This window comes from Terriglobia bacterium, assembly GCA_020072645.1.
In the GTDB taxonomy this organism is placed as follows: domain Bacteria; phylum Acidobacteriota; class Terriglobia; order Terriglobales; family Acidobacteriaceae; genus Angelobacter.
This window is the reverse complement of sequence record JAIQGK010000003.1, coordinates 1-115,343: the sequence shown is the minus strand read 5'-3', so window position 1 is coordinate 115,343 and position 115,343 is coordinate 1. Positions and strand designations below refer to the sequence as shown.

At 55.3% G+C, this 115,343-nt stretch carries 83 protein-coding genes and 1 pseudogene (1 of these 84 running past the window's edge); 34 read left to right on the top strand and 50 right to left on the bottom strand.

What is annotated here, in order from left to right; translation table 11 throughout:
• Positions 1 to 989, bottom strand: partial view of a carboxylesterase family protein gene (locus LAO76_03955; protein ID MBZ5490071.1) — the 5' portion only. It extends 568 nt beyond the left edge of the window; only the first 989 of its 1,557 coding nucleotides appear in the window; the start codon lies at positions 987 to 989; the stop codon falls past the left edge of the window.
• 344 nt (positions 990 to 1,333) lie between these two features.
• Complete coding sequence (locus LAO76_03950) at positions 1,334 to 2,716, bottom strand: MFS transporter (GenBank protein MBZ5490070.1); 1,383 nt, start codon at positions 2,714 to 2,716, stop codon at positions 1,334 to 1,336.
• A gap of 274 nt (positions 2,717 to 2,990) precedes the next feature.
• Here LAO76_03950 and LAO76_03945 point away from each other — a divergent pair, with 274 nt between their 5' ends.
• The 7 genes from LAO76_03945 (at position 2,991) to LAO76_03915 (ending at position 10,268) form a co-directional block, all read left to right on the top strand.
• Complete coding sequence (locus LAO76_03945; protein ID MBZ5490069.1) at positions 2,991 to 3,644, top strand: (2Fe-2S)-binding protein; 654 nt, start codon at positions 2,991 to 2,993, stop codon at positions 3,642 to 3,644.
• 3 nt (positions 3,645 to 3,647) lie between these two features.
• Positions 3,648 to 6,035: a xanthine dehydrogenase family protein molybdopterin-binding subunit gene (locus tag LAO76_03940; GenBank protein MBZ5490068.1), complete on the top strand. Its 2,388-nt coding sequence runs from the start codon at positions 3,648 to 3,650 to the stop codon at positions 6,033 to 6,035.
• Positions 6,022 to 7,020: an FAD binding domain-containing protein gene (locus LAO76_03935; protein ID MBZ5490067.1), complete on the top strand. Its 999-nt coding sequence runs from the start codon at positions 6,022 to 6,024 to the stop codon at positions 7,018 to 7,020. The genes LAO76_03940 and LAO76_03935 overlap by 14 nt, the downstream gene beginning before the upstream one ends.
• Positions 7,017 to 7,247, top strand: coding sequence for a hypothetical protein (locus tag LAO76_03930; GenBank protein ID MBZ5490066.1), 231 nt, complete (start codon positions 7,017 to 7,019; stop codon positions 7,245 to 7,247). The genes LAO76_03935 and LAO76_03930 overlap by 4 nt, the downstream gene beginning before the upstream one ends.
• 152 nt (positions 7,248 to 7,399) lie before the next feature.
• Entirely contained in the window at positions 7,400 to 8,071 is a 672-nt protein-coding gene (locus LAO76_03925; protein ID MBZ5490065.1) for a DUF1326 domain-containing protein, read from the top strand.
• 132 nt (positions 8,072 to 8,203) lie between these two features.
• Positions 8,204 to 9,670 carry an RNB domain-containing ribonuclease gene (locus LAO76_03920; protein MBZ5490064.1) on the top strand — a complete coding sequence of 489 codons (1,467 nt, stop codon included), beginning with the start codon at positions 8,204 to 8,206 and terminating at the stop codon, positions 9,668 to 9,670.
• 319 nt (positions 9,671 to 9,989) lie between these two features.
• Positions 9,990 to 10,268, top strand: a complete 279-nt coding sequence (locus LAO76_03915; protein MBZ5490063.1) for a hypothetical protein — start codon at positions 9,990 to 9,992, stop codon at positions 10,266 to 10,268.
• 158 nt (positions 10,269 to 10,426) lie between these two features.
• On the opposite strand, the gene LAO76_03910 is transcribed toward LAO76_03915, so the two are convergent.
• The 11 genes from LAO76_03910 to LAO76_03860 form a co-directional block, all read right to left on the bottom strand.
• Positions 10,427 to 11,101: a sigma-70 family RNA polymerase sigma factor gene (locus tag LAO76_03910; protein MBZ5490062.1), complete on the bottom strand. Its 675-nt coding sequence runs from the start codon at positions 11,099 to 11,101 to the stop codon at positions 10,427 to 10,429.
• 152 nt (positions 11,102 to 11,253) lie between these two features.
• Positions 11,254 to 11,556: a hypothetical protein gene (locus LAO76_03905; protein MBZ5490061.1), complete on the bottom strand. Its 303-nt coding sequence runs from the start codon at positions 11,554 to 11,556 to the stop codon at positions 11,254 to 11,256.
• Between the two features lie 473 nt (positions 11,557 to 12,029).
• Entirely contained in the window at positions 12,030 to 12,593 is a 564-nt protein-coding gene (gene sufT / locus LAO76_03900; GenBank protein MBZ5490060.1) for a putative Fe-S cluster assembly protein SufT, read from the bottom strand.
• Positions 12,594 to 12,597: 4 nt separating this feature from the next.
• Positions 12,598 to 13,050, bottom strand: a complete 453-nt coding sequence (locus LAO76_03895) for an SUF system NifU family Fe-S cluster assembly protein (GenBank protein MBZ5490059.1) — start codon at positions 13,048 to 13,050, stop codon at positions 12,598 to 12,600.
• Complete coding sequence (locus LAO76_03890) at positions 13,050 to 14,312, bottom strand: cysteine desulfurase (protein ID MBZ5490058.1); 1,263 nt, start codon at positions 14,310 to 14,312, stop codon at positions 13,050 to 13,052. Before LAO76_03890 ends, LAO76_03895 begins: the two co-directional genes overlap by 1 nt.
• Positions 14,309 to 15,682 carry a Fe-S cluster assembly protein SufD gene (gene sufD, locus LAO76_03885; protein ID MBZ5490057.1) on the bottom strand — a complete coding sequence of 458 codons (1,374 nt, stop codon included), beginning with the start codon at positions 15,680 to 15,682 and terminating at the stop codon, positions 14,309 to 14,311. The genes LAO76_03890 and sufD overlap by 4 nt, the downstream gene beginning before the upstream one ends.
• A 148-nt stretch (positions 15,683 to 15,830) precedes the next feature.
• The gene (gene sufC, locus LAO76_03880; protein MBZ5490056.1) at positions 15,831 to 16,589 is read right to left on the bottom strand and encodes a Fe-S cluster assembly ATPase SufC; all 759 of its coding nucleotides are present in this window, start codon (positions 16,587 to 16,589) and stop codon (positions 15,831 to 15,833) included.
• Positions 16,590 to 16,598: 9 nt separating this feature from the next.
• A complete protein-coding gene (sufB, locus tag LAO76_03875; protein ID MBZ5490055.1) occupies positions 16,599 to 18,056 on the bottom strand; it encodes a Fe-S cluster assembly protein SufB in 1,458 nt (485 codons plus the stop codon).
• Positions 18,053 to 18,538 carry an SUF system Fe-S cluster assembly regulator gene (locus tag LAO76_03870; GenBank protein ID MBZ5490054.1) on the bottom strand — a complete coding sequence of 162 codons (486 nt, stop codon included), beginning with the start codon at positions 18,536 to 18,538 and terminating at the stop codon, positions 18,053 to 18,055. The genes sufB and LAO76_03870 overlap by 4 nt, the downstream gene beginning before the upstream one ends.
• A gap of 116 nt (positions 18,539 to 18,654) precedes the next feature.
• A complete protein-coding gene (locus tag LAO76_03865) occupies positions 18,655 to 19,080 on the bottom strand; it encodes a PIN domain-containing protein (GenBank protein ID MBZ5490053.1) in 426 nt (141 codons plus the stop codon).
• Positions 19,077 to 19,289 carry a type II toxin-antitoxin system VapB family antitoxin gene (locus LAO76_03860; GenBank protein MBZ5490052.1) on the bottom strand — a complete coding sequence of 71 codons (213 nt, stop codon included), beginning with the start codon at positions 19,287 to 19,289 and terminating at the stop codon, positions 19,077 to 19,079. Before LAO76_03860 ends, LAO76_03865 begins: the two co-directional genes overlap by 4 nt.
• A gap of 80 nt (positions 19,290 to 19,369) precedes the next feature.
• On the opposite strand from LAO76_03860, the gene LAO76_03855 reads away from it, so the two are divergent.
• The 5 genes from LAO76_03855 to LAO76_03835 all read left to right on the top strand — a co-directional run bounded on the left by LAO76_03855 (position 19,370) and on the right by LAO76_03835 (position 27,252).
• Positions 19,370 to 20,086 (top strand): SDR family oxidoreductase, encoded by a 717-nt coding sequence (locus tag LAO76_03855; protein ID MBZ5490051.1) that lies wholly within the window; start codon positions 19,370 to 19,372, stop codon positions 20,084 to 20,086.
• 211 nt (positions 20,087 to 20,297) lie between these two features.
• Complete coding sequence (locus tag LAO76_03850; GenBank protein ID MBZ5490050.1) at positions 20,298 to 23,495, top strand: efflux RND transporter permease subunit; 3,198 nt, start codon at positions 20,298 to 20,300, stop codon at positions 23,493 to 23,495.
• 9 nt (positions 23,496 to 23,504) lie between these two features.
• Entirely contained in the window at positions 23,505 to 24,725 is a 1,221-nt protein-coding gene (locus LAO76_03845) for an efflux RND transporter periplasmic adaptor subunit (protein ID MBZ5490049.1), read from the top strand.
• Between the two features lie 101 nt (positions 24,726 to 24,826).
• Positions 24,827 to 26,320 carry an efflux transporter outer membrane subunit gene (locus tag LAO76_03840; GenBank protein ID MBZ5490048.1) on the top strand — a complete coding sequence of 498 codons (1,494 nt, stop codon included), beginning with the start codon at positions 24,827 to 24,829 and terminating at the stop codon, positions 26,318 to 26,320.
• The gene (locus LAO76_03835; protein ID MBZ5490047.1) at positions 26,320 to 27,252 is read left to right on the top strand and encodes a hypothetical protein; all 933 of its coding nucleotides are present in this window, start codon (positions 26,320 to 26,322) and stop codon (positions 27,250 to 27,252) included. Before LAO76_03840 ends, LAO76_03835 begins: the two co-directional genes overlap by 1 nt.
• A gap of 85 nt (positions 27,253 to 27,337) precedes the next feature.
• Here LAO76_03835 and LAO76_03830 read toward each other — a convergent pair whose 3' ends face one another.
• Entirely contained in the window at positions 27,338 to 27,586 is a 249-nt protein-coding gene (locus LAO76_03830; protein ID MBZ5490046.1) for a PGPGW domain-containing protein, read from the bottom strand.
• Positions 27,587 to 28,169: 583 nt separating this feature from the next.
• On the opposite strand from LAO76_03830, the gene LAO76_03825 reads away from it, so the two are divergent.
• Together LAO76_03825 and LAO76_03820 are read left to right on the top strand one after the other, a co-directional pair.
• A complete protein-coding gene (locus LAO76_03825; GenBank protein MBZ5490045.1) occupies positions 28,170 to 28,622 on the top strand; it encodes a cytochrome c in 453 nt (150 codons plus the stop codon).
• Positions 28,623 to 28,662: 40 nt separating this feature from the next.
• On the top strand, positions 28,663 to 29,652 hold the full coding sequence (locus LAO76_03820; GenBank protein MBZ5490044.1) for a threonine/serine dehydratase: 990 nt from the start codon (positions 28,663 to 28,665) through the stop codon (positions 29,650 to 29,652).
• A 24-nt stretch (positions 29,653 to 29,676) separates the two neighbouring features.
• On the opposite strand, the gene LAO76_03815 is transcribed toward LAO76_03820, so the two are convergent.
• Positions 29,677 to 30,192, bottom strand: coding sequence for a class I SAM-dependent methyltransferase (locus LAO76_03815; protein ID MBZ5490043.1), 516 nt, complete (start codon positions 30,190 to 30,192; stop codon positions 29,677 to 29,679).
• A gap of 140 nt (positions 30,193 to 30,332) precedes the next feature.
• Between LAO76_03815 and LAO76_03810 the strand changes: the two genes are divergently transcribed.
• Positions 30,333 to 31,469, top strand: a complete 1,137-nt coding sequence (locus LAO76_03810) for a glycosyltransferase family 4 protein (GenBank protein MBZ5490042.1) — start codon at positions 30,333 to 30,335, stop codon at positions 31,467 to 31,469.
• Positions 31,470 to 31,487: 18 nt separating this feature from the next.
• On the opposite strand, the gene rfbD is transcribed toward LAO76_03810, so the two are convergent.
• The 10 genes from rfbD to LAO76_03760 form a co-directional block, all read right to left on the bottom strand.
• Positions 31,488 to 32,372 carry a dTDP-4-dehydrorhamnose reductase gene (gene rfbD / locus LAO76_03805; protein ID MBZ5490041.1) on the bottom strand — a complete coding sequence of 295 codons (885 nt, stop codon included), beginning with the start codon at positions 32,370 to 32,372 and terminating at the stop codon, positions 31,488 to 31,490.
• Positions 32,369 to 33,361, bottom strand: a complete 993-nt coding sequence (locus tag LAO76_03800; protein MBZ5490040.1) for an SDR family oxidoreductase — start codon at positions 33,359 to 33,361, stop codon at positions 32,369 to 32,371. Before LAO76_03800 ends, rfbD begins: the two co-directional genes overlap by 4 nt.
• A gap of 173 nt (positions 33,362 to 33,534) precedes the next feature.
• Positions 33,535 to 34,734, bottom strand: a complete 1,200-nt coding sequence (locus tag LAO76_03795) for a glycosyltransferase (protein MBZ5490039.1) — start codon at positions 34,732 to 34,734, stop codon at positions 33,535 to 33,537.
• A gap of 206 nt (positions 34,735 to 34,940) precedes the next feature.
• Complete coding sequence (locus tag LAO76_03790; GenBank protein ID MBZ5490038.1) at positions 34,941 to 36,353, bottom strand: O-antigen ligase family protein; 1,413 nt, start codon at positions 36,351 to 36,353, stop codon at positions 34,941 to 34,943.
• Between the two features lie 165 nt (positions 36,354 to 36,518).
• Entirely contained in the window at positions 36,519 to 37,319 is an 801-nt protein-coding gene (locus LAO76_03785) for a WecB/TagA/CpsF family glycosyltransferase (protein ID MBZ5490037.1), read from the bottom strand.
• Positions 37,316 to 38,404 (bottom strand): NAD-dependent epimerase/dehydratase family protein, encoded by a 1,089-nt coding sequence (locus LAO76_03780; protein ID MBZ5490036.1) that lies wholly within the window; start codon positions 38,402 to 38,404, stop codon positions 37,316 to 37,318. Before LAO76_03780 ends, LAO76_03785 begins: the two co-directional genes overlap by 4 nt.
• A 270-nt stretch (positions 38,405 to 38,674) precedes the next feature.
• Positions 38,675 to 39,859, bottom strand: coding sequence for a glycosyltransferase family 4 protein (locus tag LAO76_03775; GenBank protein MBZ5490035.1), 1,185 nt, complete (start codon positions 39,857 to 39,859; stop codon positions 38,675 to 38,677).
• The gene (gene asnB / locus LAO76_03770; GenBank protein ID MBZ5490034.1) at positions 39,856 to 41,850 is read right to left on the bottom strand and encodes an asparagine synthase (glutamine-hydrolyzing); all 1,995 of its coding nucleotides are present in this window, start codon (positions 41,848 to 41,850) and stop codon (positions 39,856 to 39,858) included. Before asnB ends, LAO76_03775 begins: the two co-directional genes overlap by 4 nt.
• Before the next feature lie 120 nt (positions 41,851 to 41,970).
• Complete coding sequence (locus LAO76_03765) at positions 41,971 to 43,080, bottom strand: glycosyltransferase (GenBank protein ID MBZ5490033.1); 1,110 nt, start codon at positions 43,078 to 43,080, stop codon at positions 41,971 to 41,973.
• Positions 43,077 to 43,802 (bottom strand): class I SAM-dependent methyltransferase, encoded by a 726-nt coding sequence (locus tag LAO76_03760; GenBank protein MBZ5490032.1) that lies wholly within the window; start codon positions 43,800 to 43,802, stop codon positions 43,077 to 43,079. The genes LAO76_03765 and LAO76_03760 overlap by 4 nt, the downstream gene beginning before the upstream one ends.
• An 806-nt stretch (positions 43,803 to 44,608) precedes the next feature.
• Here LAO76_03760 and LAO76_03755 point away from each other — a divergent pair.
• A complete protein-coding gene (locus LAO76_03755; GenBank protein ID MBZ5490031.1) occupies positions 44,609 to 45,286 on the top strand; it encodes an FkbM family methyltransferase in 678 nt (225 codons plus the stop codon).
• 440 nt (positions 45,287 to 45,726) lie between these two features.
• Positions 45,727 to 46,092, top strand: a pseudogene (locus LAO76_03750) (hypothetical protein).
• Between the two features lie 581 nt (positions 46,093 to 46,673).
• On the opposite strand, the gene LAO76_03745 reads toward LAO76_03750, so the two are convergent.
• Both LAO76_03745 and LAO76_03740 read right to left on the bottom strand, forming a co-directional pair.
• Positions 46,674 to 47,810, bottom strand: a complete 1,137-nt coding sequence (locus LAO76_03745) for a glycosyltransferase family 4 protein (GenBank protein ID MBZ5490030.1) — start codon at positions 47,808 to 47,810, stop codon at positions 46,674 to 46,676.
• A 4-nt stretch (positions 47,811 to 47,814) separates the two neighbouring features.
• Positions 47,815 to 49,191: a polysaccharide biosynthesis C-terminal domain-containing protein gene (locus tag LAO76_03740; protein MBZ5490029.1), complete on the bottom strand. Its 1,377-nt coding sequence runs from the start codon at positions 49,189 to 49,191 to the stop codon at positions 47,815 to 47,817.
• A 353-nt stretch (positions 49,192 to 49,544) separates the two neighbouring features.
• Between LAO76_03740 and LAO76_03735 the strand changes: the two genes are divergently transcribed.
• The gene (locus LAO76_03735) at positions 49,545 to 50,390 is read left to right on the top strand and encodes a class I SAM-dependent methyltransferase (protein ID MBZ5490028.1); all 846 of its coding nucleotides are present in this window, start codon (positions 49,545 to 49,547) and stop codon (positions 50,388 to 50,390) included.
• A 71-nt stretch (positions 50,391 to 50,461) separates the two neighbouring features.
• Here LAO76_03735 and LAO76_03730 read toward each other — a convergent pair whose 3' ends face one another.
• The 4 genes from LAO76_03730 to LAO76_03715 all read right to left on the bottom strand — a co-directional run bounded on the left by LAO76_03730 (position 50,462) and on the right by LAO76_03715 (position 56,115).
• Positions 50,462 to 52,021: a flippase gene (locus tag LAO76_03730; GenBank protein ID MBZ5490027.1), complete on the bottom strand. Its 1,560-nt coding sequence runs from the start codon at positions 52,019 to 52,021 to the stop codon at positions 50,462 to 50,464.
• Positions 52,022 to 52,038: 17 nt separating this feature from the next.
• Complete coding sequence (gene gmd, locus LAO76_03725; GenBank protein ID MBZ5490026.1) at positions 52,039 to 53,124, bottom strand: GDP-mannose 4,6-dehydratase; 1,086 nt, start codon at positions 53,122 to 53,124, stop codon at positions 52,039 to 52,041.
• A gap of 164 nt (positions 53,125 to 53,288) precedes the next feature.
• Positions 53,289 to 54,776, bottom strand: coding sequence for a sugar transferase (locus LAO76_03720; GenBank protein ID MBZ5490025.1), 1,488 nt, complete (start codon positions 54,774 to 54,776; stop codon positions 53,289 to 53,291).
• 25 nt (positions 54,777 to 54,801) lie between these two features.
• Complete coding sequence (locus LAO76_03715) at positions 54,802 to 56,115, bottom strand: lipopolysaccharide biosynthesis protein (GenBank protein MBZ5490024.1); 1,314 nt, start codon at positions 56,113 to 56,115, stop codon at positions 54,802 to 54,804.
• Between the two features lie 737 nt (positions 56,116 to 56,852).
• On the opposite strand from LAO76_03715, the gene LAO76_03710 reads away from it, so the two are divergent.
• The 6 genes from LAO76_03710 to LAO76_03685 all read left to right on the top strand — a co-directional run bounded on the left by LAO76_03710 (position 56,853) and on the right by LAO76_03685 (position 68,868).
• On the top strand, positions 56,853 to 58,253 hold the full coding sequence (locus tag LAO76_03710) for a UDP-glucose/GDP-mannose dehydrogenase family protein (GenBank protein MBZ5490023.1): 1,401 nt from the start codon (positions 56,853 to 56,855) through the stop codon (positions 58,251 to 58,253).
• 191 nt (positions 58,254 to 58,444) lie between these two features.
• Entirely contained in the window at positions 58,445 to 59,464 is a 1,020-nt protein-coding gene (locus LAO76_03705) for a hypothetical protein (protein ID MBZ5490022.1), read from the top strand.
• Positions 59,465 to 60,103: 639 nt separating this feature from the next.
• A complete protein-coding gene (locus LAO76_03700; GenBank protein MBZ5490021.1) occupies positions 60,104 to 62,713 on the top strand; it encodes a hypothetical protein in 2,610 nt (869 codons plus the stop codon).
• A gap of 121 nt (positions 62,714 to 62,834) precedes the next feature.
• The gene (locus tag LAO76_03695) at positions 62,835 to 65,603 is read left to right on the top strand and encodes a hypothetical protein (GenBank protein ID MBZ5490020.1); all 2,769 of its coding nucleotides are present in this window, start codon (positions 62,835 to 62,837) and stop codon (positions 65,601 to 65,603) included.
• A 119-nt stretch (positions 65,604 to 65,722) separates the two neighbouring features.
• Complete coding sequence (locus tag LAO76_03690; GenBank protein MBZ5490019.1) at positions 65,723 to 68,269, top strand: hypothetical protein; 2,547 nt, start codon at positions 65,723 to 65,725, stop codon at positions 68,267 to 68,269.
• Positions 68,270 to 68,346: 77 nt separating this feature from the next.
• Positions 68,347 to 68,868, top strand: a complete 522-nt coding sequence (locus tag LAO76_03685; protein ID MBZ5490018.1) for a hypothetical protein — start codon at positions 68,347 to 68,349, stop codon at positions 68,866 to 68,868.
• A 104-nt stretch (positions 68,869 to 68,972) separates the two neighbouring features.
• Here LAO76_03685 and LAO76_03680 read toward each other — a convergent pair whose 3' ends face one another.
• The gene (locus LAO76_03680) at positions 68,973 to 69,311 is read right to left on the bottom strand and encodes a hypothetical protein (protein ID MBZ5490017.1); all 339 of its coding nucleotides are present in this window, start codon (positions 69,309 to 69,311) and stop codon (positions 68,973 to 68,975) included.
• Between the two features lie 695 nt (positions 69,312 to 70,006).
• Between LAO76_03680 and LAO76_03675 the strand changes: the two genes are divergently transcribed.
• From LAO76_03675 to LAO76_03660, 4 genes are all read left to right on the top strand, one after another.
• Entirely contained in the window at positions 70,007 to 70,414 is a 408-nt protein-coding gene (locus LAO76_03675) for a hypothetical protein (GenBank protein ID MBZ5490016.1), read from the top strand.
• A gap of 24 nt (positions 70,415 to 70,438) precedes the next feature.
• A complete protein-coding gene (locus tag LAO76_03670; protein MBZ5490015.1) occupies positions 70,439 to 82,345 on the top strand; it encodes a beta-propeller fold lactonase family protein in 11,907 nt (3,968 codons plus the stop codon).
• Between the two features lie 542 nt (positions 82,346 to 82,887).
• Complete coding sequence (locus LAO76_03665) at positions 82,888 to 85,962, top strand: fibronectin type III domain-containing protein (protein MBZ5490014.1); 3,075 nt, start codon at positions 82,888 to 82,890, stop codon at positions 85,960 to 85,962.
• Positions 85,963 to 86,393: 431 nt separating this feature from the next.
• Positions 86,394 to 89,036 (top strand): fibronectin type III domain-containing protein, encoded by a 2,643-nt coding sequence (locus LAO76_03660; GenBank protein ID MBZ5490013.1) that lies wholly within the window; start codon positions 86,394 to 86,396, stop codon positions 89,034 to 89,036.
• 163 nt (positions 89,037 to 89,199) lie between these two features.
• Here the strand turns inward: LAO76_03660 and LAO76_03655 are convergent, their stop codons facing one another.
• A complete protein-coding gene (locus LAO76_03655; protein MBZ5490012.1) occupies positions 89,200 to 89,853 on the bottom strand; it encodes a histidine phosphatase family protein in 654 nt (217 codons plus the stop codon).
• Positions 89,854 to 90,031: 178 nt separating this feature from the next.
• Between LAO76_03655 and LAO76_03650 the strand changes: the two genes are divergently transcribed.
• On the top strand, positions 90,032 to 91,165 hold the full coding sequence (locus LAO76_03650) for a peptidyl-prolyl cis-trans isomerase (protein MBZ5490011.1): 1,134 nt from the start codon (positions 90,032 to 90,034) through the stop codon (positions 91,163 to 91,165).
• 47 nt (positions 91,166 to 91,212) lie between these two features.
• Here LAO76_03650 and LAO76_03645 read toward each other — a convergent pair whose 3' ends face one another.
• The 3 genes from LAO76_03645 to LAO76_03635 are packed head-to-tail and all read right to left on the bottom strand — an operon-like array spanning position 91,213 to position 93,970.
• Positions 91,213 to 92,139: a metallophosphoesterase gene (locus LAO76_03645; GenBank protein MBZ5490010.1), complete on the bottom strand. Its 927-nt coding sequence runs from the start codon at positions 92,137 to 92,139 to the stop codon at positions 91,213 to 91,215.
• Positions 92,136 to 92,696 carry a hypothetical protein gene (locus tag LAO76_03640; GenBank protein ID MBZ5490009.1) on the bottom strand — a complete coding sequence of 187 codons (561 nt, stop codon included), beginning with the start codon at positions 92,694 to 92,696 and terminating at the stop codon, positions 92,136 to 92,138. The genes LAO76_03645 and LAO76_03640 overlap by 4 nt, the downstream gene beginning before the upstream one ends.
• Before the next feature lie 59 nt (positions 92,697 to 92,755).
• Positions 92,756 to 93,970, bottom strand: coding sequence for a phosphatidylserine synthase (locus LAO76_03635; GenBank protein ID MBZ5490008.1), 1,215 nt, complete (start codon positions 93,968 to 93,970; stop codon positions 92,756 to 92,758).
• A 19-nt stretch (positions 93,971 to 93,989) separates the two neighbouring features.
• Between LAO76_03635 and LAO76_03630 the strand changes: the two genes are divergently transcribed.
• Positions 93,990 to 95,006, top strand: a complete 1,017-nt coding sequence (locus LAO76_03630; protein MBZ5490007.1) for a hypothetical protein — start codon at positions 93,990 to 93,992, stop codon at positions 95,004 to 95,006.
• A gap of 12 nt (positions 95,007 to 95,018) precedes the next feature.
• Here the strand turns inward: LAO76_03630 and LAO76_03625 are convergent, their stop codons facing one another.
• From LAO76_03625 to egtB, 4 genes are all read right to left on the bottom strand, one after another.
• A complete protein-coding gene (locus LAO76_03625; GenBank protein ID MBZ5490006.1) occupies positions 95,019 to 96,869 on the bottom strand; it encodes an ABC transporter ATP-binding protein/permease in 1,851 nt (616 codons plus the stop codon).
• A gap of 348 nt (positions 96,870 to 97,217) precedes the next feature.
• Complete coding sequence (locus LAO76_03620) at positions 97,218 to 97,976, bottom strand: metallophosphoesterase (GenBank protein MBZ5490005.1); 759 nt, start codon at positions 97,974 to 97,976, stop codon at positions 97,218 to 97,220.
• A gap of 334 nt (positions 97,977 to 98,310) precedes the next feature.
• Positions 98,311 to 99,267 carry an L-histidine N(alpha)-methyltransferase gene (egtD, locus tag LAO76_03615; GenBank protein ID MBZ5490004.1) on the bottom strand — a complete coding sequence of 319 codons (957 nt, stop codon included), beginning with the start codon at positions 99,265 to 99,267 and terminating at the stop codon, positions 98,311 to 98,313.
• Positions 99,257 to 100,567 (bottom strand): ergothioneine biosynthesis protein EgtB, encoded by a 1,311-nt coding sequence (gene egtB, locus LAO76_03610; protein MBZ5490003.1) that lies wholly within the window; start codon positions 100,565 to 100,567, stop codon positions 99,257 to 99,259. Before egtB ends, egtD begins: the two co-directional genes overlap by 11 nt.
• A 293-nt stretch (positions 100,568 to 100,860) precedes the next feature.
• Here egtB and dinB point away from each other — a divergent pair, with 293 nt between their 5' ends.
• Complete coding sequence (gene dinB / locus LAO76_03605) at positions 100,861 to 102,063, top strand: DNA polymerase IV (GenBank protein MBZ5490002.1); 1,203 nt, start codon at positions 100,861 to 100,863, stop codon at positions 102,061 to 102,063.
• A gap of 343 nt (positions 102,064 to 102,406) precedes the next feature.
• The gene (locus LAO76_03600; GenBank protein MBZ5490001.1) at positions 102,407 to 104,938 is read left to right on the top strand and encodes a PAS domain S-box protein; all 2,532 of its coding nucleotides are present in this window, start codon (positions 102,407 to 102,409) and stop codon (positions 104,936 to 104,938) included.
• A 41-nt stretch (positions 104,939 to 104,979) separates the two neighbouring features.
• On the opposite strand, the gene LAO76_03595 is transcribed toward LAO76_03600, so the two are convergent.
• From LAO76_03595 to LAO76_03575, 5 genes are all read right to left on the bottom strand, one after another.
• On the bottom strand, positions 104,980 to 105,711 hold the full coding sequence (locus LAO76_03595) for a dienelactone hydrolase family protein (GenBank protein ID MBZ5490000.1): 732 nt from the start codon (positions 105,709 to 105,711) through the stop codon (positions 104,980 to 104,982).
• A 70-nt stretch (positions 105,712 to 105,781) separates the two neighbouring features.
• Entirely contained in the window at positions 105,782 to 108,922 is a 3,141-nt protein-coding gene (locus LAO76_03590) for a multidrug efflux RND transporter permease subunit (GenBank protein ID MBZ5489999.1), read from the bottom strand.
• A gap of 149 nt (positions 108,923 to 109,071) precedes the next feature.
• Positions 109,072 to 110,163 carry an efflux RND transporter periplasmic adaptor subunit gene (locus tag LAO76_03585; GenBank protein ID MBZ5489998.1) on the bottom strand — a complete coding sequence of 364 codons (1,092 nt, stop codon included), beginning with the start codon at positions 110,161 to 110,163 and terminating at the stop codon, positions 109,072 to 109,074.
• 517 nt (positions 110,164 to 110,680) lie between these two features.
• The gene (locus LAO76_03580; GenBank protein MBZ5489997.1) at positions 110,681 to 110,959 is read right to left on the bottom strand and encodes a hypothetical protein; all 279 of its coding nucleotides are present in this window, start codon (positions 110,957 to 110,959) and stop codon (positions 110,681 to 110,683) included.
• Entirely contained in the window at positions 110,956 to 111,240 is a 285-nt protein-coding gene (locus LAO76_03575; GenBank protein MBZ5489996.1) for a hypothetical protein, read from the bottom strand. Before LAO76_03575 ends, LAO76_03580 begins: the two co-directional genes overlap by 4 nt.
• A 167-nt stretch (positions 111,241 to 111,407) precedes the next feature.
• Between LAO76_03575 and LAO76_03570 the strand changes: the two genes are divergently transcribed.
• Together LAO76_03570 and LAO76_03565 are read left to right on the top strand one after the other, a co-directional pair.
• Entirely contained in the window at positions 111,408 to 112,061 is a 654-nt protein-coding gene (locus LAO76_03570) for an HNH endonuclease (GenBank protein MBZ5489995.1), read from the top strand.
• Between the two features lie 37 nt (positions 112,062 to 112,098).
• Complete coding sequence (locus LAO76_03565) at positions 112,099 to 112,227, top strand: very short patch repair endonuclease (protein ID MBZ5489994.1); 129 nt, start codon at positions 112,099 to 112,101, stop codon at positions 112,225 to 112,227.
• A 164-nt stretch (positions 112,228 to 112,391) separates the two neighbouring features.
• On the opposite strand, the gene LAO76_03560 is transcribed toward LAO76_03565, so the two are convergent.
• The 5 genes from LAO76_03560 to LAO76_03540 all read right to left on the bottom strand — a co-directional run.
• Positions 112,392 to 112,814, bottom strand: a complete 423-nt coding sequence (locus tag LAO76_03560) for a hypothetical protein (protein MBZ5489993.1) — start codon at positions 112,812 to 112,814, stop codon at positions 112,392 to 112,394.
• A 72-nt stretch (positions 112,815 to 112,886) separates the two neighbouring features.
• Positions 112,887 to 113,378, bottom strand: coding sequence for a nuclear transport factor 2 family protein (locus LAO76_03555; GenBank protein ID MBZ5489992.1), 492 nt, complete (start codon positions 113,376 to 113,378; stop codon positions 112,887 to 112,889).
• A gap of 62 nt (positions 113,379 to 113,440) precedes the next feature.
• On the bottom strand, positions 113,441 to 114,082 hold the full coding sequence (locus LAO76_03550; GenBank protein MBZ5489991.1) for an efflux RND transporter periplasmic adaptor subunit: 642 nt from the start codon (positions 114,080 to 114,082) through the stop codon (positions 113,441 to 113,443).
• Positions 114,083 to 114,271: 189 nt separating this feature from the next.
• Entirely contained in the window at positions 114,272 to 115,138 is an 867-nt protein-coding gene (locus tag LAO76_03545; protein MBZ5489990.1) for an alpha/beta hydrolase, read from the bottom strand.
• Between the two features lie 69 nt (positions 115,139 to 115,207).
• Positions 115,208 to 115,343, bottom strand: a 136-nt coding sequence (locus LAO76_03540; protein ID MBZ5489989.1) for an IS481 family transposase, incomplete at its 5' end; no start/stop codon positions are given.

Genomic DNA, 115,343 nt, shown 5'->3' with positions numbered 1-115,343 from the left:
CCGGCAAAAACGTCATTCAGGGCGACAAACAGCCGCCATTCGTCATGGTTGCTGCCATTGATCACCGGCACGCGATTGAACTCACCGCTGGCAAGCGCCGTATCGATCGACTGCGGGATCACCCTGCCATCCACATTGGTCACGTAGCCGGCCGGATTCTCCTTCGCCAGTATCTGCCCGACCGTGAGAGCGCGCAGGCACGCCGCAGTTTGTGCGGTGCATCCTTCGGCTGTGGCGAATGCACTCCCTTGTGCTTCCGCTGTCGCCAGGCTCGGCAGATTGAGGCGGTAGGCGCCGCTCTCCACAATTGCCCTGTCAAACAAGTGCTTCGCCAAAGGTGAAACAAGATTGCTGAACGTGCTGAGCCCACCGGCCGACTCGCCGAAGATCGTCACATTCTTTGGGTCGCCTCCAAACGCAGCGATATTCCGCTTCACCCACTTGAGCGCCAACTGCTGGTCCATGATGCCGTAGTTGCCAGAAGCCGGCGCATGATCCGCATCGCCGTCGCTGTCAGGATCGGCGGCTTCAGCGCTCAATGCCGGATGCGCAAGAAACCCCAGAGCTCCAAGCCTGTAGTTGATCGTAACCACAACCACGCCCTGCTCCACCAAACGCTGGGGATTGTAGTCATCGCTTTCACCAACCACCAGCGCGCCACCGTGCATCCAGAACATCACAGGAAGGCGGCCATGATCGCGGTCTCCATCATGACTAGCGTGTCGCACGGGAGTAAAGACATTCAGGAAAAGGCAATCCTCCGTCGCGCTGGCAAGACCAAACGGGGACGTGGGCTGAGGACAGTGATTCCCAAACTGGGTCGCGTCCTGGATGCCAACCACCCGCTCGGGCTTGCGGGGCGGTCTCCAGCGAAGATCTCCCACCGGAGCTTGAGCGTAACGAATCCCCAGAAATTGGTCCATGGTGGCTGTCGCCACACCGCGAAAGGCGCCGTCTTCGGCGATTATCAGCGGGCCGGATGCGGCCATCGCGCTGTTCCTTGCCATTGCCATCAGAACACAAGCCGCCGCAGCAGCCCATAACAGCCGCGATAACCAATTTTGTTTTGCTGTTTTTCCCACGGAGATCATGACGCTCTCCTTTCGAGGTCAGATTTTTTTAGTTCCACTGAGGCGTTGGGCAAACCACCCAGCCAGTCCGGTAGAGGTGCTCATTATAGTCTGCTGCGCTTGTTTGAGGAGCCTTCAAAATAGGAATGAAACACTATTACGCTCATTTATCTGGATCGTGCGTGCAAACGCTGTGTGTCAACGACTGTAACCGGGATGTTACGCCGATTTTAGCCCCACGGTACTTTCAACAAAAATGGTGGTTACGAATTCGATTGCAAACCCATCGCTGCGACCGGTTGTTTCCGCCTGTGCCAGTAATCCAGGGCCGCAAAAAGAAGGACGGCAGGCACGCCGGTCAGCCCGCAAACGATAAAGAAAATGCCGTAGGCATGAATAAGGCCGTGCGTGGCGCTCAGTCTTTCCACCTCAGCGCCCGAAAACCCCTTCAATATCTTTCCCAGCCAGGCATAGGTTGAACTCAACAGCGCATACTGCGTGGCGGTGTATCCAATGTTGGTGAGACTTGACATGTAGGCTATAAGCGCAACGCCTGCAAAGCTGATGCCGAAGTTATCACCTGCCATGATCAGCGCAAAGAGAGGAACTGTGGCGCCCGCAATGGAGAGAGTCGCATACGCGGCGATGGCGGCAGACTGCAAAATGCCCCCGATGATGAGCGCGCGCATGTAGCCAAGCTTCAGCGAACAGAATCCGCCGGCTGCAATGCCTGCAAACGTCGCAACGAGTCCGATTGACCCGCGCACGGCTCCGACCGTTGCCTTCGAAAGACCGATGTCGTGGTAGTAGGGATTCGCCATCGGCCCCATGATGAAGTCCGGCACCCGGTAGAGACTGATTGCCGCCAACATCACGAACGCGAGCCAGCCATGTGCACGAAAAAAAGCGATGAACGGTCCCACCACAGCGTCAAAGAAGCCGCGCCACGTCCAAATCGGCGCTGCCCGCTCTTTTTCATGCATCACCGCATCCGCGCGCTCCGGTTCCCTGGCAAACCAGGTCGCGATGATTCCAACTGCCATAGCCGCACCGTAAATACCGTAAGACATGCGCCAGCCCACGGTCGCTGCCAGGATGAGGATCAGGGAATCTGTAGCCAGGATCGCCATGCGATAGCTGAACTGATAAGCAGACGCGAGAAGACCTTGTTCTTCTCCATCGTCTGCCGATTCGATTCGCCAGGCGTCGACCACGATGTCTTGTGTCGATGAGGCAAACGCGACGACAAGCGACAGAGCTCCGAGCCGGCCAAGCCCGAATTTGGTGCCCGCTCCGCCCATCGCGCACAGCGCCAGCCCGACGACAACTTGCGAGAACATCATCCACCCGCGCCGACGTCCAAGCCGCCTAAACAATGGCAAATCGACGCGATCCATTACGGGCGCCCACAGAAACTTCAGCGAATAGGCGATACCCACCCAGGAAAGAAATCCGATCGCCGTCAGGGAGGTATGTTCATCGCGCAGCCAGTAGCCGAATGTATTTCCCACCAGGAGAAAAGGAAGGCCTGAAGAAAACCCGAGCAACAACATCGCAAGCGTTTTGGGCCGCAGGTATTCGGTGATCCGGTGCTTGTGCGGGCTCACGCGTCCATTGTCTACCGGAGCCTCACGAAACACAACCATGGCTCCTGTCGCGCCTGCGGCGGCGCGGGCCCCAGAAGTCCTCTTGTAGGAAGTTTCACCAGATGAGCACCCTGAAATGCCCCTGGCATGTTTTACCCCCGTATTGTCGACTGCCCGCAACCCATCATTCATTTGCTTGCTCGTGAATATCGGAAACCTCCCGCACTTGGCCCTCTGCCACAAGACACGCTCCACCCCGTAGAGTTACAATTTCGTTTTCGCAATTTGCTGTCATTCTGATCTGCAATACTCATGGAGGCATCCTGTGGACGATCTGCCTGAGAAGCCTGCAAAGCCCGATAAAAGCGACAAAGCCAAGGAATCTAAACCATCATCTTCCAGCTCTGGAGTTTCCCGGCGCGACTTCCTGAAAATATCTGGAGTCTCTGCCGCGGTCCCGCTGGTGAGCCATGTCAGCGCGCTCGCGCTCGATGACGCGCCGCACGTTCAGGGGCCGGGCAAGGTTCCGGTATCGCTCACTGTGAATGGCAAGAAGCTCAATGCGCAGCTTGAGCCGCGAGTGACCCTGCTGGACGCATTGCGAGACCAGTTTGAGCTTACCGGCGCCAAGCGCGTTTGCGATCGCGGCACCTGCGGCGCATGCACCGTGCTGATGGACAACAAAGCCGTGTACTCCTGCTCCGTGCTGGCCATTGATGCGCAGAGCGCGCAGATTACAACCGTGGAAGGCCTCGGCGAGCCGGGCCATCTCCATCCCATCCAGCAGGCCTTTATCGATAATGACGCGCAGCAATGTGGCTTCTGCACGCCGGGCTTCGTTGTGGCCACCAAGGCTTTTCTTGACCAGCATCCCAACCCCACGCCGGAGCAGATCAAACACGGTCTGGGCGGAAACTTCTGCCGATGCGGAACTTATGCCGGAATGCGCGCCGCCGTTTTGCAGGCCGCAAAGACGAAAGGAGCCTGATCCATGGCAGACGACAATACTAAATATGGATGGCCCGCCGCAGACAAGCGGACGCTGATTGGAAAACGCATCTCCCGCGTCGATGGCCCGGATAAAGTTTCAGGCCGCGCCAAATACACCTATGACGTTCATCGGCCCGGCATGCTGTACGGCAAAGTAGTTCGCTCGCCGCATGCCCATGCCAAAGTCGTGAGCATTGATACCTCCGCCGCTGAGAAAATGCCCGGAGTAAAAGGCGTTTACATTATCCAGGATAAAGGCAGTGAAATTCACTGGGCCGGCGATGACATTGTGGTCGTAGCCGCCGTTGATGAACCCACCGCAGCCGACGCGGCGCGCGCCATCAAAGTTGAATATCAGCCGCTTCCCTTCTTCGTCGACGATTTTTCCGAGCCTAAAAACATCGCGGAGAGCACCGGGCCGCTTACCCAGCGCGATGTCTTCCAGATGTTGAATGACGATGCACCGGACGAACAGGTTGTCGCCGCGGTACAAAAGCGCGGGCTTGCTTTTAAAGTTAGTCCAGAGATGGCGAAGCGGATGAAAGACAATGAAGTCAGCGACGATATAATCAAAGCGCTGCAGGCTGCTCCGGTGAAAGAACCAGAGCCCAACAATTCGCCTTACAAGAAAGAGAGCGAGCAGGTCAAAGGCGATCCCGACGCAGGCTTCAAAGAAGCGGAGGTTGTCTCTGAAGGCGTTTATGGCTGTCCAGTGATCACGCATTGCTGTCTGGAAAGCCACGGCTCCATCGCCGAGTGGACTGACAACGATCATCTCTTCTCCCACATCTCCACGCAGAATGTTTCCGGGCTCGCAGGCCAGTACGCGCAGGCGCTGAAGATTCCGGAAAGCAACGTCCACGTGCACCAGGACCACATCGGCGGAGGCTTTGGCAGCAAGTTTGGCATTGACCGCTGGGGCGCTTATACCGCGCAGGTTTCAAAAAAGGCAGGCGGCAAGCCGGTCCGCGTAATGCTGGAGCGCGATGCCGAACTGGAGGTCGCAGGCTGCCGTCCTTCGGCCTTTGCGAGGGTTAAAGTCGGAGCCAAAAAAGATGGCACACTCACGGCATGGCAATCTGAATCATGGGGCACTGGCGGCCCGGGCGGCGGCGGCGCTCCACCCATGCCTTACGTTGTAAACATTCCTAACCAGCGCAAGCAGCACACAGCCGTTGCTACCAATATCGGCCCGGCACGCGCGTGGCGTGCGCCCAATCATCCGCAAGGATGTCTGATTACCATGTCGGCCATTGAGGATTGTGCCGCCAAGCTGGGCTTGGATCCTCTGGACCTCATGCTGAAAAACATCGCGCTCACGGCGCCGCCGGAAGATACATACCATCGCGCCGATACATACCGCGACGAGCTGATGATTACCGCTGACCTGATCGGCTGGAAAAAGAACTGGCATCCACGCGGGCAAGGCTCCGGCACTGAGAGACGCGGCTTAGGGCTGGCCATCCACACTTGGGGCGGGCGCGGACATGAAAGCAACTGCGCCCTCACCATCTATCCCACTGGCTCTGTAGAAATCCAAATGGGCACTCAGGACCTTGGCGTGGGAACCCGCACCGCTATCCTGATTGTTGCTGGTGACACTCTGGGTCTTCAACTGAACCAGATGGAATTGAAGATCGGCGACAATCAATATCCAAAGTCAGGCGGATCAGGCGGCAGCACCACGATTGGGGGCGTCAGTTCTTCTACTCGTCGCGCAGCCATTGACGCACGCGAACAGCTCTTCGCCAAAGTTGCTTCGGCGCTCAACGCTAAGCCGGACGAACTCGAGGCTGTTGGCGGAAGCATTCGCGTAAAGTCAGCCCCGTCGCGCAGCTTGAGTTGGAAAGACGCCTGCGCGCGGCTGGGAACACAGCCTATCCAAACCTTGGGTAAAAATCCTGGGCCTGGTGATCTCATTTCCAGCGGTGTTGGAGGCGCTGTGATGGCTGACGTCTCCGTGGACACGGAGACGGGCATCGTGAAGATGAACAAAATGGTCTGCGCGCAGGATTGCGGCCTTGTCATCAGCCTGAAGACGGCTGAGAGTCAGGTTTACGGCGCCATGATCATGGGCATCGCCACCACGCTTTACGAAGAAAAAATCATGGATAACAACCTTGGCACCATGCTCAATCCCAACATGGATTTCTACCGCCTCGCGGGCATCGGCGATGTTGGCGAGCTGGTGGTCCATATGATGACGGGCAAAGGCTATGACGAGCGCGGGCCGATCGGTCTTGGTGAACCGCCGACCGTAGGCCCCATGGCTGCAATTGGAAATGCCGTGGCCAATGCCATAGGCGTGCGCGTGCCGTTCCTGCCCATCACTCCCGATCGCGTAGTGAACGCGCTCAACCCGAAAGGAGGCAGCAATGCGACCGTTTGATTACGCCTCTCCTACCACCGCGGACCAGGTGACCGCCCTGCTCGGCAAGAGCTGGGGCGAAGTGGAAATTCTGGCCGGCGGCAGCGATCTGCTTTCCCTGATGAAAGATGAGATCACCACGCCTAAACGGCTGGTGAACATCAAGACCGTGGAAGGGCTGCATGCCATCAGCACAGAGCAAGGCGCGCTCCACCTGGGCGCACTGGTTACGCTGGATAGAATCAGCGCGGCTTCCACGGCACAGCATAATTTTCCCATGCTGGCCGCCGCGGCCGGTGATGCAGCCAGTCCGCAGATTCGCAACGTCGCCACCATTGGCGGAAATCTTTGCCAACGCCCGCGCTGCTGGTATTTCCGCGCAGGCCACGGCTTGCTGGCGCAGAAAGATGGCAAGTCGCTGGTCCTCCAGGGCGACAATCGTTATCATGCCATTCTCGGCAATGATGGGCCCGCGCTTTTCGTCAGCCCATCCACCGTTGCGCCGGTGCTGATTGCTTATAACGCGAAGGTCAGTATCGTGGGACCTCGCGGGAAGAGAGAAGTTCCTGTAGAGAAATTCTTTGTCATCCCCAAGACCGAGCAGGAACGCGAACACGATCTTAAGCCTGATGAATTCATTTCGCACGTCATCGTGCCGCCGGCTCCCGGCGTTCGAGCCGCGCACTATGAAGTCCGCCAGAAAGAAGCTTTTGACTGGCCATATGCCACCGCCGCTGTCGCCCTCACGATGAACGCTAGCACGGTGCAGAGCGCGCGGATCGTCATGGGACACGTCGCGCCCATTCCGTGGGTCTCTGTGGAAGCGGCGCAGGCTCTGCAAGGCAAGGCCGTCACACAGGCCACGGCAGACCAGGCCGCGCAAGCCGCCGTAGCAAATGCCAAAAGCCTGGGACACAACGCCCACAAAATCCATCTGGCCCGGGTAGCTGTAAAGCGGGCCATTCTGGCCGCAGCCGGATCGCAGGCCGCAGGGGGTGCAGCATGAGCAACGTACCAGAAAGATTCAATACAGAACGGGCGGGGCTGTGCTCAGCGCTGCACTGGAAGAGCCAGTACATCTGGTCCGCGCCTGATCCCACGGTTCCCCGCTCCGGCGACGGCCTTTTCTGGTGCGCCATGACGCAGACCTGCATCGGACCTGACGGCAAACTGGCCGAGCCGGGAAATTGCTGTTCCGGCGAGCGCGGCTGCCACTGCGGAGCCAGCAAGTAAGCCAGGCACAGCGAAAGCGCCTCGCAACCATCGCAGCTCTCAATGTAGAGACGTAGCATGCTACGTCTCTTTACTTTTGTGGGCGCTGAACACCGTCGGAGAGTTGAATCTTTTATCCCGCAGACTACAATAGATAGAGCAGGGAGCGTGCTATGAGAAAGCTTATGGTTTCATTCATATTCATAACACTGCTGGGCTTGAGCGCCTTTGCCGCTTCAGCTCCACAGATCAAAGGCCAATACCTGGAAACCCGCAGTGCCGATGTGTACGTTGGCCAGTGCTTTGCCAATGGTGAAATGAACACCGCCGGACAGGAAGCAATCGTCGCCTGGCATATTGGTGAAGGCACGTGGGACGGCGTCTCGCTCGACGGCCTGACCATCGTCGGCGCAATCAAGGCGCAAGCCACGCTGGGCGATCCTTACGGCAAGCCGTATCCTGCAAAGTCCGTGCTGCTGGTTGATCGGCAGGCCACGCCGCAACAACGCGCAGCGCTGATCAACTTTGCTCAGGAGATGGGCGGCGAGCTTCTGCGCCACGTGGTCCGCGTCGTGGACGCGCCTATTGACATGGAAGTAGCGCAGGGCGAACACAATACCCGCGCCCGCTTGCAGGCTGGCGATGTCGTCACGGTGGAAACTCGGGCCATCGGCGAGAAAGACCACCTCTGCGGCAACGAAGATACTTTCTACAAACCGCTCACGCAGACCGCTCACGCCATGCCCGCCGTCGCCATGACGGACGAATATCGTGGCAAAGACCTGAACACTTCATGGACGCTGCATGACAAACGCAGCGCGTTTGTGGGAACGTTTGCGCGGTAAATACTAAGAATTATCACCAACAGGGCTGTCGATTCCGACAGCCCTTACTTTTGCCTGCTACGAACGAAGTAGATGCCTGACAACATAAGTAGCCGCCCGCCGTGGTAAGCTTTTCTGCTTCCCTTTTCATCTATGAATAATCCACATCCCTCCCACTTTGATCTTCAGGCAGCGGCAAAGCAACTGATGCTGCAAAATGGCTTTGAGCCGGAATTCCCTCCGGCTGTCGCGCAGCAACTGGCTGCGATCAAGAGCAAACCGCCGCAAGCTGCCCCGGGAAACGTCCAGGACTTGCGCAAGCTGCTGTGGTCCTCCATTGACAATGACACCTCGCGCGATCTTGACCAGATTGAGTACGCGGAAAAGCTGCCGGACGGCACCACGCGGGTACTGGTCGGAATAGCCGATGTGGATTCTTTCGTCCCCAAAGGCACGCCTATTGACCTGCATGCGGGTAAGGAAACCTGCACCGTCTACACAGGCGTCAGAAATTTTCCCATGCTGCCGGAAGAGCTTTCCACCGGCACAACTTCACTGCTTGAAGTAGATGGCAAGTTGAGTGTAGTCACGGAATTCGTGGTGAACGGCAGCGGAGAAGTAAGCAAGCACCAGATCTATCCGGCAATTGTCGTTAACAAAGCGCAGCTGGCTTACAACAGCGTGGGAGCATGGCTGGAAGGCACTGGGCCGGCTCCCGCCAAGGTGGCTGCTTCGCCTGAACTACAGGCGCAGCTCAAGTTGCAGGATGAGGTTGCTCAGGCGCTCAAGAATGAACGCTATCGCCATGGCGCGTTGAATATTGAGACGGCTGAAGTTCATCCCGTGGTGCTCAATGACAAAATTGTGGACCTGCAAAAGCAAGAGAAGAACCGCGCCACGGAGCTGATTGAAGATTTTATGATCGCCGCCAATGGCGTGGTGGCGCGCACGCTGGAAGAAGCCGGAATTTCTTCCATCCGTCGCGTGGTAGAGACGCCCGAACGATGGGACCGCATTGTGGCTCTGGCGGCGCAGCAGGGCGGCAAGTTGCCCGCTGTCCCTGACTCCAAAGCGCTCAATGATTTTTTGCAGACGCGCAAAACCGCCGATCCCGAACATTTTGCCGACCTGTCATTGGCAGTGATCAAACTGATGGGTCCCGGCGAATACGTTCTGGAGCGCCCCGGGCAGCCTTCACCCGGACACTTTGGCCTTGCCGTGCAGGATTACACGCACTCCACCGCGCCCAACCGCCGCTATGCTGATATCGTCACGCAGAGGCTGATCAAGTCCGTGCTGGGCCGGCAAAAAAGTCCGTACGTGGATGATGAACTTTCCGCAATCGCAACCAACTGTACCGTAAAAGAAGACGCGGCCCGAAAAGTTGAGCGCGGCATGTCCAAGCGGATCGCCGCCGTGAGCATGAGCAGCCGCATCGGCCAGATCTTTGACGCCATCGTGACCGGCGCCACGCCCAAGGGAACCTTTGTGCGGGTACTCCAACCCCATGTGGAAGGCCTGCTGGTCCACGGCCAGGGGAAAGACGTGGGAGACAAGCTGCGCGTCAAGCTGATCAGCGCCGATCCTCAGCGTGGATACATTGATTTCGTCGCTGCTTAACCCGGTTTGAGACGATAAATCCGGAGCAGGGTTAAAAAAGAGCCGGCTTCAAAAATTCCGCAATTTTCCTTCGGAACAACGATCTATTTAGTTACTGGCCCAAAACTTGCAAAATCTATATTTTTTGGGCCGGTTTCTACTCTAATAGGTAGCAACTTAACCACAAAACTGAAACATGAACTGGCTTTAAGTAGCTGGAAACAGGTGGCTTGTTTTACCTTACCGGGAAGGAAGCCCAATCGCCGTAGTGTTGATATGGCTGTGTAATTGTTGAGATGGCGTTGAGTAACTAATTCACTGGTTTGGAGACAAGGGTACCATGGATGACAATCAAAAGTGGTTGGAAGCTGCAGCAGCAATAGAGAAGGACATCACTTATTTAAAAGCTGCAATGGCCGATGCCGAAAGAAACGGGATCCCTCTGGGCCTGGATCAGGAAATCCTTCAACTTAACGTCGTACTGGGGATTTACCGCACAAACTCTGCGAACGGCGTTGCCTTCCCTCACCCGGACAATCTATTCTGCATCAGCGATCTTCCCTATGACGCAGCAGAAACAACAGAAACGCCTCGGGGCCTCAAGGCAAGTGCGTTCTAACAGTACCTTCTGTGCTGCGTCCGATGACTGGCCCTCATTGCGGCAGCTAACTGAGCGTTGCCGCGAGAGCTAAGTCCGCCTTGAATCTCCAGGCATTTGATCTAAAAGAATGAAACGCGCAACAGCCTCAAAGGCTGTTGCGCATTCCGTTCACTGCACTATCCGTTAAAACCGTACTCTACCAGCGCCTTGCGCAGTTTCTCCAGGCAACGCCCGCGGATAAACCCGATGGATCCCGTAGCAAGGCCCATGCGCCGCGCCACTTCGGCATACGGCAGCGGCGGCTGTTCAAAGAAAAGCAGCCGCACCAGCTCCCGGTGCCGTGGTTCCAGTTTGGCCACCACGTCCCGTACGATCTGTTCTTCTTCCAACTGAAAAAGCGTCTCTGCCGGAGGCGTAGAAGCCAGCCCTTCGGCGACGTCTGGCTCCATGGCGTCCAACTCAACGTGGCTGGATTGCTTTTTCTTCCAACGGTACGATTGCCGGATCGTGACCGTGATCAGCCATGAGCGCAACGATTGCACGTTTTTCAATTGCGGCAGGCAATTCATTACTTCAATGCATACCGACTGAAAAACGTCGGCCGCATCACTTGAGGAAGCGCCGTATTTGATCGGGATCGAATAGATCAGGCGCTTGTATTTATCAATAAGGTCTTCCCACGCTTTAGCGTCGCCCTGAATGCAGCCCTGCACAAGCCATTCGTCTTCGCCTATTTCTGCGCCATCGTTGCAAAAACACTGCTCAATGTCATTTTCATTAAGGATCGCCGGCTGGCCTGCAATAACCGCGGCAGCAGCCGTCGCGGATGTATACACTTCTGAGGATTTCATTTCCATTTCCTGTCTTTGATTTTCAATGTTCCATTTCAGGCAGGAGCAAGTGACGCGCTCCGGCTACATCTGCGCCCGCGGGGAAACAGGTTCCAAGTTCACTGGTAAAGGAAGCTCCTGATCTACGGACACACTTCGGGTATGGGTGACAATCAAATACGGAGAGGAACGGCTAAACAGGAAAAGGCTGACTGCAGCGGAGCCACATCACGGGTGAAGCCAGAAGAAATCATCCTGGGTGGCTGGACGTTCGTACAAAGAAGTTTGGGGAAGAGCTTAAGGATCCCGGCAAACACAAAAAACATTCCCGTTTCAAACAGCACGGAAATCAAATGGGATTCCATGTCGCCAGTGGCCACGGGAAAATTGTCCAGACTGTCGAGCTGCATAAATGGCGAGAACACGGCCATCAGCACGATCAGGATGAGCACGATTTTTGGCAGCTTGCGGGGCATAATCTTTAGCTGGCAGCATTTATTGGCAAAGAATCCCGGTCGCGCAGCTTCTGCGACTGAAGCGACTATAGCACTGTGGTAATCAACCCCGATAATCTAAGCGCCCTAAGAATTAAATGCGGCCTGTTGAGGACCGCCGGATGGCAGGCAAATGTATGAATGCAAGGAGTTTAGTCAATGCGGGATAATAACACCAGTGGTTCCTGCAAGGCCGTTCAGTTTTAGATTTTCTAACAAAATATTGCCTAACTTGAGACGGATTCGCCTTTGCGGCTATATTTTTGTTGGTTCGTGAAGTCACTATATCTGTAGCGGCCACGCTTTTTGAATTTCGCAAGAGCACGCGTTCCGAGCCTGGAGACACGTCCACTTACGAAGTTCATCCGGCATCTGTTAGACCCAGCTACGGAGTTGGTTCAGCAGGGAAGGAGAGCGGGGGAGCGAGTGGGGATATAGCACGTTCTCCCGCTACTTCAATGCATTGGGAAGGGCGAACTGTCCAGGTCAAGGCCCAACTGCAACTTTGCCGCTTCGCTCATTTTGCCCGGATGCCACGGCGGCTCAAACACCACCTCAACATTCAGTTCCTTCACTGTAGGCAAGTCTGAAATCTTCCGCTGAATATCGGACTTGAGAACATCCGCCATTCCGCAGCCCGGAGCGGTCATTGTCATCTTAATGTCAATCTTGTTGCCTTCTGACACGGGGGCGATGTGGCAATCGTAAATAAGCCCAAGATCAACCACATTGACTGGGATTTCCGGATCATAGACAGTCCGCAGCTGGTCCCATACCAGCTTTTCACTGAACTCTTGCAGGGCATCCGTTGCTGCGGACGTTGGCGTCAATCCAAGCGCGTCCACGTCTTTGGCATCCACTCGGACCATGTACCCGATGTCGGTCATTACCGTGTAGCTGCCGCCAAGGGCCTGCATCAAGCGCACCTTGGTCCCGGCAGAAAGACGATGGGGTATGCCGCTGGGAATTTGCGTTGCGTCAACTTCACGCGACAGCTCGATTTGTTCGTTGGATGCCATGACCTTATTCGGTTGATACGGCTTCCTGATCGCCGTTGAGCGCCGCCCGCATCGCATGCCATGCGAGCGTGGCGCACTTTACCCGCAGAGGAAATTCTGAAACTCCGGCAAAAACCGCCAGCTTTCCCAAATCCTGTCCATCGCCAGTATGACCTGTTACAAGGTCGTGGAACTTGGTAAAAATGCCTTCGGCCTCGGTCTCAGTCTTGCCTTTGAGCATCTGCGTCATCATGGAAGCTGAGGCTTTCGAAATGGCGCAGCCGCTGCCCTGAAATCCAATGTCGTTGATCGCGCCGTCCTTCACGTCAACATAGATCGTGAAATGGTCGCCACACAGCGGATTGAATCCTTCAGCCTTGTGGTTGGCGGTCTCAATCGCGCGGAAGTTCTTTGGCTTCTTGCTGTGCTCAAGAATTACTTCCTGATAAAGATCGCGCAATTCGCGAACGTCAGACATTATCCGAGCACCTCTTGTACCTTGCGGATTCCCTTCACCAGCGCATCAACTTCTTCGCGCGTGTTGTAAAGTCCAAAGGACGCGCGGGCCGTAGCGGGAATGCCAAAGCGCTGCATTACAGGCTGGGCGCAATGATGTCCGGTGCGCACCGCGATTCCTTCGGTATCCAGGATGGTGCCGATGTCATGAGGATGAATATCTTCCATCACAAATGAGAGCACGCCCGCTTTTTCTTTCGCGGTGCCTACCAGTTTCACGCCATCGATTGCTTCGACAGATTTCGTTGCATAGGCAAGCAGGTCAGCCTCATGCTGTTCGATCTGGTCCAGCCCCAGCTTGTTCAGGTATTCAAGGGCCGCACCCAGACCGATAGTGTCAGCAATGTTCGGTGTGCCGGCTTCAAATTTGTACGGCAGCCGGTTGTAAACCGTCTTTTCAAACGTGACGGAGGCAATCATGTCTCCGCCGCCCTGGTACGGTGGCATGGCTTCCAGCAGTTTTGTTTTGCCGTAAAGGATGCCAATGCCCGTAGGGCCGTAAATTTTGTGGCCGGAAATAGCATAGAAATCGCAATCCAGGGCCTGGACGTCCACCTGCATGCGCGGCGCGGCCTGCGCTCCATCCACTAAAACAGGGATGTTCCGAGCATGCGCCATGCGGACAATCTCGCGCACCGGATTGATCGTGCCCAACGCATTCGATAGGTGGCCCACAGCCACAATCTTTGTCTTCAGGCTAAGCAGCTTTTCGAATTCGTCCAGAAGCAGTTCGCCTTGCTCATTAATCGGCGCTACCCGTAGTTTCGCGCCCTTCTCTTCACAAAGCAGCTGCCACGGCACAATGTTGGAGTGGTGCTCCATGGCCGTGATCAGTACTTCATCGCCACTGCCGACGTTTTTACGGCCGTAAGTCTGGGCCACCAGGTTGATGGCCTCAGTTGTGCCGCGTACGAAGATGATTTCTTTGTGGTCGGCGGCATTTATGAACTTCTGCGCGGCCACGCGAACTTTTTCGTATGCTTCCGTTGCCCGCTCTGAAAGCGTGTGGACGCCCCGATGGATGTTGGAATTGTCGCGCCGGTAGTAGTTCTCAATCGCCTCAATCACCGCCAGAGGTTTCTGCGTAGTGGCGGCATTGTCCAGATAAACCAGCGGTTTGCCGTGCACTTTCTGATGCAGGATGGGAAAGTCCTTGCGGATCTTCTGCACGTCGTAGGTTGAAGCGGCGTGAATTTTTTCCGGAAATTTGGCGACTGTGCTCATCCGACTTCCTCCCAACGCCGCTCCGCGCCTTCGCCCGAGCGAGGACCGGCGAATGTTGCGGCTTCCGGCATTCCTGCCACAACCAGCTTTTCCAGGTGTTCACGAATCTGTGGAGAATTCATGCGGTCCAGACACTCATTGGCAAATGCCAGTAAAAGAACATGGCGCGCCGCCGCTTCGGCCAGACCACGAGAACGCAGGTAGAACAATGCATTGTCATCAAACTGGCCGATCGTCGCGCCGTGCGTGCACTTCACATCGTCGGCATAAATCTCCAACTGCGGCTTGGTATCGATCTGCGCGTCGTCAGAAAGCAGCAAATTGCGGTTGGTCTGCTTCGCATCAGTCTTCTGCGCGTCTTTGTGCACGATGATGCGCCCGTGAAATACGCCGTGCGATTGGCCGTTCAAAATGCCGTTATAAAACTGCCGGCTATCGCAATGAGGACTGGCATGCTCCACCAGCATGTAGTTATCCATGTGCTGGCGACCATTGGCCATGAACAAGCCGTTGATCAGGCATTCGCTTCCTTCACCTGCCAGTACCGGATGCACATTGTTGCGCACGAGAGCGCCGCTCAGCAGGAGTGAATGCGTAGCCACATTCGCATGGCGTCCTTGCTGGATGCGCAAAGTGGAGAAGTTGTAAGCCTGTTCGCCTTCACGGACGATCATGTAATGCGAAACGTGAGCATTGTCGCCGGCGACGAGTTCGGTAGCGGCGTTGGAAAACGTAATGCCCTCACCCAACGAAACGTAGTCTTCGACCACCGTGACCTGGCTGCTCTCTTCGGCGACGATCAGATTGCGCGGATGGTTCATCGCGGGCGCGGCGCCAGGAACAGTCACATAGAGCACATAGATCGGAGTTTCAACTACGACTCCCCGCGGAACGTGTACGTAAAAGCCGTCTTCAATGAATGCTGTGTTGAGCGCGGCAAAGGCATCGCGCTGTGTGTTGAGATAGCGTCCCAGGTGAGGCTCAAGACCAGCCGGATTGTTTTTGAGCTGCTCGGCTAGGCTGCCGACCGTCACGCCTTTGGGCAGCGCCGGGAGGGTTGAAAGCTCTCCCGAAAAGAGGCCATTCACAAAAACCAGACAGCAATCAAATTGCGCTGCACCAAACGGCTCCAACTGTTCTTTGTTGACCATGTCGGGCCCAGCCAGTTCAAAAGGCGTGCCGGCCACAGCCGCGACGTTCGTGAAGCGCCAATCTTCATCGTGCGTAGTGGGAAAGCCGGTCTCAGAAAAACGGGCGAAAGCATCCTGCCGCAGCGATTGCAGCCAGCGCGGATGAACAGCCGCGGCGCGGTTGTTGATCTGATCAAAAACCTCCAGATACTTTTCCGGAGCTTGGGTTGCTGTAATCACTATTTGTCTTCCTTCACTTGTGGCCTTTTTCGAAACTCCCGAACTCGCGTTCTTTGCGAGCGGGGGAACTCTATGCTTTCTCGATTGACCTTTCTGTTCCCTGAAATCCTGTTGCGATAGGGTTCCCTCGCTACGCTTCGGGAAAAAATTACCGCTTCCCCGCCAGTTCCGGCTCAGTCCAGCTATAGCCTTTCTCTTCCAGTTCCAGCGCAAGTTCCGGCCCGCCGGATTTCACAATGCGTCCGTTCACCAGAACGTGGACAAAGTCAGGCACAATGTAGTCAAGCAGCCGCTGGTAATGCGTTACCAGGATCATGCCGCGGTTTTTATTGCGCATGGCATTTACGCCCTTGGCCACAATCTTGAGCGCGTCGATGTCGAGACCGGAATCGGTTTCATCCAACACGGCAAGCTTGGGCTCCAGCACGGCCATCTGCACAATCTCATTGCGCTTCTTTTCACCGCCGGAGAAACCTTCATTCACCGGACGGTTGAGGAAGCGCTCGTCCATCTCCAGCAGCCGCATCTTTTCTTTGAGCAGAGGCAGGAAATCAATGGCATCCATTTCATCCTGGCCGCGATATTTCAGCACCGCGTTCAAAGCCGCCCGCAAAAAATACGCGTTGCTGATGCCGGGAATTTCCACCGGATACTGAAATGCCATGAACAGCCCTTCGCAAGCCGCATCTTCGGGCTTCATTTCCAGCAGATCTTTGCCGTCGAAGGTAATGGAACCGGCGGTGACAACGTAGCTCTCGCGGCGCGCCAGCACCTGCGCGAGCGTGCTCTTGCCGGAGCCGTTCGGTCCCATGATGGAATGCACCTCGCCCGGATTCACCGTCAGGTCAATTCCCTTCAGAATCTCATTGCCATTCACGCTGGCATGCAAATTTTTTATTTCAAGCAGACTCATCGTTTATCCAACACTCCCCTCAAGACTGATGCTGAGCAGTTTCTGCGCTTCCACGGCAAACTCCATCGGCAGCTCTTTAAACACCGCCTTGCAGAATCCGTTGATGATCATGCTGACGGCCTCTTCCTTGGAGATTCCACGCTGCTGCAGATAGAAAATCTGGTCTTCGCCGATTTTCGACGTCGACGCTTCATGCTCCATGCGCGCGCTGGCATTCTTGACCTCGATATACGGGAAGGTATGAGCGCCGCACTTATCGCCAATCAAAAGCGAATCGCACTGCGTGTAATTGCGCGCGCCGGTTGCCCCTTTCAGTATCTTCACCATGCCGCGATAAGTATTCTGTCCGTGTCCGGCGGAGATGCCCTTTGACACTACCGTGCTCTTGGTGTTCTTGCCGATATGGATCATCTTTGTGCCGGTATCGGCCTGCTGATAATTGTTGGTCAGCGCCACCGAATAAAATTCGCCCACGGAATTGTCGCCCTGCAGGATGCAGCTGGGATATTTCCATGTTATGGCGGAGCCGGTTTCAACCTGGGTCCATGAAATCTTGGAATTCTTGCCCAGCGCCTTGCCGCGCTTGGTGACGAAGTTGTAGATTCCGCCTTTGCCTTCCTTGTCACCCGGATACCAGTTCTGGACGGTCGAGTACTTGATCGTGGCATTGTCATGCGCGATCAGTTCAACCACGGCGGCGTGCAGTTGGTTCTCATCGCGAATCGGCGCGGTGCAGCCCTCAAGGTAGCTAACGGAAGCGCCTTCATCGGCGATGATCAACGTGCGCTCAAACTGTCCGGTGTTCTGCGCGTTGATGCGGAAGTATGTCGATAGTTCCATGGGGCAGCGAACGCCCTTGGGCACATAGACGAATGATCCGTCGCTGAAGACCGCGGAATTCAGAGCGGCAAAAAAGTTGTCGGTTACAGGAACCACGGAGCCAAGATACTTTTTCACCAGCTCAGGATGGTTCTTCACCGCTTCAGAGAATGAACAAAAGATCACTCCCGCTTCGGCCAACTTGGCCTTGAACGTGGTAGCCACTGAGACGCTGTCAAACACAGCGTCAACGGCCACTCCGGCCAACAGCTTCTGCTCGTGCAATGGAATACCCAGCTTGGCGTAGGTGTCCAGAATTTCCGGGTCCACTTCCTCCAGGCTCTTGAGTTCTTTCTTCTGCTTGGGCGCGGAATAATAAGACAGCGCCTGATAGTCGATGGGCGGATACTTTACGTTGGCCCACTTTGGCTCTGCCTGCTTCTGCTCCAGTTGCGCCCAGTAGCGATACGCCTTGAGCCGCCACTCCATCATGAATTCCGGCTCACCCTTCTTCAGGGAGATGGCGCGGACGATTTCTTCATTCAACCCCGGAGGCAAACGGTCTTCATCAATGGAGGTGATAAACCCCCACTTATATTCCTGCTGTGTGAGGTCATTAATCTGGTTGACTGTGCTACTCATCTCACTCCTTCCGCAACGCTGGTCGCGGGCTTAATGGATGCAACTAATTCATGTTCGTGCTTGCGCTCATGGTGCGCCATCTCATGGTTCAGGTCAGACAAAGTCACGTGCTCCAGCGCGTCGCGCAGGGCGTCGCCAATAATCTGCGAGTTGCTCATAATGGCGCATGAGCGCTCCATGTTGCATAGACCCTTGACCACGCTGCATTCGGTAAAACCAATGGGCCCTTCCAGGGCCAGAATGATCTCGGCGACGTTAATGGAACGGGCTTCACGGGCCAGGTTGTATCCGCCGTTTACCCCGCGATGCGAGCTCAAAAGCCCGTGCTCAGAAAGCTGCCGCAACAGCTTGCCGACCGTCGGCAGCGGCAACCGGGTCTCTTTGGCCAGGCTGCGGGCAGTATGCGGCGTCTCTTCTGGGCTGCGCGCTACGTGCGCCATCAGCACAATGCCGTAATCCGTCAACTTGTTAAGTCTGAACATCGGGTTCTTCTGCGCACCCACATGAACCAGCAGCTGAATACAATACCAATCCAGTATTATTTTATCGCTTGGGCTGGAGGAATACAAGACCGAACAGGTCTGGATTCAGGGGAGATCTAATTTGTCCGGCCGTTGGGGTGCAATTTAAGTGGCAATACCCGCGAATAATGCTTAAAGTCGGGATCTGTAGTAAAGATCAACAAGTCTTTGTGCAGAGCTACGGCACACAGCAACGCGTCCACAGCCGACATAGCAATTCCTTTTGCGCGACAGCGATTACTGGCATCTGCGGCACGCTCATAATCTTCTATGTCCAAAGGTTCGTCCGGGAACGGACGTAGAACCTGCCGTAACTTTTCGAACTGATGGTGATTCTTAATGCCGGAAAGCACTTCCTGGCGCACTACTCCAAGCAGTTGGGCACGATCTTCTTGAACCAAGTGACGCAACTCTTGGACAAGAGTTTGTTCGGCCGCATTTAGATCTTCAGGCTTGCGGCGAAAAGCCAATGACCATACGGAGGTATCGACCAAGACGTTCATCGCCGTTTGGGTTTCCGATCACGCTCAAGCTTATAGTCATAGTCTTCGTCGTAATCGATTTTTCCAAACATCTCAAGGACATCTAACTTTTTCCTTTTTCTGATGTATTCGTCGAGCGCTGCAGTTACTGCTTCCTTTTTTGTCCGATGATGTCCGACCTTCTGGGCTTCCGCGATCAGACTGTCGTCAATGGCAAGATTTGTTGGCATAAAATTCCTTTTAACCAAGAGTCATTCTACACTTTTAGATGTGTGGATAAAAGTGTAAAATCTAGAGAATGGAGGCATTCATGACCAGTAAATTCAGCGGCAAAGTAGCTCTCGTCACCGGCGGTACCGGAGGACTGGGGCGCGCGGTGACGCTCGCGCTGCTTCATGAAGGCGCATCCGTGATTGCCACCTATATTGTGAAGGACGAGGCGGACGCGCTCCGCGACGCCGTGGGCCCGCATGCTCACCTGGAACTTCTGCCGCTGGATGCAACCGACGAATCCGCCTGTCGCGGGCTGGTGGATGGCATCACAGCGAGGCATGGCCATCTCGATATTTTGGTCAACGCCATTGGAGGCTATGCCGGCGGAAAAACGGTTTGGGAGACCGACCCCAGGACTTATCAGCTCATGCTGACTTTGAACCTTCATGCCGGCTTTAACCTGGCCCGCACTGTAGTCCCGGCAATGCTGAAGCAGAAGAGCGGTTCAATCGTAAACATCGCCTCAAAAGCCGCGCTGGACCATGCCGCCAGCGCCGGAGCCTATGCGGCATCCAAGGCCGCTGCTCTCGCGCTATTCGATTGCCTGGCCCAGGACGTGAAAGGCACGGGCGTTCGCGTGAATTCCGTTCTGCCCAGCATCATTGACACCGAACCGAATCGCAAAGCGATGCCAACGACTGATTTTTCCAAGTGGCCCAAGCCGGAAGAGATCGCTCAAGTCGTCCTGTTCCTGTGCAGTCCGGAAGCAAAGTTAATACACGGCGCGGCGATTCCTGTATACGGCGAGAGCTGAAAACGCGCGAACGGGGCGATGTATATGCAGGTGGGTAAAGAACTGTTAACGCAAACTTCGCGAAACTTCAGCAAAGCGATTTTCGCATTGATAATATAATCAATGTTTGAATCTCCCCTATCATTTTTAACGTCAACATAGATATGTTTTGGCTGCGGTTTGGTGACTCAACTTAAACGTTGAGCGCCGCCCTTCCCAAAGGACTAGCCAGATGTGGATTGTTCGCCTCGCGTTACAGAGGCCTTATACATTCGTTGTGATGGCGCTTTTGATTTTGATCTTAAGCCCCATCGTCATCATCCGCACGCCGGTCGATATCTTTCCTGACATCAATATTCCCGTTATCAGCGTCATCTGGCAATTCCAGGGCTTGTCAGCACAGGAAATGGCGGACCGCATTGTGAGCAATACGGAGCGCGGACTGACGACGATCGTAAATGACATTGAACATACTGAAACGCAGGCCATGGACGGCCGTGCCATCACCAAGATTTTCTTTCATCCCACGGCCAATTTACAGACTGCGCTCTCACAAGTTACCGCCATTTCGCAAACAGCGGTGCGGAACCTGCCGCAGGGAACCAATCCCCCACTGATCATTGTTTATTCTGCGTCAAGCGTTCCCATTGTGCAGGTCGGCATCAGCAGCAAGAACCTTCCGGAGCAGGCGCTGAATGACCTCTCCCTGAACTTCATCCGCCCGCAAATGACCACGATTCCCGGCGCCGCCATTCCCTTTCCATATGGCGGCAAGCAGCGCGTGGTGGCCGTGGATATCGATACCGCCGCCATGCAGGCCAAAAGGCTGACGCCGGTCGACGTGGTGAATGCCATTAGCGCGCAGAACCTGATTCTGCCTTCGGGCACGGCGAAAATCGGCCCGTTGCAATACCAGGTCTCTATGAATGGCAGTCCGGACACGATTGCCGAAATCAACGCTCTTCCTATCAAAACGCAGAACGGAACCACCACGTATCTTCGCGATGTGGCCCACGTCCGCGACGGATTTTCCCCTCAGACCAACATTGTCCGCCAGGACGGCATTCGCGGCACGCTGCTGACCATCATGAAAAATGGCGGCGCATCTACCCTGGATATCGTCAAAAACATCAAGGAAACGTTGAAGCGCGAAGCCTCCACACTGCCGGACGGCGTGGATATGAAAGCGCTTTTTGATCAGTCTCTCTTCGTGCGCGCCTCAATTGACGGCGTGTTGCGCGAAGCTTTGATCGCTGCGTGCCTTACTGCGGCCATGATCCTGCTGTTCCTGGGAAACTGGCGCAGCACCTTGATTATCGCCATCTCAATTCCTCTTTCGATTCTCTGCTCGATCATTGTCCTCAGCGCCCTGGGGCAGAGCTTGAATATCATGACCTTGGGAGGGCTGGCGCTTGCCGTCGGTATCCTGGTGGATGACGCCACGGTCACGATTGAGAATATTGACCGTCATCTGGCCATGGGTAAGCCGCTCACGGCGGCCATTCTGGATGGCGCTTCGCAGATCGCCGTCCCGGCGTTCGTTTCCACGCTCTGCATCTGCATTGTGTTTGTGCCCATGTTCTTCCTCACCGGCGTGGCCAAGTTCCTGTTCGTGCCGCTGGCGGAAGCCGTAGTCTTCGCCATGCTGGCCTCTTACCTGCTTTCGCGAACGCTGGTCCCCACAATGGTGATGTATCTTTTGCGCGGCCATGAGCATGAAGACAGGTTCAAGCCGGGGCGCGGCATCATGGCGCCATTCAAGAATTTCCAGATCGGCTTTGAACGCCGTTTTGATCGCCTGCGCGAGGCTTATCACGGCACCCTGCTCTCGGCCATGCAACACCGCACAATTTTTGTGAGCTGCTTCCTGGCCTTCTGCATCTTGTCCACCGGGCTGGTCTTTTTCCTGGGGCAGGATTTTTTTCCTGACGTCGATGCCGGCATCTTTCGCATGCACGTGCGCGGACGCGCCGGCCTCAGAATTGAAGAAACCGCCCGCCTGTGCGACGAAGTGGAGAACTATGTCCGCAGCCGCATTCCCCGGCAAGAACTGGTCACGGTGCTCGATAATATCGGCCTGCCCTACAGTTCTATCAACAACACATACTCCACCGCCGGGAGCATTGGCACGTCGGACGCGGAGATCCTGTTTTCGCTGAACCAGGAGCACCACCATCCCACTGCAGGCTATGTTAAGCAGCTGCGCGAAGAGCTGCCAAAGCAGTTCCCCGGCGTGGAATTTTTTTTCCAGCCCGCTGATATCGTCAGCCAGATCCTGAATTTCGGACTGCCGTCACCTATTGATATTCAGATTGTCGGTAAGAACCAGGCGCAGAATTACCAACTAGCGCAGGAACTGGCCAACCAGCTTCGCCATGTTCCCGGCGCGGCAGACGTGCATGTGCAGCAGCTTATGAACTCGCCTGCATTGCGCCTGAATGTGGACCGCACGCGTGCCCAGCAGGTTGGCCTGCAGCAGCGGGACGTGGCGCAGAACCTGCTGGTCTCATTGAGCGGCAGCTTTCAAACAGCGCCTACCTTCTGGCTCAACCGGGAAAACGGCGTAACTTACAACGTGGCGGTACAAACGCCGGAGTACCGCATTGACTCGCTTCAGGCGCTGATGGATACGCCTATTGCGGCACCCGGAGCGCCTTCGCCCCAGGTGCTGGCAAACCTGGCCACCGTCTCTCCCGCTGTGACCCCGGCTGTGATCTCTCATTACAATATCCAACCAGTAATCGATGTGTATACCAGCGTGCAGGGACGCGATCTGGGCGGCGTGGCGCGCGACACACGCAAGATCGTCGCCAGTTTTGAAAAAAAGTTGCCGCGTGGCTCGCGAATTGAAATGCGCGGACAGGTGGAGACCATGAGCAGCTCATTCGCCGGCTTGGCCCTGGGCCTGGTCATGTCGATCATGCTGGTTTACCTGCTGATCGTGGTCAACTTCCAGTCATGGCTTGATCCGTTCATTATTATCACGGCTCTGCCGGGCGCGCTGGCGGGAATTGTCTGGATGCTATTGTTGACTCATACCACGCTTAACGTGCCGTCGCTTACCGGCTCGGTTATGTGCATGGGCGTGGCCACGGCAAACAGTATCCTGGTCATCTCCTTCGCGCGCGAACGAATGCAGGAAGGCCTGAGCGCCTGGGACGCCGCGCTGGAAGCAGGTTATACACGCATGCGCCCAGTGATCATGACAGCCCTGGCGATGATTATCGGCATGGTGCCGATGGCATTGGGAATGGGCGAAGGCGGCGAGCAGAATGCCCCACTGGGCCGGGCAGTGATCGGCGGGTTAATTTTTGCGACCGTAGCGACCCTGCTGTTTGTGCCGGTAATTTTCAGCATGATGCACGGACGCAGAGAAGCCAAAGCAGCGAAGAAAGCTGAGTCCCAGCAGGAAGTTTATTCCAGGACATAAAACTGACTTATGACACAGCTCACGGAACAGAGAAATTCGGGACCGGCAAGTAACAGCGCTTCACCGGCGAAAGATCAGGCTCGCCAAGCCAAAAAGAGCGGCCTGTTTGCCATAATTGTGCTGGGGATTCTGATTGTGGCCGGAGCCCTTGCACTGGCGCGCCGGGTCACGGAGCGTGGAGCGCTGGCCAAGGAGACGGAGCGGCTGGCCATACCAACTGTCGGCGTGATCAAACCAAGTGCTGAGCCTGCTGCTGACCAACTGGTTTTGCCCGCGCAACTCCAGGCCTATGTTGAATCAGCAATCTATGCCCGTACCAATGGCTATCTGCTGCGCTGGAACAAGGACATTGGCAGCCACGTAAAGAAAGGCGAGCTGCTGGCGGAAATCGATACCCCGGAAATTGACCAGGAGCTTTCTCAGGCCAAGGCCGCGCAGCAACAAACCGTGGCGCAGTTGCAGTTGGCCAAATCCACAGCCGAACGCTGGATCAACCTGCGCAAGACTGATTCTGTCTCACAACAGGAATCAGACCAGCAGTCCAGCGCTTATACGCAAGCCATAGCCAATAATGCCGCGGCAGAGGCCAATGTCCGGCGCTTGCAGCAGCTTGAATCTTTCAAGCATGTTTACTCGCCGATTTCCGGCGTGATCACCCGCCGCAATACTGATGTTGGCGCACTGATCACCGCGGGGAGTTCCGGCACCGGCAAGGAATTGTTCGACGTCGCGCAGTTTGATCCTTTGCGCGTCTTTGTCAGTGTGCCGCAAAACAATGCGCCATCCATCCACGCGGGGCTTCCGGCTTATATTGAGCTGCACGAATATCCGGGCCAGAAGTTTACCGGTAAAGTGGTACGCACTGCGGATGCCATTGACCCGGCGACGCGCACCCTGCTTACCGAAATTGATGTGCCTAATCCCGATGGACACCTCCTGCCCGGCTCATATGCGGAAGTCCATTTCGCCGTCCCTGTGCAGATCACCCGCTTGTCGATTCCCGTGAATGCGTTGCTTTTTCGGTCGGAAGGTCCCCGCGTGGCCGTTGTGGGCTCCGATCATAAAGTCCATCTTAAGGCCATCAACATTGGCCGCGACTACGGTATAAAGGTCGAAATTCTTGACGGGCTCGATCCTAACGACCAGATTGTGGTGAATCCGGCGGACTCCCTGGAGGAAGGGCAGGAAGTCAACATCAAAGCCGGTGCTGGAGGCGGAGCGAAATCGTGAGGCTTGGTTTGGTTCGCTTCGCTGTAAAGATGGATGGAAACCCCAATGGTCACGCGACAAGTGTCAGGGCACGACTTCAGTCGTGCCGTAAAAACTTTAAATTGACTTGGGCTTTAGCCCCTGTAAAAAGACGTGTTCTCTTTTTAAGCAGCGCAGCCTTCTTATTTTTCCTGGTTGGCTGTGCTGTCGGTCCCAACTATCACCGGCCTGACGTGGCAACCGCTCCTGCCTGGAAGGAACAGCCGCCATGGCGCGCCGCCGATCCCAAAGACTCCATCCCCAAGGGCAACTGGTGGACCACGTTCGCTGACAGCGAACTCGATCAGTATGAAGCGCAGGCGCTCAAGTCGAACCAGACTATAGAAGTAGCTCACTACCAGTTGGAACAGGCGCGAGCTTCGGCCCGAATCACTCAGTCAGGATTGTTCCCTCATCTGAATACGGGTGTTGCTGTCCAACGCGCTCGGAATTCCGCCGGCAGGCCGACCACGACTGGTATTCCTTTGACGGCTCCAACGACATCGAACGATTTCCTGATTCCTTTCAACCTTACGTGGGAAGCTGATCTTTTTGGCGGTGTAAGGCGAAGCGTAGAGTCCGCGAATGCCACATATCAGGCGTCCGCTGCCGCTCTGGAAAATGTGCGTCTGGTGATTACCTCAGAGTTGGCAGTTGACTACTTCTCACTGCGTGAACTCGATGCTGAAATAGCGGTCGTGAATTCGTCCGTGGAATATCAGAACAAATCGTTAACGCTGGTGCAAAACCGCCATACAGGCGGCATCGCTTCCGGGCTGGACGTCGCTCAGCAGGAAACGCTGCTGAATTCCACCCGCACGCAGGCTACGCTCTTGCGACGGCAGCGGGCACAATTTGAGCACGCTATTGCTGCTTTGGTCGGAGTTCCTGCCTCGGCTTTCAGTGTGCCGGTTAAGCCTCTGGCTTTGGCTCCGCCAGTAGTGCCAATCGGCGTGCCATCAGATGTTCTGGAGCGCCGTCCGGACATCGCTCAGTCTGAACGGCAGATGGCCGCCGAAAACGCGCAGATTGGCGTCGCCAAGAGCGCTTACTATCCCGGCATCAATCTCTCTGCGGCAGGCGGGTTCGAGAATACCGCGCTCGGCAGCATCGTTGGCGCTTCCACGGGCTTCTGGGCGCTTGGCGCCAACGTGGCGGAAACGGTCCTGAGCGGCGGACGCCGGCGCGCTGAAGTGGATTTTGCCAAATCAGGATATGGCGCATCTGTGGCAAATTACCGGCAGACCGTGCTAACGGCTTTCTCGGAAGTGGAAGACTCGCTTTCCGGGCTGAGCGTGCTGGCTGAAGCTGCGGAAACCCAGCAGCAGGCCGTAAACGCGTCACAACGGGCGCTGCAGATCGCTAATGATCGATATACCGGCGGCCTGGTTACCTACCTTGACGTGATAAATGCTCAAGAGACTTATCTGGAAGCCCAACGCCTGGCCACCCAGATCCTCGGCCAGCGTCTGGTCACTTCTGTGAGTCTGGTGAAAGCCCTTGGTGGCGGCTGGGACTCTTCCAGCCTTCAGGCCATTCGCGTAAAAGCCACTCTAAAACAAGCGATTGAGCCGTAATGTCGCGACCCGCTGAAAGCGCGATCAGCAATTATCCGCAAAGCTTCAAGATCGCCAGGATAAAGTCTGCCCTGTACCTACTGCTGTGCTTCGGGCTTTTGCCGGGTACAGCTCTGGCGCAAAAATCACCCCATCCCGCATCTGAGGAGCAACTTGCGCTCATCGCACGCGCCTCAGAACACGAGCGAGCTGAGCTTGAAAATCCCAAACCGTATCGCTACCAGGAGCGGCTGGACTGGAATTGGGGCTCCGAAACACGCTCAGTCATTGAAACCGCCGAAGGTCGCGCAGACCGAATCGTGCTGTTCAACGGCGAGCCGCTCTCGCCAGAGCAGCAGGCCAGGCAGCAGCACCGGCTGGAAAAACTTTTGTCCGACCGGGACGCGATTAAGAATGAGTTGAAAGACCAGAAAAGCGAAACGCAGCGCCGCATCAGGATCGTACGGGCCTTTCCGAAAGCGTTCTTCTTTGACTATGCAGGCGTGGAGAAGGGCCTGCTCCGCTTCAATTTCCGTCCCGATCCGGATTTTTCCCCAAAAGATCGCGAAACGCAAATGTACCGCGGCATGGAAGGCTCGGTCTGGATTGAACCCGCGCAGGAGCGAATCGTCCGAATCGAGGGCATTCTGGTTAAGGACGTTAGCTTTGGCTGGGGCATCGTCGGACACCTCAACAAGGGCGGGATCTATGAGATCGCCCAAACCCAACTGGCTCCGGGGAAGTGGCGCATTACCAAGCTGGATGTCAACCTGAAGGGGAAAATGTTTCTGTTCAATTCATTCAAGTTTCAGCGGAAGGAGACCAATTCGCGATTTCAGCCGGTCTCTGCCGACCTGACGCTCCAGGAAGCCATGAAAGAACTGCTGACCGCTCCGGCTGAGGAACGTCTGGACAAGCACCCGCCGCGGCACAAGCAAAATTCCCACAAGTAGCGCGATTCAACACGCATCAAAGCCCACCAGAACTTCTCAAGAAAAGCAGATCGAATAAAGCAGGCAGGAATGAGTTACCAAGATCTTATGCGGATATATTTGCGGAGACAGCCTTCTGATGGCGGGCAAGAAACACCTGGAGTCTCTTTTCAGCGGCGGGAAAGCGGCGGAGCAACGGGCCCATCCAGCGACGTGCCCACTTATATTCCAATGAAAGAAATGACAATCCAACTATCAGGAGCACCACGCCCGGAAGCACCGGCAGGACCAGGCCTGCGCCCCCCAGCATCAGCAGGGCCCAACCAGCCGCGTTAAATGCTACACGCTTCACCATGTCCTATTGGATGCCTTCACAGAGAGATTTGATCTCGCTGCATTTTGAAATAATTTACGAACAGCCGGCCTGATCCATTATTTGCGCTGGTCTGAACCATAACTGAGCTGCCGGATTATCTATTTCAAAGCTCATACTCAAGCTGCAACATTTTTCCAGATGGCTGGCGCAAAACTAACGCCGGATTGCCGCCGTGACGGACTTCAATAGCCATGCTCTCCGCACAGCTCTGGCACAGCCAAAAATGCTCTATTGTGGCTCGCGTCGCGGAGGCAATTGCGCGCGGGACAGAAAAGAGTTTGCCGTGCCGGTAATAAATGAACGGCTTTCGGCAGCTCGGGTTAGCGCACTCTGAAACCATGTTCCTTCACTCCTTAAGCTTTTTTCAATCATCTACCCGTCCCTTAACCCCAGGCTGTGATGCCCGTCACGCTTTCCATGCCCGCGGACAGCCTGCAAACTCACGCGTGATGTGTGATATCCATCACGTTTCCCCGGATACTTTGGGCGGTACGATTGCTTTGCCGTCGATGTTGTCTGCGACCAGCCCGAGAACTCAAGAGAACCAGGAGCCGAAGTCAAAATGAAACGATCAAAAGCTGGTGTTTACGTTATGGTTTTGCAGGGAGCAGTTCTGCTGGCAGGGCTATTTGCCGCGGCCAGTACAGCTCCGGACGAGAAGGCAAAGACGCAACAGCACAATCCCGGGCACCTCATCCAGTCACTGAATGGGGTCGACATCTATCGTGCTCATTGCGCGACGTGCCACGGAGTGGAAGGCAAAGGTGACGGCCCGGTGGCGCCGGCGCTCAACTCCAAAATGCCCGATCTCTCCACGATCTCCCAGCGAAGCGGCGGCGTCTTTCCGGTTGTCCGCGTACGCAAGATAATTACCGGCGATGAACTGATTCTGGGCCATGGCTCCCGGGAAATGCCTATTTGGGGACCGATCTTCCATCAGATACAGGAAGACCGCGATTACGGCGAGGTTCGCCTGCAAAACATCACTGATTATTTAAAGTCGATCCAGAAGTAGCTCCCAGGCTCTTGTATCTGGCTCGTGGCACAATAAGGCCATGAGTTATAGTGCCCGGCCAAGAGTGCCCGATGCCGTCGCCAAACTGGCAGCCCAGGTCATAGATGCGGCTGAAAGAATTCGACCGGTCGTGGTCGAAACTCCAGTCGAGAAAATTGAGGGCTTATCTCCCGACGAGGGCGCTGATCTCTTTTTCAAGTTGGAGAACCTGCAGAAGACCGGCTCATTTAAGCTTCGCGGCGCCAGCAACAAGATCCTTTCTCTCTCGCCCGCAGAAGCTGTACGGGGAGTGATCGCCGCTTCTAATGGCAATCATGGATTGGGAGTCGCCGCCGCTGCAAAAGCAGCCGGCATCACCGCTGAGGTCTATGTCTCCAACCATGTTTCTCCTTCCAAAGCCCGGCGCATTGAGGAATATGGAGCCCGGATCAAGCGTAGCGGAGACGATCCGCTTGAAGCCGAGTTGGCGGCGCGGGCCGCCGCGTCCGAGCAAGGCAAGGTATTCATTTCACCTTATAACGATATTCACGTAATGGCCGGCCAGGGAACCATTGCCGTTGATTTGCTGCGCCAACTGCCGCTGCTGGACGCAATATTTGTCGCCGTGGGTGGCGGCGGACTCATTGGCGGAATCGGCGCTCACATTAAACGCGCTTCTCCCCAGACAGAACTTGTCGGCTGTTGGCCGGAAAACTCTCCCGTCCTTTATGAGTCGATCAAGGCTGGGCGTATCCTGGACGTTGCTGAACGGCCTACCCTTTCTGAAAGCACGGCCGGCGGTCTTGAGCCTGTCTCCGTGACCCTGGAAATCTGCTCCCACGTGATTGACGCCTCTGTCCTCGTATCAGAAACAGAGATTCTAGATGCCATGCGTAAGGTTCGCGCTTTGAAAGGATGGATCATTGAAGGCGCGGCCGCCGTTGCAGTCGCAGCCTTCCTGAAGAACGCTGACCACTATAAGAGAAAGAAAGTGGCTGTCGTCATCTGCGGAGCCAACGTTTCGGAGAAAGTGCTGTCGGCTCTGGGATGAAAATTGTGCCGCCCGGCTGCTATTTTAGTTCGTGACAGTAAAAGATTTTGGCATCAGCAGAAACCGCTCGGTTGTGATTTTGCACCTGGGAAACATCTTTTGCAGCTTCTTTTTGGAAATCCACGTCACGTCATATTGATACGGCTTTCTCCATAACCAGCCGTTCAATGTAAAGTAACGCAGGAATTTCGGCGTCAACCAGGAACTTGGCAGCCAATGAAGAAAAGGCGCGCTGAGATGTGGATCAATGGGAAAGACACGCGAGGGTGTTTGGCAGTAGATCCGCTTGCCTACGCGCATCATCTCGCTGGCAAATTTAAACTGGTTCCCTTCACTCCCCACATGCTCGATGGCCGAATTTGAAAAAGCCAGATCAAAAGACTTGTCGGGAAAAGGTATGTCACAGGCAGATGCCTGGACGTAGTTGAAGCCGCCTGTATCTGCCGGAGGAAGAATATTCAGAATCGTGACGCCTGCCGACCGCCCAAGGACCTCCCACGTATTACGTCCTCCGCCAACATCCAGAATTGTTTTGCACAATGCATAATCGGCGATGAAATTCTTGAACCGTTTCTTTTGGAAATATCTGCGGATAGGTTTCTGAAATTCAATAGGGTCTATGAGGGCATAGGTATTGTAAAAGAATTTCAGCCTTTCACGTTACGCCAGAACGCTTTAGGATGGAGCAGCAGCACACCAGCATTCTCTGCCTGATGAAAATTGCCATTGACGTACACAGCTTAGGCACTCAATCCGGAGGCAATGAAACATATTGCCGCCAGCTTCTCCGCGGGCTTGCGCAGTCCCCCGAAGAGAATCAGTATGAACTTTTTTATACCAATCCGTCCGCGTTAAGCGCCGTAGATTCTGCGGGCGGAGCGTTTCACTTTACTCCCATTTCTAAAAACCCAATCGTAAGGATTTGTGCCGTTCTCCCGCGCCTGCTTGCTCAAACAAAGCCGGATGTTTTCCACGCCCAGTATGTGCTGCCCCCATTCATTAAAATGAAGACTGTTCTGGCGATCCACGATCTGGCGCACGAGCATTTTCCAGAGTTCTTTCATCCAGTGGAAGCGTTTCGGATGAAGACGCTGGTGCGATGGTCGGCAAAACGCGCCAGCCATATCATGACAATCTCGGAGTTTTCGGGAGCTGATATTGCCCGGCGCTTTGATATTCCGCGCGAAAAGATCACCGTGGCGCACCTGGCCGCATCACCAGACTTCCATCCCAGAGATAAAGCGCAAAGCCAGGAGCATTTGGCCCGGAGATATGGCCTTACTTTTCCTTTTATCTTGTACGTGGGGAGGATTCAGGCGCGAAAAAATCTACCGCGTCTGGTGGAAGCCTACGCGCGCTTGCGCAAGCAGGGTTTGGACGCAAGACTGGTGATGGTCGGAAAAAGGGACTGGCAATCCGGACAACTCTTGGACAAGATCAAGGAGCTTGGGCTCGAGGATTGCGTTATCTTTCCCGGATTTGTCCCATTTGAGGACCTGCCACTCTTTTATAACGGCGCTGAAGTTTTTGTTTTCCCCTCATTCTTTGAGGGCTTTGGATTGCCTGTGGTGGAAAGCATGGCCAGTGGCGTTCCCACAATCACTTCCTTCGGGTCTTCCTTGGAGGAGGTCGCTGGCGATGGCGCGCTCCTCATCGATCCGAGCGACACGGATTCAATAACGGCTGCGCTCGGCAAAGTCCTTGGCGATCCTGCCCTGCAGAAAGATTTAGCCGCGCGCGGTTTGGAAAGAAGTAAGCAGTTCACTGCTGGTAATCTGGCCGAAAAAGCACTGGGTGTGTACCGCTCGCTGGCTTAACACTAAGATCGCTGTGCTTCAGGCGGAAATCAGGCTCGCGGCTTGCGCCCGACGAGCCAAATAATTTTCCAGACCCTCTTTCCAGTGAGTGAAAACGTTCAGGGATTTGCTCTTCAACGCCTTGTTCTCAAGGACAGAATACTTTGGCCGCGCCACCTTTACGGGGAATTCTCCGGGCCGGGCCGGTTCCAGACGAATGTTGGTCTTCGTCAGGGCGAAAATGGCTGCGGCAAATTCAAACCACGAACAACTGCCTTCAGCAGTAGCGTGATACAGCCCGTAATCTGAGGAACGGCTCAGCCGCACTAGTTGCTGTGCGATCTGCACGGTGGGCGTGGGCGTGACAAATTCATCGTCCACCACCCTGAGTTCGTCGCGTTCCTTAGAGAGCTTCAGCATCAGTTCTACAAAATTCAATCCGCCCTTGGCGCGGCAAGGATTTTCGCCGTAAATCGCGGACGTTCGCACTACAAAATGGCGCGGGTTGGTGGAACGCACAAATAATTCGCCGGAGAGTTTGGTATTGCCATATACGTTCAGCGGACCTGGCTCATCGGCTTCCGTATACGGAGCATTCTTGCGCCCGTCGAACACGTAATCTGTGCTGATGTGCATCAGCGTCGCATCCATCTCCTGGGTGACCTGGGCCAGATTGCGCGCCCCAATACCATTGATGGCAAATGCATGCGCCGGATCGGCCTCGCATTTCTCCACATGATGAAACGCCGAGGTGTTTACCACCAGATCAGGCCGCAACGCGCTGAGCGACTCACGGACTGATGCCAGCGAGGAAACTTCTATCTCCTGATGTGTAAGGCTCGTGACCTCGTTGCCTTCATCGGCGAAAGCTGAACCTGCATCCCGGCCCAGTTGGCCGTTCCCGCCGATTACTGCAACTTTCATTGCGTGGCCCCTACGCTGCTCATCAGCTTTGCCTTGTCATCGAGTCCCTTGAATACCTGAATGTTGTAATAGTTGGGGTTGTCCCAGTCTTTGCACTTTGACATGTTTTCTATCAAGTTGCGAACAATGGTCTTGACGCTGTGATGAGGATGGAAACTGAGGATGTTTTTGGCCCGCTCAATCGCTACTTTGTAATTACGGATGTCCTGAATATGCTTGATATCCAGTGTCGGGCTGCTTCCGGTCTCTTCATGAATGGTGCCTTTTACCAGATCGGCCACTTCTCCCACGGTATGGTTTCCTGACGCAATATTGAAAATCCCTGAAAGAGATTGGTTCGCTTCAATGGCGCGAATGTATGCCATGGCCGCATCCTCAATACTCAAGATCGGGCGCCAGGTTGCAGGATTGTTCACCCGAATGACGCCATCCTTCATCGCACACTTGAACATCGTGTTGATAATGAGATCGAACCTCATGCGCGGGCTGTAACCGGAGACCGTACCCTTGCGCAGCGCGATTACGGAGAAATCATTGTCGATGAGCTGCATGACCGCCTGCTCGCCCTGAAGCTTGGAAATTCCATAAGGATATGACGAAGACACGGGGCGGTCTTCATCGAACAATTCGTTTTCCGTGTAGCCATATACAGAGCAGGAACTGGCATAAATATAGCGCCTCACCTTGGCCTGCTTGGCGATGTAGCAGAGATAAGCCGGGGCGGCCGCGTTAAAAATGAAATTCTTGCTGGGTGAAAATTCGGCCATGGGATCATTGGAAAGGCCGGCAAGGAATATCACCTGCTCGTAGTTCTTCAGATCGCCGATCTGAAGATCGAACAGGTCGCGATTAATGATGCGGACTTCCGGTGGAAGCGAATTTCCAAACCAAAAGAGGTCAACTACATCGACGTCATAGCCACGCTCCAGCAGCTTGGGGATGAGTGCTGAACCAACATATCCCGCGCCGCCCGCTACCAGAATCCGCATAAGCCTCCCTCGTTGTGAACCGCTGCTTTTAGGTTATTTCATCCACAATCATCGGCGCAAGCCGTGCGGGGCAGATCTGCACCTTAGACGTCATCTTGCTTAGGCACGCAGGGGCAAACACTCTGGTAACACCCGCCTTACCTGCCATTCCTGGATGCGGCGGGGACAGTTTTCTAGCGGACCGCCATTTGAGCTTCAGCTTCACGTACGCTGGAGTGGACCTGTGTTGGATCTTCGCCGGCGGCAAGCTGGTAGAACAGCTCTTCATATTGGTCCACAATGCGTTCCCAGTTGTAGAAAGTGCGGATCCGATCCGGAGCGCGACGGCGGTAATCTTCGGCAAGGCCGGGATCGTCTTCAATCAGCTGGATCTTCGCAGCCAGCTCCGCGGCATCCTTAAACAAGAGTCCGTGCCCGGCCAATACTTCAGCATTGAATGGGTTGTCATGCGCCAGAATACAATTGCCGAAGCCAAGGGCCTTGAGGAGCGCCGGGTTTGTTCCACCCATCATGTGGCCATGGATGTACGCATATGAGTTGCAGTGGAGCTCTTTGATGTGCTCAATGCTGTCAACGTGCCCCAGGAACCGCACCCGTTCATCGGCATTGTTCTTAAGGTCGTCAATAAATCCGCTGCGATAATTTGCATCGCCGGCAATGGCAAGCAGGCGTTTGGTCGGGGATTTTTTGAAGCCTTCCACAATCAACGCAGCGTTGTTTTCCGGCACCAGCCGGCTGGCAATCAGATAATAATTGCCCGGCTCCAGCCCATATTGACGAACGATTTCCGGATTGGATGACGTCTCAATGTTGCCGCCGTACGCGATGCACGCAGAAGGCGTTTTGAATTCATCGAGATAAAGCTTCCGCATGGCATACGCGTCCGTGATGATGCCCTTGGGAAGTATCTTTCCTGACAGCCGCGCATTCCAGTAAAAGTAGGCCTTGCCCAGGCGTCCCCACTTTCCGCGCTTCCACTCGATTCCATCCACATTCAGGGCGCAGTTCTGGCGCAATATCCTGGGGATAGCACAATGAAACGCGTTGGCCACATTGGTAATCAGCATTGCATCCACATTGCGCCGCTGCACGTCCAGTATGCAGGCCAGCGTGTGCGTGAATGTCCCAAAGTTTTTGGTTTCAATGCTCGGCGTGTAAATCAGGCGGACGCCCTTGTACACCGGCGGCCGTTCATTGAAAAGCGCCTTGCGGCAATACACAATTACATCGTGCCCGCGTTCCACCAGCCGTGGCGCCAGCTCTATAAAAAATGTCTCCGTGCCGCTATAGGTCGAAGGTATGCCCCTGCCGCCGAAGATGGCAAGCCGCAGCTTGCGTCCATAGACTGGATTCGATTTTGCCGCGTCGTTCATCTCAGTGAAATCTCGGCCCCGGCGATATAGATCGCGGCAATTGTCTCATTTCTGATGGTTCTCCTGAATAACAACATCTGTAAGCTGACTCATACGGACAATAGATTCTAAGCCTAAACAAAATGCGCAAGCGCTTCTGCCAGCACAGCGCAAATCATTATTTCAGATCATGAAATGTATTCTCCGATTTGTCTGGTCTCCGCCAGTTAACCGGAAGCACCTTGCAGCGCCTCTTTCCCATATGCCTTTCCCGAGGCGAAACAAATTGATACCGCGCAACCTATGAGCCCAAGGTGGACCCAGGAAAAAGCCAGCATTGTGCCCTCAGTAGCTTGAAATGAAACACAATAAACCAGAGCCGACGCCAACAGAGCAACCAGTTCTGGATTCGACTCCGATTTGAGTACTTTCCGGGACCGACGGTACAACACTACAAGAAATGAGACAAATACTGCCAGACCTACAATCCCTGTGTCGTGAAGAACGCGCATTTCCGTATTGCCAATCCAGCCCTGGTCTTCCCATTCTTCTCCCAGAGCCTGCCAATCGAAAGCCAGTTGAAAACTGGAGGTGCCCCCGCCCATAAAGGGATGTTTCAACACTTCGTCAAAAGCTGAGCTCACCTGCACGATGCGAGTAAGCGTGTTGGGATCCACCGCAGGTTCGCCGATATCCATGGTATTGAAACGCTCAGTGTATTGTGGAACCACCGCTGGTAGCACGACGAGAAGCGCGCACAATGTGGCCGTGGCAAGATTAAACCCCAACTCCCTGGTCAAAAGGCGCTTTTTAAAGATGAAAATCGCAACCGCCGATAAGCCAATGAATGTTGCGCCCAGAGCGCCGCGGGAAAGACTGATCGCCATTCCTGCCAGCGCAATCGCGAATCCCACCAGAAATCTACGACGATGGTCATAGAGATATATCACCAGCATCATTACGCATAAAGCGCCACTATAAGACCCAAGAAGATTGGCTTCGTATTGCAGACCATAAGGCGCCGGGGTGTCGCCATATTGACCGATGGTCATTCCAAATTCGGTCCCAAAAAGAAGATTGGAATAGAAACAAATGATTCCGTAAACCACAGTGGCAGCACCAACCGCCAGCAATGCCATGAACGCCTTATGCAAACCGGCCCGGTTTTCTATCAGAACACGAAGAAAAAAGTACGCAAAAATAACAAGAACTTGTTGCAAGGCCCATTTGATGGTTTGCCGGGGTTCAATTGACATAAACAGAGAACTAAAAAGGTTGAGCGCAGCATAAGCCATCAGCAGGTAGTCAGGCCAGGTCCATCGGACCGGCTGGCTGCGCTTCTTCCTGAGAAACAGGATGCTGATGCACAAGACCCCGCAGATCACATGCTCAGGCCTTGCTTTAAGACCGGCAATTTCGACATACAGGCGGGGAGCGGCTGACCCTATGATCAAAGCAATGATGGCGCCGACGGTGCTGTATGACGTCCAGAACACGGCGATGGGGACAAGTACGGCAGCCGCCACCACAAACGCAGTAACGCCGGATGCGTCTGGCCAGACCAGAAGAGCGGTGGCCGTTATAAGAAACAAAAGAGGCGTCGGATTAGGAATGGACGCGGTTGAAGAACCAATTTTCATTCAAATAAAAGGCGCGATGAATGACTTAACATTACCACAATATCACCGCAGGCGGGGATTAGCTCCCGGGTAGCCACCCCCGAGATGTGATGCACACTACTGAGCTTCTTTTGGCCTTGTCTTCAGCAAATTGCTGATGATCTAAGGGAAAAAACAGCCCAAAAATCAACCGTAAAGAACCTCACTGGCCGGTGGCTTTCCGGTGGCGTGAAAATGAAAGCCCAGCCATTGGCAGGCGATGAGAAATAGATATGCCGGACTGAGCAAAAGATATCTGCGCCACAGCCGCCGAGGCTCAGTGCTCAAGCGGAACAACCATTCCAGTCCGCGGTCTTGCATCCATTGTGGCGCTTGTCGCAACGTTCCAGCAGCAAATGGAAAAGCAGCGCCGACCGCGAGAATAGGTAGCTTCACGCGGTGTCTGAATTCATACGCCCATACCTCCTGGCGTGGGCAGCCCAGACCAACAAAGACGATGCGCGCGCCTGACTGCCTGATCTTCTCGCCAATACGGTCGGCATCTTCAGCGGTAATTTTCCCGAAGGTTGAAGGACTTGTTCCGGCAATAATAAGTCCGGGGAATCTCCGTTGCAGGTTGGCAGTTAGAAGAGAAAGAACATCCGCTGAGCTTCCGTAGAGGTAAACTGCAAGTTTTTCCTGCTCCGCGCGGCCAAGAACTGACAACATCAGGTTAGGGCCGTAGACGCGTTCACGCAGGCCGGCCGAGTGGAGATGATTCAGTGCCCAACGCACCGGTTGACCGTCTGCCACCACCAGTTCAAGACTGTTCAAGCGATAAAGGTGTGTTGGGTCGAGCACACCTTCCATGACTCCATGTACGGCAATCGCGGAGACACTAAAAGGGCCGCCACGATGGGCGGCGCCAATCACCATGTCAGTGGCGGTTTTCGCATCTGCGTCGTCAATCAGAACCCCAAGGATGTTTCTCTTTGCCACAGCACTCATGCGTGGACAACTCGAGAAGAGTCCTTCCACCGCTCGTGGTTCCGGTCATGGATCTCACGCAATATTGCCATGCTGTCAAACTGCAATGCGTACCCGGGATAGTGCGACTGGAATTTCCTGATGTCGCTGATCCACCAGATGTGGTCTCCCTTTCGATTCTCGCCACCGTACTGCCAGTTCATTTCCCGGCCCGAGATTTGCTGGCACATGGAAATAGCTTCCAGCATGGAACAGTTGGAAAATCGGCTGCCGCCGATGTTATAGACAACGCCTGATCTGGGCGACTGAAAAAACCTGTCGAAGGCCCGCACCAGGTCAGCGCTATGCAGGTTGTCGCGTACCTGCTTGCCTTTGTAGCCAAACACGGTATAGCGAGTCCCGGTGACATTGCATTTCATCAGGTAGGCTAGAAATCCATGCAATTGCGCGCCTGAATGGTTGGGACCGGTAAGACAACCGGCGCGAAAACATGCGGTCTTCAGACCAAAATACTGGCCATATTCCTGCACCATCACGTCGGCAGCTACCTTGGACGCTCCGAAGATGCTATGCAACGAATGGTCTACCGACTGCTCTTCGGTAATTCCGTGCTCGGCAAACTTGTGGCTTTTATCCAGTTCCCAGCGCGACTGCTGTTCCACCAGTGGAAGAGCATTGGGAGAATCGCCATAAACTTTGTTCGTGGAAGTAAAAATGAAGGGCGCTTCCGGGCAGAATTGACGGGTGGCTTCCAGCAGGTTCAGCGTGCCGGTGGCATTCACAGAAAAATCTGTGAGCGGCTCGCGTGCCGCCCAATCATGCGAGGGCTGAGCGGCGGTATGGACGACCAGAGAAATTTCTTTACCGAAACGCTTGAACAGTTCAAGAATGGCCGCATGGTCGCGAATATCGATATTGAAATGCCGGTAGTCAGGAACAGAGGCTTCAAGGTGCTTGCGCATCCACTCCGTGGAAGCTTCCGGACCAAAGAAATATTTGCGCATGTCATTGTCAATGCCTACGACATGCATTCCCTTTGCCGCAAAATAGCGGACGGCCTCTGAGCCAATCAAACCTGCCGATCCGGTGATCACGGCTACGCTCATGCGGGCCTCATCGGATGAGCCGGCGCAACGTGACCTGCCACAGAATTGACGGCTGAATCCTTCATCGCTTTGTCAGCACGGTAAAAACTTGCCTGGGCCATTGTCTAAGATAGTGACCGGATACTCTTGGTTAATGTTGTTGGAGACGATGCTGGGACGAGAATAGCATAGACATACAGGGTGGCGGCAACCTTCATTCAGCCACTCGATTGCATCGGTCGCTCGGAGCGTCGCTGATCTTAAATTCCCCGATCTTAGATCACAACCTGATCATCCTGAATAAGCGCGCGCTGCCGTTTCCCGCGCTCTCTTATAAATTGCCAGCAACATTTTGGCATTGGCAGCGCCGGTGTAATTGTTGTCAAAGGCTTGTCTGGCCCTGGAGCGCATCGTGCGCACCTCGTCGAGATTTCTTGAGCACCATTCCACCCGTTGGCCCAACTCAGCAACATTACCCGGGGTGAAATGAAATCCCGTTTCTCCGGAAACAATCATGGTGGCAGGCGGGCCGATATGAGTTGCCACAACGGGAGTTCCAACCGCGAACGCCTCCATAATGGTGCGGCCCATGGTTTCATACCACTCAGAAGGAAAGATGAGAAACTCTGCGTTCCGCATCAGGTCCAGGACTTCAGGCAGCGATTTTGCCCCAAGATATTCAACGCGTTTAGATTCTCGTGCAGTGGCGATAACACGCTCGGCCAGCGGGCCTTCACCGACAACTTTTAGCGGAACAGCTTCCTGTGCTCCCTTCCACGCGCTTAGCATCGTCGCAATTCCCTTTTCCGGGCTTAGCCTACCCACATACAGTGCGTAGCCGCCCCCTCCATTTCCCGGCAACGGACTTGGATGGATGAAGTTAGGTTTCACAGTGATTTTTTCGGAAGGCAACCCACCGGAGATATAAATCTCTCGCGCAAATTCAGACACAGCAATGTACGCGGCGACACGCTTGCGCCACGTACCGGCCAGCTTGTGGACTCCCACCATTCCGGCGACGACTGCGCTGGCAGCACGGCTGTTGCGATAGCAGGCATGTACCACGCCGTGCCATGGCAGGAATCGTCCCAGACATTCCTGGCAGAGGTGTTGGTCGCGAAAAAAGAGCGAGTTAACACACATAAGCCTGTAGTTATGCAGTGTCTGCACCACAGGAACGTGGTGGCGGGAAGCTGCGTAATAGACTGACGGAGACCACAGAGGAAAAAAGTTCTGCACGTGCAGAATGTCGAAAGCGCGGGCCCTCAGCAATTCATTGATGCGGCTATATGATTCCCGCGACCACACCGTTCGCATTGCTGTTCTCGCCTGGCCTAATTGTTCTATGCGGCGATTGTCTTCTTCCAGAAGCTCTACTTCATGCCCATGATCGCGGAGCAGCGCAGTTTCAGCGGCGCTCGACTGGTCTTCACCGCCCGGGACCAGGTATCGGTTATGGAGCATTAAGATTTTCATGTCGGCGAAGGCGCGCCGCGCTGGGAAAGAATTGTGTCATGGTCAGACTGGCTGCCCGCGACAGAGGCAGTCTGGGCGATCCATGCCTGGAACATCAGGACGGGCCACAATAAATATTGCCAGTTGCGGGCGCCTGAAACGTGCTCCTCCCACTTTGCGCGGATGGGTGGCACTGAGAACAGGCCATGCCGGCCCAGAGTCCCCGGTGCGAGAAGATCTTCCGCCCAGCTGCGCAGAGGTCCACGCAGCCAGAAATCAACGGGCATGGTAAAACCCATCTTCGGCCTCTCTATCAGGCTGGCTGGAACATAACGATTCAGCACCTGCCGGAGCGCCCATTTTGTTTTGCCGGCGCGAATCTTGAAATTTAGCGGCAAGCGCCAGGCAAGCTCAATGACACGGTGGTCAAGCAATGGCACACGGGCTTCAAGACTCACTGCCATGCTGGCACGATCCACCTTGGTGAGGATGTCATCAGGCAGATAATTGGTAAGGTCCGTTAACATCGCCATCTCCGGCGCGGTCGGCATTGTGCTGAAGTTGTGGATCGCCTGCAGCAATTCCGGGTATTCGTTGGAACCCAGAACCAAGTCTGCTGGTTCCGGCCACATGGAGACGGCACGAAGATAGATTTCAGCAGGGTCCTGGGCAGCAAGGTGGTCGGCGAGACGGTACAGCTTGTGGCCGGGCGAGATACTGAGCCTTCCCCGCAATAGAAACAATCCCAGCCATTTATCGATCATGCCAGGCGGAACTGTGCGAATCAGCCTGGCCAGCCCGATGGCGGCTGGTCTGGGAATTCTTTTGAGAATGTTCCAGAGCGAATTCACAAAGGTGTAACGGAAGTATCCGCAAAACAGCTCGTCGCCGCCGTCACCGGAAAGAGCAACCGTCACTTTCTGCCGGGCCAGCTTTGACACCAGATGCGTTGGGATCTGCGAAGAATCGGCAAAGGGCTCGTCATACATGGATGGCAGCAGAGGCACCAAGTCCAGCGCGTCCTTGGCTGTCACAAAAAGCTCGGTGTGATCTGTGCCGAGATGTTGCGCAATCTTGCGGGCATGATCGGCCTCATTGAATGCATCTTCGTGAAAACCGAGCGTGAAGGTCTTGACCGGACGGCTACTCTGCGACTGCATGAGAGCAACTACCAAAGAAGAGTCTATTCCGCCGGAAAGAAATGCCCCCAGCGGGACGTCGGCAATCATACGAAGTCGAACTGCATCTGCTAACGTCGTATGCAGCCCCTCCAAAATCTCTTCGTCGCTTCCCTCGATCCTCGATTTGACACCTTCGCGCGCGACATCCGCAGCCGACCAAAAGGGAGTAACCACCGGAGATGCTTCGGCGGCGCTCAGCGTCAGAATATTGCCGCCCGGAAGCTGGTGAATACCGCGGTAAATGGAGTGGGGGGCAGGAACGTAGGCGCAGCGCATGTAAGCAGCCAGGGAGTCGCGGTCGATCTGAAGCTGAAATCCCGGAAAAATCTTAAGAGCCTTCAGTTCGGAAGCGAAAACGAAACTTCCGTCAATATGCCCGTAGTAAAGCGGCTTGATTCCGACGCGGTCCCGGACCAGATGAAGCCGTTGTTCGAAGCTGTCGTACAAGGCGAAGGCAAACATGCCCACAAAGCGCCGCACCGCTGCTTCCAGCCCCCAGCGTTCGATGGCCGCCAGCATGACTTCCGTATCGGAATGCCCTCGCCATTCATGCGAGCCGAATTCCGCCCGAACCTCTTCGTAGTTGTAAACCTCGCCATTGAAGATTATGCTATAGCGGCCGGAAGAAGAGGCCATCGGCTGATGCCCTTCAGCAGAAAGATCGATGATGGAAAGTCTTCGGAAAGCAAGGCCGATGCCCGCTTTGTTATCGTAGAAAACACCGGAATCATCCGGGCCGCGATGGGCCAGCGTGTTTCCCATCCGATTGAGGAGTGCAATCGGATCTTCAGCAAGCGGTTTTTTAAGCCAGAATCCGGCTATTCCACACATGTGTGCTTTCCCCGGCTATTCCCGGCCTGCATAGAAATCCTACCAAAATATTTGACCCGTTAGATAACACATAGCAATTCCTGCGGGCATTGCTTCATCTCCATTATCGAAAGCACGGGCTTAAAGGAGTTGGCTATACTGCTCGGCCACTCGCGAGGGGACAAATTGTTCGATTGGATCGGAAGGCTCTCGACGGCGAACGTCAGTCTTTTTGGGCCTGCTCAGAGCTGACACAATGGCTTCAGCCATAGCGGACCGATTCTCCGTTTGAAAGAGCACAATGCGCGGATCGACGGATTGAAGTTCACGCATCGCGCCCACGCAATCGCTTGCCACCACCGGAGTTCCCAAAGCAAGCGCCTCCAGCAGCGAATTTGGCAGGCCTTCCGCGCGCGACGGCAGAATAAAAAGATCTGCATTGGCCATGAACACCCACGGGTTTTGCACAAATCCCCGAAAATCAATCGTTTCAAACAAGCCGAGCTTTCGCGCCTGATCTTTCAACCGCGACTCGTCAGGGCCTTCACCCAGAATGGTGAGCTGCGCGCCGGGAAATTTCTGGAAGACAATCGGCATCGCATCGAGCAGGAGATCAAAGCCTTTTTCCTTGCGCAAACGGCCGGCGGCCACCAGATTTGGACCAGGGGTGCGATACGGATTGCGAGCGGCGTGGGCCGATCTCTGGATCATTCCTACATCCACCGGGTTATAGATGCGGACCATCTTTCCCGGGGGTACACCAAAACGCCCGGCCAAATCACGCTGCATCGCATCGGAGAGACAGATAATTTTATCGGCATGGCGGTATAAATGACGATAGAAGAAGTCCCATAGGCGCGGATGTTCCGTATCTTTTATCAGATATGCGCTCGGCGTAGTGGCTTCCCTGATCAGGAGACGAACATTCCCTGGAAAGACCGGTCGAGCAAGAATCGACATCACGTTGAGGTGAGAAACGGTTGACAGAATGGTCTGCGGTTTTATTTCCCATGCCAGCCTGACGATACTGGGCAAGCAATAGCGCATTCGCGCGACGCGCATGTGGTGGACAACCACTTCGGAAGGGAGGTCCTCAAGAGAGACGCTTCCTGCCTGTACCAGGCCCAGGTGGCATTCCAGCCGGTTGTGGTCCAGATGGCGAAGAAGGGTGAGGATCACGCGCTCTGCGCCGCCGATTCCTCCAACGAACGCGGGGACCAGGAACAGAACTCTTTTACGGATGGCGGTCATTCAGGAGAGGCTTTCTCGAGCTTGGCGAAGACAAATTCGTTGTTGCCTTTGGGCTGAATCGGGGTTTTAAGTGTAATGAGCTCGAATCCACGGCGATGAAAGAAATCGCAAATTGATTCGGCTTTCGCAACTTCAAAAGGATAGCCTCCAAGCCAATCGAGAATATCGACAAAGTACGACATTCCCCTGGACTTCTTATATTCGCGAAATCGGCGCATTGGGTTCTTCCGCAATAGAAAAACGTCCTTAATAAAGCCTTTCATAAGGATGTAAGAGCCGAACCCGGCGATGATTGGCACTCGCCATGCAAGACTGGCGGAATAACGCTGCTTGACTGACCTCCAGGCTTTCGAGCGGCGGCCTTCATCGTTGTAAATGGCAATAAAAAGCCTGCCGCCCGGACGGACCCTGGCGCTCACGTTCTCCAGAGCCTGCCACATATTTCCCGTATGGTGAAGCACGCCCCAGGAATAGACCACGTCAAAAAGCCCCAACTGGGCCAGGTAACTCTGGTCCAGCACGCTACCTTGCTCTACAACCCAGTTTCGGGCGTCAGGGTAATAGCGCTGCCTGAGTTCACGTGTGCAAGCCACACTCTGTGGGTCATAATCAAAGGAATATACCCGGCTTGCTCCGAGCCGGATTGCAGCGAGCGAAAAAAGGCCGCTGCCACTGCCTATATCGATGAATGATTTGCCATGCAAGTTCTCAACAGCCAACATTTCACAGAGGGATTTCTCGGCCTCAGCAATTCTTTCGTCATCCAAAAACGACAAGAAGCGCTGCCAATTTTTGCCGAAGGCAAACCGGCGCGGTTCAGAGCCTGGTCCGATCTTGCCGGCGACAGTAGCTTTTGTTGTGGAGGCTGTCTCTGTCACTCAAAAACCATTCCTCAGCTTCGACTGAAAAGGTAGTCATTGCAATTGTTACCGACTCGAACTTCGCTATACCGCAACCTGAGCCACGTTCCTCATAGAAAGAGGTCAAAGCGGATGGGGACGCGAACTCAAAAGGATAATCCCCCTGCCCGATCCACGGCGTCATACCAAGGAGACATTCCCCGGTCTTTGATGTAATTCTTACAGCGTAACTTGGTACGTCGGGGTGGTGAACAACGGGTTTGCCCCGACCCAGCCAGGAACCAGCAGTGCATAAGTTTCTTCAGGCTGTGAACATTTCGCCATTCGGGACTGTTTTCCTCAGGGATCTGACTCTGAGTTTTCCCCACATTGCTCGCCATCTATTATATAGCGCTGCTGGTGTTAGGATAGCCGAGTTGCTTCTTCTGCTGGAAGATTGGTCGTGATATAAATGTTCGATTCCAGCAAATTTTTCACCGCGCATGTTAACAATTTCTCCAGAAAAACAAGAACCCAGCTCTGCGACAAAGAAGATCACAAGCTCAATAGCTCACGCAGGCTGGACTCTTCTGCTCAGAGTCGGACGGATCACGACTCTCCTGCCGCGTATTAGAGGCTTTTACAAGCTCCGCAGTTTTTATCAAAGGTTTCTTCCCGAGGCGTTTCTGATGAGGGCCCCGTTTGACGGCGATCTGGTTCTTGATCTAGACCCCAGGGACAACGTGGGACTTTATCTTTGGCATTATCCTGATTTTTTTGAGAAAGAAGAGATAGCGGCTTTTTGCGCGTCCATAACAACGGATTGCGTAGTTCTTGATGTCGGCGCCAATATAGGCCTGTACACAATGCTGGCCGCGAAGCGCGGCGCAAAAGTGTTCGCCATAGAGGCCGACCCGCTTAACGCGGCGTTGCTTCGCCATAACGTTAGGCTGAATGGATTCGAAGATAGGGTGACGATCCTGGAGATGGCGGCCACTGATGTTGAGAAAACTGTCCCGCTTTATCGCACCCTGCACAGAATGGGGGAATCAAACATCGTGCGGAAGGGCGTTCTCTCTGGTAACGTTCAAGGCCGGCCCATCGATTCTCTAAATCTTCCGCCGCTCGCAGTTTGCAAGATGGATATCGAAGGAGCGGAGCTAATGGCCCTTATGGGCATGCAGCACACTCTGGAGCGGTCACCCGGGTTTAAGCTGTTTGTCGAATATGCCGAATTATTTCCAAACAGTGCGGCCCTTCTGGAATATTTCCGGGCCAATTTTTCGACTCTGCAGATCATAGAAGAGCCTGGGATGGACCCGCATGGCTGCATCCCAGACTATTGCAATTTTTTCCTGATGCGTTAATGCAATGGTATTCCAAAAATCTGTGCGGGCCGTGGTCCCCTCTTAGTGTTCGGAACTGGAACAGCCAAGCACACCCCCGGTTTATTTAACGCCATATCCCCGCCGGCGCTACCTGGTTCTAAAGCAATCGCCACGAAAACGACTTGAAAAATAGAGTGAGGAACCTCATCGGGACAGGCTGCAATTTTTTCCACTTTCCGAAAACTTTTCGCCCCGTTCCATGATACGGTGTCTCAACCATCAACACTACACACAGGCAAGATAACAGACCAAGCTTATCTTATCGGAGCCCGTCGCCTGGAATCTCGATCGTCAGCGAACTCGCCGGGCCGTGTTACTTAAGCTTCCTGAAATTGAAAGGAGAGAATCACTAAATGAGGAAAATCACATTACTCAATCTGCTGGCAATTACGCTGATGGGAACAAGCGTGATGTATGGCCAGGCCAGCCGTACCTGGGTTTCCGGCGTGGGGGACGACGCGAACCCCTGCAGTCGCACCGCCCCTTGCAAGACCTTTGCCGGCGCAATTTCCAAAACCGCTGCTGGCGGTGAGATTGACGCTTTGGATCCCGCCGGATATGGAGCGGTTACCATTACCAAGGCAATTACCATTGACGGTGGCGGGGGCCAGGTGGCTTCAGTCCTGGTCAGCGGCACCAACGGCATCGTGGTCCAGGCCGGCCCAAGTGACGTTGTGATTCTGCGCAACCTCAGAATCAACGGCATCGGCACCGGCATCAACGGCATCCGCTTCCTTTCCGGCAAAGACCTGAACGTTGAAAACTGTTACATTTTTGGCTTCACGACCAATGGCCTGGACATTGCACTGAATCAGGCCACCCAGGCCACGGTGCACGTGTTCCATTCGGTTTTCAAGCAGAATGGAGGAGTAGGAATCCGGGCAACGAATGCTGTTGCGCCTTCAGTGAAAGTCGGCGTCGACTTCTCGGAAATCGCCCTCGACAATATTGGCGTTGAAGCGGCGAGCCATAGTTCCATTGAGATCAACAACTCCATGATTTCAGCCGCCGCGTCCGATGGAATCAAAGCCGATTCTACTACCGGTCCTGATTCCATCATCGGCATCGACCACAGTGAAGTCCTTAACGGTGGCAACGGCGCAACTTCAACCGCCGGCTCCATTGTTATTGGAGACACAACTTTTGCCTATAACACCGGCACGGCCTTTAACAAAACCACCGGGGGTATGTTTACTTTTAGCGATAATCGGCTGCATGACAACGGCGCGAATGGCACACCTACACCGTTCCCAAAACTGTAGTTCAGCAGTCGCTTAGTGTCATATGCGGGCAGGACCAGAAAGTCCAGCCCGCATTTTTGTCTGCTGGCCCGATTCTGTGAAGGACTTGCGTTCACAGAGCTGTATCATGGCCGCCGTTTCTCCGCGTTGGACACTCTCCGCACGATTTCCGTGAAGACTTGGTCCCACAAGCTCAGAACGCGCGTCAAGCCAAAGCGCTCAGTCACCTCCGGGGCGCGCGCCGCAAGCCGAGCCCGTTTGTGAGGGTCACTCATCAGATGATCCATAGCAGCAGCCAATGCGGTAACATCTTCAGCAGGAACCAGCAAGCCATCCACGCCGTTGCGGACGATCTCTGAAGGCCCTGATGGGCAATCGAAGCTGATTGCGGGCACACCGCACGCCATTGCTTCACATAGAGCGTTGCCAAAGCCTTCAAATCGCGACGGGAACACAAACAAATCAGCGGCCCGCAGCACGCAGAACGGATCGGCCAATGCGCCTGTGAACTCAACTCGGTTTGTGAGATTAAGCTTTTGGGCCTGCGCCTCTAACTGATCTCTCAGTGGGCCATCTCCCAGGATCTTGAGCGACCAACTGGAATGCCGGGCCGCGACACGAGAAAAGGCTTCAAGCAGGAGATCAAACCCTTTCTGCTCGACCAAACGCCCCATGCCAACAATCAAGTGCCCGGTTTCATCTCCATTGTGACTCTCGCCGGCAGGCACAAGCAAAGGCCCCGGATCGACGGGATTGGGAACAACAAAACCCCTTGCGCGGATCTTGCTTTGGAACCAGTCCAACAACGGCCGGCTCACGCAGACGAGTGCATCAGCACGGCGATATACAAGCCGCCGCAGCATTTGCCAGTGCCAGCCGATGGGATGGTAGGCGGGATGAACGTGTTCAGTAACAATCACCGGGATATCAAGGCCGTGAGCAGCAAGTAGGGTAAGAACATTAGAAATATCCATGAAACCGATAACGAGATCTGGTTCTGAGTCGCGGATGCCGTGACGGAGCGCGCGAACGATTCTAAGATTCCGGATCCCTCCATGAAGCAGGTGCCTTGCCATGCCATCTCTCAGTCTTAGCTGGCGAAGGACGATTGCGGGATGGAGCGGATAAGCAGGGACATCCTCTCGTTCCAGCGTAATCATCGTAACGTTGAAGCCGCGCTCCGCCCAAGCGCTGGCGAGCACGGACGCGGTTCTTTCCGCCCCGCCGCGACCGAGTGACGCAATTACCAGAGTTAAACGCATACGATTAATGTGTGGCTTTTACATGTGCCACAGGAACCCTGGACAACCGTTCCCGGCTCAGGTATCTGATCGACCAGATAGAAACAATCAAGAATGAGACAACGTAAACAATTGAGGTGGACACGGCAATTCCAGCAACATTCCACACGCGCATGAGTGCAAGATTGAGAACCACGTCCAGAACCAGATTGATCGCGGATGCATACATCAGCACGTCATTGCGGCGGACGGATGAGATAAAGCGGACAAAAAGCATGCTGCCTATGTAGAACGGAATCTGAATGGCGTAACAGGCCTGAACCGTGCTGACTACAGCAGTATCCAGACTGGTAAAAGCGCCGCGCTGGAAAAGCGTCCGAACCAGAAAATGGGAAGATAACATCAACGCAACTGTACACGGAACGCTGACCGAGAGAATGAGCAAGGTATAACGCTTCAGCGTATGGCGGCAACCCTCCCAATCGCCGGAAGCGGCCATTCTGGAGAAGTAGGGCAATGCTGCGGTGCTTAACGCCGTGGCCCCAATGGCGAGCAAGCCGAAGGGAATTTTGTTGCCATAGCTTAAGGCTGACACGCTGCCGGGGCCTAATTTTGCAGCCATAACCTGGTCCACCACAGGCGTGGCTCCCATGAGCAGGCAACCGGCCATCATGGGGCCAGTTTGAGACAAAACCAGCCGCACGCGCGGGGCAAATCCATACCATCGCATGGCTCCCATGATCTGATGTTTTCTGGCGAAGTAATAAAGCAACGCAGCTTCCACAAAGCTACCGGCAACGGTGCCTAAAGCCAGGGCAAAGCCGGAGCCGGGACTCCGCCAGAAAACAATGCAAAAAAAGACCGCCAAGGGCGTGAGAATGGGGATAAGCGCAGGGAGCGCGAATTTTTCAATGGCATTCAACACCGTGGTCAGGAAGGTGGCAAGCCCGCTCAGGACCAGCCAAGGCGCTAGAAGGTAAAGAAACCGGTGGGTGAGCTCCTGCTTGTCAGGCACGAAGCTATGAGCCAGATAAGGCAGGTAGAGAGGAGCCAACAGAACGAGCGCGATGGCCACGGCGACCAGGGCCGCGCCTGTAAGAAGCATGACGCCTGAAAGCAATTGCCGGGCAGAGGCCTCGCCTTCTTTCTGCCGCGTTTCCACCAGAACGGGAATCAGGGCGGCAGATACCGCGGCTACAATCAGATTGATCGCGAATGCGGGCAACATGAATGCAAACAGAAATGCGTCTAGATTGTCACTGCGGCCAAAGGAATGGGCGACGGCAAGGTCTTTTGCGGCAGTGACGGCCTTGACCACGACGGTGGCGAGCGCAACGGCAAAGGCGGCGCGAAAGATTTTCTTATTGATGGAATCTTGTGCGGTGAAAAGCTTCAATCTCATCGTTGGGGGCGTCACGAGTTGGCATTCATTATATCTGACAGCCTGACATGCGGACCGCCGACTCTTATTGCATTAGTAGGTTTTATTTTCCATTATAAATCGCTGCCTTGGATTTTTTCGCACTCGAATTAATCAATAACCGTCACAAGCATGATATGTTTTTGGAGAAATGGACGTGGTGCTGTAACGTTGTGATCCAGTTGATTCGCTCGATTTGAGATGTCATGCCATACGCAGTATGATCGGCGTTTTCTCTTTTGATTTTTTCATTATCGGCTTTGGCATAGAATTGAAAACAGATGAATTGCCCCTTTTGCGAGTCTTCATCACACATTGAACATCAAGTCCGAGAAATGATGTTTGGCCTGCGCCAGAAATTCACCTATCTTGAGTGCTCCGGCTGTGGCGTTCTTCTTCTCGCTAATCCCGCGCACAATCTCTCAGATCACTACCCGAAAGATTATTACAGCTTTGCTACAACGAACGGACTTACTAAAAAATTAAAATCATTCGGTCTGTCTCTCGGTCGTCTTGGGCTGCGCCGGCTTATCCATTCTGTCCTTCCGATGCCTACCGTGGACTTGATATACAAGCTCGACATGACACCGGGCATGAAAATTCTCGACGTGGGTGGGGGCAGTGGCAAGCTAGCGAAGGAATTACGGCAAGCTGGTTTCCATCATGCGCTGTGTATTGACCCATTCACCTCACAAGAAACCCCATACTGCCGCAAGATCACGCTTTCCGAACTTGAAGGCACCTGGGATCGGATTATGTTTCATCATTCTTTTGAGCACATTGAAGATCAACTCGGCACGCTGATAGAAGTAAGGAACAAGCTTTCCCCCAAAGGGCTGTCCATGATTCAGGTTCCAGTAGCTTCTTGGGCGTGGCGCCATTACGGTGTTGACTGGGTACAACTCGACGCCCCGCGGCATATGTGCATCCATACACCAGCCAGTATGAGGAGGGCGGCGCAACTCGCAGGCTTAAATGTCAGGGATATGAAGAGTGACTCCGGTGCATTCCAGTTTTGGGGCAGCGAGCTTTATCGCAGGAACATACCTCTGATTGAAGGACAACGGAATTTATCGAAATACTTTGACGCTAAAACAATGAAGAAATATGCTGCCGAATCAAAAGCGCTAAATGCTTCCGGTGAAGGTGATCAGGCAACATTCATCATCACCGCAATCTAGTGGCGCAAAGATTGTTCGGTGAAGGGAAATGTGATTCCCACTGAACGGTGAAACCTCTGTGTACCAGCATTTTATCGTTTCAGGCGCTGCAGCAGATAAATGAAAGGCGCACGTTGCGCCGGGGTAAACATCCATAACCACAACGCCGGCACAGCAACAAACAATACCGCACAAACGACAATAATTTTGATCGCCATGCCTGCAATCAATGCCACACCTAGATTCAGCGCCAGCGCTCCGGCGATCATCAGCGGCAATCGGGTAACAATAAAACGGCACTCAGGCAACAATCGAGAAGAAAACCAGAAAAGAAGAAACGTGTCGATCATCACCCGCAGGACCCACGCGACTGCTACGCCAGTAATACCCCATGATCGAGCCAGGAAGAACAGCAGCACTACATAGACGGGAAGCTCCATCAGATGGAATTTGGCGGTGAGGTCAGGCCGCCCTACGCCTTGCAAATGCGCAAACGGCACATGGGCCATGCAGTTCATAAAAACCGCCACGGCCAGCAGTCGCGCTACCGATGCGCTGTTGTGGGCGAAATCGCTGCCCAGCCAAAGCGCCAGCCCTTCAGGCGCAAAAATCACCAGAAGTAGCGTGACCGGAAGCAGCACAACAAAAATGTATTTGACTCCGCTTTCATAAAGGAAAGCCAGGCGGGCGCGATCGCCGGAATTTGTCGCGGAAAATACGGGAAACAAAACCCCGACAAGCGCCGTGGAAATCAGCCACAGTTTGGTCACCACTTCATACGGGATGGAGTAATAGGCCACTGCGGCGATTGAAATAACGCTACCGATCAGGAACCGGTCAAAGGTAACCATGACCGGGCCCAACACGTTGCTTACCGTCATCCAGCCGCCAAAAAGGAACAACGGCTTGGCAGAAGGAGCGTCAAAGCCAAAGCCGCTCCGCAAAGTGGGCATGACGTGAAAACAAGCCCACAGATGGGCGGCACAGGCAACAATTCTTGCCGCTACAAGTACCGCAATAATTGGAATCAGGCTATGGGTGAAGGGCAGAAGGGCAACCGGTCCCAGATAACTGAAGATCCCCATGGGAACACGGATGGCGGTTGCCAAACGGAAATGCTGCACAGCCTCAAGCACTCCGCGGAGCCCGGCAGTAATCACCACTATCGGAACCGCCGCGCCAAGCCAATAAAACGAGCCCAGCGCTTCATGAGAAAGCGAAGCTGGGACTTTTAGCAATCGCTCAACGAGAAGCGGCGTAAGGAAGAGGGTCAGGATTGATCCGACCAGTCCCACTCCCGTCATGAGGAAAAGTGAGGTCCAGATCAAGGACGGGATTTCAGCTTGACGGCGCTGGCCAAGTCGTTCAGCCACCAGTTTGGTCAGCGCCCGTGAAAGTCCGAGATCGAACAAACTAAAATATCCGATCACGACCCATGCCAGGCTGATGATTCCCAGGCGTTCCGTACCCAAACCGCGTTTGAGCACGGGCAAACACACCACCGCCACGACTACTGGAAAGCAATTGCCGAAGAGGTTCCACAGAGTATTTCCGGCAAGAGAGCGCCCGCTCGGCACCGCGGTATCGAAAGATACGACTTCCGGATCAAGGTTCTCCGAGGCTAAAGATATATCTTGTGGGATGGTCTTCATTCTTTGTCTGCTTCGCGCTAGAGAAGCAAGCGCGCGGGCCTTTGTCTCTTTCCAGAGGTTTCCATCTTTGCAATCTCCAATTCTTCCCGCACCATTTCGGTCACCAGTTCGTCAAACGTGGTGCGCGGAGTCCATCCAAGTTTTTCTCTGGCCTTGGCGGCATTCCCTAAAAGGTTTTCAACTTCGGCCGGTCGAAAATAGCGGGGATCAATCGCCACGATACGCTCGCCTGTCGTAACGTCAAAGGCTGCTCCATCCTGGCCTTTCCCTTCCCAGCGAAGCCCCATCCCAAGCTTTTGCGCCACGGCACAAACAAAGTCACGAACCGAATGCTGCTTGCCCGTGGCGATCACGTAGTCTTCAGGACGGTCCTGTTGCAGCATCAGCCACATCGCTTCCACGTAATCGCGGGCGTGGCCCCAATCCCGCCTGGCCTCAAGGTTGCCGAGATAGAGGCAGTCCTGAGCGCCCAACTGGATGCGCGTAAGAGCGCGGACGATCTTGCGCGTAACAAAGGTTTCGCCGCGCACCGGCGACTCATGGTTAAAAAGAATCCCGCTGCAGGCGTAGATGCCATACGTTTCGCGATAGGTGGCAGTAATCCAGTGAGCATAAAGTTTGGCAACGCCGTACGGCGATCGCGGATAAAAGGCCGTGGTCTCACTCTGGGGAACTTCCTGCGCTTTGCCGAACATTTCTGACGTTGAGGCCTGGTAGAACCGCGTTTTGCGCTGCAGGCCGAGACTGCGGACCGCTTCCAGCATGCGCAACGGGCCCAGCGCGTCTGACGCCACGGTGTATTCAGGCTGCTCAAACGATACAGCTACGTGGCTTTGGGCCGCGAGGTTATAAATTTCATCGGGCTCGACCAGTTGTATGGTGCGCTTCAGACTGCTGAAATCAGTCATGTCACCATAATGGAGAAAAAAACGGCAGCCTTCAGTGTGCGGGTCCTGGACCAGATGGTCGATTCTACCGGTGTTGAATGAAGACGAACGGCGCCTGATTCCGTGGACTTCATAGCCCTTTTGCAGAAGAAGCTCCGCGAGATAGGAACCATCCTGGCCCGTCACGCCAGTGATCACTGCCCGCTTAAGCGCCATGCTGCTTCTCCATCATCAGGCCCATGTTAAACGCGGCTCATATGCACAAGACAGGTTTCTTCCTGTTTCCTGGACTTGAGCCTTCCTATTGTAAGTGAGTAAGAGCGCTTTGCACGCGCCGGCGCAGGCACGGTTCCGGAGAGAAATCTGATTGGCCCGGATGATCAGTGACCAGAGCCTCGAAAGACGACAGGAACGGTCTTGCAAAGAATTTTCAGGTCCAAAAACACGTTCCAGTTTTCAATGTACTCCAGATCAAGCATGACATTTTTTTCGAAAGATGGATCATGGCGGGCGGTCACCTGCCAAAGACCAGTAAGTCCGGGCGTGACGTCGAGCCGGCGGAAGTGTTCCAGATCATAGCGCTTGAAATCATCTTCAGGATGCGGACGCGGCCCCACCACGCTCATATCGCCCTTGAAGACGTTAAAGAGTTGTGGAAGCTCGTCAATGCTGTACTTACGGAGGAAGCGGCCGAGGCGGGTGATGCGAGGATCGTCCACGATCTTGAAGGTAGCGCCGTTGCGCTCATTCATATGCATCAGGCCATTCTTTTGTGCATCGGCATCGGCACACATAGTACGGAATTTATAGCACCGGAATTTACGTCCTTTGCGGCCCACACGCCATGCTTTATAGAGGATTGGCCCTGGCGAGTCGATCTTGACTGCAATGGCAGTCAACAGCAACAAAGGAGAAGTAACTGTCAAGGTAACGATGCTGATAAACAGGTCCATCAGGCGCTTCACAAAAAGGCCAAGAGCAGGTATTGGCTGGCGATTGAGTTCCAACACTGGAACGGAGCCGATGTAATTCATGCCGGCGCCGATGGCTAGGCCTCCGTAGAGATCAGGGACAACCTTAACGCCAATGCGCTGGCGGCGAGCCTCCAGAACGATCCGAACAACCAAGTCACGGCTGATGGATGGAGTGAAATAAATTTCGTCGATAAAGTTTTCAGTGAGGATGCGCGGCAGATCATCGGGCGTGCCCAGGCAGAAAGGCCGTGTGCCGGGTTCCCAATCTACAAATCCGCAGAATGTTTTGCCCAACTGAGTGTGGCTTTGTAAATAAGAGCGGAACGCTTGTCCCACTTCTCCGCTGCCAACAATAAGGATGTGCTGATTGCCAATGCCGCGCTCAATCCGCTTCAGGTTATAGCGCTCCATCACGTAGCGCAGGCAAAGAACGCCCGCCAGACTGAAAAGCGGCGTGCTGGCGACAATCAACCGCGGAACAGCTTGTTCGCCCGCGATGAACACTATCATGATGGAAATCATGGAAGACACCATGAAACCCTTCAGGATTCTTACGCGTGCGCCCCTGGCTGAACGAATTGCAGCATCAGAATAAAGGTTTTGGGCGGCGTTGCAGATCACAGTGAGGCAGGCATAGGTAAGCAGGAATACAAACAGACGAAGAGGCGGAGTGGTGACATCCACGGGCGAGACTCCAACGAGATCGCCCAGAAAGTCACGGCCTGAATAAGCCGCGTAACCGGAAACGATTACGATCAGGGCCTCCAACATGGCAACGGCCGCACCGAGCCCGGTCCCTTTTTCATGTGCCAGAGCACGATGAATCTGGGTCCCTGCAAAGTGCGACACTTCCAAGAGATTACCTTGTTCCTTTATTACCTCTTGTGTAGACACCGTAGCCTCCTGACTGTGTCTGTGCTCATGCCTGCGAAATCTCGTCCGGCCGTCCTGCACGATGGCGCGGGATGCTGCTCACGGAGCTTGAATTTCTACGGCCAACGCGAAGCACCTGGGAAATCAATATGCGCCTTGGATCATCCTGGTCCCAGCGGTCCCACCAGTTTTTGATGACGTAACCCAGGCAAGCCAGCAACGCGCTCAGCAATGTTCCCAGAGGAATAATGACCTTCCATGAAGGTTCTCTTCTCTCCGGGGTTGAAGCGGGATCCAATATTTTGACGGACGGGATTTCCTTGGCTTCCTGGATTCTGGCCATTTCATATTGCTGTGTAAGCAATTCGACTACCGTTTCGCGAATCTTAGTTTGACGATAAAGATCGGCCCACTTCACTCCCAGCAATGGCAGGTTCTTGACTGAAGGGTAGGGACTGGTGGGATCCTGGACGCCCGACGCGCGGCCCGAATTGAGCTTGGCCAATGCGCGTTCCAGTTCATTCACATGGGCCTGCACGCTCTTTACGCGAATATTCTCTTCCGTGTAAGTCTGCTTCAGTCCTTCCAGTTGCGCCTTTGCCGCGATCAACTCACCCTGAAGCCTGGCTGCGGCCTCGACTGTGACTTTGGTCTGTTCCGGCACATCCAATGCCATGTTGGTACTGGCAAATTGGCTGAATTGCCGCTCCGCATCCTGCAGATTGCTGTTTTCATCGGCCAGCCGGCCCTCGATAAAAATGCGTTCGCGGCGCGCTGCTGAGGTGGAAACCTTGGCCATGACCGAACCGAGTTCCTCTACATAGGCATTGGCAAGTTCAGCGGCCAATGCGGCGTCATGGTCGCGCACGGAGATGGCAATCACGCCGCTCTTTTTATCTTCACTAATCGCGGTGCGAGACGAAAGTTTCTTTCGTGCATCTTCCATGTAGGACTTGTCGTACCTCTTGCGCAGATCAAAACGGTTGATCAGGTTGTCCTGAACGGTGCGGCTTTCCAGCACTCTGGCGAAAATGGCGCTCGTGCTTTTCATCCCCATGAGGTCGCCCGCCATGCCAATAAGGCCAGGCGATTTTGAAAGAGCGGGAACAAGTGAAGCTAGCCCAGAACCGCCGCTATCCGGGGGCATGATCTGGGCAGTGCTTTCATATTTGGGATAACGCCAGGCGACGATCAGGGACAGGACAAAGCCGAGGAGCACCCATCGAAAGATCTGGCGGCGCTGGAGCCAGAGATGGTAAAGCGCATCTGTCCACCGCAGCCAGCCTGGGCTGGGCGCAGACAGTTGGGTCCCATTGGCTTCACTTCTGAGAACTTCTCTTTCGGCCTCGCTTAGCGGCATCCGCCAGCCTCCCTTGCATACATCCAAGCGGGCCTAGCGATCCAATTCCCCACAATTTTCAGCGGACCAGATTTTAGAACTTCCAATTTACGTCCAATCCCCTTCCAAACGTCTTAAACGTCTTCCATCATATAAAGTTGCAGAACAAAACCAAACTGTTGCCGCCCTAGGTAGAGAGAACACCGTTTCACTCTGAGAGAAGCTTTAAAAAAAGCGCCTCTTCCCTGCCAAGAGCCAAATGCTGTTTCAACACTACTGCATTTGTATAACCACTCAGCTTACCTTAAATCGGCAGAGCAAGTTAGCCATGAGGCAAACAGGTTACGAATCCAGATTATAAACCTCCGCAGCAGCATTCTCCATTGACGAGAGAGGTGACTGCACCAGATTTGGTTCAGTACCCTTGGTGTGTCGGTTTGAAGCAGTGCCCCACACATGTGGGTGGAAAAGCAACAGGCATGTAACGCGTATCTAGCGTTGTTTTTAGCGTTGTTTTAGCGCGGTCTTAGCGCCGCACGAAATGGTCTTCCGCTTGCACTGATAGTCAAGGGTTTTTGGGCGTTTGAGTTGCCAAGTTGTGACCAACTCAAATTGCCGCACACGATCCGGATCAGAGCAGGTACTACAAAGCCAGCAGTTCTGATTGACGATCACGCCTTTAAGAATAGATACTGACACGACAAATAATCCCAAGTAACTGGTAGCGGGATTTGTTTTGCTTGGAGAAAAGCAAGAACATGCAAATCTCTGTAATCGGTTCGGGCTACGTGGGTCTGGTTGCAGCAACATGCCTAGCGGAGTTGGGTCACAAGGTAATTTGCGTTGACAGTGATTCAGCTAAGATTGCAGCCTTGAATGCCGGCGAAACCCTGATCCATGAAGACTATTTACAAGAGCTGTTAAGCAGGCATCGCGGCAACCGCCTTTCATTTTCCACCGACCTTCAGTCAGCGGCGCGAAATTCCGTTGTCATTTTTATTGCGGTGGGAACTCCCTCCGCTGAAAATGGCGCCGTTGATCTGTCGTGTGTTGAAGCGGTTGTTCAATCGCTTGCCACCGCGATGAATGGGTACAAGGTCATCGTGGAAAAGAGTACGGTCCCGGTCTACACCAGCGAGCGGGTGCATAACGCGCTCAGCCCCAAAGGCCACGCGAAAGCAGAATTTGACGTGGTTTCAAATCCTGAATTTCTGCGTGAAGGCACTGCCGTTACGGATTTTCTGTATCCCGACAGAATCGTTGTGGGATCCGGCAGCGAACGGGCAGCGGCAATCATGCGGGAGATTTATGCCCCGCTGGTTGACGGTTCCTACGCTCAACTGGCGAGCGCGGTCCCCAAACCGGAGCCGGCACGCGCCATCCCGATGTACATTGAGACTTCCCCACGCAGCGCAGAGCTGATCAAGCATGCGTCCAATGCGTATCTGGCATTGAAGATCTCATTCATCAACGCGGTGGCAAGCTTTTGTGAATCTGTGGGAGCAAACATTGAAGAAGTCTCAAAGGGGATCGGCAGTGACAGCCGCATTGGTCCGGAATTCCTGCGGGCCGGCATTGGCTATGGCGGTTCATGTTTCCCCAAGGACGTTGCGGCATTCCGCGCGGTGACGCACGAATTCGGATTCGAATTTCCGTTGCTCGACGAAATCAAAAGAATCAACGACGGGCAGCGTGTACGGTTTATCGGCAAAGTCCGGAGCGCATTGCGGACGATCAAAGGCAAGAAACTGGCCGTGCTTGGGTTGGCTTTTAAGGATGGCACAGATGATGTGCGCGAATCACCGGCAATCAATGTGATCGAGCAATTACTTGAAGAAAAGTGCCAGATAACTGCTTTTGATCCAGCCGCCATGGACCGGGCACGGCAGATCCTGGGCAGCAGAATTAAATATGCCGCCGATGCTTACGCAGCCATGGAAGGCGCCGACGCGCTGCTGATCCTGACGGAATGGAAGGAATTTGCGAACCTTGACCTGGTCCGCATCAAGAACCTCCTGCGCTCTCCCATTGTGTTGGATGGCCGCAACGTTTTCTCGCAAGCGGAAATGGCTGAAGCAGGTCTCTCCTATTTCAGCGTCGGTCGTCCGGCGCTCGAAGCTTCCCGCAGTTTGCTCAAGAAAGGCCAGAGCGCAAGATAGAAGCGAAGACATTTCGTTTATCACAGAATTTTTGGATCGATGAGGGGCTGCCTTTTGACAGCCCCATTTTTGTTTGGATACAGAAAAGTCTATGAAGCTGCCCCCGACAGCACAGGCAAGAGTGCCTATGCCACAAAATCCTTGCTGAAGATCGTTCCAACATCAAACCTGAACCCGCTGAAAGGCGGGTTTTGTCGCCAGATAACTGTGACGGGTTAGTAGGCGTCATCTCCCATTGTGTTTCGATCAAACTTAAGGAGTCTGGCCGGAACACTCCCCTCACAGAAAGTAAAAGTGGAGGGAGCATTCTTGAATGGCTGAAGGTTGCACTTCCCAAAACCAAAGATGCGGCTGTGAGTGTCAGCCCGGGAAATCTCATAGACCGCTCGGGTTTGATAAATGCTCGGCAGTCCTTTCTGGTGATAGTTAACACAAACAATCAGTGCCGGAAATATTCCGGTACCCTCGGACAGGTGGTTGATATTCTCTGGCCGTATAGGGGCAGTAATGCCAATATTCAAATCAAACGGCCGGGGTTCACCGGGGAACACAACTACCTTTTGCGAAGTTACGGCCTTCATGTCAGGGGAGCTACAGAATCGGTCTTCTTCAGCAGCTACTCGATTCCAATATTCGCTATTGCTGAATTGTGGCATGAAAAATTCTTCACTTTGACTCACATCAGCGACGGAGTGGCCAACATTTGTAAAAGACAACTTGAACTGAATGGTGGCATTCGCTTCGATTCCCTGAGAGTTAGGGAGAGCTTTAATGAAACCGATATCACCCACTACTGGGAAGTTCCCTCTCGGTTGAACATCGACAATTTTGATCCAGGGACGCTCACTCAGCTCAAGTTGCTTGAGAGATGTGTCGGCGGCTTTGTTGGCCGCATCGGCACTTGCTTTGGAAGCATTAGCGGCATCGACGTTGGCGCGCATAGCTCTGTAGGTGAAACAAGTGTAGAACGCCAGAATAATGACCCCAATCACTTCCGTATAAAACTTTATCGTTTTGCGGAACTGCTCCTTTTTGTCCTTGGCTCGCTCTCGTCGGTTTTAGGTGGTGGGATGCTCACTACGGCGATAGGCCCGTTTGGCAGGGATTTGCTTTGGCCGTCGCTGGATTCATTATTGACGTTATCGCGATCAGAGTTTTTTCCTCGTGCTAGGAAGCCCAAAATAAATGCGATCAAAGTAGCATACATGTGAGCGCAATTTTAGCAATGAGGGCGTGAGACGCAAGTTAGGTGAGCGTTTATCGGCCACTTTGCACTTGACCAACATCCAAAAGCAGTCATCCACTTGTCGAGCGTGATCGCCGAGCCCAAAACATTGTTCCGAACTTAAGAGTGGACTGCTTATTGACCGTTCGCTCCGGTTCTTAATGGCACACCTTTATATAAGGTTTAAGCAGCGGCTTGCCTTTCCTCCTGCCAAACTTGTCCGCCCAACCAATACATTCCCGTTCCGGATCGGGACCGGGAAGCAATTAGGCCGTCAGGGTGCCATGATCAGGGGCAAGTCGGCCCTTAGCACACCCGACCGAATAAAAAATCGGGCATAGGTTCATAGCGGCACATTGGAATGGTACATGTCCTGCCGATTAATATTCGCCCCTATTACGACCTCTTCGTCCAAGCTAGAGACGAGAGGAAAGAACCGCCTAAACTGCTCATAAGATATCACTTAGGTAACATCCACTGTCTGCCTCAAAGTCTGGCCTCGTTATTAAAAGTTTTAATACACCCCCAATGAAACCTTAATCACCACCCCCCAGAATGTGCATTGCAATGCACTCCGGACAGGACTCGTGTGATCCGGCGGCACTAGCGATTTAGGAGAAAAACGATGAAACCGTCTTCCGGGACTCTCTGGTTCCTGCGCGTCTTCGTATGTGTAGTTGCACTCGTTTTTACGGTGGGCTACTACGGCCACGTTCGAGCGCAGAGCGGTACTGGTTCAGTAAGAGTTCCATTACGGCCTCTCGCGCCACTCTCAACCGTTCCCATTCCCCCGGTATTCGGCATGGAAGGAATCCTTGCCGACAAAACAGCGGCCATTGAGCTGGGCAAAGCGCTGTTCTGGGACATGCAGGCCGGCAGCGATGACATTCAGGCCTGCGCCAGCTGCCACTTCAATGCAGGAGCAGACAGCCGCGCCAATAACGAAGTAAATCCAGGCCAGGCGGGCGGCGATAGCACCTTCCAGCTCGGCGTTCCTTTCAACGGTTCACTGGGACCGAACTACCACTACAAAGCAGGCTCTGCTGACGCGGGATTTGGCGGCTACCACGACGGAGACTATCCGTTTCGCAAAGTGGCCGACGTTAACGACCGCTTCAGCGTAACTTCCGACGTCAACGACGTTTCCGGTTCGCAAGGGCAGTTTGGGTTGACCAATGACACGATCACGGTGACTCAGACGGGTGAGCATGCCCTTGGCGACGGCAATTCCGGCCAGGTTGATGGGCACAGAACCACGGACGATGGCAACGACAACGGGTTAACTTTCGGAAATGGCAGGCCAGGCTTGCCGGGCCGCAAGCCCGGGCCCACGAACAGTTCGAACAAGGGCACGAACACCAGCAACAACAGCCAATCAGGCAGCAAGAAGCAAAATAGCGGAGCCAGCGGCAACGCCACCAGCGTAGAATCCACCACTCCAGTGGTTGATCCGGTTTTCTCTTACCCGAGTGAAGCGGACCCGACGCAGCGAATCAACACCCGCAGGGTAACCGGCCGCAATACACCCAGCGCTGTGGATGCAGTCTTCAATTTCCGCAATTTCTGGGATGGGCGCGCGCAGAACGTTTGCAACGGCGCGAATCCATTCGGCACCCGCGATAAAGCAAACCACCTGCTGGTAGTAGATGCGATCGACGGCAAGCTGGGACCGACGCAAGTCAACATGGTGAATTCGGCCCTGTGCTCGCAATCGCTGGGCCCGATTTTGAGCTCGACAGAAATGTCGGCTGACAACCGCAACTTCCACCAGGTCGGCAAGAAATTGCTCGCTCGCGTGCCTTTGGCAAACCAGCTGGTTGATCCGACCGACAGCGTCCTGGGCGTTTTTTCAAAATCCCCCGACAAAGGACTGAAGACCAGCTATTCAGCGCTGGTGCAAAAAGCGTTCCAGCCGGAATGGTGGCAGTTCTCGCAGCACATTTGTGAAGCCGCCGACGGAACCATGACTGGCACGGTTGATCCGGCAAACTTAGAGACCTGCCCAGCCGGCACCAGCGATTACAGCCTGATGGAATACAACTTCTCGCTGTTCTGGGGCGTAGCGGTCCAGATGTATGAAAGCACTCTGGTGGCCGACCAGACGCCATTCGATAAATACCTGGAGCAGCAGCAAACATACACGCTGATTGGCGACAACCTGAAGAACCAGTACACCATTCAGTTGCAGCCCGGCATTACGCCTTACACACTCTCAGTCATTGGCTTGAACCCGACTCTGGATGCCAGCGACCAGGATACTTACGCGTTTGACGATGGCCAGGGACGCGTGATGGGCGGCGGAGTCAATGGGGCCACCATTGATTACGCCAGCGGCACGTTGAATATCTTCTTCTCCGACCCGCCGGTCTCCCAAGTCCCAGTCCAGATTAACTACTCCGTGGGAGCCGTTCCGTTGACTGAAGGACAGCTTCGCGGCTTGCACCTCTTCCAGGGTAAAGCAGGCTGCGTGGTTTGCCACGGCGGACCTGAGTTGTCCAACGCTTCCGTAGGAACCGTGACCGGCTTCCCGGTGGAACGGATGATCATGGAAGACGACAGCGCTCGCGTTTATGACACGGGTTATTACCACATTGGTGTACGGCCGGCGGCGGAAGATGGCGGCCTGGCAGGGACCGATCCGGTAGCCGGACTTCCACTATCACAAGCAGAACTCATGCGTCAGCACGCTTGCGACGGCGGCTATGAAATGGCTCTGGTGCCTGGACGCCGCGGTGACGGAATCGCTCCCTCACCGATGAATTGCAGCGACGACATTGCGCGCGGCGGGTTCTTCAAGGCCCCGCAGCTTCGCAACGTTGCCCTTACGGCGCCGTATTTCCACAACGGCAGCCAGCTCACGCTGGAGCAGGTAGTGGAGTTCTACAACCGCGGTGGCGACTTCAACACAGTTGAAGAAGTCAAGTACATGGACCCGGACATCGAGTTGCTGGGCCTGACCGCACAGGAAAAGATCGACCTGGTTGATTTCCTGCGCAACGGCCTTACGGACCCACGGACCGTCGCGCAAGCGGCCCCGTTCGATCATCCGCAGTTGTTCACGCCAAACGGTCATCCGCACAGCGCGAACGGCTATCCGATTACGCCCGACCCGAAACATCCGGACCGTGCGACAGACCAGCTTATGGAAATTCCGGCAGTGGGAGCCAAAGGCGGCAAGCCTCTTCCCACATTCCTGGAGAACCTGTTGGGAGGCCAAAATGCCGGCTCCAACTAGGTTCGCAATGGACAGAGCCTCGACCCAGCCTCCGGCGTGGTCAGGGCAGCAAGATCTAGACAACACATCAGCAAGGCAGAGCAGTACGAAATTGCAGTACACCGACGGAAGGAGCTTCAAAATGCGGGGATTTGAGCAACTAACCAAAAGATTCAAAGTGGCGGGAGTTGTACTGCTGCTGCTGATTATGGGTCTGGGCACGAAAGCACAAGCCCAGAGCCTGAACCCAATTCCGTGGCCGACGCCGGCTGCGGTCCCGGCGCCGACGCCGATACAACCGCCGCGTGAAGGCAATGAGCCAACCGGCTTTCAAATCACCGGGTTCATCCAGTACGCTTCACTGGACGCAACTCCGGGGCTGTGCAACAAGGATGATAATCCTGCACCCACGCCGGACAACCCCCCACTGCCGGCGCAGTGCAAGATTACGGGCGGCTGGGTTGAGGTAAACAATAACGTCATCCGCATTCCGCAGAGCACCGTGGTCATCTTCCCCAACACGCTCTTGACCTGGGAAGAAGCATTTGAGTTGAACCCGAACACGCACCAGACCGACCCGGTTTTTCAAACGGGACTGGCGATGGCCGACACGGTGCGCTTCCCCGGAACGTATCAAGCCAGCATCCAGGGAAACATTGTCAACGGACAATACATCGCCGGCATTGTTTACTTCTCTCAAGACCCGGCGAACTTCACGCAGGGCTATATCGAGAAACTCGATTACGCGAACGGCGTCATGGTCGTGAATGGAATGCGGGTTCAAATCAATGATCCGCCCATCACGTTCACGGTACCGAATCCGGATGGCACGCCGCTTCTGGATGGCTCTGGGAATCCGATCGTGCTGACGAAAGGCCGCTACAGCATTGGAAAGTCGGCTGATCCCCGTTTCGCCGTTGACCAGAACAACCCTACCGTAAACTCGCAGATCGGCTATCCGATGTGCATACCAGTCACGGCCCCCGGCGCTTATAACGGCGAGCTGGGTACTCCGGGCATTCCTGATCCATATCTTGGGGGGAATGACGATCCGCAGTGCCCTGAAATAAACCGTCCTCGTGACGCCATCAGCGGGACCGTATTGCAACCCATCTTCACCATGAACCTGCCGGGCGCTGCGCCGACGGTAGAGAACCCGTTTCCGCAGGACCCCTACCTGGAAGTGCCTTTCGAAGTAGGTGATTTCGTCAACATCATTGGCACGCTGGAGATGGATGACCAGGGACCTTTCATTACGGCAACCGACGTTGAAGCCCTGACAGTGGGCGCTTATACGTGGCCCGGATCTGATCCAGCCTACATTCACGAAGAAGTAGTCATCCAGGGCACCGGCGGAGTGGATCCAGCCTTTTTCCCGCAGGAAGCCGGCGTGCGCACCAGGGTGGAAGGCTTCACCACGGACGTTGGACGCCAGGTTGACGTCTCAGCGATTGATCAGGACTGCAACGGCAACCTGACATTCCGCGAGCCAGCATGGGCGGCAAACTTCCCGGTTGAGCCGGGACCTCCGGGCATCGGATTGAAAGGCCGCTGGCGCATGCGCTTCCCGCAGGGCGGCAACTTCCTGCCCGCCGTGCAGAACGTTGGATCACGCATTAGCGGCAGCGTTCCGGGTAAGAACAAGAATGGTCTGACCTATTCCGAATACCAATTGCCCAGCAGCGAGTTTATCTTCCCTGAAAACCAGGTGCCGGGCACCCGTCAGCCGAGGTCCAACTTTGCTGACATCCTGTGGCTGGATAACGGCATGGGCCAATTGCCGATGGTGAGTGACGTTTTCGACAGCAGCCAGATCCAGTTGGGCCAACAGCCGTTGCCGTTCTACCCCAATCAGGTGATGGGGCAATTGAATCCGTTCCCGGAAAATACGTTGCCTCCGCTGACCTGCGTGCCTGGCGCGATTACAACGCTCGCCGTGCCGAAGTTCACCTCTAACCCGAATCCGCCATTCGCTGGAGTTACAGTCACGCTTGACGGTACCGGCAGCAATCCGCCAACCGGTCCATTTACCTGGGCCCAGGTCATCAATCCTGGCGATCCAATCGTAACCATCAGCGACGTAAATGCCGCGCAGCCGACCTTTGTGGTCCCGACAATAGCAGCAGCGCAGAACCTGACGTTCTCGCTTCTGGTCGGGGACAATGGCAGCAACGGCAGCAGCGTCCCACCCTCTGCTCTGGCAACTCTGATCGTGCCGGTGATAATTGCTCCGCCCGGTACGGCGCCTGTTGTCAATGCAACGGCTTCTGGTCCGAACCCTGACGTTCAACTTCCCGGTGGACCGATTGTGCCTCCAGGCCCTGTGACGGGAACAACCATCACCGTTGCCAGCGGCGCACCGGTAACCCTCAGCGCAACCTGTGTTGATCCTGCACTAGCGCCGGGTGCACCATGCAACGCCACCTTCAATTGGACCTTAGTATCCCCGGCGGCTCTGCCTCCCGACGCTTCACTCTCGTCGACGACAGGCTCACCGGTGATCTTCACCGCGGGTACAGTGCCGGAGCTCACGCCAGCACAAACCTTCGTCTTCCAGGTGACGGCAACCAGCAGCGTAGCCCCGAATCTGGTTAGCGCGCCTGCACTCGTAACCGTAATTGTCCGTCCGGCCACTGACACGATCGTGATCAGCAACATTGTCTATCGCCGCACCAAGGGCCGTCTGATTGTGAACGTTAGCGACTTTACGCCGAACGTCACGCTGACGTGCACTTTGGACATCATCAACCCCGCCACCGGACTCCAGTGGCAAGGCGTGATGGGACCAATCATCCCATTCGCACAGGGCGTGTTCTCAATCCGCTTCAGCAACATACCGCCGCCGAACCAAGTGACCATCACTTCGGACGCTGGTGGATTTGCTCAGGGTGGCATCACGTTCCTGCGGTAACCGAACCCGGGGCTGCCGGACTTAGGTCCGGCAGCCCCAAGCAGAAAGTACTTCCCCCGCATCGGGCTCGAAGAAGCGGGATCGGCAACAAGAAGCATTCATCGAAGAGAGGAACCAAAATGAACTCGAACTTTATGCGGGCCGCAAGCAAGGACAGCAAACAGACCTTGCTAACTCGCTCATGGAAACGCAGCCTGATGCTGGCTCTGGTTACCCTAATGTGTGTATCCAGCGCGTTTGCAGGACCGGGCGTGCAAATAGCCAACCAAAACATGTTCCGTCCCAGTGGGTTGATTCTAGCCACAGTGCCCAACCCAGTTGCCGGTGGAGCTCCATTACACGACTGGTGGGTGGCGGATGAAGCTTCGGGCTTTTGCCGCCTGGATAACACTGGCCCATATGCCGGGCCGGCCACCGGACCTTCCAACGGTATTCTGAACCTCAGCACCTGCTACCTGCCGGGAACGTTCGCTCCGGTGGATTACCAGGTAGAAACTCGCGGTATCCTCAACAATCAGGGCGTTCCCACCAACGGTTATGTTTTCGTTGCTGGAATTAAAGAAATTACCCGCCTTGAATTCATGCCCTCCCCCACTGAACCGGGCAGAACCGTTATCAATGCAAAGGCGCAGATCAGCATTTACGACGGCGCAAAATCGCGGTTCACCAATGGCGCGCCGGTGAATGGCGCTCGCTTTGTACGCGACGTAAGAATGGGACCCGATGGCAAGCTGTATTTCTGCTTCCAGGGCAGCGGCGACATTTGGCGCGTCAACAATCCGCTGACTCCGAACTTTACCCCTGCCGGAAACACAGTGGAGCGCGTGGGAACCTCATTCGACGGAAATACGGTTCTCAGCATCGCCTTTGTTGGCAACGATCTGTGGCTGACGCAAGCCGGCTTTATCAACCGGATTCAGAATGCCGACAAGTGCAAGTACACGCTGCCTGCCTGCCAGGCCATTCTGGAGTTCGGCAAATTGCAGACCCAGCAGGGATTGGCTTCTGACCAGTTCATTTCCTCCATTCCCAATGGACGTTGGCTGTATTGGGGCAACGGCAACCGCATCATCCGCTATGACACTTTCAGCGCGGATAATATGCAGGTCTGGAACCAGGGCGGTTTTCCTTGCGCAGTACCTAAGGTCGGCCCGCCCTGCGCGCCCAGCCCGCTTCCTCAGGAATACAGTCTGGTGTTCGGCATTAACTTTATTCAGACCGCAACTCCAACAACGCTCACTTCCTCGCCCAACTCTGACGGTACTCCGGCCTTTATTGAGGACATGACCGTCACCACTGACCCGATCATTGAAGCTCCGCCTCCGGCCCTGGCTGGAATTCTGCCTAAGACCGGCAGAGCGTGGCTGTACCCGGCCTTCTCCGCGATGGTTCAGGAGCCTTGCAGTCCGCTTAGCCCAATTAACACGCCACCCAACCCGCCGCCATGCGTCAACAGCCAGATTGGCAATGACAATCCGCCTACTAGCGCTCCCAGCAACGACGCAGCAAGGCGCTCGGTCCTGCTCCTGAGCGGAGTCACCCATGCGCGAGGCTTGCTCTGGTTGCAGACCAACTGGTGGGTCTCTGACGAAGACCATGGCTTCTGCCGCATCGATCAGAACCCGATCACCGGCGCGGCATCCATGACCCATTGCTTCAAACCGGGCAGCTTTGTACCCGGACAGCCAGCGGCCTCTGCGCCCGATGCACTCGGCCACCAGAACGTCTATGTCCCGGATTCTTCGGGTTGCGTGATTCTGCCTTGCGGTCAGACCGGCAGCATCGCGCGGCTCGTCTTTATCCCAGATGGCACCGGCGGTACGGTGTCACAAACTGGCGTGCTGAATTCCGGCAGAGGCGTGCCTTCAGCAGTGGCCATTCCGACCGGCCCGTTCAACGATGGAGCCGTTTACATCGGCTACTACAACGTCGGGTCAATCAATAAAATCCAGTTTCCGGCAACGGCACCAACTGCAACCATCCCGGTAGGTGGACTCAGCAAGGGTGTTGGAGTCCTCAGCATGGCCTTCATGGGGAATGATCTCTATCTGGCCGAACTTGGACCACCGGCCAACCCCGCTGGGCAACTCGTCAAAGGCAGCCAAGTCACCGTGATTCAGGCAGCCTCACCCAGCACACAGAGGGGCGGAGCGCGCGAAGTGAATAAACCCATCTCGCGTTTGCAAAGCCCTGATCCGCAACTTGCGACCAGCCCGCAGGTCTTCATTAATCCTGCAGCTTTTGCCGTCGGCCCGGTTGGCGATCGTGAACGTTGCCTGCCGCCGCTCGGCGTAAAGCTGTCAGCCATCGTACCGGCTGATCCCGGGACCGCTCCTGGCCTTTACATGGGCAGCATGGGACTTCCGCCGGACAGCGCGGTAAGCGGCGGTTTGGCCCAGCCGCCTGAGGTAACCCAGTACGGATCTATCTGCACCACCATGATTGACTGGGTGGCTGAAGGCGCTCTTGATCCGCTGCGGAGCCTGAACGTGCCATTTGGACCGGTAACAGCGCTGGCGTTCAACAGCCTGACCGATTCCAGAGCGACACTGGCAATTGCTGACGATCCAACGTTGGTCGTTCCCGATCAGACGCTGCAAAAAAGCCAGCTCGTGCCGCCTACAACCGGGCAGCACGGACAGGGACACGTTTTCATCGTTCCGTAACTTCAACCTTAACCAACAGGCTGGCGGAAGATCGCCAGCCTTTTTTATTGCAATCCCGAGGAGGTAAACTGCTGCTTATGCGATTCATTTTTCTGGCTGTCATATTTTTATCTGGCTTGCTGTCATTCGCTAAAGACACACCAAAGGCAATGTTGGTAGTACACAATGACATCAAGGGGCCCATCATCGGGTTCGCTCACACAGAGGACTTTGAAATATTTGCGGACGGACGCGTGCGGTACAGCGAGTCCGGCAACGATCGCAAAACGGGCACTTTTAACATCAGGCTCACGCCTGCGCAGTTGCATCGATTGACGGCCTTGCTGAACAGCAAAGAAATGCGCACCGTGCCGGCTGAGATCCCTTCACAGATTCGAGTCGTGGATTTTGACTGGGAAGCGCAACTTAATTTCCGGCATGGTTCTGACCGGCAGACGATCGCGATTAAGAATTTCTATCCCATGCTGAACACACAACGCCCCACGTATCCCAAGTCGCTGATCGAACTCGAGTGTTTTCTGCGTGACGTCCAGGCCCGCGCCACCAAGCGGCCCGTTCATACTGAAGATGAAGACTGGTGCCCGGAGAAAGCGCAGTAAACTCAACCGGCGATTTCCGGCATCTTTATTGCGCTCGAACCACGCTGCGCTAAATAAACAACCCGCCGTTTTCGGCGGGTTATCTCGTCTGAATCCCTTGTGCGCTAGTGTTCCTTGCGCTGCTTGGCCAGTTCTTTCCTGCGTTCTTCCGCATGAATAAAAACGTCGTCAGGGTCCCTGAGATGCTTTTCCCACTTCTGGCGGACTTTGCCGTAGCGGCTCCAGTCGTCCAGCTCAAGCTGGTGCAGGTCTTCCAGAAATTCCTGGTTCATTTCCGCCTGCAGCTCCTGCGTGAAACTGGCGAACCGCTTTGCCGCTTTTGAATTGAATAATCCGGTCTGCTGCAATGTGTCGCAGTGGCCCACAATCGCCGCAAACGCTGTGTTGAGTTCTGAGAGGGTGTGATAAATCTGGGACTTTTGAGTAACATCAATAGTAGCCATTGTCGCCTCGTCGCTAGGTGCTTTGGTTAGGGACGTTACCCGGTCTTATCCACCGGGAGCGTCCCGACTTGCTTTATACACTCCGCGTGAAGTGGAAGCAACGAAAAAAGAGCGAACCACGCATATTATTCCCTCGCCCATCGACGCACCGGTTTCCCTTCTCTCGCACTGCGATCAATCTTTTGAATTTTTAATTTGTCCTTAACGGCAGCCTAATTCCGCCTGCCTATTCTTGCCATGTCTGGTAGTACGAACTTCAGGTTCCGGCTCCTTCCGGGCTGGATCCACGCACTGCAGTCTGAATTTTTTACGGGGATAGAGATAGCGGCATTCCCTTCCGGTCTCGACACCCGCTTTTTTGTTGAGTTGTTTTATTTTGCGGCGATATCTCTGTTGCTCCACAAAACAGGAATGTCATGCAATGCAATGCGGCAAGCGCGCGTTGACTTGCAATGCGACGGCAGAAAAGGCTTTGGCAGTATTTGACGAGCTAAATCACCAACATTTGAAAATTTAATCCGTCTCCAAGCCGCCCTTAATGCCACGGATATTAAGTATCGCTTTACGAGTATCGCAACACGAAGTATCGGGATAAGAGGAAAGTCCCTTCCGGGCTCCCATCCCTAAAGCAGTTTCAAACAAGGCTTTCATTTTGTCTGGCTTCAGCCACGGCTGAAGCCAATGGAGGAGTCCCCATGATTTCCGCACGCACATCCCTGCGAATTTCCGCTGTTCTATTGCTTGCGCTCGCGTTGAGCGCGTTTGCCGCGCCCGCCAGTGATTTCAGCGGTACCTACACACTGGGCGCAGCCGCAGCCGCGGGAAAAGACGTACAGCTCACGATCATGCTGAACGTCGCCAACAATACTTCCTCCAGCATCGGCAACGCCACCATTGCACTGCATGAGCCGCAGGCCGGCCGCATTGTTTATGGGCAACTGGCGGGACTTTCTCTTGTCGCCGGCAAGAGCACGCAGGTAAACGGATCATTCCGCGTGCCCCGGGCCTTGTACGAGTCCTGGCAAAAAGGCAGCAGTCCGGCCATGAGCGTTACGTACAGCGATGCTCAAGGCAATTCGGTCCAGACATTTATTCAGTTCTAAGCACCCCCTTTGGAGGCAACACCCATGCGCGCCCAAATTTCCACGCGAATCAATACAGGAACCAAGCCTGCCGGATTGCTCCGGCTTTTAGCCATGTTAGTGATGCTAATGGCGGTCCTGTCTCCTCTGGCCGCGCAGGCCCAGGGGAATTATGTCTATGTGAATAACCAGACGGCCGCCAACTCGGTCTCTGGCTATTCAGTCTCCGCCACGGGTGCGCTCACGCAATTGAGCGGCTCGCCCTTTGCCACCGGCGGAGTGGGCGCGAATGTGGTGTGCTACGGACTCAACCGGATCACCCTCAGCCAGATCAACAACCTGGTGTTTGTGGCCAACACGGGCGACCGCACTATCACCTCGTTCCAGATCAATCCCGCAACCGGAATACTCACCCGCGTTGCCGGTTCGCCATTTCCCACGCTGCTCACGCTGGATTCATGCCAGGGCATTTCATTGGCGGCAACGCCGGACGGCAATTTCCTGTTTGCTTCAAGCAATGGCCAGATTGAAACTTTCACCATCAACGCCGGTGGTACGCTGACTCCATTGGCGACGCCTCTTACGCCGAACTGCTGCTCGCCCAACGCCGGCATGGTGGTTTCTCCCAACGGCCAGTTCCTGGCAATCTCAAATCAAACCAGCGTATCGATGTTTACCATCAACGCCGGGGTATTGACGCAGGTCACGGGTTCACCATTTGCCAAGACAGGTTCAGGAAGTCTTTCCGGTTTGGATTTCAGTTGCGCCGCGGATCGTCTCTACGCCGGTGAAGCCACCGGCAGTCCCGCCCTTGCGGACGGGTGGACCATAGATAACGCGCTGGGCAGCCCCACACTGGGAGTTCTTACACCAGTGCCGGGAACGCCGTTCACTTCTTCAGGAAACAATTCCAACCTGGTCTTATATAGTCCGGACAATAGTTTGCTTTTCCAAAGCAATCAGTTCACCAACAGCATCAACTCTTTCACGGTGAATCCTGATGGCAGCCTGGTGAATGTTGGAAAATTCGGCACAACCACCCAGGTACACACGCCCGCGGGAATGGCCACCGATGCTACCGGCACCTTCCTTTATGTAGCGGACGACGCTTTTGGAGTCGCGGTATTCAGGATCGGCAATGGCGGCGTGCTGATGGGATTGAGTGACGTTGCCATCAATCGCCCCGGTGAAATTCAGGATCTGGTGGCGTATCCGGCGCGCAGTTGCACCACGGCGGACCTTACGCTCACGATGTCGGTGGTTCCCGGCGCCGTTCAGGCGGGCGCCCCGGTCCAATATACGCTGAACATCACCAACAACAGCAGCACCACAATTTCATCGGCTGTGGTGTCAGACACGTTCCCGCCCACGCTCAGCGCCGGCGGAAGTTCGCCCATCGTGAATCCAGCAGGCGCATCGCGTCAAAACAGCGTTACGGGCCCCAGCACTGTCACGATCACAACCACCGTCCCCCATCTGTTACAGCCCGGTGAAAACGTTACCATCAGCTCAGTGCCCGCGCCCACCACGCCGAACCCGATCCAGTCCGGCTTCTTCCTGACAGATCCCACATTCAACGGCGTGTATCAGGTTTTAACGACCACCGCCAACACCTTTACCTACCAGCAGTCGCTTACAACCTCGTCGTTCCCGCGGCCGACACTTGTGATCGCTCCCACCAACGGCGCGCAGCGTTTGAATGGCACCGTAACAATCACAACCACGCAGATATTCCAGCTCCCGGCGGGCGAGACCCTGACGATTGCCAACGTGGGTAACCCAAGTTTCAACGTACCGGACCCCGGAGTTGCCGTCACGCAAATTGCGTCCAACAAATTTACCTATCAGCAGCCGGGCCTGCCGGACGCTTTAAGCGGTGGTGGAAGTGCCATCGCGCCCAACAATGTGCCTTCTTCAGATAAGGCGGGCGGTGGAAGCACCAATCTTGCAACCTGCCTTGTAACCACTGGCCCGGGCACTTGCGGCTTCTTTAACTTCGCTCCGCATCCGGTGATCGTCGCCGGCACAGGCGCAAATCGTGCCAGCAATGTGGTCACCATCACCACCACGGCGCCGCATCAGATTTTTGCCGGACAGACAGCCACCATCAGCGGCGTAGCGAACACCACGTTTAATGGAGCATTCGTGGTGAAGTCAGTTCCTTCTCCCACGACATTTACTTATAACCAGACCGCGGCCAACGCAATCAGCGGCGGCGGCAGCGTGAGTGTCCCTGCCACGCAGGCCCAGTTAATTACGTTCCCGAACCTGGGCTTCAATGAAACGCGTACCGTCCTGCTGAACGCGACGACCAAAGGCACTTTGACCAACGGGACCGTCGTTATCAACACAGCAAATATCAGTAACAAATCCACGGTGGACCCGAATCCGAATGACAACACCGCCAGCGCACCCATCACGATTGGCACGCAAAGCGGGACCACGCTAACTGTCCCGACTGCCACCGGCCCTTACGGCGGCAATGCCACTGTGACTGCAACGCTGAAAACCAGCAGCGGCACACCGGTTCCGAACGAAACAATTGGATTCAACTTCAACCAGAACAACAGCAACTACAACGCGGTAACGGACGCCAACGGCGTAGCCACGGTTCTGGTCCCGCTCGGCTTCACCACAGTCGGCACGCACCCACAAGCTTTCACCGTAACTTTTGGTGGCGATGCGAGCTTTGCCGCCAGCAGCGCTCTGGGCGACTTGATCGTAACCAAGGCGCAGTTGACCGTCACGGCGGACAATCAGTCCAGGCTGTATGGCGATCCAAATCCGCCTTTCACTTACACCATCACCGGTTTTGTTAACGGCGACGATATCTCAGTGGTAAGCGGAACAGCGGATTGCACCAGCGCCGCCACCCCGGCAAGCCCGGTTGGAACCTATCCAATCACGTGCACTGTTGGAACTCTTTCCGCGCAGAATTACGTGTTCGTATTCGTGGACGGCACTCTCACGGTAAATCCGGCGCCCTTGACCGTGAACGTGGACAGCGTATCGCGCCCCTATGGCGATCCCAACCCGGTCTTCACCGGCACGATCACCGGAATCAAGAACGGCGACAACATCACGGCAACTTACAGCACCACGGCCACGATCACCAGCTTCGTAGGAACATACCCGATCACTGCGACCCTGTCTGACAACGGCACTGGGACCCTGACGAATTACGCAGTCACAATCAATAACGGCACGCTGACGATTACGCCCGCGGCCCTGGTGGTGACGGCCAATAACGCGGCGCGTCTCTATGGCGATCCGAATCCGCCTTTCAGCGGGACCATTGCTGGAATCAAGAATGGCGACAACATCACCGCCATCTATACAACTACCGCCACGCCGGCCAGCCCCATCGGAACGTATCCGATTATTCCGACGCTGACGGACAACGGCACCGGCACGCTGGTGAACTATGTCGTCACGACGAACAACGGGTCACTTGTTATTAGCCCGGCTCCGCTGACAGTAACAGCGGCTAACGCCACCATGCCTTACGGTGGTCCAATACCAGTCCTGACCGGCTCGATTGTCGGCATCAAAAATGCCGATAACATCACGGCCACTTATAGCACCACGGCCACTGTTACGAGCCCGGCAGGAACTTATCCCATCGTGCCCGCGGTCTCCGACAACGGCACCGGCGTCCTTTCCAATTATTCGGTGACGCTCATCAATGGAACTCTCACTGTGACCCAGGCAATTCTCACAGTGACGGTGAACAATGCCAGCATGATCTATGGCGATCCGCTCCCGGTCTTTACCGGAACCATCGCCGGCATCGTGAACGGCAACAACATCACGGCCACTTACAGCACCACGGCAACCTCGGCCAGCCCGGTGGGAACATATCCCATCACGGCCACTGTTTCTGACAACGGTACGGGCGCTCTGGCGAACTACATTGTCGTAATTAATAACGGCGTTCTTACCATCACCGGGGCGCCTCTGACTGTAACGGCCGCCAACGCCAGCATGATCTATGGCGATCCGCTGCCGGTGTTGACAGGCAGCATTGTAGGCATTAAGAACGGCGACAACATCACGGCAACCTTCAGCACCACGGCAACCTCGGCCAGCCCGGTCGGAACGTATCCAATCGTCCCGACTCTGATTGATCCGAACAATGTGCTGGGCAACTACACCGTCATCTCGGTCAACGGAATCCTGACCATCAATCCGGCACCGCTGACGGTGACGGCCGATAACGCCAGCAAGCTGTTTGGCACGGTCAATCCGCCACTGAGTGGCGTGATTGCTGGAATCAAGAACGCCGACCCGATCACGGCCACTTATTCCACTACGGCTACCGCAACCAGCCCGGTGGGAACGTATCCGATCACTCCTGCACTGGTTGACCCCGCAGGGAAGCTCGGCAACTACACGGTAACTTCGAACAACGGCACCCTGACGGTGAATGCGGCCCCGACGGCCAACTTCGTGTTCGTCAACAACCAGGGAGCGACTACAAACAACATCAACGGCTACTCGGTGGCCGCTGATGGCACGCTGACCGCGCTGGCCGGTTCGCCGGTAGCAACTGGCGGTCTGGGTGCGAACGCAGCCTGCTCTTCTGTGAACCGTCTGGCTCTGAGCGCCGGCAACAACCTGCTCTTTGTCTCAAACGGCGGCGACCAGACCATCAGCGCATTCGCGATCGATCCGACAAGCGGCGCGTTGACGGCGGCAGCCGGATCTCCGTTCGCTTCCGGCCTCACGCTGGATGCGTGCAGCGGAATTTCGCTGAGCGCCACGCCTGATGGACAGTTCCTGATGGCTTCCAGCAATGGCCAGATCAAGACCTTCAGCATCGGCGCGGGTGGCATATTGACTGCGCTCTCCACCGCCGCAAACCCAGTTCTCCCGAATGCCGGCATGAAGATTTCGGCCAACGGACAGTTCCTGGCAGTCTCGAACCAGACCAGCGTTTCGGTCTACACCATCAATGGCGATGGTTCTCTGACCGCGGTCGCGGGCTCGCCGTTCGCGGAGACTGGCACGGCTACCTTGGCCGGTCTTGACTTCAGCTCCACCAGCGGATTGCTGTACGGAGCCGAAGCCAGCGCAACCGGCGCTTTCGCGGATGCCTGGACTGTAGGCACGAGCGGAGCACTTTCGGCAGTGGCCGGCAGCCCGTTCAGCACCACGGCGATTAACTCCAACGTGGTTCTGCTCAGCCCGAACGACAGCTTCCTGTTTGCCAGCAACACCGGCAGCGCAAGCGTCAGCTCCTACGGCGTAGGCCTGGGTGGCGCTCTGACCGGCGTCTCCAGCTTCGGTGCTCTGCACGCCCCTGTGGGCATGGCGACCGATCGTTCCGGCAGCCTGCTCTATGTGGCTGACGATACCTTCGGCGTCGCCGTGTTCAGCATCAATGGCGCGGGCTCGCTCTCACAACTGAATGACACAGCCATTACCGGCGCAGGCCAGGTCCAGGACCTGGTTGCCTATCCGCCGCGCATGGCCAGCAACGCAGATCTGAGCGTCGCCATTTCGGCTTCCTCGCCCAACGTGGTGGCCGGCCAGAACGTAAGCTTCACTATTACGGTAACCAACAACGGAGCTGATCCGGCATCGGCCACTGTCACTGACGCTCTGCCTTCAGGCTTCAGCGTTGTGTCCTGCACAGCCACCGGCAACGGCGCCTGCATCGGCAACACTGGTGCGGCAACCTTCTACCTGCTGCAAAGCGGCGAGACGCAAACTGTGACCCTGGTGACTTCCACCAGCCTGTCAATTCCTGACGGCACCATCGCCAGCAACAGCGCGAGCATCAGCAACAGCTCAGCGGTTGATGCGAATGCCGCAAACAACTCAGCCAGCGTCAGCGTCACCGTGGCCCAGCCGATTACTACGGTCCTCACAGTTTCGGCAGCCAGCGGGGCCTACGGCGGAAGCACGACGCTATCGGCTACGTTGACGAACTCGACTAACAACCCAATCGCCGGGAAGACGATAGTCTTCTCGCTGAACGGGACCCAGGTAGGCAGCGCTGTGACTGATACGTTCGGCCTGGCGACAATTCCTGCCAGCCTGGTTGGCATCAACGCCGGAACCTACACCGGCGGCATAACTGCCAGCTTCGCCGGCGACCCGAACAACAAACCTGCCAGCGGCAGTGCAGATCTGACGGTCAATCCTGTACTGCTGACGGTGACGGCAAGCAACGCCACCAGGGTCTATGGCGATCCGAATCCTGTGTTTGCTTTCTCCATCGCCGGCTTTGTAAATGGTGAGACCGCGGCGGTCCTCACCGGCAGTCCGAATTGCACTACCCTTGCTGATCCGACCAGCCCGATTGGCTCGTACGCAATCACCTGCGCTCAGGGTACTCTCGCGGCCTCGAATTACACGTTCACATTCGTAAGCGGAACTCTGACGATTTCGCCGGCTTCACTGACGGCAACCGCAGCCAACGCCAACCGCCTGTACGGTGACCCGAACCCAACGTTTACCGGCACGATCACTGGCATCAAGAATGGCGACAACATAACTGCGGTTTATTCGACCACGGCAATCCAGACCAGCCCGGTTGGAACCTATGCCATCACGGTTGGCCTGGTTGACCCGACCAACAAGCTGGGCAACTACATAGTCACGTTGAACAATGGAACGCTCACCATCAACCCGGCCCCCCTGACGGTTACGGCCGCTAACGCAACCATGGCTTTCGGTGGACCGGTTCCGGCCCTGACTGGCACGATCACCGGAATCAAGAACGGCGATAACATCACCGCGACCTATAGCACCACGGCGACTTCTGCCAGCCCGGCGGGAACTTATCCCATCGTACCCGCGCTGGTTGATCCAACCGGCAAGCTGGGCAACTACACCGTAACCAGCAACAACGGTACGCTGACAATTACCCAATCCGTTCTAACGGTGACGGCGGCCAATGCCAGCATGATTTATGGCGATCCATTGCCGCTGCTGACCGGAACAATTACCGGCATCCAGAATGGCGACAACATCACCGCGACTTACACCACGGTTGCCACTTCTGCCAGCCCGATCGGAACTTACGCCATCGTGCCTGTGCTGTCTGACAACGGCACTGGCGCCCTGGCCAACTACACCGTTGTGATTAACAATGGCGTGCTGACCATCAACCCGGCGCCTCTGAACGTGGCTGCCGCGAACGCCAGCATGATCTACGGTGATCCTCTGCCGCTGTTGACTGGCAGCATTGTGGGCATCAAGAACGGTGATAGCATCACCGCCACGTTCAGCACTACGGCAACTTCGGCCAGCCCAGTCGGAACGTATCCAATCGTCCCGACTCTGCTTGATCCGACGAACAAACTTGGCAACTACACCGTCACTTCCAGCAACGGAGTCCTCACAATCAATCCTGCTCCGCTGACGGTAACGGCTGACAACGCAAGCCGCCTGTTTGGCACGCCGAATCCGCTCTTCACCGGTGTGATTACGGGAATCAAGAATAGCGACTCGATTACGGCGACGTACTCGACCACCGCAACCGCTACCAGTCCGGTGGGCACGTATCCGATCACGCCTGCTCTGGTTGATCCCGCAGGCAAGCTCGGCAACTACACCGTAACTTCAAATAACGGCACGTTGACGGTGAACGCAGCCCCAACGGCCAACTTCGTGTTCGTCAACAACCAGGCAGCAACCGGCAACAGCATCAATGGCTACTCGGTGGCCGCTAACGGCACGCTGACGGCGCTGGCCGGTTCGCCGGTAGCAACTGGCGGTCTGGGTGCGAATGCAGCTTGCTCTTCTGTGAGCCGTCTGGCTCTGAGCGCGGGTAACAACCTGCTGTTTGTCTCCAACGGCGGTGACCAGACCATCAGCGCATTCTCCATCGATCCCACAAGCGGTGCGTTGACGGCTGCGGGAGCGCCGGTTGCCTCCGGCCTTACTCTTGATGCGTGCAGCGGAATTTCGCTGAGCGCAACCCCTGACGGACGCTTCCTGATGGCATCCAGCAACGGCCAGATCAAGACGTTCAGCATTGGCGCGGGTGGCGTACTTGCTTCGCTCTCCACCGCTGCAAACCCGGTTGTGCCGAACGCCGGCATGAAGATTTCAGCCAACGGACAGTTCCTGGCCGTCTCGAACCAGACCAGCGCCTCGGTCTACACCATCAATCCTGATGGTTCTCTGACTGCAGTCGCAGGCTCACCGTTCGCAGAGGCCGGAACCGGAACGCTTGCGGGTCTGGACTTCAGTTCCACCAGCGGCCTGCTGTTCGGTGCAGAAGCCAGCGCAACGGCTTCCCTGGCGGATGCCTGGACCGTGGGTGGCAATGGTGCTCTCTCGGCCATAACCGGCAGCCCGTTCAGCATCGGTGCGGTTAACTCCAACGTTGTTCTACTCAGCCCGAACGATGGCTTCTTGTTTGCCAGTAACCAGGGCAGCGCCAGCCTGACTTCGTTCAGCGTGGCCGCGGGCAGCCTCACCAGCCTCGGCAGCTTCGGTTCGCTGCACGCTCCTGTGGGCATGGCGACTGATCGTTCCGGCAGCCTGCTCTTTGTGGCTGACGATACCTTCGGCGTGGCCGTGTTCAGCATCAGTGGCGCGGGCTCGCTCTCACAACTGAATGACACAGCCATCAGCGGCGCAGGCCAGGTCCAGGACCTGGTTGCCTATCCGCCGCGCATGGCCAGCAACGCAGATCTGAGCGTCGCGATTTCGGCTTCGTCGCCCAACGTGGTAGCCGGCCAGAACGTGACCTTCACCATCTCAGTTACCAACAACGGAGCTGATCCGGCGGCGGCGACCGTCACTGACGCTCTGCCTTCAGGCTTCAGCGTTGTATCCTGCTCGGCGACGGGCAACGGCGCCTGCATCGGCAACACTGGTGCGGCAATGTTCTACCTGCTGCAAAGCGGCGAGACGCAAACTGTGACTCTGGTGACTTCCACCAGCCTGTCGATTCCTGACGGCACCATCGCCAGCAACAGCGCGAGCATCAGCAGCAGCTCCGCGGTTGATCCGAATGCCGCCAACAACTCGGCCAGCGTCAGCGTCACTGTGGCCCAGCCTTCTACCACCACGATAGCGGTGGCAGCGGCCACCGGCACTTACGGCGGCAGCACCACGTTCTCGGCGACCTTGAGCGCAACCAGCGGTCCTCTGTCCGGCAAGACGCTCAGCTTCACGCTGAACGGCACGCCTGTGGGTAGCGCAGTAACGAACGCCTCCGGCGTTGCTTCACTCACCACCAGCCTCGGCACGATCGGGGCAGGCTCGCATCCTGGGGCCGTGACTGCCAGCTTTGCCGGCGACGCAAACAACCAGGCCGCCAGCGGCAGCGGCAGCCTGACCGTCAATCCCGCGCTGTTGATCATCACTGCGGCCAATGCCAGCAGAGCGTATGGAGACCCGAACCCGGCGTTCACCGGTACCATCACTGGCATCCAGAACGGCGACAACATCACCGCAACGTATAGCGCCACCGCCATCGCCACCAGTCCTGTGGGAACGTATGCCATCGTGCCCACGGCGTCTGACAACGGTACCGGCGCGCTGGCGAACTACACTGTCACGCTCAACAACGGTACGCTCACCGTTAATCCGGCTGTGTTGACCGTAACCGCGGCCAACGCCAGCATGATCTTCGGCGATCCAGTTCCGGCCCTGAGCGGCACTGTCACCGGAATCAAGAACGGTGAGAACATTACGGCCAGCTACAGCACCACGGCGACCTCAACCAGCAACGTGGGCACTTATCCCATCGTGCCTGCAGTGTCTGACAACGGTACGGGCGCCCTGGTGAACTATACGGTCGCGCTCAACAACGGCGCGCTCACCATCAACCCGGCCCCGCTGACCGTAACCGCGGCCAACGCCAGCATGGTGTTCGGTGATCCGGTTCCGGCGCTGAGCGGCACGATCAGCGGGATCAGGAACGGCAACAACATCACCGCCACTTACAGCACCACGGCGACCTCTACCAGCAACGTGGGCACTTATCCCATCGTGCCCACGCTGTCTGACAACGCTACAGGAGCCCTGGCCAATTACACCGTGACGAGCGTCAATGGCACACTGACGATTACACCTGCTCCGTTGACTGTAACTGCGGCCAACGCCAGCATGATCTACGGCGATCCTCTGCCGGCTTTCAGCGGCACGATCATTGGAATCAAAAACGGCGACAACATCACGGCCACTTACAGCACCACGGCAACCTCGGCCAGCCCAGTGGGAACCTATCCCATTGTGCCCACGCCGTCGGATAACGCCAGCGGCGCTCTGGCCAACTACACTGTCACACTCGTCAATGGCAATCTGACCATCAACCCGGCTCCGCTGACGGTTTCAGCCGCCAACGCCACGCGCGTTTATGGCGATCCGAACCCGGTCTTCACCGGCACGCTCACTGGAATTAAGAACGGCGATAACATCACCGCGACTTACTCCAGCGTAGATGCCACAGCCGCAGTGGGAACGTATCCAATCGTGCCTGCTCTGGTTGATCCCACGAACAAGCTCGGCAACTACACTGTCACGTCGAATAATGGAACGCTGACGATTACGCCAGCGCCGCTGACGGTCGCGGCAGCTGACGCGACTCGTTTGTATGGCGATCCAAGCAACCTGAGCGGAACCATCACTGGAATCAAGAACGGTGACAACATCACCGCAACTTACTCCAGCGCCGATCCGACGACCGCCGTGGGAACGTATCCAATCGTGCCCACGCTGGTTGATCCTACCAACAAGCTCGGCAACTACACCGTAACCTCGACCAACGGCACACTGACTGTAACTCCTGCGCCGTTGAGCCTGGTTGCTGCAAACTCAACCCGCGCTTATGGTGATCCAAACAATCTGAGCGGGACGCTCACTGGCGTGAAGAACGGTGACAACATCACCGCGGTTTACAGCACCACGGCCACCGCCACCAGCGCACCAGGAACCTATCCGATCACGGCTTCCCTGCTTGATCCAACCAGCAAGCTGGGCAACTACAGCGTGACCATCACCAACGCCACGCTGACGGTGACTCCGGCCACGCTGACCGTCACCGCAGCTAACGCCAGCATGGTTTTCGGTGATCCAGTTCCAGCTCTCAGCGGGACGATCTCCGGAATCAAGAATGGCGATAACATCACCGCAACCTACAGCACCAGCGCCACCTCGGCGAGCCCGGTTGGAACGTATCCAATCGTGCCCGCAGTCTCGGATAACGCGACCGGCACCTTGGCGAACTACACGGTCGTAATCAACAATGGCACGCTCACCATTAGCCCGGCTCCGCTGGTTGTGACCGCAGCCAACGCCAGCCGCCTGTATGGCGATCCGAATCCTGCATTTACCGGCACCATCACCGGCTTGAAGAATGGTGACACCATTGGCGCCATCTTCTCGGCGGCTGCCGATCCAACCAGCCCGGTCGGAAACTATGCAATCATTCCGACCCTGACTGATCCGAACAATCAGCTGAGCAACTACTCGGTCACTCTCAACAATGGCGTACTCACGGTTGCTCCGGCGCCGCTGAGCGTAGTTGCCGCCGATGCTTCCCGCTTGTATGGCGATCCCAACCCTGCATTCACCGGCACTCTGACGGGCATTAAGAACGGCGATAACATCACTGCCAGCTTCAGCAGCGCGGCTGATCCAACCAGCCCTGTGGGAACGTATCCAATCGTGCCCGCTCTGGCTGATCCCACGAATAAGCTGGCGAACTACGTAGTGACTTCAACCAATGGAACGCTTACCGTAAGCCCAGCGCCACTGACCATCCAGGCCAATGACGCTACGGCGCCGGTCGGCGGACCGTTCCCAGCCTTCACAGGGACGATTACCGGCCTGAAGAATTCAGACGTAATCACGGCGTCCTACAGCACTACGGCAGATGCCACCAGCCCGGCTGGACAGTACCCAATCATCCCCGCAGCGGACCCGAGCCCCGCGCTTGGGAACTACGCGGTGACGTTGATCAATGGAACGCTGACCTTGCAGTAAACGAAAAAAATCCAGGGCTGGCTGATCGTTCAGTCGGCCCTGGAATTCTTCAAAATCCCGGCGAGTCAATCTCAACCAACAACGCAAGAGCAGAAAAGGGACGGCCTAGGGTCGATCCCTTTTTTACGCTCCTCATACCTAATTGCCCCGACATCAGATAAATCCTTGAGCAAAGGCTGCCAGGAATATTCGGCTGCCTTATTCCAGACAAATAGGAAAAATTCTGACACCGCACGCTGGCAAACACGCGCAAACACTGCAAATTTTCTCCAGATTAAAAACTTTAATGATTCTCCAATGTCGGTCTAATTCCTAAGGCCTAAAACTGAGGACACTAATTGGCGAATCTTCGCCTTTTTAATGGGCACAGCTCGCTCTTCCGATGTTTGCGAAGCTGGGCTTGGTGAAGATCGCAACTGTCCGCACTCTCGAGGGAGTAGCTCGCAATGCGGCAGTCGTTGTTTTGCACGGATGAAACCTTGCCATCATAAAAAAGCAAGGAAGATCCTGGGGCTAAGCTCCGGGACAAAAAGGCGAAAAAAATGAGCTCCTCCACACGGACTACAGCTGCCCAGGGCAAAAACTGCGTTCAAACACTCTCAGCGCGCAATTTGTTCTGTCTGGTAACAATTCTGATGCTCGCCATTGTCACGGCGAAAGCCCAAACCATCGTCACGCCACCCACTACAACAGTTCAATATCTTGGCGTACCTAACCCGCAGGGCACCACCGATGCCGCGGTCACCGCACCTTTGGGCGGCATTATTTTAACGGGGACGGCGCTCAGTCCCGCTACCGGCCAACCGGAACGCCACCTGTGGGTGGCGGATGCTACTTCAGGGATCTGCCGTGTGGATCCGGACCTGGATTCGCCCGGACCATACGCAATGAACCTGCAAACTTGCCCGTTCAAGATTAATGGCGCGTCCATTACCGGCGGCCCCATGGCGTTTGATCCCACGCCGCATTTCCTTGATCCCGCGAATCCTACGGTCGCAACGAATTATCTCTATTTCGTAGATGAGCAGCGCGCGTCACAGGGCATCATGCGAATTGGCTATATCGCCACCGGTGACAGCGGCCATGGCTTTCTGGATTTCTCCAGTGTATTTGTAATGGCAGGCAACACTACCGGCGCGCGCTTCGGCGGAGGCACTACAGGTTGCCCACTTCCTGGAAATCCCGGTCTGCCGGCTGCGGCGACTCTTAGTCCTCTCGGCGATCTCTGGGTCGGCTTCAAGAAGAGCGGCTCGATCGTTCGTTTCAACCAGCCGGGCACCGCGTCTGAAACCGGCTTCGGCACTTGCGACCAGTTCATCACGCCTGTTGCCACGGTCAACAAAATATCCAATGGCCTGGCTTTTGTTGGCCATGATTTGTGGGGCGCGGACGGCACGTCGCCTTTCTTTGTAAAAAATGCCGACACCACCTGCGCCGTTCCTCCGCACGGATTGTGCCTTGCCCCAACGGACGTGATCAATGTGTTGGCCGGACCAATTGGCGCGGCTCCCACGGCCACCATGAGCGACCAGTATTATCCCGCCGTCAACGGCAACAACGTGTATTTCTCGCTCTCTCCCGCGGGTGGTCCTTTCAACACTGCATGGTTAGGAAACGCCTCGGCTGCCGACGCTGGCATGGCGGCAACGACTCTCGATACGACTTTTTACGGCACGTTCAATCCCGTGGGCGGCCCCAGCCAGGCAATTGCAAACATCAATGGCCTGGGTGTGGATGCCAGTGATCCCGCCAACATTGTGCTTTATAGCGCTGACGATTACGGCGGCGCGGGTTTGCTCGGGCAAGGCATGTGGTTCCAGACTTGCCAGGGCATCCCTGGTCCGGTCCCTGCGCCGGCGCCTGCACCTTACGTGCTCAATTGTCCGACTCCTCCCGCCACGGCTGCTCCCGGCGCTCCGCTCAACGTTTTTGGAGTCGCCAGCAATAATGCCGTCACGGTAAATTGGAGTCCGGCACAATCGAATCAGCCGGTCACCAGCTATACCGTGAACACCTTGATTGGCGGCGTTGCAGCTGGTTCACAAGCTGTTGTTCCGGCCGCTGGCTCTCTCTTCCCGCCCACCTCTGTTTTTATCGGCGGCCTGACAAATGGCACCACGTATACCTTCACCGTCAGCGCCACAAATGCCTCAGGCACCAGCCCGGATTCGGCTCCGAGCGCTCCGGTTACTCCTCCGGGCATCGCAATTCCTGCGGCTCCCACGGGCGTATCGGCCATTCCTGGTGACACACAGGCATCCGTATCATTCACAGTCTCACCGCCTCCACAAGGCGCGCCCATCACTAGTTATCTGGTGACGTCGAGTCCTGGTGGAATTCTGGCCAGCATTCCGCCACCAGCAACCGGAAATATCGGCACGGCATTGGTCGGCGGTCTTACCAACGGCGTGAGCTACACATTTACGGTCCAGGCCATCAACCTTGCTGGTCCGAGCTTGCCTTCCGCGCCTTCGAATGCCGTCACTCCGTCAGCAACTCATGTGCCGGTTCTAAACGTAACGATGAGCGGTCCCTCGTCGGTTTCTAGCGTGCCGTCGCAGGCCACTTATACGATCACTGTTTCCAATCCGATTACTGCCACGTCGAACTTCCCTGCTAACGTGTCAGTAACTCACACCTTGTCCCCGATTCCCGCCACGATCGTTGCTGGCGGCGCATCGCGCAATGTGGCTACGGGCATCGTCACAATCACTACGAGCAGCCCGCACGGATTGAACATCGGACAGAGCATAACCATTGCTGGAGTTACCGATGCATCGTTCAACGGAACATTTACGATCCAGGATGTTCCAACCGCCACCACGCTGACATATGCTCAGGCAGGTGCCGCGGCTACCAGCGGTTCCGGAACCATTACCGGTTTGCCGCTGTCTAACATTCTGGTGGCTCAAACCAGTCAGGGTACGTGCACTGCAGGGGGCTCTGGCGTGATAAGCGTTAGCTGCAATCAGGGAGTCCTGAATGCCGGATCTTCGGCAACCATGACCGTGACCGTGCAAGTCCAGAACCAGGCCATCCTCAACACTGTGGTCGCAAGCGGAACTGACCAGGCCGGTACGCTGCTGGCAAACGCAACTACCAGCGAAGCAACCACCGTGCCATTGCCGACAGTTTCAACTATATCGACGGCTGTCTCAGTGGCGGGCAACGCACAGGCTCCAAATCCTAACGTGGGCCAGGCAGGTAACATCACCTGGACCATCTCCAACACAAGCTTCACACCCGCTCCAAATGTTGTGTTCACCCTCTTCACTCCAAACGGGTTAATCATCAATTCGCCAAATCCGCCGAGTGTGACGGTAAACAACGGAGGCTCTGCTGTTTGTGCGGCTGGTACAGCGGCAACCGTGAATGGCGTCAACGGGACGCAGTTCGTTTGCTCCGTCACCGCAACCGCGACAAATCCAACCGCGGCCCTTGGCGGATCCACCAAAGGCGGCGCCAAACCACCGCAAACCATGATCGTCACTCAGAACGTGACTCCGGCAGCGGGCACGTCCAAAGCGGTGTTCAACGTGATTGGCACGGTCACTTTCGGACCGGGAGGCACCGATACGTTACCTAACTCGAAAACTGTGGTCATCACCGTGAGATAGAACAAACGCGGGCTGCCGGGAGGTGAACAACGTCCCGGCAGTTCTGCGATACCAGAAAAGAAAGGTTTTTGCTTTAGTATTATTCGCGCAAAAAATACGGGCTCATCCATGGGCCCGCTTTTTTTGCGCCTGAAAAAGACTTTATTGCCAACCGCTACTGACCACGTTCATTCCTCTCTTGATTGAAGAATGAAAGTCCAACTTGGGAAACTCTGTTACCAATTGTGCAAGCGTTAAAAATATTCGCCGTTTTTGAAACCAGAATTGATGAGGTGAAAGGCGTAAAGATCTGACGCCGTGATTCGCAACACTAATGAGTTTTACGGCACTTCCGGATGTAAATGGTGCCGGGCAGTTTGGATGATGCCTTCTTTTTGAATGTCAGCAAAAGATCCCGGGATCCAAGGGTTCCGGGACGGGAAGGCTAAAAAGTGAGACCCTATATTACGGCTGTTACATTGGCGGCAAGCAAATCTGTTTTGCGCGGAAAGTCCACGGCAGTTTTGTTTTGCCTTGCAGTTTTCTTCGCGTTTGCAACTTTTTCAGCAAACGCCCAATCAACGATCACCCCAACTACCAGCACAATCCAGTTTGCCGGCACACCTGCACAGAGTTCAATCACCGCTCCCACGGGCGCTCAGGTGCTTTATGGCACAGCTCTGAGCCCGGTCACAAATCAACCAATCCGCCACCTTTGGGTAGGCGACGCCACCGCGGGCCTCTGCCGCATGGATCCCGATCTCGATTCTCCGGGGCCTTATGCCATCAATCCTGCAACCTGCCTCTCGGGTTTTGCCATTCTGGGCGGAGCCATGGCCCTTGACCCGGGCAACAACCTGCTTTACTTCGTCGACAATCAGCGCGTCTCTCAAGGTATTTTTAGAATCAGCTATCTTCCCGCCGGAGACAACGGCAATGGATCGTTGGATCAAACATCGCTCTTCAGTCTGGGCGGCAGTCCATCCGGCAGCATCTTTCCCGCAGGACAGACCGGTTGCGCTTTGCCCGGCTCTCAGCTCTTTCCTAACTCCGCCGCTCTCGATCCTGAAGGTAATCTCTGGGTCGGCCTGGCCAAGGCTGCGCTGATATTTAAGTTCAACAATCCAGGTGCCGTTACATCTACGAACTTTGGAACGTGCAGCCAGTTCATGCAGAACGTTGCCACCATCCCCAATAATCGCGTGGGCGCGGGCATTGCATGGATGGGACACGATCTTTGGGGCGCCAGTCCTGAATCTGTATTCGTAATTCCCAATGCTGATACGGTTTGCCTCGTTGGCACCAACCCGGCGTGCAGTTCCAGCAATGGCACAATCAAGCTCACCCTTCCCTCTATCGTTGGCGCTACGGCCATGACTGGCGACCAGTTCTATCCCGCCATCAATGGCAACAATCTTTATATTGGCTTGCCCACGGATGTCGCGTGGGTCGGGAACGTCACGGGTGGTTCGGCAGGTCAGACCCTTACTCTCACCTACACCAACTCGTCTGCGAATCCGCTTTCCAATGTCACGTCCGTAGGAATTGATGGGACCGATCCTGCGAACCTCATTGTGTACGCTGGTGACGATCCCAGCGCTCTTGGCACAGCCGGAGCCGGAAGATTGTTCCAGACCACACAAACATCCGCCGCGCCCGCGCCTCCCGGAGCTCCGCTCGATGTCATCGCTACCGGCGGCGGCACGTTACCTGCAGCTATCGCATGGAGTCCCGCGCAGGTGGCCCAGCCGATCACCAGCTATACCGTCCATAACAACTTCGCGTCCAACGGTCTTCTGCTTCCAGACGTGTTGGTCGCCCCGCTTGGTGGCGGTCTCTTCCCGCCCACATCCGCCAACATTAATGTTGCGCAAAACGTGGCATATCAATTCCAGGTTTCCGCCAGCAATGCACAGGGTTCCAGTCCGCTATCAGCACCCAGCAATGTGGTGCCGCTAGGCGCCGGAATTCCTGCCGCGCCAACCGGCGTCGGTGCGATTGCCGGAGACACGCAGGCATATGTCTCCTGGACAGCTCCCATCAATAGCAACGGCACGCTGATTACTTCTTATACGGTGACCGCTCTGGTGAACGGCGTTCCCACGGGTATCAGTTCAACCATTGCCGCCCCGAGCAGCAGCAGCGTGAATACCATCGTCTCCGGACTCACTGACGGCACGGCGTACAGCTTCACCGTCCATGCCACAAGTGCTGGAGGAGATGGTCTGGAATCGGATCCTTCAGCTCCAATCACGCCTTCAGCCGCCAACGTCCCGGTGATGAAAATCCTGGTCTCGGGACCGCCTTCGCAAAATCCTGTACCGGCGATTGTCTCCTATGAAGTCACGGTCACAAATACCTCGCTCTTCCCGGTCACTAATGTGATCGTGAACAACGTTCTCAGCACCACGGACGGAGCATTCATCATTGTTACTGAGCCGCCACAGGGAACCTGCACGGCGGGCGGGACGGGCGTAACAAACGTGGCTTGTGGGCTAGGTAACATGGCTCCTGGCCAGGTGGTTGTCATTGATGTGGCTGTGCAAATGCAGAAAGCGCAGATCACGCTCACCTCGCGCGTCACGGCAAATGATGTGGCCGGGTCATCCACCACTTTCAAGGAGGAGCACCGCACTACTTCGCCTCCTGGAGCGCCTCCGCCAACCGGCTCGGCGCAAATCTCCGTCCCGATTTCAGGCAATGGCCTGCCCACCAGCCTCAACCCAGGACAGGCGGGAACTCTGACCTGGACGGTCCAAAACACTACAGGCGTTCAGGCAAACAATCTCCTGCTCGCGCTGAACATTGACAGCCTGCTGACGATTACTGGAGTGACCGCCACTCCAAATAGCGGCAGCAATCCCGTCACATGCAATGCACCTGTTCCGGGATTGATCAACACAAACCTGGTGCTCTGCAGCATTGCCAGCCTCGGCGGCCCCAAATCGGCAAACCCGGTTACGGTCATGAAAGTGACGGTCAACATCACCGCGCCCAACCAGAACAACTTGCAGTTGCTGCCCACAGGCACAGTCAGCTTTGACGGGATCGATACGTCAAATCCGACGGCAACTATAACGATCCGAGTCCATTAACCAGCTCCGGACTGCCGACGCGCAATCAGGCTTCGGCAGTTTGGACTGTGCAACCTAGACAAGATGTAGATCGGCTCATAAGCCTCCTTACCAAAGGACTGCGGCCACACATAACAAAAGGCGGGTCTGCATTAGACCCGCCTTTGTTTCAGGTGGTAAGAACTTAGTACATTTTTTTTGCCGGGGCCTTCTTCTTGGCCGGATGCGCCGGTGTGGGCGTGGCCTTGGCCGGAGTGCCCGCGCTGCAATAGTGCAAAGTCGAAGCTGGCATGCCGGCAGCTTCCGCAATAGTCATCACGAACAGTCGGTCATATTCATTTTCGCCGATGGGCGCCACTGTGCCACCCTGAAGGCGGGCGATCACAAAGGGCACTGTGTCACTGTGTCCCACCACCAGAATGTTTCCGCCGCCCGTATAAACCAGGTTCTTGATCAGTGCGTTGGGGTCTTTGGCGGGAAGAATTGTCGGCTTGATTTTTAGCGCTTTGGCTAGTGGCGCCGCTGTTTGCTGTGTGCGTAGAACGTCCGTCACATAGATCTGTTTTATGCCAGCGTCCTTAAGGGTGGTGGCCAGGCATTCTGCCCGCTTTTCCCCTTCAGCGCTCAGCGGCGCGTCTGCGGCGGCAGAAGCCTTCTCCGCGTGTCGCACCAGGAATACGGTGCGCACGTTTTGCTGGGCGGCTGCCAGTTGGCAAAGCAATAGAGCAGGAAAAATTGCGCGAAAGAATAAAGATTTCATGCGTGAATTATCGACCTCCGTGGTCTTCCTGATGTTTGTATCACCTTTTAGCAGTTTGGCTGAGCGGAAAATCCGCATGGGCGGCTGTGCCTCCATCCTCAACAGCACTCATTGTGGTGATGTCGCATCAGGTGATCACCCTATAACGCCAATGCGGGATGTAAAGGAAGTCGCCCCACCGGAAAACAACATATGGTAGGATAGCGCATCTCCCCCAAATTTCTTGCTATCGTTGCTGAGGAAGGTCTCGTCATTCATGATCCGAATTCTTATTACCACTCTTCTGGCTGGAACATGTGCGTTCGCTCAGACATCGATCGCTCCTCCGGCGCAAGGTCTTTCTCGTCCACCCCTCGCCCAGCAGCCCGCACCTCCTTTACCGCAACAGTCTTTTAATCCCGATAACGTGGCCCCGGGTGCCCCGGTCGTGACAATTCAAGGTGTTTGCCCAAGGACCACGGCTTCCGCGAAAAGTGGCGCTGCCAAATCTGATTCTTGCCAGACCGTGATCACCAAAGAGCAGTTCAACAGCATGCTCTCCGGGATGAATCTCGCGGCGCAAATCTCCAATCCAGCCGCAATGCGAAGTTTTGCGGAAAGTTATGCCCAGTTGCTGGCCCTGGCTAGTGAAGGTGAAAAGGCCGGCGCAGAAAACGATCCGCGCTTCCAGGAATTGATGAGGATAGCGCGCGTCCGGGCGTTGGCTGACACCTACCGCCATTCCCTTGAAGAAAAATTCAGCAACCCGCCGCAGGAAGAGATTGAGGCCTACTACAAGGAAAATATTTCCAAATACGATTCCTTTAAAGTTGAGCGCATCATCATTCCTTCAATCAACACCAATCGCACGCCCGCCGCGCGCGCTGAGTACCAAAAGAAATTCCAGCAAATGGCCAATGACATTCACGAGCGGGCAGCCCGGGGTGAAGAAACACAAAAGCTCCAGGATGAAGTCTATAAAACTCTCTCTCTCCCCTCTCCTCCAAAGACCGATCTTGGGATGAAGCGCAGAGGCGGCCTGCCGGCGGGGATTGAAAAGGACCTGCTCGCTTTGAAGCCGGGTGAAGTTACCAAACTTGAGAATGAAATGTCCGGAGTAAATATTTATAAGCTTCGCAGCCGCGATACCATTCCGCTTGAATATGTCAAAGCCGAAATCGTGCGCGATCTGCATCAGAAGAATATGGAAGCTACCCTAAAGGCCGTGACCGGAAACATACATCCGGAGTTCAACGAGCAGTTTTTTGGTCCTACCGGCAGAACGGCCGGCCCAATCCTGCGAAATCCACCGTCATCGGGTGCGATCTATCCCCAACCTGTCACGCCGGGAACTCCGGCGCCAGGCGTCCCAACTGGAAATCCCGCGCAACAACCTGCTTCGCCAAAATAAAAAGCCGATGGCCACTGGCTTCCTGAAAACTAGTTGACCAAAAAATTCTATGGATGAATTCGCGGCAGCTCGCCGGAATCAATAGTTTCACCGCTGCGTGAAATTGTCTGGAAGTACAGCTTGTCGCCCGCAATCTCCACCAGCATGAAACTCTGGTCGGAATCAAAGCCTTTCACCCGCTCTCTGGCTTCGCCAAAGTCATGCGTCATCAGCTTGCCGGAATTGCCCAGAACAAAGTAGTAGATATTATTTTCCGGCTTGATTCTCTGGTAGACGTGTTCATGGCCTGAGAACACAGCATTCACGCCGTAGCGCTCAAACAGGGGAAGCACCTGCGTGCGCAAATCAGAGTCAGCGCCATGGTGACGGCCATCATTATATAAAGGATGGTGGAAGAAACAGATTTTCCATGTGCCTTGCGAGTTCTTCAGGTTCTGGTCGAGCCAGCTGAGCTGTCTGGGGTCCATGTAATTGCTGTCCAGCGCAAAAAACGCTGCTTCGCCTTTGCGAAACGCATAATAACGTTCACCGCCCATGTTGAAGGGCTTGTAGAGCCGTTCGTCGTCGGGATCGTCGTGGTTGCCCAGCGACGCGTAAAACTTCACCCCCGCATCCAACAGAGGCTTGTAAGGCTGCTCAAATTTTTTAACAAAGTCTCTCGGCGAGTGGCTGCCGTAAATGTTGTCACCCAGCATGATTACGAAATCGAATTTTGTAGCTTGCTGATAGGCTTCCATCATCTGCGCCACTTCATATTGCGCCCGAGCGCCGGTCCCACTGTCTCCGATCACGGCAAATCGCACTGACTTGTCCAGCAGCGGAATTCTGACATCAAGCTTGCCCGCGGACTCCGCTTGCGATGCTACTGCTCCTGGATCTGCCTGGGCCACTCGCACGTGTCCCACCAGCGCCAATGCCAGCGTTGCAACAAGCATCATCACGTTTCGGTAGATCGTTACTCTGCTTTGTTTCATGCCGCCGGTACCGCTCCGGGAATAAAGTCCACAACTAGACCGGAAGCCATGTCATAGAGCAACAGCGTTGAACCCACGATCCGGTATTGAAGCTCTTTGGGAAGTGGCGGCAGGTGCTTCAGCAGCGTCGGAGGGGTCGATTGCAGCGGCAGGTTCCTGGGATATTTTGCATTCACCCGCAGTTGCACGTTTGGCAACGGCTCGGCATGCCGGAGGCTTGCGCGGATTTTGCCGCCCTCGGGTCCACGCAACGTGCTCTCAATCTGCTTTTTGAAATAAGCCGAAACCGCCGGCGTAAAGATATCTCCGCGTTGGGCCTCTGGGCGTGCCTGCTGGGTCTTTTCTGCCGTCTTTTGCTTTTCTTCAGCGAGCTTGCCGGGAGAGTCAGTCGGCTTCTTCACGATGTCTTGTTTCTTCTTCGCCGATAGATAGTTGCCTATCCGGTCCTGGAACTCCTTGACCGCGCCGTCGTTTCCTTCTTGCGCCATCGCGCACGAGAACAAGAAAACCACGAGCAAGCTCAATGACAGCCAACTTGTGGAAGCGTGAAGCTTCATAAAGAACATCATCCTTATTAGTGCTTAGATGCAGCAACCTCAATATGCCGGCCGAACTGCTACTCCGCTACCGCTTCTTCCACGATCTTTGCCGCTGTCTTCTTCACTGCTTTCGCCAGCGCGCCTTTTACCATTTCGCGCGCTTCGTCGCGATCTACTTCCACGTTTGCTTCCTTCTCGATGACCTTAACCACCTGTTGCACCACCGTGGCCGGGGCAAGCTTTTTTCTCACAGCCTTGCTGACTTTCCTCGATGTCCGTTCCGCCTTCGCACTCACGCGTTTCTTGTCAGCGCGACGGTCCGCCGGCGTTGATGCCTTCCAGTCATCTTCAAAAACCGTAACCATGGAACTGACGACCTTGGCGTTGTTCACAATCATGCCGATTTCGCGCCGCTCATCCAGTTCAAGCTTGCGCATACTCTGGCTGCCCAGAAATGCCTGTTTACAATCCCGAATGATCACCCGCGTGTGCAGCCGCATGCGCTTAAATACGCGCGCGGAAAGATGCCGGTTGCGGGAAACGTGCCCGATGATCTTGACCTGCACTCCCACCTGCAATCGCTCCTGCAAGATGCGCAGGATTTCTTTGTCCGCGATGTCGACGTCATAAATCAGAAGTTCCTTCTTGGCTCCCTTCAGGAACGTCTCTAGGACCTGCCGCGCATTCACCGGGCTAACCAGAAACTTCTTCGAACTGGATTTATAAGTTTGCCGCTGCGTGTCACAGGCAAAAAGTCGCGATGCTTCCTTTACCAGTTCGCGGTTTCTGGTCACAATGCCAAAGCTGCGGCTCCGCTCCGTGTCCAGATGGGTAAAGTTGTAGGTCAGCAAATAGAGTTCCTTGCCGTCCACAAGCATCATTTTGCCGTGATAGCGGATCAGGTCGTCCGCGGTCCGCGCGACCGTGATTCCTTTTTCCAGGAACCGCATTTCCAGCTTGCGCAGATTTTTCTCACCACCGCGATTGGTAAATGCGATCAGCGCATGGACAAAAACGCCTCGCTGGGCGGCATCTTCCAGTGCGTGCTCGATCTCTGTCTGATCGAAGCGGAAAATAACAATTTCAATACTTTTCTTGGCCCGTTTGATGGCTTTGAGCAGGGGCGCGGCGCCATCCGCCGGCTGAACGATCAGCTTCAATGGTGCTCCTTTGTCTCCACATAGTGAATTGAGACTTCCTGGTGGCCGCGCGCCTACCAGAATAGTTAGATGCAGCTCTGGCCTGCGGCTTTGGCCGTGGCTTTGGCTGTTCCTCCGCCCCGAAATCAGCATCCAACTTTCGGGTACTCTCATGCCTTCTTGCGGTTACGCGTCTTTTCGCCGATGGCTATTTGCACTCGCCGTGCTGGTCGTCGCCACAGCTTTGCCCGCGTTGGGCCAAAAAGAGAACGGGGATAGTTCGTCCGTCGCACACGCTATCTGGCATGAACCTGGCGACATCAAGTCAAAAGACCTGTTGAACGGTCCCGGCGGAGAAAAGCATCGTCCGCAATTGCCGCTGAAATTCTTGAAAGAAGATAAGCACGGACAAAATTCCAAGTTCGATGTTGAGGACGCGAATGGGACAAAGTGGAAAGCCAAGCTGGGAATTGAGGCCCAGCCAGAAGTAGTAGCCACCCGGCTGCTATGGGCCATAGGCTATTTCACCAATGAAAACTATTTCTGTGCCGACCTGGAAGTGAAGGGCCTTCCCGGCCACCTGCACCGCGGGCAAGGGCACGTGATTTCTCCGGACCATATTGATGGAGCCCGCCTTCAGCGGCACCGTGGTGATGAAAAGAAAGAAGCCAACTGGAGCTGGCGCCACAATCCATTTTTCGGCACACGCGAGTTCAATGGGCTGCGGGTAATGATGGTTTTATTGAGCAACTGGGACCTCAAGGACGAGAACAACGGCATCTTCACCGACAAAAACGGCCAGCAACAGTATCTTGTCACTGACGTGGGCACAGCTTTCGGCGCTTCCGGCAAGCACTGGACCGAAGCCGCGTCAAAAAATAATTTGAAGGAATACAGAAAGGCCAGGTTCATCTCCAGGGTCGCGCCGGATCATGTGGACTTCAACTTCCCTCGCCGGCCGCCGCTGCTCCACCTGCTTGTCCTGCCCAGCTACATTCACCAAGTCCATATGCGATGGGTCGGAAACCACGTGCCGCGGGCTGACGCAAAGTGGCTGGGATCTTTGCTCGCCCATCTCTCCACGGACCAAATCCTCGATGCCTTTCGCGCCGGCGGCTATCCGCCAGACAAAGCAGCAGCCTTCACCAAAGTTGTACAGGTCCGCATTGCCGAGCTGAACCAATTATGATGGAAAACTTTTCTAGGCGGCTTCCTCGCCCTTGAACTGAAGTTTATGTAATTCCGAATACAGGCCACGTGCTTTGAGCAGTTCTTCATGCCCGCCTTGCTCCACAATGGCGCCTTCATTCACAACAAAAATTACATCAGCGCGGCGAATGGTTGAAAGGCGGTGTGCAACCACGATGGTGGTTTTCCCTTCCATCAGCCGGTCCAGCGCCTCAAATACCAATTTTTCAGACGCCGCGTCCAGCCCTGACGTCGGCTCATCCAGCATCAGGATCGGCGTATTGCGGATGATGGCGCGAGCAATCGCGATCCGTTGACGCTGTCCGCCGGAAAGTGTCATGCCGCGTTCACCCACGATCGTGTCAAAACCTTGTGACAGTTTTTCAATAAATTCCATGGCATTGGCCTGTTCGGCGGCCCGCTCAATCTCTTTCCTCGACGCTTCCGGCTTGCCATACGCAATGTTCTGCCACAGCGGCCCGTGAAATAGCACGTTCTCCTGCAAGACATAGCTGATGTGCTGCCGGAGCGATTGTTGCTTGATCTTTCTCACGTCTATGCCGTCAATTTTTATTACGCCTTCATTGGGATCGTAGAACCGCGGCACCAGGCTTAAAATTGTCGTCTTGCCAACACCGGTGGGGCCAACCACAGCCGCGACCTGTCCCGGCGCAATACAAAAACTCATGTTCTGGATAATGGGCTGGTCAGGCAAGTAGGCAAAGGAAACGTGCTCAAACTCAATCTTCCCTTTTAGTTTTTTTACGGCCTTGGCGCCGCGAAGATCGTGAACTTCATTATCGGTTTGCAGGATTTCCTGGATGCGCTCATAGCCCACGGCGGCCTTGGAATAGGTGTCGGTCATCTTGGAAAGTTCCTGCATGGGCTTGTACATCTTGCTCAGGTATTGCACAAAGAGCACCATCGATCCTACTGACAAAGTGCCGCTAAGCGTAAGCCGCGCGCCGAACCACAACACCAGGCACGTTCCGGCAGCAACAATCACATCCACCAGCGGCGTGAGTTTTGCTTTCAGGCTGCGGGCACGCAGTGACGATTCCACTTCGGCAAGGCTGGCTTCTTCCAGCCTCTCCTGCTCATATCTTTCCCGCGCAAAAGCCTTGACGACGCGAATGGAAGACAAGACTTCTTCCACCACAGAGAAAACTGCGCTCTCTTTTTTCCTGACTTTGCGCGCGGCTTTCTTGATGCGGCGCGTGTAGCTATAAACCACCAGAAAGAGAATCGGCGCAACGGAAAGCGCAATCAACGTAAAACGCCAGTTCAGCCAGAACATCACGCCGATCATGCCAACAAGAGTCAGCACATTGATCACTGAACTCAACAGACCTGAAGCGATAAAGGTCTGGATGTCGTCCACGTCGGTTGTAACTCGGCTGATGAGGTCGCCAGTCCGGCTCTGATCGTGGAAAGCCAGAGACAGGCGCTGCATGTGAGCATAAATTGCGCGCCGCAGATCGTATGTGACCCATTGCCCAACGCTGGTGGTCAGGTACTTTTCTCCGTAGGTAGAGATGGCATCAAGAAGAGCGATGGCCATCACCGCAATGCAGGCAAACTTGATGGTGGCAAACTTATCGGCTCCCACGAATGTATAGACGAAGTGAGGCAGATCAGATCTGCCAGCGTGATTCTTAAATACCTCATCCAGGACGATCTTAAGCGGCCACGGCTGCAGCAGGTTCGCAATAGCTTCACCCAATACCGCAAGGAACCCAAGAGCAAGCGCTCCGGCATGGGGACGTAGCAACGTCCGCATTGTCAGGCGCTTACGCTTCTTCGGTCTGTCCGCGATTTTCTCTGCATCAGCTTTTCTGGAGACAGGCTGCGCAGCAGCAGACATGGTCTCAAGCTCGGATTTTCGTGTCACGCAGGACCGTCCTTCCCCTCATGCTTAAGATGCAGCAGCACAGGATGACGGCCACCTTGGGTGAGGGATCTACGCTGAATGTAGATTTGAGGGTAAAGTGAACCGGAAGAAAACTCGAATCCAGACACGGGATTGTCTATTTTGGGGGAACGCGAAGGAATTGCCGTGCGACCCCTGTTAGTGTGGTGTCGCTGAAATAACTCGACAATGCATGCAATAAACAAATCATTGTGGACCGCAGCCGCCCTCGGCTGCGCGGAATAATCTTTTGGAAAGCACGTATCGGGCCAACTCTTTGTAAGGTATTTGTGAGACACCACACTAGCATTCAAGAATACACATCAATTGCTTCGACGTCCGGGTCTCACCCGGATAGCCAAAAGCATTATTGATGTAAGAAACGCCGTCGATCTTCACCTGGCGATTCACATGGCTGTGGCCGTAAACATGAATGGCTGGGTTGAGCCTGCGCAACTGGCGCTCAAGCTGCACGGAACCCAGGACCGGATACAAAACCCTGTGCGCGCTCGGAATGAACTCGGGCATCAGATCAATGCGGGGTAAAAAGTGCGAGTAAGTAATGACCTTGTTGCCTGCCACGCTGTTTCGTTCTTCATTGAAGGCAGCAAAGTGCGCCGCAATATCCTGGTCAGTAAAGCCATTCGGCCAGCGGCACGAATGGTAGTCCATCCAAGTGGCTCGAAGTTCCTTGCTCGGCTCGCCAAAGGAGTAATCGTACCATCCGAGCAGCGGAATGATTGAGACACCGCGCTCGTGAAATGCCTCCATGGATGCCCCGGCCGATTTAACCGCTGCACATATGTCGTCGAACTTCTGCAATGAATTCTTTTCAGGGTCCTCGCGTCTCACCCACAATTCGTGATTCCCGGGGACGAACAAGACTTTCTTGAAGCGCTTTGTGAGAATGTTGAGACCCCAATCAAGCAGCTTCTGGATATCACTCATATCGCCGGCAAGAATGAGGACATCATCCTGATATTCAGCCACGGATAAGTTTTGAATCCACTTGGCGTTTTCGCTGTAGTCAATATGGATATCCGATAAGGCAAATACTCGCATTTGCGGTCATCTTCCGAAAGGGCATCATGTTTTCACTGACGCCATAATGCCGTCAGATTCTTCTAATCGAACCAAGAATGTCAGGATAGCATGCCCGCTGACATTAGGGATTGCAGGTAATACCTTGCTAGTCCGCCAACGGCCCTCGCTTCGCGCTTACCCCGAGCGCAGCAGATTCTTAATTTAAGAATTTATGGTGATGGTCAGGGACAGAAGAGCCACTGAACCGGCGCTTGATCCAGTTTCAATCTACATCGAGCGCAGGCGAGAGGGTTGGACTACGCGCGTGAAAAAAACGTGTTAATCCCGCCATCTTCGGCAAGACTATCGCATGCTACACCCTGGCCAGCGCCTCGCAGAACCAGCGTTGCGCGTCAGTCCATTGCGTTTCCAGCTTGAAGCCGCTGCGGCGCAGCAGCCGCGCAATGGAGGCGGTATTGAACTTGTAGCTGTTCTCAGTATGGATGCGCTCGCCTTTTTCAAAGTGGAAGCCGCGGCCCAGGTCCTGCACCCACACGGTTTGTTCATACAGGCTTTCCATGTGCATTTCAATGCGTGACTTTCTGCGGTTCCACAGGGCCACGTGCTCAAAAGAATCAACGTCAAAGCTGCCACCCAGTTCGCGATTGATGCGCACCAGCATGTTCTTGTTGAAAGCGGCGGTCACGCCCTGTGCGTCGTTATAAGCCGCGTGGAGGACATCTCCGTCTTTGATGAGATCAAAGCCGATGAGCAATGCGTCGCCCGGTTGAAGTGAACTATGCACGCTCTTGAGGAACGCCATAGCTTCATCAGGCTCAAAGTTGCCGATGGTCGAGCCGATGAAGAGCACCAGCTTGCGTCCGGGAAGCGAGCTGAGGTCTGGGATTCTATGAGTGTAGTCTGCAACGATTGGGCTCACGCGCAGCCGTGGAAAATGCCCGTTTAAAGTTTTCAGAGCGCCCTGCAAGGCCGAAGACGAAACATCCACGGGATAAAAATCCGCGCGCAGCTGGCGGCGCAGCAGCGCTTCAATCAGGACTTGGGTCTTGCTGGCGCTGCCGGCGCCCAGTTCCAGCAGAGTGATATTGACCCCAGCCTGGCGAATGATCTCGCCCGCATATTTCTTCAGGATGGCGCGCTCGGTGCGCGTGGGATAATACTCTGGAGTCTCAGTGATTTGCTCGAACAGGTGCGACCCGGCGGCATCGTAGAAAAGTTTAGGCGGCAGCCGCCGCGGTCGCGCGGTCAGTCCGCGCAATACTTCTTCCGCAATAGGACTAACAAGTAGTGCAGGGCTTTTAACTGCCATCGTCAGCCAGCCTTATTCCGGAAAATTGCCAGCGTGTTTCTGGAGGGAAAAAATTGCGGTACGTGGCGCGAATGTGCGAGCGCGGCGTGGCGCACGATCCGCCACGCAGGACCATCTGTCCGCTCATGAATTTGCCGTTGTATTCACCCAGCGCGCCGGCAGCGGGCTTATAGCCGGGATATGGAAGATAGGCGCTTGCCGTCCACTCCCAGACATCGCCAAAGAGTTGGAGCGGCACACCGTTCTCCAGCGACATAGGAGCCGCTACGGGATGAAACCTGCCGTTCTCCAAAAGATTGCCCTCGACGGTGGGGACTCGGCTTGCGGCCACTTCCCACTCAAACTCGGTAGGGAGGCGGGCACCGGCCCAGCGGGCAAACGCGTCGGCTTCGTAATAACTCACATGGCAGACCGGCTCGGCTTCTTCCACGTTGCGCATGCCGGAGCAGGTGAACTGGATCCACTTCCCGCCAGATTTTTCCCAATATAGCGGCGCTTTCCAGCGATGCGTCTGCACGGCCTTCCAGCCGTCAGAGAGCCACAGTTCAGGCCGCGAATAGCCGGCGTCTTCCATGAAGGAGATATATTCGCCGCACGTTGCGAGGCGCATGGCAAAGCGGAATGGGCGCAGAAAAACTTTGTGTCGCGAGCCTTCATTATCGAAATAGAACGACTCGCCTTCAGCGCCAATCTCATACAGCCCTTCAGGATAAAGCTGCGGCTTCTGCTGCGGCGCGCTGTCAGTAGTCGGCGCTGCCACTGCCGTCTGATATGCCGGATGCAGTGGGTTGCTCCAGAACCCATGCTTGATATCGGTAACGATCAGTTCCTGATGCTGTTGCTCATGGTTCAGCCCCAACGTTACAAGTTTCTGCGCTTCCGCGGCCACCGCGCCTGATTGCAGCAGCTTGCGCATGTGTTCATCCACGTGCGCGCGATACTTCCGGATTTCTTCCAGCGCAGGACGCGAGAAGGTATTGCGCAGAGCCTTTTCCGGCTGCTGGCCAACCGCGTTGTAATAAGAATTAAATAGATCGCGAAACTGCGGATGGAAAGATCGGTACCCTGGCAGATGGCTGGAAAGAATAAACGTCTCAAAGAACCAACTGGTATGCGCCAGATGCCACTTGCCCGGGCTCGCTTCCGGACAGGACTGCACCATTAAATCTTCGGGAGTCAGTGGGGCAGCGAGCGCGTCCGTCTGCTGGCGCACGGAAACATACTGGCTGGCGAGCGACGCCAGGGCGCGCTCTTCGGCCGACGCGGGCGGAAATGTCAAAACCGATTTCAGGTGAGCCATAGGGGGAATCCTGTCACTCAAACCAACAGGGCAGACATAGTAAATCTTTGGCCCACAAAATGCACCTTGGGCACAACAAAAGACCGTCAACATATGATGCGCAAGGCTGATTCAAAGTTTCGATTTTGTCGCGGTGATTGACCTGAGGTTAATGGCCAAGCTCCCTATGGCCGAAAATCGCCCATTCCGCCCACCGAGTGAAAATTTAACGAAAGTTACAGCCAGGCTGGTGTATCTTCAAGAATGTGACACCTGCAGATTCAACGGTCCGGCGAATCATCTTTCACGTCGATATGGACGCTTTCTTTGTCTCCGTGGAAGAGCTGTTTAATCCGGCGCTGAAAGGCAAGGCCGTGGTGGTTGGCGGCCAGCGGGATGAGCGAGGCGTAGTGTCGGCCGCGTCGTATGAAGCGCGCAAGTTTGGCGTGCATTCGGCCATGCCGCTGCGGACAGCAGCGAAGCAGTGTCCGCACGCCATCTTTGTCGATGGTCATCCCGATCTTTATCGCGAATACTCGCACAAGTCGCGGGAAGTGCTGCATGACTTCTCGCCCGCGGTGGAGATGGCTTCCATTGACGAGGCCTATCTGGACATGACGGGTACGGAGCGCCTGCACGGGCCGCCACTGCTCTCCGCGCATAAGCTGCATCAGCAGATGAAAGAACGCACCGGGCTGAATTGTTCCATCGGGATTGGCAGCTCAAGGCTCATGGCAAAAATCAGTTCAGATAAAGCCAAGCCCAACGGCGTCCTGTATGTGCTGGCCGGGCAGGAGCAGAGTTTTCTTGCGCCGCTGGATGTTGGCAAAATTCCGGGCGTGGGCAAGGTCACCAAAGCGCGGCTCAATGATATCGGCATTGTTTACATTGGCGATCTGCTCAAGGTGGAAGAGCGGGTTCTGGAAGAAAATTTCGGCAAATGGGGCCCGACGCTGGCCGGCAAAGCACGCGGTGAAGATGCGGGTGCATGGTTTGAAGGCGACGTGGGCGAAGAGTGGCAGGCAAAATCCATCAGCCATGAACACACCTTTGATCGCGACACAGCCGAACTCGGCAAGATTGAGCCTACGCTGGCGCACTTGTCGGAAAAAGTGGGCCGCCGCTTGCGCGAACAGAACTTTATTGCCCGCACGCTGCAACTCAAGCTGCGCTATTCAGATTTCACCACCATCACCCGGGCGCATTCGCTCAACAGCCCCACGCAAATGGATATGGAAATTTTTTCGGCCATCGCAAAGCTGTTCCATGCCAACTGGGAGCCGCGTCGCGCAGTGCGCCTGCTGGGGGTGCAGGCATCAAACTTTGAAGACCTTCCGGAACAGATGGACTTGCTGGAAGGGGACAAAAAACAAAAATGGGCGCGCGCTCTATCCGCCTCTGATCGGCTGCGCGATAAATACGGCGACTCCGCAATCTTTCTGGCCAAGACCATGGGCGGCAGCTTTCGTGAGCGCGTCCATGAGAATCCTGCGGAAAAGCCAGACAAAAAGCGGTAATTTTTTGCAGGGTTGCGAAGATCAAACCGTATTCACGGGCCTGGGGTTTCGCGCCGCCTTGATAGAAATATAAATCCGCACACAAATAGAAATGGTGGTATTTTGTCTCTCAACAATGGCGAGTTCACCAGCAGTTCTTTATTAGATAATTCTTATCATCCTGTCATCTTTAAAGCGTTTTTCAAGGATCTCCAGGTTTTGGCCCTGACCTGGGATAGAAGTTGCAGGCTGCTTTATGTCTTCGCGGTTTGAAGCACTCGTTGCCTTTAGCATTATCAGCGTCCTGGTATCACTGTTTGCCTGGATCTACTTACGGGACCGTCAAAAAAGGACTCGCTTATGGATGCTGGGTTGGATCGCGATCCTGGTCCATTTTGCCGCTCCTGCTTTCAGCGCAGACTTTCCCCGCCTGGCGCCTTTCACGTCGTGGATCAAGGTTTGCACACTGATTATTGCCGGGACGTTCTTTCTGCTTTCCGTGTCTGAAGTTTTCATCTGGCGGCGCAGACGGATTGGGTTTGTTTTGTTCGTGAGCGCGGCGGCCGTGCTCTATCTCACCATCTTGCTGCTTCATGTTCGTACTCCGTGGATTTACCTTTCCCTGCTCTTCATCAGCATTGGTTACGGCATGATCCAGGCGATACGCTACTACGGCTGGCGGAGCCCATACCTGTATTCGTTACTTCTTCTGGCCCCCTACGGGGGATGGGCCGCGCAACAGGCCATGCATGGAACTTTGCGGCACGGAATGAATTTTTACCTCTTTGGGTTCTTTTACGTGACCGGCTTGGTCTACTTCCGCCATTTTCGCAGGTTCTCCCCAGGAGTCATCCTGACTTCCGCTGCGTTTATGGCCTGGGGCTGCGTTTTTCCCTTGTCGGCCATTCTTTCTGCGCTCGGTACGGGGCCTGATCCAGGAAGTTCTTTCTGGGACTTGCCAAAATGTTTCGTGGCTTTTGGAATGATTCTGACGCTGTTTGAGAACCAGACTTACGTGGCTTCCACCGTGGCGCTCCAATATCAGGTCCTTTTTGAAAACAACCTTGCTGCGGTCTATGTTTCCAGTCCAGAAGGCAGGTTGTTGAATTGCAACAGCGCCTTTCTCAGGATGTACGGATTCCAGTCCAAGGAACAGGCGCTTGAGTGTTCAGCGGTGTTTTTTTATTCCGAACCGGAGCAGCGCGAGCAATTTCTGATTGACCTAGGACGCGAGGGGCAGGTGCTGAACTACGAATGCAAGCAACGACGTCAGGATGGCACGGTGTTCTGGATACTCGAACGCGCCACCATCGTCAAGGGCCCGGACGGCAACAGCTTCATTGAAGGCACGGCCATTGATATAACCGAAAGAAAGCAGAGCGAGATTGCGCTGAAGCAGTCAGAGGAGAGGTTTGCCACCGTTTTCCGCCAGAGCCCGGTGGGTTGCGGCATTGTGACGCTGGATGGCGTCTTCCTCAACGTGAATGAGAGTTTGCTGCGAATGCTGGGCCTGCCTGCGGAAAAGGTCATAGGAAAATCGGGGGTTGAATTGGGCCTCTGGAACTCGCAAAGCCACCGCGACGAGTTCTACCGGAGACTCCGGGCAGAAGGAGCGGTGCAAAACCTGGAAATCAGATTTAGGGATGCAAACGGAGTTGAGCACATTGCCCTGTACTTCGCTACTCTGGTGCGCATCGGCGACAAGGAATGCATCTTTGGCATGCAACTCGACCAGACGGAACAGCGCGCCCTTGAAGCAAAATTCCTCCGTGCGCAAAAAATGGAAGCCCTGGGCCGGCTGGCCGGAGGCGTTGCGCATGACTTCAACAATCTGCTGGGAGTGATTGGCGGCTATGCTGAACTGCTGGAAGCCAAACTGGAAAGCGCCGAGGGCCTGCGCCGCTATTGCAGCAAGATTATTGATACCACGCAACGCGCCAGCGGCCTTACCCGGCAACTGCTCACCTTCAGCCGCAAGGAAATCGTGCGGCCCGTACCGCTGCAAACCGGAGAAGCTCTTCAGGAGCTTACCGCCATTCTTCCCCGGCTGATTGGGGAGGACATTGAACTCTCAGTGGACCTGCGCGCCACGGGGACTGTGGTGATCGACAAGACACACTTCGAACAGATCATCTTCAACATCGTCATCAATTCACGCGACGCAATGCCCGCGGGCGGCCAGATATTTGTGACCACAGAAGACGTGCTACGTCCGGCGCTCACTTCCTCTGGCAATGTCGCGATCGGTCAATACGTGGCCATACGCATTCGCGATACCGGCATTGGCATGGATGAAGAGACGCGCTTGCATGCCTTTGAGCCTTTCTACACGACGAAAGAGGTCGGACGCGGCACCGGACTCGGACTTGCCACCGTGTATGGCATCGTCCAGCAATGCCACGGTGAGATCGTAATTGAGTCCAGTCCCCGAAAAGGGACACAGGTCAATATTCTGCTGCCGGTAGCGGTCTCTGACGCTCCCAGCGCCAGCGAAGCCAGTCCGCAGGAAATGAAGAGAGGCAATGGCGGCATCCTGCTGGTGGAAGACGAGATGGATTTGCGAAACGTTAACGCCGAATTCCTGACTGCGCTCGGCTATTCCGTTACATGCGCCGGCAGCGGTCCGGAAGCGCTGGGTCTTTTGAAGGCTGCCGGCCAGATTGACCTGGTCATTACAGACGTGGTGATGCCAAAAATGAGCGGTCGCGAATTTGCCGACCGGTTGCTGCAACTCAGGCCGAACACCCGGCTTCTTTACGTTTCCGGATATACAGACGACATCGTTCTGCAAAATGGCATTTCCAAGCAAGGCGTGTTTTTTCTTCAGAAGCCGTATTCTCTGAAGGACCTTGCAGGCAAGGTCCAAACCCTGATGGCCACTCCTTTGCGTACCTGAAGCGCCTCTCTTGTTTTGAAGAAATCTTCAGCCGTCCGATTTTATTTACGTTGATAAACCTGCCAGTTCGCTTCTCCATCCAGCTTGTTGCTGCGTAAAAAATCCCAGATTTGTGGATTCAGTTCTTTCGATACCGCGTAATAGTTGTGGTCGTGCCCTTTGATTTCGATTACCTTGGCGTCAAAGCCGTGTTTGTTCAACTCAGTCTGTGTGGCTTTTACCAGCGGCGGTTTAAAGTACGGATCTTCCGTGCCGACCCATATGGTGATGGGAATCTTGCGCTTCGCGACATCCAGAGTGGGATAGAAGTCTTCAGCAATCGCGCCCGCATGGACTCCCGTTGCGGCAAAGTATCTGGACTCCATCCCCCCCATATACAAAGCAAAAACCGCGCCGGCGGAATGGCCAAAAATATATAAACGGGCGCCATCAACAGAATGCTTTGCGCGGACCGCTTCCACGATGTCGTGAAGAAATTCAGGACCATCGGTGTTCATGCTCCACTCGCGCGAGTTTGCCGAGTCAGGCGCGACAAGGATGATGCCTTCTTTCTCCGCCAGGTCTTTCCATTCGTTGATTTGTGACATTCCGTCACGGCCAGAGCCGTGCAGAAGCAACAGCAATGGTGCCGGCGCGGTAAGTTTTTCCGGCACAAACGTATAGTAAGTCCGTTCCGCACCCATAGATGCGATAGTTTGCTTTTCCGGTTTTGCGCTCGCAAACGTAGCGGCTGAAGTGGCAACAAGCAGAAACAGCAGAGCGAATGTTTTCATCGGCAGGTTTCCTGTGGTCTCAAATTAGACTCAAGGCGATTGGGCTTGGTAAGCGTTGCCATTCCGGGCTTTACGCGCTCTTTTCCACCAGCTCTTGCGTTTCCACCAGTTCAGGCTTGAGTTTCATCGGGAGCCATCCGCGCACCAGAATATAAAGCACTGGGATAATAAAGAGGTTGAGGAACGTGGAGATGATCATTCCTCCAAACACTGTCGTTCCGACGGAGTGCCGCCCTGCTGCGCCCGCGCCGCTGGCAAAGACCAGTGGCAGCACGCCCAGAATAAACGCGATTGAGGTCATCAGGATGGGCCGCAACCGCAGCCGCGCAGCTTCAATCGCGGAGTCCACAAGGCTCAGCCCGCGATGCTGCAACTGTTCGGCAAATTCCACGATCAAGATGGCGTTCTTGCTGGCCAGGCCAATCAGCATCACTAGTCCTATCTGGCAGTAGACGTCGTTTTGCAGGCCGCGCATGGATTGTGCCAGCAGCGCGCCCAGCACCGCCATGGGCACAGCCAGCAGAATAATAAACGGCAGCACAAAGCTCTCATACTGCGCGGAGAGCGTCAGGTACACCACCAGCAAGCCCAGGCCAAAGAGCATTACGGTTTGCGCACCGGACTGTATTTCTTCCAGTGAAATTCCAGTCCATTCAAACGAATAACCCTGATGCAGGACTTCTTTTGAGATATCTTCCATGGCCTGAATCGCCTGGCCGGAGCTATACCCGGGAGCGGCGCTGCCATCAATTTCAACGCTGCGGAACAGATTGTAATGGTTGATCACACTGGCGTTGGTCCCTTCTTTCACCGTGACCAGGTTGTCCAGTGAGATCATGCGATTATCGTCTGACCGCACGTAAAACTGCCGCAGGTCGCGCGGCTGCGAGCGGTATTGCTGGTCCGCCTGCACCATCACGCGGTAGGAACGATTGTTGAAATCAAAGTCGTTCACGTATTGCGATCCCATGTAGATCTGGAGCGCGGAAGTGATCTGCGAAAACGGGACGTTGAGGCTCTTGGCTTTTTCACGGTCAATCTGCACCACAAATTGAGGATCGCGCGCGGTGAACGTGGTAAATAAAGGATGCGCCAGCTCCGGCCGTGTGTTCGCCTTGGCGATGATCTGGTGCACCACGGATTCCAGATCGTCCAGGCTGCCGCCACTGGTCTGCTGCAGTTCATAAGCAAAGCCGCCAAACTGACCCAGGCCCTGAATGGCGGGCGGATCAAAGGCAATTACTATCGCTTCATGAATGCTCATCAACTGCCCGCGCAGCGTATTCAGCACCGCAAAAGCGCTGTGGTCTTTTCCGCCGCGTTGGCTAATGTCTTTCAGGCTGGCAAAAATAATTCCCTGGTTCGCGGCGCTGCCGGTAAAGCTGAATCCCGGAACGGAGAAGACGCCTTCAACGTCATGGTTCGCGCTCACCATGGCCGCTGCGCGATCCATCACTTTGGTGGTGTACTGCAATGACGCTCCGGGCGGCGCCTGCACAATCACAAAAAAGTATCCCTGGTCTTCCTGTGGCACAAAGCTGGTAGGAACCTTCTGGTAGACAAAGAACGTGGCTGCCAGACCCAAAATAAAAACCACTACAACCGCGGCACGCCAGTTGGTGAGCCGGTGAAGTATCGACTGATAACCGGTGGTCCCTTTATGGATAGCAGAGTTGATTCCGGAAAAAAATCGATTCTGCCGGCCTTCACGGGGGCGCAGCAGCAAAGCGGCCAGCGCCGGTGAAAGCGTGAGCGCGTTGAAAGCTGAAATCGCAATGGAGAAAGCGATGGTCAGCGCAAACTGCTGATAGAGCCTGCCGGTGCTGCCCGGGAACAATGACACAGGCACAAACACGGCGATCAGCACAAGCGACGTCGCTACTACCGCGCCTGTAACTTCGCGCATGCCAATCCGCGTGGCTTCTCGCGGATCGCTCACTCCTTCTTCTATATGGCGCTCCACGTTTTCGATCACGACAATGGCGTCGTCTACGACCAAGCCAGTAGCCAGGGTGATGCCAAACAGCGTAAGCGTATTAATAGAGAAGCCGAAGAACTTGGCAAAGATAAATGTTCCAACCAGAGAAACAGGAATCGTGATGGCGGGAATCACCGTGCTGCGCCAGCCTTGCAGGAAAAGAAAAATCACGACGATTACGATCAGGATTGCTTCTGCCAGCGTCTTCAGCACTTCGCGAATGGATTCACCTACGGCGCGCGTGGTATCAAACGCCACCTGATATTTCAGTCCCTTGGGGAATCGCTTGGCCAGTTGCTCGATCTCAGTCTGCACGTCGCGGCGCACCTGCAACGCATTGGCATTGGAGAGTTGCATTACACCCAGGCCCATTGCGTCCTGGCCGTTGTAACGCAGCTGGCCGCCATAACTTTCCGCACCCAGCTCAGCGCGGCCCACATCGCGCAATTCGATCAATGATCCATTCGTCGTGCGCTTGATCACAATGTGTTCAAACTCTTTAGGATCGCTCAACCGTCCCACGGCGCGCACGCTGATCTGGTAAGACTGGTTCGGCGGGGCAGGCGGCTGTCCCACTTGTCCCGCAGCTACCTGGACGTTTTGCTCGCGCAAAGCTGCTGTTACATCACTGGCGGTAAGGCCGCGAGCGGCCAGACGCACCGGATCAAGCCACAACCGCATGGAATACTTGCGCTCGCCAAAGATGATTACGTTGCCTACGCCCTTCACGCGCTTAATCGCGTCGCGCACGTAAAGGTCAAGGTAGTTGCTGATAAAAAGGTTGTCGTATTCTTTGTTGTCGGCGTAGAAACCGTAAGCCACCACAAATGAGCCGGTATTTTTGGTGATGCTGACGCCCGTCGTCTGCACTTCAATCGGCAGCCGTCCCAGCGCGCTCGACGCGCGGTTCTGTACGTCCACGGCGGCCACGTCAAGGTTGCGGTCAAGGTCAAAAGTGGCGTTGATGGAAGCCGTGCCGTCATTGCCGCTGGTGGAACTCATATAGCGCATGCCTTCCGCGCCGTTGATGGCCTGCTCCAGCAGCGTAGTCACGCTGGTTTCCACCGCCTGTGAGTTTGCGCCGGTATAGAAAGCGCTCACGCTGACCGCAGGTGGCGTCAGGTTGGGATATTGCGCGATTGGCAGCGTGGGAATGCACACGGCCCCGCCCAGCACAATCAGCAGCGAGCATACCGTGGCAAAAACCGGCCTTCGAATGAAAAAATTGACCATGAAGAATCCTGTAACAGGTTAGCAATTGGCAATTAGCCCAATCCGTTCACACCAAAGACGCGAAAAATGGAAAAATCCGAATCCCCTTTTTCCTTTGCGATCTTTGCGTCCTTTGCGGTGAGTTGTTTGGCTAATTGCCAGTTGCTGATTTACGACTGCGGCACCACCGGCATGCCGTCCGCCAGCATCTGCACGCTGGTGATAATGATTTTGTCGCCGGCGTTGATGCCGTCGAGCACTACGTAATCGTTTCCGACCAGATCGCCCACCTGGATCACGCGCTGCCGCGCCACGGCCTGTTGCCCGTTGCCTTCAGCCACAAAGGCAAAAAGCTTTCCGCTCAGGCGCGTCACGGCGGTAATCGGAATCACCGTGGCCTTGCGCTCAGACCACACCACGCGTGCGTGCACCTGCTGCGCGTTGCGGAACTTCATGTCGGTGTTGGGCACCTGGGTTTTTACCAGCAGTGTTTGTGAGTCGGTATCAACGTGCGGTGAGATAAAGGTGATCTTTGTGCGTGTGAGCGGCTTGCCCTGATCATCGACCAGATCCACCGGCATACCGATTTTTAGTGCCCCGGATTTTTCTGCCGGAACGTTCAGATAAGCTTCCAGCGCGCCGCCTTTGTCCACCGTGGTAAGAACGGTCTGGGCGCTTACGTGGTCACCCACATGGACAGGGATATCGCCAATCACACCCGCCGCCGGAGCGCGCACCGTGTAGTAATGCAGTTGCACCTGCTGCTCGCGGATTCCCGCCTGCAACGCTTCGGCGTCGGCTTTGGCGGCGTCGTAAGTGTTTTGCGCCGTGTCCAGATCGGCCTTGGCCAGCACCCCGGCGGCATAAAGCTTTTTCTTGCGGTCAAGGTCAATCGCCGCCTGCTGCATCACCGCCTGTTTGGATTTCAGCCCCGCTTCCTGGTTATTCACCGTCGCCTGCTGCTTGCGCGGATCAATTTCCAGGATTGGCGCGCCAGCGGCAACCCGGTCACCGGAATTCACAAAAATCTCGGTGATATCGCCTTCTACCAGCGGCTGGAGCGTTGCGGCATTGCGCGATCGCAGCGTCGCCAGGTAATCGGTTGAGATCGGCACCATTTCTGGCTGCGCCGTCATTGTTTTAACCGGAAAAGCCTGTGGGCCGGACGGAGTTCCGGCCTTGGCGCCGCTGCCGCAGCCTGCAACCAGCATTGCCACCGCCAGTAGAGCGGTCGTTGGTATGACTAACTTCTTTATCATCATCAATGTTTTAATGTTACCTGACTTGGGAGCACCTGATATTTGGATTAAAGCCGAGCCGCCGCCGATTCAATTTAGACGTGTGAGTAATGGTAAGGTCTTGAGGCTGCCAGCCCTTCTTGCAGAATTAACGAAACTCCCCTCGCAGTCGGTATTTGCCTTTCCGATTACGATAGGCGCGCTTCGCGCACCCCCTCCCCTACCCCTATGTCCACCCATTTCCACCCAAGGTCACCCAATCTACCCAAGAATCGGCAGAGGGCTGTGGTTCGTTTCCGATCCCCTCGTCACCACATAAGATTCCTAGTTGAACCCGGCCAATGTACTTTACCATTTGTTCGCCTTCGCGTCAAGCAAAACCGCATCTGGGTGATGTCAAGCCGCTTGTGTAAAAGGCCTGAGGGTGCGGCATTTGTTGGCGATTTCCAGGACAGCTTCCGGGGCGATGTCAATGGCCGGATAAAGAGTGTCCTTGCAGCAGTTTTGGAATGGAGAATCGTTGCGGGTACGCGACCCAGAACTACTCTTCCCGGATGGTCGCCCACCGCTTGAGCACGCGCTGATTTCCTGCCTTCCAGTCTGAATGCAGTGCCGTCAAGACCAGGCGCGTGTCGATTTCCACCGTAAAGTCGGTCTTGTCCTCAAAGCGGATTGAGACGCAGTGGTAGTCGGATGAAAGACAAACATCAATCCGTTCCACTGTGCGGCCTTTCATCTCCGTATACCGAACACATCCTGTGGGCACGGGGCGCTTGCGCGTGTGCCCTGTCGCTTTGGTTTTTCCCTGCCGTGGCTTCATGGGTTAAACTGCTTTCCGGTTCCGTGAGTTTCTGCATGATAATGCTGGGCCGCATGTTTCAGCGCCTCCGGCAAGTCAATCTCATTACGGTCGCACCAATGGCCCAGGTCGGCGAGCAAGTCGGAGATGATGAGAAAACGATCTTCCTTGTCGCCAACTGTTTCTTTAGCGAGTCCTGTACGCTGCGCAAAGGCGAGCAGGGCCGCTTCTGCCCAAAGCGCTCGGTCGTCGTTGGTGGTTCCTTCGTTTGCTGCTGCGTCTGGTGGAATCAACTGTGCCATTGCTCCTCTAACGGTCTGCGCTTCCCTCGCCATGGGATCCAGTGTGGATGATTTGAATGGAAAAGAACACGGAGTTAAACTACGTGTTCAAAAAACATGAATCCAAGGGTGGTTTCTCTCTGCGATTTTCTTTTGGTTTAAGTCCCACTTTGCGGCGGAAGTGAAGGGTGAAAGATCCAGTTTTCAAACTACGTTCTGCTACTCGGCGGGCCAAGTCTGACGTGGCGAACAAGCTGATCAGCATGTTTCTTCACGAATTGAGTCGCAAGATCAGCCAAAACTGGCCGATTAAAGTTGATGGGGAAGAGTATGAAAGGCTTGTCCGCGCGCGGTTCAATAACGAGTGCCCATATTGCTCTTGCGATCTGACCAATACCGTGTACGGTGTTGAACATCTCGACGGCATGAACCGTTATCGCGTCGGCCTCCATGTACCGGGCAACGTTTTGATAGCGTGTAGAAGGTGCAACGGCGAGAAGCGCCGAGACGACTCATTGAAAGTTCTTTCGCTTGCAAGAACCGGGTGGGAATCTTTTTTGTCTCATGACGGTACCCGTTGTCCTGCGCAATGCCACACCTGCCAATATTGGAAGAGTATCTGGAATGATGAAACAGAACGAAGACTACGATTAGGCGAGAACTTACAAAGAATTCGTTCATTTCGTAGTTTATTTCCAGAATATGAGCGAGCTGTCCTATCCCTTATGACAACCCATCCTGCATTATTGAGCAAGCTCTACTCCGATTGCCAAAACTTTGCCGAAATGGAGATTAGGTCGCTTTTGGATGGATTTGATTCCTCGCGTAAACCCCAAGCTTGAAAGATCAAAAAATTCTGCCCGCGCATAAAGAGAAAAGTTGAGGATTGCGATTTTCATCGATGGATGTTTTTGGCACCGCTGTTCGCATTGCTACGACGGGCATATACCAAAGCAAAACCGCCATTACTGGGTTCAGAAGTTGACTCGAAACAAAACGGAGAGATAACAGGAATAATCGACTTTTGCGGTCCCGAGGTTGGCGGGTCTTCAGAGTTCGCGAGTGCAGCATTTCAAAGCGCAATTCAGCGCTGTTCGCAACCCTTGCGATCTTGAATAAGAGTAAGAGCAGTCAACGCTAGGTTCTCGCTCCACTCGTTGCGCGTGGGCCGATTACTTTATCTTTGCCATCACAATATCGTGCCTGGCCTGGCATTCCGTGGCGGGATCCATGGTGGCCACGCCGACCAGGTCATCTTTTTTGGCGTTGAACTCAACTGGCGGTTTTTTTACCTTAGCGGGGATCCCGGTGAATCTGGCTTTTCCCTGCGTGTTGGTGTAAACCCCCATATCAAGCTTATGAGCGCCAAACGCACCGTATGCCAGATGGACATCAATGCGGGCAGCGTACACTGGCTTGCCGTCTGAGTCAGTAACGGAGAATTCAATGGAACATGGGCCAGAGCTTCCGTCGGTTACTGGGATATCGTCGGGATTCTGTGATTGGGCGGGCTGCTGGCCTCGCACTGCGAAAAGCAGAGTGGCCCCAAGAATCAGGAGAGCACAGGCTGATGCGGCTTGGAAGACTCGTCTCATAAGAGCTGTACAGATTATAAGCGCCGGAAGTTTCCTGGCCAATGCGGCTGACGCGGAACGGACTGTGCGACACTATTTTTGCGCCGCCGCGTCGGGGATCCGCGATGAGTGGCCCGCTACGAGCTGCCAGACTGCATCGCGCCACACAAACACATCGGTAAAACGGCTCTGCCGCCTCACGATTTTGCCGTCCTTATCTTTTCTGGTGATGGTCACGCGGCCTGTGACAACAGCGGAGAGAGGATAAAGGCGCACATCCGTTTCATCGATATCGTAAGTGGCATCGGATTTATGACAATCCTTTTCTCCCGCCAGGTCTTGTTCTTTGTTTGAGACACGCCCTGTGGCATCGGTAAAAATGAATTCTTCCGCTTCGATGCGCTCAAAATAGTGATAGTCGCACTGGAGATTGGCGCGGCCAATTTCATGCTCAATGCGGATCAGCTCATCCTTAATCTGCCCTGGCGTGCCGGCAGGGGTGTTATGTTGCTGGGCAGAGAGCATCAACCAGCCACTCAAAGCTAGGACCACAAATGCAAAGGCGAAGCGAGAGCGTTTTTCCATAAATTTCTGAAAATTATAGCGGAAGCTCTTCGCTGTCGCGCCACACGCAGAGTGTCAGCCTGCTAGTCGAGACGTATTCGGTCGTAGTTCACCCAGCGGCTCATGTCGCTGACGATCACTTTGTCTCCTTCGTGCAGCCCTGACTTGATCTCAATCATTTCTGAAGCGATGGCGCCGAACCGCACATTCACGCGCGTGGCCTGTTTCCTGTCCGGATCCACGCGAAACACAACCGCATCTGTGTTGGCTTGGCCGAAGCCGCCCCTTTCCATGAACAGTGTGTTTTCGATCCTGCCATATTCAATCACGGCATCAGAGCTGTCTCCAACCCGTACGCCCGTGGGCAGAGGCTGGTCAAAAACCAGCTCGATCGGGACCTGTTCCTCCGTCCCCAATTCGCCGATCATGGCGACCTTGCCGGTCAAAGCTCCGCATACCCCAACGATCTTTATGGATGCTGGGTGTCCGATCTTCAGGTTCCGGGCAAACGGGAGCAGAATCTGGACTCTGGCTCTTGCGTTGGGGCCAATGCGAGCCATCATTCCCCGGCCCAACGTATGAAACGGCATGGTGCCGCGCTGAACTGTGTGGACTGAAACTGTAGAACTGCTGATGGCCGGCTCATCGCCGGAATAAGTGCATATAGGTCTGGCCGTGAGCGCGGGCAACGCCAGGGCAAACGTGAGCAAGGACAGAATTTTCATGCATGCTCTCCTTGGAAACGTCTTCTTCTCTTGCAATCAGTCTACCGCCGGCAGAAGCCAAGCCAAATAGCTGATTATCCAAGGAGAAAAGGCGGCTTTCATTGAAAAGCACTGACCGCTATTGGCATAACGGTGTTCGATAACGGACATTGCGTCACAGGCAGGAATCAAGAAACAACTTCCCGGCCTTTATGCCGCCTGGAAGAAATCCCGCATTGCCATGATCACTGCGTCCGGAGTTTCAAGGCAACTGCTGTGGCCCGCGCCGGGAATGTTCACATGGCGGGCGCCGCGTATACCGGCAATCAGGCTTGCTGAATTGGATGGCGGCTGGGCTGTGTCGTCTTCACCGGTGATAACCAGCGTGGGGCAACGGATTGCGGCCATCTCCTCCGCCCGGAGCTGGCGCCGGTTCATCACCGCCTGCAGTGAAGGCGCAATGTTTTTCGGACGGGCGCGCAGTTTCCCAGTCCACTGCTCCAGCATGGGACGGCGCTCCGCACTCATGCGCGTGGTGCGGCCAAAGAGTTCTTTCACTGCGATCGGCGTAAACGGCGCCGGACCAACGATCTTCACCATTTGCGCAAGCAGGTTGTAGCGCACGCGGTTTGAAAGCTTTTCTTGCATCGCCGTCGTGTTCATCAGCGTGAGCGTGCGAATCAGCTCGGGATGATGCGCGGCCACGCGCATGCCGGCGAATCCTCCCATGGAGAGACCGGCGAAGTGGCAGGGCGCGGCCTTGAGCGCGCGAATCAGCAGGGCTGCGTCGTCAGCGATGGTGGACATGTCGTATCCACGCCCTATGTCTTCGGATTGGCCCTGCGCGCGATGGTCATAGGCAATCACGCGGTACTGCTTTTCAAACACGGCGCGTTGCGGCTCAAACATGGAATGGTCCATCAGCAGCCCGTGGGAGAAGACAATGGTCTCCAGACCGTCGCCGGATTCCTTGTAAAAGAGATTGACGCCATTAACCTTGATTGTGGGCATGGCGCTCACTTTACCACGTTCGCCATTTTTCTTAATGTCCGCGATTGGCAATCTCGCGGTCCGCATGATCTGTGTTCATCCGTATTTTCCTGCTCTTCTATTTTTTCGAATCGCGCCAATCACAGATGCATTGGGTTAGATGTGGAGTCTCAAGAGGTTGTTCCGATCGAGGCCGGAGCGGCTGATAGGTGGAACATGGTTGAGGCTACCATGAGGACGGTGCCAGTTGTAATGGTGAAGCCAGGGAAGAAGATGTTCGTGACGGTGTTGC

Bases quoted from the DNA above. Each gene is read 5' to 3' on its own strand.
- LAO76_03655 (MBZ5490012.1), bottom strand. From the start codon at position 89,853: ATGCGGATTTTCCGCTCAGCCAAACTGCTAAAAGGTGATACAAACATC.
- LAO76_03895 (MBZ5490059.1), bottom strand. From the start codon at position 13,050: ATGTCTGACGTTCGCGAATTGCGCGATCTTTATCAGGAAGTAATTCTT.
- LAO76_03735 (MBZ5490028.1), top strand. From the start codon at position 49,545: ATGATGTTTGGCCTGCGCCAGAAATTCACCTATCTTGAGTGCTCCGGC.
- LAO76_03930 (MBZ5490066.1), top strand. From the start codon at position 7,017: ATGAGCAACGTACCAGAAAGATTCAATACAGAACGGGCGGGGCTGTGC.
- LAO76_03580 (MBZ5489997.1), bottom strand. From the start codon at position 110,959: ATGAAGCCACGGCAGGGAAAAACCAAAGCGACAGGGCACACGCGCAAG.
- LAO76_03675 (MBZ5490016.1), top strand. From the start codon at position 70,007: ATGATTTCCGCACGCACATCCCTGCGAATTTCCGCTGTTCTATTGCTT.
- LAO76_03555 (MBZ5489992.1), bottom strand. From the start codon at position 113,378: ATGGAAAAACGCTCTCGCTTCGCCTTTGCATTTGTGGTCCTAGCTTTG.
- LAO76_03820 (MBZ5490044.1), top strand. From the start codon at position 28,663: ATGAGTTATAGTGCCCGGCCAAGAGTGCCCGATGCCGTCGCCAAACTG.
- LAO76_03745 (MBZ5490030.1), bottom strand. From the start codon at position 47,810: ATGCGTTTAACTCTGGTAATTGCGTCACTCGGTCGCGGCGGGGCGGAA.
- LAO76_03845 (MBZ5490049.1), top strand. From the start codon at position 23,505: ATGACACAGCTCACGGAACAGAGAAATTCGGGACCGGCAAGTAACAGC.
- LAO76_03925 (MBZ5490065.1), top strand. From the start codon at position 7,400: ATGAGAAAGCTTATGGTTTCATTCATATTCATAACACTGCTGGGCTTG.
- LAO76_03600 (MBZ5490001.1), top strand. From the start codon at position 102,407: ATGCTGGGTTGGATCGCGATCCTGGTCCATTTTGCCGCTCCTGCTTTC.
- LAO76_03915 (MBZ5490063.1), top strand. From the start codon at position 9,990: ATGGATGACAATCAAAAGTGGTTGGAAGCTGCAGCAGCAATAGAGAAG.
- LAO76_03860 (MBZ5490052.1), bottom strand. From the start codon at position 19,289: ATGCCAACAAATCTTGCCATTGACGACAGTCTGATCGCGGAAGCCCAG.
- LAO76_03785 (MBZ5490037.1), bottom strand. From the start codon at position 37,319: ATGAGTGCTGTGGCAAAGAGAAACATCCTTGGGGTTCTGATTGACGAC.
- LAO76_03790 (MBZ5490038.1), bottom strand. From the start codon at position 36,353: ATGAAAATTGGTTCTTCAACCGCGTCCATTCCTAATCCGACGCCTCTT.
- LAO76_03650 (MBZ5490011.1), top strand. From the start codon at position 90,032: ATGATCCGAATTCTTATTACCACTCTTCTGGCTGGAACATGTGCGTTC.
- LAO76_03800 (MBZ5490040.1), bottom strand. From the start codon at position 33,361: ATGCGGATTCTGGTAGCGGGCGGCGCGGGATATGTTGGTTCAGCACTC.
- LAO76_03905 (MBZ5490061.1), bottom strand. From the start codon at position 11,556: ATGCCCCGCAAGCTGCCAAAAATCGTGCTCATCCTGATCGTGCTGATG.
- LAO76_03550 (MBZ5489991.1), bottom strand. From the start codon at position 114,082: ATGAAAATTCTGTCCTTGCTCACGTTTGCCCTGGCGTTGCCCGCGCTC.
- LAO76_03620 (MBZ5490005.1), bottom strand. From the start codon at position 97,976: ATGCGAGTATTTGCCTTATCGGATATCCATATTGACTACAGCGAAAAC.
- gmd (MBZ5490026.1), bottom strand. From the start codon at position 53,124: ATGGCGCTTAAGCGGGCAGTGATCACTGGCGTGACGGGCCAGGATGGT.
- LAO76_03865 (MBZ5490053.1), bottom strand. From the start codon at position 19,080: ATGAACGTCTTGGTCGATACCTCCGTATGGTCATTGGCTTTTCGCCGC.
- LAO76_03830 (MBZ5490046.1), bottom strand. From the start codon at position 27,586: ATGGTGAAGCGTGTAGCATTTAACGCGGCTGGTTGGGCCCTGCTGATG.
- LAO76_03590 (MBZ5489999.1), bottom strand. From the start codon at position 108,922: ATGGTCAATTTTTTCATTCGAAGGCCGGTTTTTGCCACGGTATGCTCG.
- LAO76_03575 (MBZ5489996.1), bottom strand. From the start codon at position 111,240: ATGGCACAGTTGATTCCACCAGACGCAGCAGCAAACGAAGGAACCACC.
- LAO76_03810 (MBZ5490042.1), top strand. From the start codon at position 30,333: ATGGAGCAGCAGCACACCAGCATTCTCTGCCTGATGAAAATTGCCATT.
- LAO76_03715 (MBZ5490024.1), bottom strand. From the start codon at position 56,115: ATGCCGCTAAGCGAGGCCGAAAGAGAAGTTCTCAGAAGTGAAGCCAAT.
- LAO76_03940 (MBZ5490068.1), top strand. From the start codon at position 3,648: ATGGCAGACGACAATACTAAATATGGATGGCCCGCCGCAGACAAGCGG.
- LAO76_03850 (MBZ5490050.1), top strand. From the start codon at position 20,298: ATGTGGATTGTTCGCCTCGCGTTACAGAGGCCTTATACATTCGTTGTG.
- LAO76_03700 (MBZ5490021.1), top strand. From the start codon at position 60,104: ATGAAACCGTCTTCCGGGACTCTCTGGTTCCTGCGCGTCTTCGTATGT.
- sufB (MBZ5490055.1), bottom strand. From the start codon at position 18,056: ATGAGTAGCACAGTCAACCAGATTAATGACCTCACACAGCAGGAATAT.
- LAO76_03710 (MBZ5490023.1), top strand. From the start codon at position 56,853: ATGCAAATCTCTGTAATCGGTTCGGGCTACGTGGGTCTGGTTGCAGCA.
- rfbD (MBZ5490041.1), bottom strand. From the start codon at position 32,372: ATGAAAGTTGCAGTAATCGGCGGGAACGGCCAACTGGGCCGGGATGCA.
- LAO76_03640 (MBZ5490009.1), bottom strand. From the start codon at position 92,696: ATGAAGCTTCACGCTTCCACAAGTTGGCTGTCATTGAGCTTGCTCGTG.
- egtB (MBZ5490003.1), bottom strand. From the start codon at position 100,567: ATGGCTCACCTGAAATCGGTTTTGACATTTCCGCCCGCGTCGGCCGAA.
- LAO76_03685 (MBZ5490018.1), top strand. From the start codon at position 68,347: ATGCGATTCATTTTTCTGGCTGTCATATTTTTATCTGGCTTGCTGTCA.
- LAO76_03870 (MBZ5490054.1), bottom strand. From the start codon at position 18,538: ATGTTCAGACTTAACAAGTTGACGGATTACGGCATTGTGCTGATGGCG.
- LAO76_03635 (MBZ5490008.1), bottom strand. From the start codon at position 93,970: ATGCTGATTTCGGGGCGGAGGAACAGCCAAAGCCACGGCCAAAGCCGC.
- egtD (MBZ5490004.1), bottom strand. From the start codon at position 99,267: ATGGCAGTTAAAAGCCCTGCACTACTTGTTAGTCCTATTGCGGAAGAA.
- LAO76_03855 (MBZ5490051.1), top strand. From the start codon at position 19,370: ATGACCAGTAAATTCAGCGGCAAAGTAGCTCTCGTCACCGGCGGTACC.
- LAO76_03670 (MBZ5490015.1), top strand. From the start codon at position 70,439: ATGCGCGCCCAAATTTCCACGCGAATCAATACAGGAACCAAGCCTGCC.
- LAO76_03690 (MBZ5490019.1), top strand. From the start codon at position 65,723: ATGAACTCGAACTTTATGCGGGCCGCAAGCAAGGACAGCAAACAGACC.
- sufT (MBZ5490060.1), bottom strand. From the start codon at position 12,593: ATGGCATCCAACGAACAAATCGAGCTGTCGCGTGAAGTTGACGCAACG.
- LAO76_03630 (MBZ5490007.1), top strand. From the start codon at position 93,990: ATGCCTTCTTGCGGTTACGCGTCTTTTCGCCGATGGCTATTTGCACTC.
- LAO76_03825 (MBZ5490045.1), top strand. From the start codon at position 28,170: ATGAAACGATCAAAAGCTGGTGTTTACGTTATGGTTTTGCAGGGAGCA.
- LAO76_03560 (MBZ5489993.1), bottom strand. From the start codon at position 112,814: ATGAGACGAGTCTTCCAAGCCGCATCAGCCTGTGCTCTCCTGATTCTT.
- LAO76_03595 (MBZ5490000.1), bottom strand. From the start codon at position 105,711: ATGAAAACATTCGCTCTGCTGTTTCTGCTTGTTGCCACTTCAGCCGCT.
- LAO76_03665 (MBZ5490014.1), top strand. From the start codon at position 82,888: ATGAGCTCCTCCACACGGACTACAGCTGCCCAGGGCAAAAACTGCGTT.
- LAO76_03755 (MBZ5490031.1), top strand. From the start codon at position 44,609: ATGAGGGCCCCGTTTGACGGCGATCTGGTTCTTGATCTAGACCCCAGG.
- LAO76_03935 (MBZ5490067.1), top strand. From the start codon at position 6,022: ATGCGACCGTTTGATTACGCCTCTCCTACCACCGCGGACCAGGTGACC.
- LAO76_03680 (MBZ5490017.1), bottom strand. From the start codon at position 69,311: ATGGCTACTATTGATGTTACTCAAAAGTCCCAGATTTATCACACCCTC.
- LAO76_03765 (MBZ5490033.1), bottom strand. From the start codon at position 43,080: ATGACCGCCATCCGTAAAAGAGTTCTGTTCCTGGTCCCCGCGTTCGTT.
- LAO76_03835 (MBZ5490047.1), top strand. From the start codon at position 26,320: ATGTCGCGACCCGCTGAAAGCGCGATCAGCAATTATCCGCAAAGCTTC.
- LAO76_03775 (MBZ5490035.1), bottom strand. From the start codon at position 39,859: ATGAAAATCTTAATGCTCCATAACCGATACCTGGTCCCGGGCGGTGAA.
- LAO76_03910 (MBZ5490062.1), bottom strand. From the start codon at position 11,101: ATGAAATCCTCAGAAGTGTATACATCCGCGACGGCTGCTGCCGCGGTT.
- LAO76_03625 (MBZ5490006.1), bottom strand. From the start codon at position 96,869: ATGTCTGCTGCTGCGCAGCCTGTCTCCAGAAAAGCTGATGCAGAGAAA.
- LAO76_03780 (MBZ5490036.1), bottom strand. From the start codon at position 38,404: ATGAGCGTAGCCGTGATCACCGGATCGGCAGGTTTGATTGGCTCAGAG.
- LAO76_03585 (MBZ5489998.1), bottom strand. From the start codon at position 110,163: ATGATGATAAAGAAGTTAGTCATACCAACGACCGCTCTACTGGCGGTG.
- LAO76_03950 (MBZ5490070.1), bottom strand. From the start codon at position 2,716: ATGGTTGTGTTTCGTGAGGCTCCGGTAGACAATGGACGCGTGAGCCCG.
- asnB (MBZ5490034.1), bottom strand. From the start codon at position 41,850: ATGTGTGGAATAGCCGGATTCTGGCTTAAAAAACCGCTTGCTGAAGAT.
- LAO76_03890 (MBZ5490058.1), bottom strand. From the start codon at position 14,312: ATGAGCACAGTCGCCAAATTTCCGGAAAAAATTCACGCCGCTTCAACC.
- LAO76_03920 (MBZ5490064.1), top strand. From the start codon at position 8,204: ATGAATAATCCACATCCCTCCCACTTTGATCTTCAGGCAGCGGCAAAG.
- LAO76_03645 (MBZ5490010.1), bottom strand. From the start codon at position 92,139: ATGAAACAAAGCAGAGTAACGATCTACCGAAACGTGATGATGCTTGTT.
- dinB (MBZ5490002.1), top strand. From the start codon at position 100,861: ATGGACGCTTTCTTTGTCTCCGTGGAAGAGCTGTTTAATCCGGCGCTG.
- LAO76_03545 (MBZ5489990.1), bottom strand. From the start codon at position 115,138: ATGCGGACCGCGAGATTGCCAATCGCGGACATTAAGAAAAATGGCGAA.
- LAO76_03695 (MBZ5490020.1), top strand. From the start codon at position 62,835: ATGCGGGGATTTGAGCAACTAACCAAAAGATTCAAAGTGGCGGGAGTT.
- LAO76_03730 (MBZ5490027.1), bottom strand. From the start codon at position 52,021: ATGAAGACCATCCCACAAGATATATCTTTAGCCTCGGAGAACCTTGAT.
- LAO76_03740 (MBZ5490029.1), bottom strand. From the start codon at position 49,191: ATGAGATTGAAGCTTTTCACCGCACAAGATTCCATCAATAAGAAAATC.
- LAO76_03795 (MBZ5490039.1), bottom strand. From the start codon at position 34,734: ATGAACGACGCGGCAAAATCGAATCCAGTCTATGGACGCAAGCTGCGG.
- LAO76_03760 (MBZ5490032.1), bottom strand. From the start codon at position 43,802: ATGTTGGCTGTTGAGAACTTGCATGGCAAATCATTCATCGATATAGGC.